A 114,571-nucleotide genomic window follows, 5' to 3' on the forward strand; every position below is an offset into this window, starting at 1 on the left:
TGCGGCGTTGCCGAAGATCGTCGCGACGAAAGCCTATGGCGCCGAGGTGGTGTCCGCAGGCGCGACCGTCGACGAGGCGCTCGTACACGCCCGGCGCCATGCCGACGAAACCGGCGCGGTCCTGATCCATCCGTTCGATCACCTCGACATCGTGGCCGGGCAGTCGACGGTCGGTGTCGAGATCCTGGAACAGATCCCGAACGTGTCGACGATCGTCGTGCCGCTCGGCGGAGGCGGCCTGCTGGCCGGTGTCGCCGCGGCCGTGCGACTACGCCGCCCGGACGTCCGGGTCATCGGTGTACAGGCCGCAGAGGCCGCCGCCTGGCCGGCGTCGCTCGCCGAACGGCACCCGGTCCCGGTGGCGTCGATGAATACGATGGCCGACGGGATCGCCGTGGCGACACCGGGGGCCGTACCGTTCGCGCACGTCACAGAATTCGTCGACGAGATCGTCACGGTCAGCGAGGAGGAGCTCAGCACCGCCCTGCTGCTGATGCTGGAACGGGCGAAGCTGGTGGTCGAGCCCGCCGGGGCCGCGGCCGTCGCCGCCGTGGCGAGCGGACGGCTCTCGGTATCGGGCACGGTGTGCGTCGTCCTGTCCGGCGGCAACATCGACCCTCTGCTGCTCCGGCATGTGACGACCCACGGACTGACCGCGGCCGGGCGCTTTCTGACGGTGACGGCAACCGTCTCCGACCGTCCCGGCGGCCTCGTCGCGCTGCTGGAACTGCTGCGCGATCAGGGCGCGAGCGTGCTCGACGTGGTGCACTCGCGCGTCGCCGACGACCTGTACCTCGGCGAGGTGCAGGTCACGGTGAGCGTGGAGACGCGGGGGCACGACCACCAGCACACCGTGCGTAGGGCTCTGGCCGATGCGGGCTTCCTGCGGGACTGACCATCGGGGCGACCCGGGACCGGCCCGGCGCTAACCTGTCCTGGTGGTTGCCGACGGTTCCGTCCTGATCGGACTGCTGGGGCCGATCGCGGTGGCCGGCGGTTCCGACGACCCCGAACGTCCTGACCGTCTCGTCGAGATCCCGGGGGTGCGGGCCAAGCGACTGCTGGTGTCACTCGCGCTGGCCGACGGGCGCACCCGCTCCGCGGACAGGCTCATCACCGACATCTGGGCCGACGCACCGCCGCGCTCGCCACACAGCGCATTGCACACCCAGGTGTCGCGCCTGCGCAAGGTCCTGCCACCCGGGACCCTCACCGGCAACGAGACCGGGTACCGGCTGTCGCACTGCCGCACCGATATCGACCTGGTCGAGAACGTGCTCGCCGACGCGGATTCGACCTCGTTCGACGCCGCACGGCAATGGTGGCGCGGCGAGCCCGGCGACGACCTCGGCGAGGACTCTCCGGTCGTGACGGCGCTGCGCGAGCGCGTCCGCATGCTCGAGGAAGCAGTCGACGCGGCACAGCTGACGGCCGCGCTCGCCCGCGCCGATCATGAGACTGCCCGGCGGGTCGCCGAACGTTGCTGTGCGCGAGACCCATTGGACGAGTCGGCGCACGCAGGCCTCATGCGGGCGCTCGCGGGGGAGGGGCGCACCGCCGAGGCGCTGGCGGTGTTCGATCGTCTTCGTCGCAGGTTGTCGGCCGAGCTGGGCGTCGATCCCGGCGCCCAGCTGCGACACGTCCACGCAGAGCTGCTCGGGGCGGACGGGCAAGGGGCTGACGGGCAAGGGGCGGGCGGGGTCGAGTTGCCGACACCGAGTCGGGGATTCCGAACCGCCGGCACGCGACCGGTCCGCGCCGTCGGATTGCGCTCGCCGACCACCGAACTTTTCGGTCGCGAGGCCGACATCGATGGCGTCGCGGCCATGCTCCGCGACGGTCGCGTGGTCACCGTGCTGGGGCCCGGCGGAGTGGGAAAGACGCGCGTGGCCAACGAGATCGGGCATCGTTTCCACGCCGACGGCGTACCGGTGTACTTCGTCGCGCTGGCGTCGGTGCGATCCGACGACGACGTCGTCCCGGCGATCGCGGCCATCCTGGGGGTCGGAGAGTCGGAGCTCTCCCCGTCGGGGCGGCCGCGCATGGCTCCGGGCGACCTGACGACACGGCTCGAGGACGTCCTGCGCGGCCACCCGGCGCTCGTGATCCTGGACAACTGCGAGCAGATCGTCGACGGTTGTGCCCGCGTCGTGGCCGAACTCACCGCCGCGGTCCCCGCGCTTCGTGTCCTCGCCACCAGCCGCACGCCACTCGCCGTCGCGGGCGAACAGGTCCGGCCGCTACCGGTTCTGGACACGTCCGGCACGGATTCCGCTGCGGTGCAACTGTTTCGCACCCGCGCGCAGGCGGTGCGACCGTCGGCGGCCCTGCCGCGGGACCGCATCGTCGAACTGTGTCGTCACCTCGACGGCTTGCCCCTCGCGATCGAACTCGCGGCCGCCCGGATCCGGACCATGACCGTCGACGAGATCACGGACCGGCTCGGGGAGAAGTTCGCCCTCCTGCGGTCCGCGGATCGCACGACGCCGGACCGGCATCGCACCCTCTACGCGGTGATCGAGTGGAGTTGGGAACTGCTCGACGAGCCGGGACGCGACGCCCTCGTCCGGATGTGCCGTTTCCCGGGGGGTTTTCAGCGGTCCGCTGCCGAGGCGGTGACGGGCTCCTCCGGCACTGCGCTCGACGACACGCTGGAGAGTCTGGTCAACCAGTCACTGCTGTCGGTCCTCGACAGCGACGGCGCGGCCCGGTTCCGCATGCTGGAGATGGTCCGCGAATTCGGCGAGACCCGGATGGATGTCGGGCTGGCTGATGACATCGACGCACGGATGAGGTGGTGGGCGCGCGACTTCGTCGTGCGCATGCGCGAACTCGCCGAGAACGGGCAGCACGGCCCCGGCGCGGCCGGGATCGCCGTCGAGGCCGACAACCTCACCTGGATTCTGCGGTCGGCCTGTGAACTCGCGACCGTCGAACCGGTCGACGACGTCGTCGCGGTGATGACGACGGTCTATCCGGCGCTGGCCTATCACTGGACCGTACGGGGACTGCACGGCGAGACACGCACCTGGGGCGCCAGGGTGGTCATGGCACTGCCCCGCCCTCCCGTGCAGCCGGACGAGGCAACGCGTGAGAACTGGCAGCTGACCGCCATCGTCGGTGCGGGCCACGGGATGATGACGGGCGAACGACGGGTGGCGGCCAAGGCTCGGTTCATCCTCCGCCGCCTGTATCGCGCTCACCTGGCGCTCGACCGGGTGACCGAGTTCGTGTCCGACGTCGCACTCTCGGACAACGGTTCTCGGGCCTATCGTGTCATCTGCGTGGCCACCGGGAACGCCGCGGACGACGAGGTCCGCGGTCTCGCGTTCACGCTGCGAGCGCACCTTCGCGAGAACCGCGGGCTCGTCGGTCCGGCGCTACGGGATTCGGTGGCCGCGGCCGCGACGATGGAGTCCAGTCGCTACGCGCCGTGGTTCCAGGGCATGTGGCAGGCGAGCACGGCGAGCCTCTACGGACAGCAGGGGCGGTACGGCGAGGCGGCGCGCACCTATCGGATCGGCATCGACCTCCTGGAGCAGCTGGGCGCCGTCGAGGACGCCCGACAGATCCGGGTCTTCCTCGCGCTTACCCTGCTCGCCGATGATCGCCCCGACGACGCTCGTCGCGAATTGGCGGTCATCACCGACGAGTGGGATCTCGACCACGAGGACCCGCCAGGCAATCCCGAGGTGACCGGTCCGGCACTTCTCTGCATCGCCGAGCTGCTGCTCGCCGAGGGCACGCGCGACGCGGCGGCTGCGGCATTCGCCCGTGCCGCGCGGGTCATCGTGCGCGACCATCCGCTCGGTGTCGCCGACCCGTCGGTGCTCATGGTGGTCAGCGGCAGCGTCATCGGTCTCGTCCGGTCGGGAGACCTCGCGGCCGCGTGGGAGATGGTGCCGCAGTTGGTGAAAGGTCTCGACGACATGACCATCGGTCCCGGCTGGGAGGATCTGCCGCAAGCCGGCACTGTTGCGCTCGCCTTCGCGGTCCTGTGGTCTGCCGATGGGCCATACGACGGTGTCGTTCGACGGCTCGTCGAGTTGGCGTTGAGTCTGCCCGGGCGACAGGACTATCCGTCGTTGCGGTGGGCTTTCGAGACAGTGCATGCGCGGGCGGCCGCCGATGGTGCCCCCGTGACGCGGAACCGGGGGGTGCCGCGTCACGGGGCGGTGCAGGCGCTGCACCGTCTGCTGCACGATCAGGCGTTGCGCATGTAGGCCTTCACGGCCAGCGGCGCGAACACCGCGGTGATGACCGCGGCCCCGGCCAGTGCCCACACGACGTGGATGCCGGCGTGACCCGAGTTGGTCAGCTCGCGCACCGCGGTGACCAGGTGGCTGACCGGGTTCACGTTGACGAAGCCCTGCAACCAGCCCGGCATGGTGTCGACCGGGACGAAGGCGTTGGACATGAAGGTCAGCGGGAACATGATCATCATCGAGATGCCCTGCACCGCCGATGCTTTGCGCACCAGGCAGCCCATCAGTGCGAAGATCCAGGACACGGAGAAGCTGCAGATGAGGATCAGTGCGGCCGAGGCGACCACCCCGAGAGCGTCCGGACGCCAGCCCATCAGGAGCCCCATGACCACGGTGAGGACCGTCGCGATCGAGTATCGGATGACGTCGGCGAGCAGAGCGCCCGCGAGGGGGCTGATGCGGGCGATCGGTAGTGATCGGAACCGATCGAACACGCCCTTGTCCATGTCCTCGCGCAACTGGGTGCCGGTGACGATGGAGGTCATGATGACCGTCTGCACGAGGATGCCCGGAATGATCACCGGTAGATAGGAGTTCACGTTCCCGCTGATCGCGCCGCCGAAGATGTAGGTGAACATCAGCGTGAAGATGATCGGCTGGAAGGTGACGTCGAAGAGCTGTTCCGGGTTGTGCCTGATCTTCAGCACGCCGCGGTAGGCCATGCTGAAGGACTGCCGGAACGATTCGGCGAGGCTGATCGTGGTCTTGACGCGAGGACGCGTGGCCCTGGTGGTGATCGACGCGGTCGGGGGATTGCCGATGGTGGTGGTCATGGTCGGGCCTCCTGGGGAGTCTGGGGGTTCGTGGTGTCGTCGGAATCCGACGCGGCGTCGGAGTCGGCGGGTCGGCCGGTGATGGTGAGGAACACCTCGTCGAGGCTGGGCTTCTGCACGGTGATCTCTTCGATCCCGATTCCGTTCTCCCGCAGGGCGATCAGAACATCGGGAACGAGCTCGGACGTGCTGAGGGGCACGGTCACACGGGCCGCTTCCGGACTCAGTGCGGCCGGCTGGCCGAGGATTCTCCTGGCGATCTCGCAGACCCGCGCTGCGTCGTCTCGGTCCACCGGGGCGAGCTGCAGGGTGCTGGCGCCGATCGAGTGCTTCAGTTCGTCGGCTGTGCCGTCGGCGATCACCAGGCCGTGGTCGATGACCGCGATGCGGTCGGCGAGCTGGTCGGCCTCGTCGAGGTACTGGGTGGTGAGCAGTACCGTCGATCCGCCCGCGACGAGCCGTCGGATGGTCTCCCACATCTGCGCGCGGGTACGTGGGTCGAGGCCGGTGGTCGGCTCGTCGAGGAAGAGCAGAGGCGGCGTGTCGATGAGGCTGGCGGCGAGATCGAGGCGCCGGCGCATGCCGCCGGAGAAGTTCTTCAGCGGCCGTGCAGCGGCGTCGGTCAGCGAGAACTCTTGCAGGAGTTCGTCGGCGCGTGACTTCGCGGCCGCCCTCGAGAAGCCGAGCAGGCGTGCGAACAGCACGAGGTTCTGGGTGGCGGTGAGGTCTTCGTCGACCGAGGCGTACTGACCGGTGACCCCGACGAGCGACCGCACGGCGACAGCGTCGTCGACGACGTCGTAGCCGAAGATCTTCGCCTCACCGGCGTCGGGACGCAGGAGAGTGGCGAGCATGCTCACCGTGGTGGTCTTCCCGGCCCCGTTGGGGCCGAGCACGCCGTAGACCGACCCGGTCGGTACAGCCAGGTCCACGCCATTGACGGCGCGGGTCGATCCGAAGTGTTTCACGAGTCCGCGCGCATCGATGGCGAGGTCGGTACCCGCAGGTACCACCGGCCCGACCGCAGGATGGAGAGTGGTTGTCGTTGTCATGCGACCACTCTGGGCCCGGCCGCTGTCGTGGGGCTTGCACCGGCTTACGCCGGCTCACGTGGCTACCGGGCGGGTTCGAGATTCGCGAAGTGTTTGAGGGTGTCGGCCTCGATGGTCTTGTACACCGTCGACGACGCGGGACCGGACAGTGCGGTCACCGCGCGCGACGCGGTCGGCAGCTCCAGTGCGAAGGTCCACTTGAGCCGGCACCCCACGTCGGCCGGCGTGATCTCGGTGGCCTCACCGAAACGCCGGATGCCGGGCACGTTGGCCCGGACAACGCGGAAACCGTTGCGGTAGATGCCTTCTTCCGGGTTCTCGGTCCAGTCGAAGAAGTCTTCTTCGAGCGTCACGTACCCGGGGCCGAGCACGGCCTTGCGCGCGGTGCCCGGTCCGTAGGGTGCGGGTGAGATGAACTCGATCTTCTTGATCGCGCGACACCAGTCCAGGGTGTTCTGCCGGGTGAACTCCGCCCACGCGCGCTGCGGCGAGACCGGCAGGCGGACGTCGATGACGTGACGGATCGGCGCGTCGTCGAAGAAGTCGATGTCGAAGGTTTCCAGCGTGTGGGAACGTGCCATGGGTCACATTGAAGCACGGGTCTCGAATCGGTGCTTCGGGCGTCTCGCGGGTTCACTCGGCCGTGCTCTGACCGATGAACCTCATTTCGACTCCTGGACTTCGATCGAAGTCCATCGGTCGAAACGAGGTTCAGAGGTCACGGCACGGTTGGCGTCGTTTCTCGCGCGAGGGATCCGCAGGCGGGGTTGATCCGTCCAAGTGTCATGGCGACCTTTCCGACCGACCGATACGGGCTCATCCGACGCAGCGCGACCCTGCGACTGGGGATCAACGACGATCGGATCGCTGCCGCCGTACGGCGCGGCGAACTGATCCGACTCGCCCCGGGAGTGTGCGCGTCCGCGGTTGACGAGTCCTCACTCGAGGACCCCGGAGACCGGATCTACCGACTCAAGTCCATCGCGGTGGCCACGTCGGCTCGGGACCGCGAGGCGTCGGTCCTGAGCCACTACTCGGCTGCGGCCGTGCACGCGCTCCCGCTGTTGCACCCCGAACGCGAGGTCGTGCATCTCACCAAGCTGGCTGATGTAGGCGGGTTTGGGCACGGGTTGAGGATCGTCCACGCCGGGCCAGTGGCGTCAGTCGATCTGGTCGACATCGATGGGGTCATGGTCACGAGCCTCGAGCGGACCGCGGTGGACGTGGCGATGGGCGGTGACTTCGCCCAGGCGTTGGTCGTCTTCGACCATGCGCTTGTCGCGGGCGCCGACAGATCCGTGATGACGCAGCTTCTCGACTCGCGCCCCCGTTGGCGGGGTGCGGGGATCGCCCGACGGGCGCTGTCGCTTGCAGACGCCGCATCGGGGAGTGTGGGGGAATCGTGGAGTCGGGCCCAGATCATCGAAGCGGGTTTCCCGGTGCCTCGCCTGCAGCACACCTTTCAGACCGCAGACGGTGTGGCAAGGACCGACTTCGACTGGGACGCAGTACTTGTCGGAGAGTTCGACGGCCTGCAGAAATACGGACGACTGTTGCGTCCGGGAGAAGCGCCCCGCGATGCTCTGATCCGTGAGAAGCGTCGGGAGGACGCGCTCCGCGCGCAGGGCGTCATGGTGATCCGGTGGACGTGGGGCACGCTCGAACGGGGCGAGTTGGCGGACCTGCTCCGGCCGTGGATCGACAGGCTCACCGCCGCCTGACCGCCCGACCTCAACTCGACCGGCAGACTTCGATCGACGTCTGCCGGTCGAGTTGACGTCTGCCGGTCGCGGCACCACAGACCCCGAAGAGCACGAAACCCGGGACGCGGTGGGCGTCCCGGGTTGCGGTCGAGAGTGGGTCAGCCGTGGTAGGGCTCTGCGCTGACGAGGGTCACCTTGATGGTGGCGCCGCTGGGCACGGAGTACTCGCGGGTCTCGCCGACCTTGGCGTCGATGAGCGCGGCGCCGAGCGGGGAGCTGGGGGAGTAGGTCTCCATGCCGCCCTGGCCGCTCTCCTCACGGGTCGCGATGAGGAACGTCTCGGTGTCCTTCTCGTCGCCGTCGTAGTAGACGGTCACGACGGAGCCCGGAAGGGCGACACCGGACTGGGTGGGGGCTTCGCCGACCTTCGCGTTGTTCAGGAGTTCCTGCAGCTGGCGGATACGCGCTTCCTGCTGGCCCTGCTCTTCGCGGGCGGCGTGGTAGCCACCGTTCTCCTTGAGGTCGCCCTCTTCGCGACGCTCGTTGATCTCGGCGGCAATGACCGGACGGTTGGCGATCAATGAGTCGAGTTCGCTCTTGAGGCGGTCGTGCGACTCTTGGGTCAGCCAGGTCACCTGGGTGTCGGTCATCGGTCACTCCTTTGTGTTGTCCGCGCCCCCGGCGACCGTTTACACCAGGGGGCATATGGACTGCTAAAAATGCAGCAACACGACCCCTCGCGGAGCCGTGTATCCGTTCAGGGTACCAGGTGGTGAGACCTATGGCACATCGGTTGCGCTGCCGGCTGCCGACCCGAGAGCCTGCTGATAGGTGGGTTCCGCTCGTTTCAGCCATCCCACAACGAAATACGTCAGCGGCATGATGACGATTTCGACGAGCGTCTTCCAGATGAACCCGACGATCGTGTAGTTCACGAAGTCGCCCCAGGTGGAGATGCCCAGAGCGGTGGCCGCGATGGAGCAGAACACTATGGTGTCGGCGAATTCGCCGACAATCGTCGATCCCAGCAGCCGGGCCCACAGGTGGCGTTCGCCGGCGCGTTCCTTCATTTTGACCAGGACGAAGGAATTGAGGAATTCGCCGACGACATATCCGGCCAGACCGGCGAGCAGGAATTGTGGGACAACACCGGCGACCGTCTCGAAAGCCTGCTGCCCCTCATAGAATTCGGCGACCGGGAGATGAATGGTCAGCCAGAAACACAGAGACGCGAGGATCAGCACCGCGAACCCGGCGAAGATGGTCCGGCGCATCGCCCGGAATCCATAGACCTCACTGATGACATCGCCGAGTACGTAGGCGAGTGGGAACAGGAAGAAGGCGCCGTCGGTGACCAGGCCGTCCATGTGGATGGGTCCGAGGTCGACCTGCAACCAGTCGCTGAACAGGATGACACCCTTGGTGCCGGTGATGTTGCTGATCAGCATCACACCGACGAACAGGGCGACCAGGATGGGGAAGTAGCGGCTGCCGATGGAGGCGAACGCGGCGCGCGGGGCCTGCGCGTCGCCGGGCGTGGGCGCGGTCACCGGGCCGACGGCTGCAGGTAGGCCGGAACGTCGGTGGTGCAGCCGAACACCTCACCGATCACCGGCGGCTTCGACGTCGTGACCTCGGTACGGAAACCGATCCGCTCCGCTGAATCGGCGGGGATGAGGATCTCGCGACGTCCGGTCTCGCCACCGTCACGGGAACGCCCGCGGACGACACACGCGGCGGTCTTGCTCGGGTCGGAACGTTCGACGGTGAACTGCACCGCCACGGTCGAGTCGTCGATGATCTCGTAACCGGTCACCTCGCCGGTGACGTCGGCCGTGGAGAACTTCGAGTAGCCGATCGCGGCGAGTGCGACACCGGCCCCCACGACCAGCACCGACAGCGCGACGAACCAACGTCGACGACTCTGCGCGGTCTCCGACCTCTCGGGATAGGTGGCGCGCGGACCACTGCGAGGCCGCCCCGTGTCACCGGTCGAGCGCGGGGTGTCGTCGGCGTCTGCGGCGCCCCCGTCCGAACTGTTCACGCGTCAATACCTACCATGGGACCAGTAACGATCCGAAGGTGAGGAACTGTGATCGAATCCCACGCCGGCGACCCGAAGTCGGGGGCGTTCCGGCTGATGGCGGTGCATGCGCACCCGGACGACGAGTCGAGCAAGGGTGCGGCCACGACCGCGAAATATGCGGCCGAGGGCAACGAAGTGCTCATCGTCACACTGACCGGCGGTGAGCGCGGCGACATCCTGAATCCGGCGATGGACCGTCCGGGCATCAAAGAACGCATGTCCGAGGTGCGTCGCGAGGAGATGGCCGCGGCCGCCGCGGCACTCGGGGTGCAGCAGACGTGGCTGGGCTTCGTCGACTCCGGACTCCCCGAAGGCGATCCGTTGCCGCCGCTGCCCGAGGGGTCGTTCGCCACGGTGCCGCTCGAGGAGGCCACCGAGGCGCTGGTGCGTGTGGTCCGCGAGTTCCGCCCGCACGTCATCATCACCTACGACGAGCACGGCGGGTATCCGCATCCGGACCACATCCGCTGCCACGAGGTGTCGGTGGCCGCGTACGAGCAGTCCGGCGACCCGGAGGCCTTCCCCGACGCGGGTGAACCGTGGACCGTCTCGAAGCTGTACTACACGCACGGTTTCATCCGGGACCGGATGGTGTTGTTCTCCGACGAGTTCGCCCGCCACGGGCAGGAGAGCCCGTTCGCCGAGTGGTTGAGCAACTGGGACCCGAGCCGCGGTGACCTGATGGGCCGCGTCACGACGCAGGTCGAGTGCTCCAAGTACTTCCCGCAGCGGGACGACGCGCTTCGTGCGCATGCGACGCAGATCGATCCGAACGGCGTCTTCTTCGCGGTGCCACAGGAGTGGCAGCAACGGCTCTGGCCGACCGAGGAGTTCGAGCTGGCGAGGACCCGGGTCAAGACCGCGCTCCCCGAGACCGATCTGTTCGCCGGAATCGAGGCGTGATGACCACCCCCACCGTCGTCGACACCATGATGTTCCTCGCCGCCGAGGAACCCCAGGGACCCGAGTTCGGCAAGGCGTCGCCCCTCGGGCTGCTGGTCATCCTGCTGCTCCTCGTCGGTACCGCGTTCCTCATCTGGTCGATGAGCCGGCAGCTCAAGAAGCTGCCTGCGTCGTTCGACACCGAGCACCCCGAGGCCGACCAGGCCTTCGACGAGGGCACCGACATCCCCGGTCCCGTCGACCCGGCCCCCGGCACCCCGGACGCCGCGAAATCGGCCGGGACCGGCGAGCGACGTCCTGCGGACACCTGACGGGTCCCACGTCGGCGGGCTCGTGCTAGTGTGGTCGCCGTGATCAGCACCGTGCGCGCGTATTGGCGCTTTATCGAGGCTCCGGGTGGGGCCGAGATGAAGCGTTGATCTGACGCGCGCACGTACACCCGGAGCCCGAGCAGCGACCACAACGGTCGCTGCTCTTGTCATTTGAGCGGGGCTCCGACCACACCCAGGGCATGCCTCGTTTCCGACAGGGCATGACCTCGAAAGGCACACACCGTGACCACACTCCCGGACCTCCCGACCCGAGCAGACGACTCCACCGAGTCGACCTCCGATCGCCGGATCAGGGCGTTCCGTTCGATCCCGTCTCCCGACACCGTGCGCAGCGAGCTGCCGCTGACCGCACGCCGTGCCGTCGCGGTCCAGCGTGATCGCGACGAGATCGCCGACATCCTCGCCGGCCGCGACGACCGGCTGCTGGTGATCGTCGGCCCGTGCTCGGTGCACGATCCGATCGCCGCCATCGACTACGCCCGCCGTCTGGCGCCGCTGGCCGACGCCTACGCCGAGCGCCTCAAGATCGTGATGCGCGTGTACTTCGAGAAGCCGCGTACCACCGTCGGGTGGAAGGGGCTCATCAACGACCCCGGGATGGACAACACCTTCGACGTCGAACGCGGACTGCGGACCGCCCGGTCATTGCTGCTCGACATCATCGACCTCGGATTGCCGGTCGGCTGTGAGTTCCTCGAGCCGACGAGCCCGCAGTACATCGCCGACGCGGTCGCCTGGGGTGCCATCGGCGCCCGCACGACCGAATCGCAGGTCCACCGGCAGCTCGCGTCCGGACTGTCCATGCCGATCGGGTTCAAGAACGGCACCGACGGCAACGTCCAGGTCGCGATCGACGGTGTGAATGCCGCTGCCGCCGAACATGTCTTCTTCGGCGTGGACGACTTCGGCAACGGTGCGGTGGTGGAGACAGCGGGCAACGAGGACTGCCACATCATCCTTCGTGGTGGCACCCGGGGCCCGAACTTCGATGCGGAGTCGGTGGCCGCGGCGACCGAGGCCCTGTCGAAGGCAGGTCTGCCCGCACGCGTCATGATCGACTGCTCGCACGCCAATTCCGGTAAGGACCACATCCGCCAGGCGGAGGTTGCGACCGAGATCGCCGCTCGACTCCGCGCCGCGCGAGAGGCGGGCGAACCGTCGACGATCAGTGGCGTCATGCTGGAGAGCTTCCTCGAGCCGGGCGCACAGTCGACCGAGGCCACGCCGCTGGTGTACGGAAAGTCGGTCACCGACAAGTGCATGGGCTGGGAGGCCAGTGCACAGGTCCTCGCGGCACTCGCGCGCGGCTGACCTCAGACGACGTCGACCTCGGCGGTGGCGTCCGGGATCGTGATCAGGGCGCGGCGGTGCAGCGATCCGCGAGGCGACTGCACCGCCGGGGCCACCCGGAACTCCGCCTCCCATCGATCTGGGTGGATCCGGTTGAGGAGGTAGCCGCGCTGCGAGTTGCCGAATCGGACATGCGGCGATGCGGCCTTCAACCGGCGGTCGCCCTCGTCGCTGTCCTCGCCGTCGCCGCCGGAGGTCACCGACGTTGCCGCCAGTTCCACTCCGCGGGTGGGAGATTCGTCGGTGTAGCGCGTCCGCAGGTCGGCCACGACGCTGCGATGGATGTCCCCCGCAAGCGAAACCAGATTGCGGACGCCGCGCCCGGCGGCGCCGTCGAGCACCCGACGCCGGGAGTCCTCGTATCCGCTCCAGCCGTCCATGCTGACCGCACGAGTCGGTCCCGCCGACCGCGCCAGATCGGCCATCGGCACCTGCTGGGCCATCACGTCCCACCGGTGGCGGGACGTGGCGAGGCCGTCGAGGAGCCAGCGTTCCTGCGCCTGGCCGAGGATCGTCCGTGACGGATCGGCGGTTCGTGCGTTCTGACCAGTGTCGTTGTCGCCGTTGACCTGATCGCTTCGGTGACTGCGCGTGTCGAGCAGGTTGATCTCGGCGAGATCGCCGAATGCCAGACGACGCTGCGCCCGGACCACCGTTCCGTCCGGTCGTGCGGCCGTCCGCACCGGCGTGTTCTCCCACCAGGCGCGGAGCGCGTGCGCGCGTCGGACGGCGAACGCGGCCCGAGACGTGTCGTCCTCGGGAACGTCTGCGGCCCAGTTGTTGTCGACTTCGTGATCGTCGAACGCGATCACGAAGGGGGCCACCGCGTGCGCGAGCTGGAGGTCGGGATCGGACTTGTAGAGGGCGTACCGTTCCCGGTAGTCATCGAGGTCGGTGGCTTCGCGGGTGGCCGAGATCGGTAGGGACGCACCGCGTCTCGCGCCACCGTGCTTCGGTATGGGCTTCTCGTAGATGTAGTCGCCGAGATGGAGCACCAGATCGGGTGCGTGTGCGGCCATGTCGGCGAACGCGTGATAGTAACCGTCCGCCCAGTTCTGGCACGATGCGACCGCGACGGACAGCGCCGGCACGTGCGAGCCCGGGGCCGGGGCGGTGCGGGTCCGGCCGATCGCGGAGACCTCACCCTGTGCGCGGAACCGGTAGAAGTAGTCGGTACCGGGCGCCAGGCCACGTACGTCGACGTGAACGCTGTGCCCCCATTCCGGTGTCGCGTGGGCGACGCCACGGCGCAGGACGCGGGCCATGGTCTCGTCGGGGCCGATCTCCCACTCGACCGGGACCGCCACCGCCCCCATGCCGCCGGCGGGCGCCAAGGGGTTGCGGGACAACCGGGTCCACAGGACCACCCCGTCGGGAAGCGGATCCCCGGATGCGACGCCGAGGGTGAAGACACCCGCGGACGCATCCGAGGCAGGGGCGGACGGCCTGGCTCCGTCGAGAAGCCCGGGGGTGAACGCGAGACCGCCGACGAGTGCCGACCAGGTGAGGAATCGACGTCGGGAGGTGCCTGCGCGGAGGGTGAGGTCGGGGTCGCAACGGAGAGAGGCCGGAAGTCCACCGGCCGGGGGTCCCGGCATGACCTCACCCGACCAGTGGCAGCTGACCTCGACTCCACCTCCGGGCTGCGGGCACGTGATGTGTGCGTGAAGACTCGGCATCACCTCACGTGCCCACCCAGGTCGCCTGCCGGGCGGACCTCGGGATCCAGCAGGTCAACCGGCCGTGTCTGCCGCCCGGTGGCGCGTCCGGAAGCCGAGCCCGGCGTCGATGACCAGGAATGCCAGCAGGCTGACGCCGAGCAGCGGCACGAACCAGCCCACGACCAGCGCGATCGCCCCTACCGCGACGACCGCCGGCGCCGGAAGCCGCCGCAGTGACCCGCGGACGGGAGGGCGGCCCACCGCCCGGCGACCCGATCGTCGCGGCCGCCGCTGCCACCACATCTGGTAGCCCCGGACGATCAGCACCAACAGGGCCACCGCCAACAGCAGCAGCGCGACCTGGTTGACCCAACCGAAGAGGATGCCCATGTGCAGCGCGATGCCCCAGGTACTGAGCTTCGCCGCGAGAGGCCAGTCCGCGAACCGGGATTCGTCGACGACCCGGCCGGTCGCCCCGTCCACGGCGACCGAATCCTGGGTGAACTGCCACGTCTGCCGCGTCTGGGCCACGGTGAAGGCGGTGTCGACGGTGGCGGGAATCGACACCTCGACGCTGCCGTCCACGCCGGCATCCCGAGCAGTGCCGATCACCCGGTCGAGTTGCGCCACGGCCACGCCGGACGAGGTCGGGGCGTCCGTCTCGTGGGCGCCGGGATGCCCGGCCGCACTGTGGTCCCCGTGGCCGCCATGATCTCCGTGGCCGCCATGGTCCCCGTGGCCGGCGGGCTCCGATGGCGATCCCGTCAACGCGGTGTCGACCGCGGGGGTCGTCCAGTTCAGTGCGGTCCGCAGGTCGGACACGTTGTCGCCCGCGAACTTCGACCAGGTGAGCCCGGTGGCGGACAGGAACACCAGCCCGAGGGCGATCCAGACCCCGATGACGCCGTGGCGGTTGCGTGTGCGCGTGCGTCCGGTGGCGGTCCGGTCGAAGGTCGCGAGTTCGGCGATGCGCCGCTTTGTGCGCGCACGATGTGCCGAGATCCACAGCGCCAGGCCGCCGAGAGCGATCACCCACAGCCAGGACGCCGCGAGTTCGCTGTAGACGCGGCCCGGCTCGCCGAGATGGAGGTTGCGGTGCGCGACGCTCAGCCAGGTGCGCAGCGGCAGCGATGCGCTGCTTCCGTACGACGCCAGTTCGCCTCTCGATTCGAGCGTGACCGGGTCGATGAACACTGCCAGACGCTGCGACTCTCCGAGGGTCGGGTCGTCGAACAGCACGCGGGTGGTGTCGCCCGCCCGGATGGCCGGCCGGACGGCCGACACCGTGAGGTCGGGTCGCAGACGCGTTGCGGCGCCGACCTGTTCGGCGAGAGGACGGGTGTCGCCGGCGCTGTCGGTGTGCAGTTGGTCACGGTAGACGAGCTGTTCGAGCGAGGGGGCGATGGCGTACAGGCCGCCGGTCACCGCGGCGACGACGAGGAAGGGTGCGACGAGGACGCCGGCGTAGAAGTGCAGGCGCCGCAGGAGCGGTTGCCAGCTGTGCGGCGACGTCGGCGGGTCGGTGGTGGGTGGGGGCCCGGTGGTGTCACCGGGGCGGGACAGGTTCGGCAGGGTCACGTGTGAGGGCCTCTCATGGCAAAGGCGGCACGCGGCGCGTCCGTCAGATAGATCGGACGGCATACGCGCACCGGCCGGCCCGTTGCGAAGACGGGTCGGCGAGGAAAAGAGATGTCAGCGCGAGAGGATCGGGGGGCCGCGGTTGTCGAGCGCGCCGATGGCACGCAGGCCTGGCCGGGCGTCGGCGTCGCAGACCGCGGGAACGTGTGGCCACGAGTCGTCGGAGAGCGGATCGAGCACCACGTGCAGCAGCGCGACGACTGCGGTGAGAATGCTCAGCAGGGCGGGTTCGACGACGCGGATCGCGACCGCGGTGACCACGGTCGCGACCGTGTGTACGAGCAGCATCGACTGACTCGGTGAGTGCGCGCCGATGTCGTGGTGGGCCGATGAGACGTCCAGGGCACTGAGCGAGAAGTGCGCGAGTCCCTGCCCGGCGGTGAGCGTCACGAGACTGCAGACCAAGCCGGGAGTGCGCCGCGACATCGAGGCGACCGTCCAACCGAACACCGCGCACGCCGCGGTCATGAGCAGGAGTGACGCGGGCGCCGGGAGAGCCCCGGCCGCCAAGCCGTGAGCGGTCACCGCGGTACTCGCCGACAGCGCGCCGACGACGCCACCGCGGAGGCGGTGGACGGCGCGCTGGTCCGGGGTCACGCCATGGAGCATAGCCACGCCGGCATCGGCCCGATCGGCCGCCTGACCTGCCTGAGCCGTCGGGCGGTACGCCTAGCCGAGGAGAAGCAACCAGGCTGCGATGTAGTGGAGCAGTGCGGCGATGGCGGTGCAGACGTGGAACACCTCGTGGTGACCGAAGGTGGCGGGCCACGGGTCGGGCCAGCGCACTGCGTACAGGACGCCGCCGACGCTGTAGAAGACGCCGCCGAGCGCGAGCAGGACCATCACCGCGACACCGGTCTGGGTGACCAGTGCCGGGGCGACGGCGATGATCACCCAGCCGAGGACGATGTAGAGGGTGACACCGAGCCATCGCGGCGCACCGGGCCAGGCGATCTTCAGCGTCGCACCGGCGATCGCGCCGCACCACACGATGCCGAGCACCCACCAGCTGGTCGGCGAGGGAAGCCCCAGGGCGCAGAACGGGGTGTAACTGCCGGCGATGAACACGAAGATCATCGCGTGATCGGCGCGCTTCATCCGTAACCGGGCGCGCGTCGTCTGCCATGGGATCCGGTGATAGGCGGCGCTGACGGAGAAGAGGCCGACGACGGTGAGTGCGTAGATCGCACAGGTGATCACGGCCACCGCGCCTGCGGTGAGGGCCGCGCCGACGACCAGCGCGAGACCGGCGACGGCGGCCACATACGCCGAGTAGTGATGGATGACGCCGCGGAGGCGAGGGCGGTCGTCCACCGGGAGATTCAGCGACGTGTTCACGCAACCTACGGTACCGTAACTTCGTCTTCGACCCTCGGGATCGTTGCGCTGCGTCGGAGTCGGTTGGCTCGCATCGTGGCGCGTAAGGTGTCGGACGTGACACGAGGCCGCGAACACGCTGACGCCGGGTCGGGGCGTCGATGAAATTGTTGCCGGACCGGTTGCGTCGACCCGTTCTGTCCGTCTACGAGCGCAGACTCATCCAGCTGCTCGACCCCGAGCGCCTGCCGCGGCACGTGGCGATCATCTGTGACGGCAATCGCCGATGGGCACGTGAGGCCGGTTTCGACGACGTCAGTCACGGCCATCGGGTGGGCGCGCAACGCATCGCGGACATGCTGGGCTGGTGTGCCGGACTCGGCATCGAGGCCGTCACGATCTATCTGCTGTCCACGGAGAATCTCAACCGCGCATCCGACGAGCTCGACGCGCTGCTGGAGATCGTGCCCGACATCGTCGACGAGATCTCCTCGCCCGCTGGGGGCTGGCGGATCCGGATCGTCGGCACGCTCGACTCACTGCCCGATCCCGTCGCCCAGCGACTCCGCGCCGCATCGGAGCGCACCTCGGACCGGGACGGTATGAACGTGAACGTCGCCGTCGGGTACGGCGGGCGACAGGAGATCGTCGACGCCGTCCGGGCGTTGCTCGACGAGAAGCTCGCGCAGGGAGCCACTCCCGCCGAGATGATCGACGCGGTGACCGTCGAGGCGATCGACGGCAACCTCTACACCAAGGGGCAGCCCGACCCGGATCTCGTGATCCGGACCTCGGGGGAGCAACGCCTGTCCGGATTCCTGTTGTGGCAGAGCGCCTATTCGGAGATCTGGTTCACCGACGCGTACTGGCCTGAGTTCCGTCGTGTCGATTTCCTCCGCGCACTGCGTGATTACTCCGCCCGGAGCCGGCGCTTCGGCAAATGACCGGGCGCCGGGGCCTCATCGTCGAAGAACCTCGGCGAGCACGTCGGCAAGCGCGGTGAGGTCGGCGGGAAAGCTCGACGCGGCGGGCGTCCCGAAACCGACGGCCACACCGCCGCGCGGCAGCGGTTCGGCATCGGGATGCCGGAACAGCGATTGGCCGACGACCGCGATACCCCGTTCGTAGGCGCGGTGGACGAGCGCGCCCTCCACGGCGTGCTCGACCGGTATCAAGGCGTGTAATCCGGCGGCGATGCCGGGGAGTTCGAGGCCGATCCCGGAGATGGCGTCGACGATGTCGTCGCGGCGCTGCCGGTAGACCTGCCGGCTGCGCCTGATGTGCCGATCGTAGGCGCCCGAGGTGATCATGTCAGCGAGCACGAGCTGGTCGATGATGCCGGCATCGGGTTCACGGATTCCTTTCGCGCTCAACACCTTTCCGACGAGCTCGGGAGGCATTGCCAGCCATCCGGCGCGGACCGCGGGCGAGAGGCTCTTGCTCATCGATCCCGCGTGGATCACCACATCGGGACCCAGTGCCTGCAAGGCGCCGACGGGCTCACGGTCGTAACGGAACTCGCCGTCGTAGTCGTCCTCGACGATGATCGCACCGGTGCGCCGCGCCCAGTCGACGACCTGCATCCGCCGGGCCGGTGACAGGGCGACGCCGGTCGGGAACTGGTGGCTCGGCGTCAGCAGCACCGCGGATGCACCGGTGCGCTCCAGGTCGTCGATCACCATTCCGGCGTCGTCGACCGCAACCGGCACCACCCGGGTGCCGCCTCGCTCCAGCGCCTGACGATGAAAGGGGAGACCATGGCTCTCGACCGCCACGACAGCTCCGAACACGCTGCGGGACAGCAATTCCAGGGCGGCCATCACCGAGGTCCCGAGGACGATGTGCTCGGCGGCCGTGCGTACCCCGCGCGTGCGGCTCAGGTACGTGGTCAGGGCATGGCGCAGTTCGGGACGTCCCTGTGGATGTGCAGGGGAGAAGGTGTCGTCCGGTGTCTCGGTGAGGACGCGCCGGGTGGCGCGGACCCAGTCGGCACGGGGGAACATACCGGCGCAGGGCTGTCCGAGGGAGAAGTCGTGGCGGATGGTGTGGGGGAGTGCGGTCGCTCGGATACCGGGCGAGCGCGGCCCGCGGGCGGCGCCCTCGGCGACACGGGTCGCCGATCCCTGCCTCGCGATCAGCCAGCCCTCGGCGATCAGTTCCTGGTAGACGGTCGACACGGTGCCCCGTGCGAGCCCCAGATCCGCGGCGAGCGAACGGTACGGCGGTAGGGCGGTGCCCGGGGGCAGGCGACCGTCGAGGATGGCCGCGCGCAGAGCCTCGGTCAGCGCCCGGCGCCGGGTCGCACCGCGTCCGCGGGCGCTCACCCCGGGGTCCGGTTGCAGGTCCAGGAAGAGATCGGCGCCGAGACGCTGGGCGACCTCGTCCCAGGGGTCTGTCGATGCCGACCCGGGAGGCGACATCTCGGCTGCGGAATTGACCCGCTTTTCTGTCATCGAATTGGACCACTTTCTTGCGCTAATCCCGTTCTAGCCTAGAGGCAGTACGCCAGTGATGTCCGTCGGAGGAGGAACGTGATGAAGGTCGTGATCGTGGGCGCGAGCGGTGCCCTGGGGAGCAGGCTCGCCGAGCTGCTCGTCGCGCGAGGGGACGAGGTGGTCCGCGCGAGCCGCGCGACAGGAGTCGATGCCCATGCCGGAACAGGTCTCGCCGAGGCCTTCGCCGGGGCCGACGCCGTCGTCGACTCGCTCAGTCTGCAGACGCTGAAGGCCGACGAGGCCATCGACTTCTTCGGCACGACGGCGACCAACATCGCCGAAGCCGCCGCACAGGCCGGCGTCGCCCACGTGATCGTCGTGTCGATCGTGAACGCCGCCGATCCCGCGGTGAACGCGAAATTCGGTTACTACCAGGGCAAAGCCGCGCAGGAGGCCGCCTATCGCAAGGTCCTCGACCCGGACGTCCTGACGGTCTTCGCCTCGGTCCAGTGGTTCGAGCTCGCCGAACAGATGATGGGGTCGATGAGGTTCGGCCCCGTCGCCGCCGTGCCGAGGATGCGGTGCGCCCCGGCGGCCGTGTCAGATGTGGCGGACGCGCTCGCCGATGTCGTGTCCGCGGGCCCGCAGGGCAAGGGGACGGTGGAGCTGGCCGGCCCCGAGGCGATGGACCTGGTCGATGTGGCCAGAGCCCTTGCCGCACAGACCGGTTCTCCGCGCTGGGTGGTGGGTTTGCCGGTCGGCGGACGGGCCATCCGCCGCGGGGGACTCATCCCCGCTGCCCCCGATGTGGTCACGACGACGACACTCGGCGGGTGGCTTGCCGGCCGCGAAGGCACCCGGGTGGGTGAGAACCGATGACCGGCGGAACGCGTCCCGACACGAGGATGTGGATGCCGCAAGACAATCCGGCTGTCTACAAGGCGCTGGTCGCATTGCAGCGAGCGTCGTCGTCCGGTGTCGACCCGGAGCTCGCCGAACTCATCGTGATCCGCGCGTCGCAACTGAACGGATGTGCCTACTGTCTGCACATGCACACCTCCGATGCCCTGGCCAAGGAGATCGATCCGCACAAACTCATGCTCATCGCCGCGTGGCGCGAGGCCGGTTCGGTGTTCACCGCGGTCGAACGTGCTGTGCTCGCCCTCACCGAATCCGTCACGATGATCGGCGAAGGCGGTGTCCCGCAACAGGTCTTCGATTCGGTGCGTGAGCATTTCGACGCCGTCGAGACGGGACAGCTCGTCGCGTCGATCGTGATGATCAACGCCTGGAACCGGATCGCCCTCGCGGGCGCCTATCCGGCCGGGCTCGACGAGCGGCGTGCGGCGATCAGAGCTTCCGCAGGCGCACCCGGTTGATGGAGTGGTCGTAGTCCTTGCGTAGTACCAGTGACGCCCGCGGCCGGGTGGGCAGGATGTTCTCCATCAGGTTCGGGCGGTTGATGGAGGTCCACAGATCTCGTGCCGCGGCCGTCGCCTGGTCGTCGGTGAGGGAGGCGTAGGCGTGAAAGTGGGAGTCGGGGTTGGCGAATGACGTGGTCCGCATCTGCAAGAAACGCGAGATGTACCACTCCTCGATGTCGTCGATCTTGGCGTCGACGTAGATGGAGAAGTCGAACAGATCCGACACCATCAGCGTCGGTCCGGTCTGGAGCACGTTGAGGCCCTCGAGGATGAGGATGTCGGGCTGCCGGACGTAGTGGTACACGTTGGGCACGATGTCGTAGGCCAGATGTGAATACACCGGCGCCGCGACCTCCCGGGCGCCCGATTTGACCTCCGTGACGAAACGCAACAGCGCGCGCCGGTCATATGATTCCGGAAATCCCTTGCGGTGCAGGATGCCCCGGCGTTGCATCTCGTCGGTCCGCAACAGGAAGCCGTCGGTGGTGACCAGGTCGACCTTGGGATGCGACTCCCACCGTGCCAGCAGCGCCGCCAGCACGCGGGCGGTGGTCGACTTCCCGACTGCGACACTGCCCGCGATGCCGATCACGAACGGCACCTGCCGATTGGTCTGACGCTCACCGAGGAACGTCGAGGTCGCCGCGAACAAGCGTTGTCGCGCAGCCACTTGCAGATGGATGAGACGCGACAGCGGCAGGTAGACGTCGGCCACCTCATCAAGGTCGATCTGCTCACCGAGGCCGACCAGCTCGGCCAGTTCGTCCTCGGTGAGGACCAGCGGCATCGATTCGCGCAACTCGCGCCACTGCCTCCGGTCGAGTTCGAGGTAGAGACTCGGATCCCGATCGGTGGCGTTGCGGGCCATCAGGGCAGCTCCGCCGATGTCGATACCACCGCTCCCGGAGTGATCATGCGTACAGCTTAGGGCGACGTGTGAGGGCGGCACTCGGTAGCCTGCCGATATGTCATCGGTGCCCTCCCCGGATGCTGCCCCGTCCGTTCCGTCCCCGATCGAACCCGGCGCCGCCCGTGCCGGTGACCCGCAGGTCATCGAGTATCTGCGCCTGGGACTGGCGTTCGACCGTCTCGAACGAGGCTTCGTCGACGCCTACACCGGCGATCCGTCCCTGCGAGCCGAGGTGGAGAACGCGCCCGCCCCCGACCCCGCGCGGCTCGCCGAGCGTGCCAGAACGCTGCTCACCGAACTCCCCGGGACCCTGGATGCCGCGCGTGCGGAGTTCATCGGCTCCCATCTGCGGGCGCTCGAGTGCTCCGCGCGCAAGTTCGCCGGTGACGACATCGGATTCGTCGACGAGGTGCGCGCCTACTTCGACGTCGACATCACCACCGCCGATCCCGGGCGTTACCGACAGGCGCACGCCGAACTCGCCGACGCCCTCGGCCTGCCCGACGCGACGGCGGACGGACTGCGCGACGCCTACGCCGCGCATCGCCGCTCCGACGAGATCCCGCCGGAGCGCGTCGACGACTGTGTCCGTGCCTTCAGCGGCGCCCTGCGCGAGCGCGTCAGGCAGGCATACCCGTTGCCCGACAACGAGATCGTCGAGTTCGAGGTCGTCACGGACAAGCCGTGGTCGGGCTTCAACTACTACCTCGGCAACTACCGCTCGCGCGTCGCCATCAACGCCGACCTCACCCAGTACATGTCATCGTTGCCGTCCCTGATCGCCCACGAGGCCTACCCGGGCCACCACACCGAGCACTGCCGCAAAGAGCAGCTGCTCGTCGGAGCGGGACACGACGAGCAGTCGATCTTCCTCGTCAACACACCCCAGTGCCTCATGGCGGAGGGTCTCGCCGACCACGCTCTCGACGCGATCATCGGCAAGGACTGGGGCACCTGGGCCCAGGAAGTCTACGCCGACCTCGGACTCCGCTTCGACGCCGAGCGTGCCATGCGGATCGGTCGCGCCACCGGCGGGCTGCTCACCGTTCGTCAGGACGCCGCCCTGATGCTGCACGACCAGCACGCCGACGCCGATGCCGTCGCCGCGTTCCTCCAGCGATGGCTGCTCGCCCCCCGTGAGCGAGCCACCCAGATGCTGCGATTCCTCACCTCTCCGCTCTGGCGCGCGTACATCAGCACCTACGTCGAGGGTTACCAACTCCTCGACCGTTGGCTCGATGCGGCCGACGACCGTGCTGCCGCCTTCGGGCGCCTGCTCGACGAGCCGCTCATCCCGGCGAGCCTGCGTCGCGAACTCGGTGCCTAGAATCAGAGCCATGACCGCGAACTCGTCATCCGTGAACTCGATGTCCCTGGCTGAGGTCGACCCCGACGTCGCCGCCGCCATGAACGGCGAACTCAGCCGCCAGCGGGACACCCTCGAGATGATCGCCTCGGAGAACTTCGTGCCGCGCGCCGTGCTGCAGGCGCAGGGCAGCGTGCTCACCAACAAGTACGCCGAGGGATACCCGGGTCGCCGCTACTACGGAGGTTGCGAGTACGTCGACGTCGTCGAGGACATCGCCCGCAACCGTGCGAAGGAACTCTTCGGTGCCGACTTCGCGAACGTGCAGCCGCATTCGGGTGCACAGGCCAACGCCGCCGTGTTGCAGGCGCTGATGGAGCCGGGCGAGACCATGCTCGGCCTCGACCTCGCCCACGGCGGTCACCTCACCCACGGGATGCGCCTCAACTTCTCCGGCAAGCTCTACGAGAACGCCTTCTACGGCGTGAGCAAAGAGGACTTCCGCATCGACATGGACGAGGTGCGCAAGATCGCCCTCGATGTCAAGCCGAAGGTCATCGTGGCCGGCTGGTCGGCCTACCCGCGCACCCTCGACTTCGAGGCGTTCCGGTCCATCGCCGATGAGGTCGGTGCGCACCTCTGGGTGGACATGGCTCACTTCGCCGGTCTGGTCGCGGCCGGCGTGCACCCGTCGCCCGTCCCGCACGCCGACGTGGTGTCGTCCACCGTGCACAAGACCCTCGGCGGTCCGCGCTCGGGGATCATCCTCGCCAAGCAGGAATGGGCCAAGAAGCTGAATTCGGCGGTCTTCCCCGGGCAGCAGGGCGGACCGCTCATGCACGCCATCGCGGGCAAGGCCGTCGCACTGAAGATCGCAGGCACCGAGGAGTTCGCCGAGCGCCAGCGGCGCACCCTGTCCGGTGCCCGGGCGCTCGCCGAGCGACTCACGGGAGCCGACGTCGCCAAGGCCGGTGTGTCGGTGCTGACCGGTGGCACCGACGTCCACCTCGTCCTCGTCGACCTGCGCGACAGCGCGCTCGACGGCCAGCAGGCCGAGGACCTGCTCCACCAGGTCGGTATCACGGTCAACCGCAACGCGGTGCCCTTCGACCCGCGTCCGCCCATGGTCACCTCCGGTCTGCGTATCGGTACCCCCGCGCTGGCCACGCGCGGCTTCGGCGACGAGCAGTTCACCGAGGTGGCCGACATCATCGCGACCGCGCTGGCCGCCGGCGACTCCGCCGACGTCACCGCCCTGCGCGGACGTGTGTCCAAGCTCGCCCTCGACTTCCCGCTCTATGACGGGCTCGAGGAGTGGGGACTGATGAGCCGGATCTGACCTGGATTGCCCGCGTCGGCGCGGCGTCCGTATCCTTGCAGCGATGAACGCCCTCACTGAAGACGACCTGATCATCGCGCTCGAGAAGGCTCTTCCCGAGATCGCGGAAGACCACCAGGCGGCCGCCACTCCGTGGAACCCGCACGACTGGGTGCCGTGGGATGACGGACGCAACTTCGCCTTCCTCGGCGGTGACGACTTCGACCCGTCACAGGCGACGCTGTCCGACGAGGCGCGTGCCGGTTTGCTGGCGCTGCTGCTGACCAAGGACAACCTGCCGTCGTATCACCGGGTGCTCGCCAAGCACTTCCCGGCGTTCTCCGACTGGCGGCAGCTCGTGGGTGTGTGGACCGCCGAGGACAACCGGCATGCGATCGTGCTGCGCGACTACCTGGTCGTGCGGCGGGCGATCGATCCCGTGGACGCGGAGGAGCGTCGTCGCATCCACGTCACGCAGGGCTACCGGCAGACCCCCGAGCAGGTCGAGCCGCTCAGCCCGCTGGACGTGCTGGCGCTGATGGCGGTGCACGAGAACCAGTGTGTGCACTTCATCGCGACGTTGAAGGCCGTCGCGAACGACGAGGTCCTCGAGGAGATCCTCACCAAGATCGCTGCGGACGACCAGCAGCAGGCCGTGACCTTCGGCGCCTTCCTCAACGCCGGTCTCGTCGCCGATCAGGACGCCACCGTCCTCGCGATCGACCGGGCGCTTGCCATCGACGAGCCCATCGGCCACGACATCGACGACTTCGAGGCCGAGCGGGCACTCATCGCCCACTACGAGAACGCCGAGACCAAGACGGCGATCGCCGCCGCCCTCGCCGACGCCGTCAAGCTCGAGTCCGTCGCCGGGCTCTCCGACGAGGCCGAGGCCGCGCGCCGGCGGATCCTCGAGCGCGCGCGAGGCTGAGACACCTGCGCTCACCGTAGCGGCGCACGTGCGGTGACACAGAGACGAACAGGGCGCCACCGGGACGACAAAATCCCTGGTGGCGCCCTGTTGCGTCTCCGTCTCCGACAATACGTCGGTTTACCTACAATTCACGCCGACACACCCGATTCCGGAGCGCCGCCACCGGATTTCGCGCGTACGTTGACGAGTGACGGACCGCGGGGAAGCGGTTCGTCCGGGAGGTTCAGTTCGTGGCTTGTAGAAGCAACACGAGGGGACCGGCCCCGGTCCTCGTCCACCTCGGTTGACGCCGAGGGCATCGGACAACTTGGACCGGCCGGTCGACCAACACTGGTTTGTGCGGGTGCCGCACGAACGTAGGAGCTCCACGTGACCACACGCACCTACGTCCTCGATACCTCCGTGCTGCTGTCCGATCCCTGGGCGGTCATGCGATTCGCCGAACACCACGTCGTCCTCCCGCTCGTGGTCATCAGCGAACTCGAGGGCAAACGTCACCACCACGAACTCGGCTGGTTCGCGCGTGAGGCGTTGCGCATGCTCGACGACATGCGCCTGGAACACGGCCGACTGGACCTGCCCCTGGAGATCGGGGAGGACGGCGGCACCCTGCAGGTGGAGCTCAATCACACCGATCCCGCCGTACTGCCCGCCGGTTTCCGTACCGACAGCAACGACTCGCGCATCCTGGCGTGCGCCCTCAACCTGCGCGCCGAGGGCAAGAACGTCACGCTGGTGTCCAAGGACACCCCGCTGCGGGTCAAGGCCGGCGCCGTCGGCCTCGACGCGGACGAGTACCACGCACAGGACGTGGTGGTGTCCGGATGGTCGGGCATGACCCAGCTCGACGTCGAGACCACGGCGATCGACACCCTGTTCTCCGACGGTGTGGTCGACATCGACGAAGCCCGGGAATTGCCGTGCCACACCGGTATACGGATGCTCGGCACGTCCTCGAGTGCGCTCGGACGGGTCAACGCCGACAAGCGGGTACAGCTCGTCCGCGGCGACCGTGAGGCATTCGGCCTGCACGGACGCTCGGCCGAGCAGCGGGTGGCGCTGGATCTGCTCCTCGACGACAGTGTCGGAATCGTCTCCCTCGGCGGCAAGGCCGGTACCGGCAAGTCGGCGCTGGCGTTGTGCGCGGGCCTGGAAGCCGTCCTCGAGCGGCGTACCCAGCGCAAGGTCGTGGTGTTCCGCCCGTTGTACGCCGTGGGCGGTCAGCAACTGGGTTACCTGCCCGGCAGCGAGTCCGACAAGATGGGGCCGTGGGCGCAGGCGGTGTTCGACACCCTCGAGGGCCTGGCGTCGCCGGAGGTCATCGACGAGGTGCTCAGTCGCGGCATGCTGGAGGTGTTGCCGTTGACCCACATTCGGGGGCGGTCGTTGCACGACTCTTTCGTGATCGTCGACGAGGCGCAGTCGCTGGAACGCAACGTCCTGCTGACCGTTCTGTCCCGCCTGGGTTCGGGTTCGCGCGTGGTGCTGACGCACGACGTGGCGCAGCGCGACAACCTCCGGGTCGGCCGACACGACGGCGTTGCCGCGGTCATCGAGAAGCTCAAAGGTCACCCGCTGTTCGCGCACATCACGCTCACCCGGAGTGAGCGATCGCCGATCGCCGCGCTGGTGACGGAAATGCTGGAGGAATTCGCTCCGTAGCCACTTTCTGTTCGGGAAACGGATTCATCGTTCACCTGGGCTGGACCGGTAATACAGACAACGCGAAGGCCGCGTCGACTCACCGAGGGGAGGGAGTCGGCGCGGCCTTCGACGTCAGTCCATCGCGATGATCAGCCCATCAACGGCCGGTCACCTGACAATGATCGCCGAAATCAGGTGGTCGGCGGCTCGATCGGGCTGAAATCGCGGAGTGAATTGAGAAGATCGACGATGGCGGTGAGCAGTTCAACGTTTTCCAGAGACGTCATTTTTCTCCTTTGATCGAATGGCTGTCCGGATAACGATCGCCGTGGCTTGGCGCCGTCGTAAGCGAGGGTAATGATGCGATAACAATCGCGCAAATGAATCGTCGTGAATGCTTTTCGTATATAGGCCGACAATGGTCCACTAATCGGCTGGCCTGCGGTTCGAATCACCTCAATGCGTCGGTTTCCCATCGAAAAGCGTTCTGCGACCACGCGAGAAGGCGACGAGATGTCGACATCCGATCAGAATCGCACCGTGACCATGACGTGACTCATCGGCCCTTGCGCGCTGTCACACTGGTGTGGTGCAGAAGTTACTGATGAGGCGAATGAGACTGTTGGGACTATTGGTCATCGCGGTTCTCGCCGCGTGTGCCGGTGGGGCCGGTCATGCGCTTGCCGCTCCGGAGACATCTACACCGACCACACCGGAGACCGGTACGACGACCCCGGGGTCGGGCTTCCCCGAATCGGGAATCCCGCTGGTCGACGGAATCCTCGATCAGCTCGCGGGCGGGTCCGGGTCGGCGGACGGTGCCGGTGACGTGCCCGGCGGGAGTGGGCCGACGAACCAGATGATCGTCGTCACCGCCCCGAAGGCGTCGGACACCACCGCCACGCTGACCGCATTCGAGCGCGGCGCAGAGGGCAGCTGGAAGCCGGTCATCGGCCCGACGAAGGCATTCCTCGGGTCGCTCGGCATGGGCGAACCGAAGGACAACGTCCACCGGACACCCCAGGGCACCTTCCCGCTCGACCAGGCGTTCGGCCGCGAGGCCAATCCGGGCACCAAGTTGCCCTACATCAAGGTCGACCAGCAGGACTGGTGGGACTCGAACATGAAGTCGCCGACGTACAACACACACGTGCGTCAGCCGCAGAGTCCCGGCGGCGACAGCGAGAACCTGTACAACTCCGGCCCGGTCTACGACTACGCGGTCAACATCGCGCACAATCCGCAGCGGATTCCGGGCAGGGCCTCGGCGATGTTCCTCCATGTCACCAACGGTGAACCCACCATGGGTTGTGTCGCGATCGAGCGGGAGCTGATGAAGCAGATCCTGGTCTGGCTGGACCCGGCGAAGAATCCGAAGATCACGATCGGGGTGAATCAGGGTGCGCCGTCCGGCGAGGCACCCGGAGCGACCCCTCAGACCGCTCCGGGCACCACCCCTCCGGGCGCCACCCCGCCGGTCACGTCCGGGTTGCCGGGAGCGGACATGCTCACCGGCCTGCTGACGCAACTGGTCGGCGTCGTGCCGGCCCTGTTCGGGCTCGGCGCCTCCCAGGCGGGGTGAACCGCCGGATCTGGCGGGCACTGACACAGTGCCCGCCCGATCCGTGCTCGTGTGGGATCTCGTCCCGGCGGGCGCTACGACCCCGCCAGGCTCAGTCGGGCGCCACGGCATCCCGGGCACAATGTCGCGTCGGCACAGATGTGCCATCCGTTGACCCGCGCCAGCTCGTCCAGTGCGTGTCTGCCGAGGTGGGTGCCCACGGTGAAGCTGCGTCCGCAACTGTTGCAGTGCCGATCGAACGGCGAACCCTCGGTTTCCACACGTGTCGCGGACACAAGCGTCATGTCGATGGACCTTCTATCCCTGGGTGTCGGTACGAGGATCGGTGTGGGGAGACGTGGATCGGGTCGGGCGTGAGGCCTGACGATCCGCTGCGATGCCGCCGGCTGTCGGTCGTCGACTCGGGCGAACGACCATTCCAGTGTCACCGTATGTGAGATAGATCTCAAGTGTCCAATGGATTCGAACCGAGAACGAGCCGATCGCCACCGGGTCACGATCCCGTCAGCGGCGTCGGCTCCGGTCTGCGGTCTTGGCCGCATATACCGCGGCTTGCGTTCGACGCTCCATGCCCAGCTTGCCCAGAAGCCGGGACACATAGTTCTTGACGGTCTTCTCCGCGAGATGCATCCGCGCGGCGATCTGCCTGTTCGTCAGACCCTCGCCGAGTAGCGCGAGCAGCGTCCGGTCCTGCTCGGTGAGGCCGTCGTGGGGCTGCTCCTCGGCGTCCTGGCGTGCGCGGAGTCGTTCCATCAGCGCCGCTGCCGCCCGGTTGTCCAGCAACGACCGGCCTGCACCGACGTCTGCGATGGCGCGCGCGAGCTCCATCCCGGTGATGTCTTTGATGACATACCCGCTGGCGCCGGCCAGGATCGCATCCATCATCGCCTGGTCGTCGGTGAGCGAGGTGAGCATCAGGCAGCGTAGGCCGTCGACCCTGTCGAGCAGGTCGCGGCAGAGCTCGATGCCGTTCCCGTCGGGTAGGCGGACGTCGAGAACGGCCACATCGGGCTTGACGGTCGGAATTCTCGCGAGGGCCTGAGCGCAGGTCGCAGCCTCGCCGACGACGCGTAGATCGGGATCGGCGTCGAGCAGTTCGACGAGACCGCGTCGAACGATTTCGTGATCGTCCACCAGAAAAACCGTGATCATGCCGACTCCCTTCGGCACAGACGCCTGCAGCGAATTGTAGGACTTCACGTCCCGGATTTTCACACCTTTCTACCTTCTGGCCCTTGCCGTGGCGCTACTCGGGTAGGAAATGGTCTGGTGAAGTGTCCCGGCTTTCCCGGTGACTGACTATGATCCGTTCATGGTTTCCGAATTCTCGGAACTGGGTCCGCGATCGCGTGAATTGCAGGATGCATTGTCGCAGCTGCGATTGCGCGAGTTGCTCGATGAGGTCCGGGACCGAATCACTCAGATCGGCGACGTCCGCGACCGCACCGACGGTCTGTTGCAGGCGATGCTCGTCGTGAGCTCGGGCCTCGACCTGGAGACCACCCTCGAGTCGATCGTGGCGTCGGCGATCCGCCTGGTCGACGCCGAATACGGCGCGCTGGGGGTCCTCGGCGGCGGCCACGACCTCTCTGCCTTTCTCTCCCAGGGCATCGACGAGGAGATGCGCGCCGACATCGGACCACTGCCGACGGGTCGGGGCGTGCTCGGCCTCCTCATCGACCAGCCCGAACTCCTACGACTGGAAGACCTCTCCGCCCACCCGGAGTCCGTGGGATTCCCGGCCAACCACCCGCCCATGACGAGCTTTCTCGGTACACCGATCCGAGTGCGCGACGAGGTCTTCGGCAATCTCTATCTGACCGAGAAGAAGCACGGCGGCGTGTTCACCGAGGACGACGAGATCGTCATCCAGGCGCTCGCCGCGGCCGCCGGCATCGCGATCGACAACGCCCGGCTCTACGAACAGGCCCAGACGCAGCTCACGTGGATCGAGGCCAATCGCGATGTCATGACCGAACTGCTGACCGGCGCCGATCACCTCGAGGTCCTCGAGGTGATCGCGCGCAAGGTGCTGAACCTCTCCGCGGCGGACCTGGTCTTCATCGCCGAACCGCACGACCCGGACGAGCCGGTCGACCTGGTCGACGAACTCGTCGTCACCGTCGCCGAGGGTGCCGATGCGGAGGTGTTCCGCGGCCAGGCCATCCCGATCGAGGGATCGACGTCGGGCACCGCGTTCGTGCGGCGGCGTCCCGTGCTGCGCAACCATCTCGAATACGACGTCTCCGGTGACTCGTCGACGCGATACGGGTCCGTCATGGCCGCCCCGTTGCGCACCGTGGATTCGACCCGGGGGGTGTTGATCGCGATGCGGTCCGAGGGACGTGAGCCCTTCGCCAAGGATCTGCTCGGACTGACCGCGGACTTCGCCGACCAGGCCGCGATCGCACTGCAACTCGCCACGGCGACGCTCCAGACACACCAGATGGAAGTCCTCGAGGACCGCGAACGGATCGCCCGCGACCTGCACGACCACGTGATCCAGCGCATCTTCGCCGAAGGTCTCAGCCTGCAGGCGACGCTGCAACGCACCCAGTCACCCGAGGTCCGGACGCGGCTGACCCGGTCGATCAACAATCTGCAGGACATCGTCCAGGAGGTGCGGACGACCATCTTCGACCTGCAGGCCGAGGACATGGTCACCACACGCCTGCGTCAGCGCGTGCAGGAGGTCATCGACCAGCAGATCGACGACCTGCCCATCCAGATCCACGTGCGCATGGCCGGCCCGCTGTCGGTGATCGAGCCGCGGCTCGCCGAGCAGGTCGTCGCCGTGGTGCGGGAAGCGCTGAGCAATGTGGTGCGGTACGCCCACGCGTCGACGGTGACGGTGTCCCTCGCCGTCGGTGACGACATGGTCGTGGAGATCACCGACGACGGGGTGGGGTTGCCCGACGACATCACGCCGAGCGGCCTGCGAAATCTACGACTCCGCGCGGAGAAGGCAGGCGGTGATCTCGAGTTGACCACCCCCGAGGAGGGCCGAGGGCTGCGGGTGCGGTGGTCGGTGCCGCTCTAGACGCGACCGGCACCGACCGCCACCGCGGCCCGGTCTCGGATCATCGCCTCCGCTTGAGTTCGAATCCGGCTGCGTGCGCGCCCGCAAAACCGTCCGGCGCGGCCGTGGCCCGCTCGATCTGCGCGCGTGCCTGCTCGGTGACCGGGGTGTCGGGGTCGAGCACCGACAGGTAGCGATCGTGAGCGGCGAGCGATCGCACTGCGATGTCGAGCTGATCGGCGACGTCGACCCAGTGGGTGGCCGCCGGCCCGTTCTCGAACAAGTACCCCGGAGGGGACCCGAGGGAGTCGTAGGCATCGAGAACCGCCGCGGCGAACTCCATGTGGTCGCGCTGGTTGGGCATCCCCGGTGCCCACTCCGGGCCGCCGAACAACGACAGGATCACCTGCGGTGCAACCCGTTCGATGGTCTCGACGATCTTGGCCCGCAGCTCCGGCGTGTTGTGGATGTCGCTGTCGGGGAAGCCCCAGAACTCCACCTCGTCGACGCCGACGATGGACGCGGACGCCCGCTGCTCCGCCTCGCGCAGCGGCCCGCATTCGGTGGGCGGCATGCCTTCGATACCGCGTTCCCCGCTCGACGCGAGGGCGTACACGATGCGCTTGCCCTCACCGGTCCAGCGTGCGACGGCCGCGGCCATCCCGTACTCGGGATCGTCCGGGTGGGCGACGAGGACGAGTGCGGTCTGCCAGTCCGACGGGAACGACTCCGGTTGCGCCGCCACCGTACTCAGCGCTCCCGATCGAGATTTGCCATCGCGAGCACGTCGAGGCGTGCGTCGAGTTCGGCCTCGGTGAGTTTGTCGCCGACGAGCCCGCGGTCGATGACCGTCTGGCGGATCGTCTTGCCCTCCTTGAGCGCGGCCTTGGCGACCGCTGCCGCCTCCTCGTACCCGATGGCAGAGTTGAGAGGTGTCACGATCGACGGCGAGCTCTCCGCGAGGGTGCGCAACCGATCGGTGTTGGCCTGCAACCCGGCGATGCACCGGTCGGCGAACAGGCGCGACACGTTGGCGAGCAGCTTGAGCGACTCGAGCACGTTGCGCGCCATCATCGGGATGTAGACGTTGAGCTCGAACGCACCGTTGCCGCCACCCCAGGTCACCGCGGCGTCGTTGCCGATCACCTGCGCCGCGACTTGCGTGACCGCCTCGGGCAGAACCGGATTCACCTTGCCGGGCATGATGGAACTGCCGGGCTGGAGATCGGGGAGGAGGATCTCGCCGAGCCCGGTCAGCGGGCCCGAACCCATCCAGCGGACGTCGTTGGCGATCTTGGTGAGCGACACCGCGACCGTCTTGAGCTGTCCCGACAGCTCGACGAGTCCGTCACGCGCCGCCTGGGCCTCGAAATTGTCCTCGGCCAGTGCGAGCGACTCCACACCGGTGAGCCGGATCAGTTCGGCGACCACCTCGGTGCCGAAACGCTCGGGGGCGTTCAGGCCGGTGCCGACGGCGGTGCCGCCGATCGGCAGTTCGCCGACGCGGGGCAGGGTCGCGGTGATGCGCTCGATGCCCGCCTCGACCTGCCGGGCGTAGCCCCCGAACTCCTGTCCGAGCGTCACCGGGACGGCGTCCATCAGGTGCGTGCGGCCGCTCTTGACCACGTCACGCCATTCGGTCGCCTTGTCGCTCAACGCTTTCTGCAGATGCTCCAGGGCCGGGATGAGGTCGGTGACTGCGGCTTCGGTGGCCGCCACATGTGTGGCGGTGGGGAAGGTGTCGTTCGACGACTGCGACATGTTGACGTGGTCGTTGGGGTGGACGTCCACGCCGCCCGCCTTCGCGATCGACGCGATGACCTCGTTGGTGTTCATGTTCGAGCTCGTGCCCGAACCGGTCTGGAACACGTCGATGGGGAACTGATCGTCGTGGCGTCCGTCGGCGATCTCGGTTGCCGCCGCGACGATCGCGTCGGCCTTCTCCGCGTCGAGGAGCCCGAATTCCTTGTTGACCGTGGCACAGGCTGCCTTCAGCAGGCCCATGGCGCGGATCTGCGTCCGCTCGAGCGGACGCCCGCTGATCGGGAAGTTCTCGACAGCGCGCTGCGTCTGGGCCCGCCACAGTGCGTCGACGGGTACACGCACCTCACCCATGGTGTCGTGCTCGATGCGGTACTGCTGATCGCCCTGTGGTGCCTCGGTCATCGTGTGACTACTCCTTCGATCGGATCCTGATGCCGCTCAGCGGGACGTTCACGGCCCCGCTCGGGTCGGTGAAAAAGTCGTTGCCCTTGTCGTCAACAACGATGAACGCAGGAAAATTCTCGACCTCGATCTTCCACACGGCCTCCATGCCGAGTTCGGGGTACTCGATGATCTCCTGGCTCTTGATGCAGTCGAGGGCCAGTCGCGCGGCGGGACCGCCGATGGAGCCCAGGTAGAAGCCGCCGTGGGAGCCGCATGCCTCGGTGACCTGTTTGGATCGATTTCCCTTGGCCAGCATCACCATCGAGCCGCCCGCGGCCTGGAACTGCTCGACGTAGCTGTCCATGCGTCCGGCGGTCGTCGGACCGAACGATCCCGATGCCATTCCCTCCGGCGTCTTCGCCGGGCCGGCGTAATAGACGGGGTGGTCACGCAGGTAGTCCGGCATGGGCTCGCCGGCGTCGAGGCGTTCCTTGATCTTGGCGTGGGCGATGTCGCGGGCGACGACCAGCGGACCGGTCAGAGAGAGTCGGGTCTTGACCGGGTACTGCGAGAGCTGAGACAGGATCTCGGCCATCGGCCGGTTGAGGTCCACCTCGACCACCTCGCCACCCGAGATGTCCTCGGCCACACCGGCTGCGGGCATGTATCTGGCCGGATCGGTTTCGAGCTGTTCGAGGAAGACACCGTCGGCGGTGATCTTGCCGAGGGCCTGACGGTCCGCCGAGCACGACACCGCGATCGCGACCGGGCACGACGCCCCGTGCCGGGGGAGCCGGACCACACGCACGTCGTGGCAGAAGTACTTGCCGCCGAACTGGGCTCCGATGCCGAAGGACTGGGTCAGTCTGAAGACCTCGTCCTCGAGTTCGAGATCACGGAAACCGTGGGCCGACATCGAGCCCTGGGTCGGCAGATTGTCGAGATAGTGTGCCGACGCGTATTTGGCGGTCTTCAGCGCGAATTCGGCTGAGGTGCCGCCGATCACGACGGCCAGGTGGTACGGCGGGCACGCCGCGGTGCCCAGCGATCGGATCTTCTCGTCGAGGAACTTCAGAATGCCCTTGGGGTTCAGGATCGCCTTGGTCTCCTGGAACAGGAAGGACTTGTTGGCGCTTCCGCCACCCTTGGCCATGAAGAGGAACTTGTACTCCGGACCCTTCGGACCCTGTTCGGTCGCATAGATCTCCACCTGCGCGGGCAGATTGGTACCCGTGTTCTTCTCGTCGTAGGTGGTCAGCGGCGCCAGCTGGGAGTAGCGGAGGTTGAGCTGGGTGTACGCGTCGTACACGCCCCGCGAGATCGCCTCGGCGTCGTCGGCGCCGGTCAGCACGCCCTCGCTCTTCTTGCCCATGATGATCGCGGTGCCGGTGTCCTGGCACATCGGGAGCACTCCGCCGGCGGAGATGTTGACGTTCTTCAGCAGGTCGAGGGCGACGAAACGGTCGTTACCCGACGCCTCCGGGTCGTCGATGATCTTGCGCAGCTGCGCGAGATGTGCCGGACGCAAGTAGTGACTGATGTCGTGCATGGCCTCGGCGGTGAGCGCCCGGATGGCCTCCGGCTCGACCTTCAGGAAGGTCTGATCACCGGCGGTGAACGTGGAGACACCCTCGGTGGTGATCAACCGGTAGGGGGTGTCGTCGGCGCCGGTCGGAAGCAGATCTGAGTAGAGAAACTCGGGGGCTGAGGCTGGTTTACTCACGGACCGCATCGTATCGCCCGAGGAGAACGGCCCCACGCCAGAGGTTCGCTCGTCGTCGAGCCTCGTGGACATGGGGCCGGTTCCGGGCCCGGGATCGGAAGTCACCGCACCCGGTGCGATCTCAGAGATCGAGACGCGAGTATCCGCGGAGCTTGGCCGGCTTGTGAACGGCCTCGATGCGGCGCACCGTGCCGGACTTCGACCGCATCACCAGGGAGCGGGTCGTCGCGCCGTTGGGGCGGTAGGTGACGCCGCGCAGCATGTCACCGTTGGTGACTCCGGTGGCGCAGAAGAAGGCGTTCTCGCCACTGACGAGGATGTCGTTGGTCAGGACGCGGTCGAGGTCGTGGCCCGCGTCGAGCGCCTTCTGGCGCTCCTCGTCGGTCTGGGGCCACAGCTTGCCCTGGATCTCCCCGCCCATGCACTTCATCGCGACCGCGGTGATGATGCCCTCGGGGGTGCCGCCGACGCCCATCAGCATGTCGACCGTCGAGTAGTCGTCGGCAGCCGCGACCGCGCCCGCGACGTCGCCGTCGGAGATGAGGCGGATCTTGGCGCCGGCCTGGCGGATCTCACCGATGAGGTCGGCGTGCCGGGGGCGGTCGAGGACGATGACCGTGAGGTCGGCGACGTCGATGCCCTTGGCCTTCGCGACCGAGTTGATGTTCCACTCGACCGACTCGTTGATGTTGATGGCGCCCTTGGCGTCGGGTCCGACGGCGATCTTGTCCATGTAGAAGACGGCTGACGGGTCGTACATGGTGCCGCGCTCGCTCACGGCGAGCACCGAGATCGAGTTGGGGCGGCCCTCGGCCATCAGGGTGGTGCCGTCGATGGGATCGACCGCGACGTCGCAGTCGGGTCCCTCGCCGTTGCCCACCTCTTCGCCGTTGTAGAGCATCGGCGCCTCGTCCTTCTCGCCCTCGCCGATCACCACGACGCCCCGCATGGACACCGACGACAGGAGCTCGCGCATCGCGTCGACCGCCGCACCGTCGCCACCGTTCTTGTCGCCCCGCCCGACCCAGCGGCCGGCCGCGAGGGCTGCCGACTCGGTCACACGGACCAATTCCATCGCGAGGTTGCGATCGGGGGCTTGGTGGGTGCTCTCGGTCATGGGCGATCGACTCCTCTGTGTGGCATTGATCTCAGTACTGTGGCGGTGGTCTCAGGGACCATCCTTGCATGTCACACCGGGCATTCGGTCAGTGGCCCTGCTGGTGGAATACTCGCCCCCATGGCAGAGAAACCGCGCATTCTGATCAACGGCAAGGACATGTTCTGGTCGTTGGTGCCGTTGCTCGCGCTGTGCGCGCTGGTGGCGATCGCGTCGGGGAACTGCTCGGTGGGAGTGCAGAAGGATCCGTCGGACAGCAAGGTGCCCGCGTTCGACGTGGTGACCGCGCTGCAGGCCGATGCCCGCGAACTCCCGTTCCCGATCCGCCGCCCGCCGACGCCGGACGGCTGGCGGCCGAACTCCGGTACCTCGGACGCCATCGAGGGGCATCGGGTCAGCACCGTCGGCTGGCTCAGCAGCGGCGGCGCATATGTCCAACTCAGCCAGTCCGATGCCGCCGAAGACCTCCTCGTGCCCTATCTGGGGGGCAGCGGAAGCGACTTCGACGATGTCGTGGGCACCGGAACCCGGCAGTCCGGTGGCCGTCAGTGGGTGACGTACGAGACGTCCGAGGGCAAGAAGTTCTGGATCACCGACATGGGGGACGTGCGGATCGCGGTGCTCTCGCGGGGTCCCGACGCCGACCTCGACACCATCGCCTCGTCGGTCGTCGCCCAGCCGCCGCTGCGCAGCTGACGCCGGCTCGACCGATCGGCCGGTGTCTCAGTCGTCCTCTTCGGCATCGGCGCCGGCCTTCTGACTGATCACGGACTCGATCCGTTCGCGGGCGCCACGGAGATGCTCCTCACACCGGGTGGCCAAGGCCTCGCCGCGCTCCCACAGCGCGAGCGACGCGTCGAGGTCGAGTCCGCCGTGTTCGAGGGTCGTGACGATGTCGGCCAGCTGGTCGCGGGCCTCCTCGTATCCGAGTTCCTCGACCGGGCCGTAGGTCTCGTCGGTGCTCACGTGTCGTCTCCGTCCTTCTGCGCAGTCGGTGGTTTCCTGGTCCGGCGCGGGGCCCGTTTCCGGGTGGTGTCGGTGACCTGAGCGGTCGCGGAGCCGTCGACGACGCGGATGCGCAGTGCCGCGCCGGGCGGCAGGTCGGCGAGCGTGCCCACCACGTGTGGGGGGTCGACATCGGTCCGCTGGACCACCGCGTATCCGCGGGCCAGTGTCTGCGCGGGCCCCAGAGTGGAGAGCCGGGCGGCGAGGTGGTCGCGTCTGCGCTCCTCGGCGTCGATGTGCCGCAGGATGTCGCGACGCAGCGCACGGACGAGTTCGGCCACCCGGCGGGCCTCGGAGTCGACGATGACCTCGGGACGCGACAGGACGGGACGGGCGCGCAGGCCGGCCACCACTCCCGATTCCCGGCGCACCCAACTGCGCAACGCCTGCGCGCTGCGGCGCCGGAGGTCGGCGACGCCTGCGAGTTCCGTCTCGACGTCGGGGACCACACGCTTGGCGGCGTCCGTCGGGGTGGCGGCGCGCAGGTCGGCGACGAGGTCGAGAAGCGGATTGTCCGGTTCGTGCCCGATCGCACTCACCACCGGGGTGCGGCATCGCGCGACGGCGCGCAACAGCGCCTCGTCGGAGAAGGGGAGGAGGTCCTCGACGCTGCCGCCGCCGCGGGCGATGATGATGACCTCGACGTCGGGGTCGGCGTCCAGGTCGGCGAGGTGGGTCAGGATGCGGGTCACCGCGGTCGGTCCCTGCACGGGTGCTTCGCGGATGTCGAAGCGCACGGCCGACCAGCGTTCGGTGGCCACGCTCACCACGTCGTGCTGGGCGGCGCTCGCCCGGCCGCTGATCAGTCCGACGCCGCGTGGCAGGAAGGGCAGCGGGCGTTTGAGTCGCGGGTCGAAGAGGCCTTCTGCGGCGAGCAGCTGTCGAAGCCGTTCGATGCGCAGCAGCAGTTCGCCGATGCCCACGGGGCGGATGTCGCTGACGCGCAGGGACACGGTGCCGCGGCCGGTGTAATAGCTCGGCCGGCCCAGTACCACCACGTGGCTGCCGTCGGTCAGCGGAACCTCGGTGCGCGCCAACAGATCCGGACTACAGGTCACCGAGATCGAGATGTCGGCGGCGGGGTCGCGCAGGGTCAGGAACGCCGTCCGGGTGCCCGGCCGGCGACTGATCTGGGTGACCTGCCCCTCGACCCAGATCTGTCCGAGCCGATGAATCCAGTCGGCGATCTTGGTGTTGACCGTCCGTACCGGCCACGGGTGTTCGGCGGAGTTGGGCGAGGTGGAACGGCGGGATGTGTCGCTCGTGTCGGGACCGCTCACGCGCCCGTCACGCCCTCGGTCACGATTCGGTGGACCGCTTGTTCTGGGAGGCGATCCGGTTCTCGAGCATCGTCACGAACGGCGCACGGTTGCGGCCGTCCTTCTCGTAGGTCACGAGGGCCGACAGGTCGTCGGTGCTCACCGAACGCAGGCGGGCGCGCAACTGCGCGAGGGTCAGGGTGTCGTACTCGATGAGTTCGACGATCTCCGGGCCGGACCCGTCCTTCGCGGCGGCGGGACCGCTACCCGGGACCTCCGCGGCCACGACCTCGTCGGGCGCAGAGCTGTAGAGGGCGAAACGGCCCGCGTCGGACCGCGGCGGGGCCGCGAGCGCAGCATCGGTGGCCGCCTTGTCCACGACTGCTTTCGCGGCGGCCGCGGCTTTCGGGGTCGCCGTCGCGGGGGTGGGGGACGGGCGCTCGTCGTCGGCGGTGTCGGATGCGGCCTCGCCGACCTCGTCGTCGATGGACGTCGGGACACGGGAGGCGTCCTCGGCGGGGGCATCCTCGGTCGGGTGATCGTCGGTGGTGGAACCGAGCGGCTCGTCGTCGTCGAAACGGGCCCATTCCGGCTGCTCGTCCGGCCGGTCGAACAGCATCTCCAGCGCGGCGTCGCCCTTGATGGCCAGTTCGGCGATGTTCTGCTGCGCCCGCATCCCGGCCTGCAGCGTCTGGCTGACCGCCGTCATCGGAAGGGTGATGAGCAGCGCGGGGAGTTTGCGCGTCTCCTCGAGGGCGGTGACGATCAGACCTGCGGCGATCCGGGCCGGGTAGGGTGCGCGATCCATGCCAACACTCTGCCATCACGGGCAACGCCGCGTAACCCGTACCCTGGGAAGCATGTCTGAGACCAAGCGTGTCCTGCTCGCCGAACCCCGCGGCTACTGCGCCGGGGTCGACCGCGCGGTGGAGACGGTCGAGCGTGCCCTCGACAAGCACGGCGCTCCCGTCTACGTGCGCAAGGAGATCGTGCACAACCGGCATGTCGTGGAGACCCTCGCCGAGCGAGGGGCCATCTTCGTCGGCGAGACCGACGAGGTGCCCGAGGGCGCGATCGTCGTGTTCTCCGCGCACGGCGTGTCCCCGCTGGTGCACCAGACCGCCGCGCAGCGCAACCTCCGGACCATCGACGCGACGTGTCCGCTGGTCACAAAGGTCCACCAGGAGGCGAAGCGCTTCGCCCGCGACGACTACGACATCCTGCTGATCGGCCACGAGGGCCACGAGGAGGTCGAGGGCACCGCCGGTGAGGCACCCGAGCACATCCAGCTCGTCGACGGCCCCGACAGCGTGGACTCGGTGACGGTGCGCGACGAATCGAAGCTGGTCTGGCTGTCGCAGACCACGCTGTCGGTCGACGAGACCATGGAGACCGTCCGGCGCCTGCGGGAGAAGTTCCCCCTGCTCAACGATCCGCCCAGCGACGACATCTGCTACGCCACGCAGAACCGTCAGGTGGCCGTCAAGGCCATGGCGCCCGAATGCGATCTGGTGATCGTCGTCGGTTCGCAGAATTCGTCGAACTCGGTGCGCCTCGTCGAGGTGGCGTTGCAGGCGGGAGCCAAGGCGGGTCACCTGGTGGACTACGCCCGCGAGATCGACGAGACGTGGCTCGAGGGTGTCAGCACCGTCGGTGTCACCTCCGGCGCCTCCGTCCCGGAGGTGCTGGTCCGCGGCGTGCTCGACTACCTCGCCGAGCGCGGATACGGAACCGTCGAGACGGTCAACACCGCCAATGAGACCCTCACCTTCGCATTGCCGCGCGAGCTGCGTCCGGCGCGGACCCCGAGCTGACGCTGCTCGCCGGATCGAAATCCTGACCCAGAGGGCTGCGTCGGGGCGGTCAGAACTCGTCGGGATCGAGCTTGCGCACGCGTCGATGAGGTAGCGCGATGGCGAGCACCGCGGCGATGACCATCGCGGCGATCCCGGTGCCGACGATCGCGACGGTGCGCGCCGACGTGTCCGGCGCGGGCGGCTTCGGCGGGGCGGCGATGGGTGCCGACCGGGCCGTTGCCCGGTTCTGGCCGGGGATCGTGGCGGTGAGCGCGGCGACCGGATCCACCACACCGTGACCGATCCGCTGATCGCGTCCTGTCCCGGGGGAGTGTGCGGTCGCGACGATGCGATCCATCACCTCACGTGCGGACATGTCGGGGAACCTGGCCCGGATCAGTGCGGCGGTCCCGGCCACGTAGGGGGCGGCGAAGCTGGTACCGATCAGGGGCACCGGTCCCTCGTCGCTCTCCTGAGCCGAGGCGAGACGCGTCGAGCCGCGCCGGCTGTCGAGACTCACGATCCCGGTTCCCGGTGCGGCCACACTCACCCACGGGCCGTGAAGGCTGAAATCGCTCGGGGTGCCGGTGTCGGAATCCACGGAGCCGACTGTCAGCACGTAGGGCGAGTACCAGGCGGGACTCGCAACGGTCGAGACCGAGCGCCAGCCGTCGGGATCGTCCGGTGCGGGCGCGGGGTTCTGGTTCTGACAGGCCCCGTCCCGTGTCAGGTTGCCCGCGGCGACGACCACCACGACGTCACGGTCGAAGGCGTATCGGACGGCGGCACCGAGCGCGCGATCGTCGACCGAGTCCGACGCCGATGCGCACGCGACCTCGGAGACGTTGATGACGGTCGCCCGCAGGTCGACCGCACGCACGATCGCATGCGCCAGCGTCCGCACCGAGCCGTAGCCGGAGCCGACCACAGGGGTCGGGTCATCGCGACGTCTGTCGTCCTTCTTGCGGAATGCGCTGCTGGACTGGCGGATCGCGATGATCGACGCCGCGGGAGCGACCCCGGCGAACGCGTCGGCGGCACCGGGCCGCGCCGCGATGATCCCCGCCACCAGTGTGCCGTGCGCGTCGCAGTCGTCGAGTCCCGTGCCGTTCGAGACGTAGTCGCCACCTGCGACGACCCGTCCGAGCCGCGGGTGAGGCGTCACGCCGGTGTCGATGACCGCGACCCGCTGTCCCTGGCCGCGGCTGAATCGCCATGCCTCGGGGAGGTTCATCATGGACTGTGCGGCCGTGGGTTTCGCGACGCTGCGGGCGAGTTCGGTGGTATTGCACAGATGGCTCTGCTCGGTGGGCTCAGGCGGGGCGACCGGTGCCGAACGGATGAGCGCGCCGGGGTCCACGCGCGGGGGGTCGACGGCGGCCGCCGGAGCCGCGCAGGTCCCGATCAATGCCGAGGCGAGCGCAGCCGCGAGCACCCCGACGCCTCCGGTGCGCTTGCCGCGCATCAGATCTCACGAACGATTCGATAGAGATCCAGCAGCCACAGGAGCAGCGGGACGATCAGCGCGACGAGGATGTACTCACCGATCTCGGCCCAGCGCCGCATGACGGGGGAGAAGTCCTGCTCCGGCGCGACCACCCCGAAGACGAAGGCGGCGATGACGAACAGGATGCCGAGCGCGAAACCGATGACCGGCCAGCGGTCGTCGCCGAACGCGAGCCCCACGAGCAACGCGATGACCACGAGCGACCCGCCCGCGATGAGGGTGCCCGCCTGGAACAGATCGCTGTGCGAGCGGCCCCGCAGGCACAGCACGATGCCGATGATCGCCGCGAACACCGCGTTGCGCCACTCGAATCCGGCGAGCGGGGCAGCGGTGAGCACCGCAGAGACCGCGGTTACCGCGGTGAGTCCGCCCACGATGCCGGTGAGGTAGGCGTTGGCGATGTAGGAGCGACGCTCCAGCGCATCGGCTTTGGGTAATGCCGTGGCCCCGATCGCGCCGATTCCCTCGATGGCCGGGCGTGGTTCGATGTCCTTCACGTCGATGGCGGCGCCCGCGGTCGGGACCGGGGGCAGGGGCAGCTTCGCCAGCAGGATCGTCGCGCGGGGGGCGAGGCCGATCATCAGGAGTCCGACCGCGGCGACGACCGCCGCGACGTCGGGGACGGGCGCGTCGACGAGCAGGCGGGCCCCGCACCCGAGTGCGCCCAGCAGTGCCGCGCTCGTCACCGCACTGTGCGCGGTCGCGCCGACGGCGGTCATCCGGTACGTGACGACGGCCGCGACGAGCGTGAGTGCGAAACCGAGCGTGAGGTGGGCTGCGCCGAACGAGCCGGGGGTGAGGATCATCCCGGTCACGAAGGCCATCGGGGCGGCGCACAGCGACAGGAACGTCGAGGTCGACTCGTCCCGGTAGTAGCGGGAGACGATCGTCGAGGCCGTCACCAGACCGAGGACCGCCAGGCCGGAGAGCCCGGCGTACCAGAGGGCGCCGGTGTCGGGACGGACGGCGGCCAGCGACGCGGCGGCCGCGACGGCCGCGATGAGTGCGAGTGCGTATCCCACGCGCCGGGCGGCGGTGGCCGTCCAGCCGACGAACTGCGATTCGTTCAATCGGGCGACAGCGTCGACCACGTCGTCGAACAGGACCGGCGACTCTCCGGTCCGCGTGGACGTGAGCAGGAGCAGGTCGCCGTCACGGATGCCGGACTCCGAGAGTGATCGGTGCAGGGGGAGAGGTTCTTGCCCGACGAGGGCGAGGGTCCATTTGTTCTGCCGGTCGTGCGGACGCCCCGGATTGCGGGCGTCGGCATCGGGATCGTCCGGGTCGTGACGGGTCGGATTGCGCGATTCGATCTGTGCGACAAGGTCACCGATGAGGGCCGCGATCGGGACGCCGGCCGGCAATCCCACGTCGAGCTGGGTGTTGCCGCCGAGTACCGACACCCGGACGAGTTGCGGCTCGATCGTCGCCTCGGCGCCCCGGCGCTGACCTCCGTTCCCGTCCGCAGCGCCGATCGGGTACCCCGGTGCGAATCCGTCCACAGACGACATCACGTCAATCCTCCCCCTGGTTTCACCGGCTAACATAGCCAACCGCGGCGGGTTCGACCGCCCGGGGATACACAGCGCGACACGTCAGGGGGGACGCGTGGTCACGACGACCGAGGGGTTTGTGCGCCGACCGCGCATCACGCCGCCGCGCACTCCCGGTGGCGAGGTGAACATCCAGGCCCCGCCCGACGTGCCCCGGGTGGTACCCGGGAACCTGCTGATGAAGCTGCTGCCGGTGGTGATGGTCGTGGCCGTGATCGGCATGGTCTCGCTGATGGTGGTCACCGGTGGACGCAACATCCTGACCAACCCGCTGTTCATGATGTTCCCACTGATGATGCTGATGTCGATGTTCGGCATGTTCGCGGCGGGTGGTCGCGGTGGGGGCAAGCGCGCGGGCGAACTCAACGAGGAACGCAAGGACTACTTCCGGTACCTCGGTCAGCTTCGCGGGCAGGTGGTCGAGACCGTCGCCAACCAGCGCGCCGCCCGCACATGGAGTCATCCGGACCCGCACGCCCTGCTCGACGTGGTGGGCAGCAGGCGCATGTGGGAACGGCGCCCCAGCGACACCGACTTCGCGCACGTGCGTGTGGGCGTCGGCGTCCAGCGACTGGCGACGCGCCTGATGCCGCCGGAGACCGGGCCGCTCGAGGACATCGAACCGGTGTCGATGGTCGCGCTGCGCCGCTTCGTCCGTACCCATTCGGCCGTCTACCGGTTGCCGACATCGATCTCGCTGCGCGGATTCCCCGCCATCAACATCGAGGGCGCACGGCAGGAGACCCGTGAACTCATCCGGTCGATGATCGTGGAGCTGTGCGCGTTCCACGGTCCCGATCACCTCCACATCGGCATCGTCACCGGCGATCCGGCGGGGGAGGCCTGGGACTGGGCCAAATGGCTGCCGCACGTGGGCCATCCGACGCTGCGCGACGGCGTCGGCGCGATGCGGATGATCTACCCGACGCTGGCCGATCTCGAGAACTCCATGGCCGCAGATCTTCTCGAGCGCGGCCGGTTCAGCCGATCGGCGCCCCCGAGCGGCAACCGCGCGCACCTGGTGGTCGTCATCGACGACGGGTACGTCGCCGGCGACGAGCGCATCATCAACGACGCCGGGATGGAGGGCGTCACCGTCCTCGACCTCACCGCGCCGCCGGACGGGCTCGCGGTCCGGCGCGGCCTGCAGCTCGTCGTCCGCGGCGGCAAGGTCTCGGCGCGCAGCGCGGCCGGCGTCGAGGAGTTCGCCGACATGGACTCCCTGACGATCGCCGAGGCCGAGGCGATCGCGCGCCGGATGGCCCGCTACCGGCTGGCCACCGCGGCCACCCTGGCCAATCTCGAATCCGAGGCGACCTCGGCCGATCCCGGTCTGCCCGCGCTCCTCGGCATCGAGGACGCCGCCCGATTCGACCCTGCCACAGCGTGGCGGGGGCGCACCGGACGAGAACGGCTCCGGGTGCCGATCGGGTACACCCCGTCCGGTGCGCCGGTCGAACTCGACATCAAGGAGAGCGCGCACGGTGGCATGGGACCGCACGGACTCTGCATCGGCGCAACGGGTTCGGGAAAATCCGAGTTCCTGCGCACGCTGGTCCTGGCGATGCTCGCCACGCACTCGCCGTCCGAGCTGAACCTGGTCCTCGTGGACTTCAAGGGCGGTGCGACGTTCCTCGGTCTGGAATCGGCACCCCACGTCGCGGCGATCATCACCAACCTCGAGCAAGAGCTGTCGATGGTCGACCGGATGAAGGACGCGTTGTCCGGCGAGATGAACCGCCGCCAGGAGGTCCTGCGCGCGGCGGGCAACTACGCCAACGTCGCCGACTACGAACGGGCACGCGCGTCCGGCGTGCGCCTCGATCCGCTCCCGGCGCTCTTCATCGTCGTGGACGAGTTCTCCGAACTGCTCTCGCAGAAACCGGATTTCGCGGAGCTCTTCGTCGCGATCGGACGCCTGGGCCGGTCGTTGCACATCCACCTCCTGCTGGCCTCGCAACGACTCGAGGAGGGCAAGCTCCGTGGCCTGGACTCCCACCTGTCCTACCGGATCGGTCTGAAGACGTTCTCCGCCAACGAGTCCCGTTCGGTACTCGGTGTCCCCGACGCCTACCATCTGCCCAGCGTTCCGGGATCGGCCTATCTGAAGTGCGACTCGGCCGACCCGATTCGGTTCAACACCTCCTACGTCTCCGGCCCGTACCACTCGCCGACGGTCCCCGAGGTGTCGGACCACACCACGGCGTCGTCGATGCGGCGCGGAAACCTCAAGGTGTTCACCGCCTTGCCGGTGCCGCTCGACGAGGGAGCCCCGCGGTCGCTGCTCGACCAGGCCGAGAGCCTCCTCGACGAGGAGCCGCCGGCACCCGACTCGCCGCCCGACTTCGAGCCGGTCTCGGCGCCCGTGCCGACGCTCATGCAGACGATCGTCGAGCGCATGGAGAACGCCGGACCGCCCGCACACCGGGTGTGGCTGCCGCCTCTCGACGAATCGCCCACGGTGGAACACCTGCTCGGACAACGGGACTGGACACAGCCGACGGTGCCCGGCAACCTCTCGATACCGATCGGAGTCGTCGACCGCCCCTATGATCAGCGGCGCGATCCGCTCGTCATCGACCTCGCAGGCGCAGCGGGCAACGTGGCCGTGGTGGGCGGACCCCAGTCGGGCAAGTCCACGACCCTGCGCACCTTCATCATGGCGGCCGCGGCAACGCACACCCCGGAGCAGGTCCAGTTCTACTGCCTGGACTTCGGCGGTGGCAGCCTGGCCGGCCTCGCCGGCCTGCCCCACGTGGGTTCGGTCGCATCACGCGGCGACATGGACGCCGTGCGCCGCACCGTCGCCGAGGTCGCGGCCGTCGTCCGTGGCCGCGAATCGCTGTTCGCCCGACTCGGCATCGAGTCGATGCGCGATTACCGGGCCAGGCGCGCGAGGTGGTTCGCCACCGGCGACATCGGTTCCGAGGACCCGCTCGCCCCGGCCGACCCACTGGCGGCCGATCGCTTCGGCGATGTGTTCCTCGTCCTCGACGGCATCAACGTGCTGCGCTCCGAGCTGGAGTCCCTCGAGGAACAGATCACCTCGATCGTGGCGCAGGGGCTGAGCTTCGGCGTCCACGTCGTGGTCAGTGCGTCCCGGTGGGCCGAGGTCCGTCCGGCCGTGCGCGACCTGATGGGCACCCGCATCGAGCTCAGGCTCGGCGATCCGATGGATTCCGACATGGGACGCCGTGCGGCCGCGCTCGTCCCGCAGAACCGTCCGGGCCGCGGTCTCACCGGTCAGGAACTGCACATGCTGATCGCCCTTCCGCGGCTCGACCCGGTCAGCAGCGCCGAATCGCTGCCCGCGGGCGTCGCGCAGTCGGTCGAGCAGATCGCGAGCGCCTACCCGGGTAGGTCGGCGATGGCGGTCCGCAAGCTGAGCACCGAGATCGACTTCGCGTCCGTCCAGCGCGCGGTCACCGAGGCCGGACTCACGCTCGCGCCCAACCAGGTCGCCATCGGGGTCGGGGAACTCGAACTCGCCCCGGTGATCCTCGACTTCACCACCCAGCCGCACGTCATGGCATTCGCCGACGTCGAACACGGCAAGACGAACCTCCTGCGGACGATCGTGACCGGTCTGGTCGCGAACGCGACGCCGGACGAGGTGCGGATCGTGTTCATCGACTACCGCCGCACCATGCTGGGCATCATCGACGGCGATCACCTCGCCGGATACGCGAGCTCACCCGATCGCGCCGCGTCGATGATGACCGAGCTCGCGGCATACCTGAAGAGCCGGATGCCTCCGGAGGACGTGACGGTGCAGCAGCTGCGGGATCGCACCTGGCTCGCGGGTCAGCCCGAGGTCTACGTCGTGGTCGACGACTACGACATGGTCGCCACGTCCACGGGTAATCCGATGGCCCCGATCGTCGAACTCGCCTCGCACGCCCGGGACATCGGACTGCACATCGTGCTGGCCCGCCGTTCGGGCGGGCTCGGACGCGCGATGTTCGATCCGCTGATCGCCCGGCTGAAGGACCTGTCGTCGGACATCCTGCTGATGAGCGGAGACCGCGACGAGGGCTTCATCACCGGCCGGTCGCGCATGCAGAACCTCGTCCCCGGACGTGGCGAGCTGGTGTCGCGCACCCGGCCCCAGGAGATGATCCAGGTCGCTCACCTCCCCATCGGCGACTAGACCCGCCCATGACCTCGGTAGGGGAATCCAGCGGTGGCCCGGGTGTTCCGGCGCCCCTGACGGTGTCGAACAGGCCGACGGTCGTGGACCTCGCCTTCGGGACACCGCGGATCTGGGTACCCGGAGTCGGCCTGCGCGACCCGGACTGTGATGTGCGTCCGCTTCTCCAGGGCGTCGACGAGATGAGCGTCCTGCTCGACGGTCGCCGCCACCATCTGCGCCAGGCCTGGCAGAAGACGTTCGGCGACATGGGAATCGGGGGGCCGGAAACAGGGGACCGGCCGGTTCTCGTCGGGCACCCCAGCACGTGGGGCCCGCGGCGGGCGTCCTCGCTGGCCGATGCCGCGGGTCCCGGGTCTTCGGTGACGCTCCTGCCGCGGGCCGTTCTGATCGCTCGCAGCCATGCCGACGTCACCGTCCGACGCTGTGCCGTCGTCGAGACCACCCACCTGCCGGCGCGTCCCGTCGACCCCGCCCACCCGAGGCCGGTGCCGTGGGATGTGCAGATCGTGAGCCGGCGTCCCGACGGCTGGGTCATCGAGCGGTGCGGCGTGATCCGCGCACCGGCTCCCGAGGCGGGCCTCGCACTCATCGACGACTCCGTGGAGGCGGTCTTCGTCGACGGTGACGACGCGGGGGAGGTGGCCTCGGCGATCGATCTCGTCGCCGCGCATGCGGTCGCCGGACGTGTGGTCGCGGTCGACCGGGCTCTGGTGGTGCGCCTGGGCCACCGCACCGGTGTCGCCGAGCTCGGACCCGGGGTCGGGCAACCGGCGGCGGACGTCGACTCCCACGACGCTCCCGGGTGGCGGTCGCGCCCGCTGCTGGCCGGGGCGGCGCTCGTGGCGGTACTCGTCGTCGCGGGGGCGTTCGCGGTGGGCTGGTGGCAGCGGGACGGCACGGCATCGTCATCTGTGGCCGACGTCCAGGTGGGGCGCGCGCAGTTGGCGGTCCCGGGCGGGTGGCGACACTCGGGTCAGGACACCCCGAGTGGCACGGTCGACGACCCCGACACATCGCGCGCGGTGTTCGTCGACGAGTCCGACGGACGGCGGATCATCGTCGTGCTGACCGAGGTGCGGGCGGGGTCGACCCGCGAGTCGGTGGCGACCAGCCTGCGCAACCGGATCGACCAGCGGGGTGACGACGTGGTGACCGAGTTCTCGGCCGACACCAGGTTCGCCGGTCGTGACGTCATCGGCTACCGGGAGGCGCCCGCCTCGGGGAGCGCCATCCGGTGGTACGTCATCGTCGACGACGGACTGCAGGTCTCCATCGGCTGCCAGGCGGGAAGCGCCGCCGAATCCGTCGACGCGGAGTGCGAACAGGCGGTCCGCTCCGCCCGTGTGGGACCGCGGTGAGCGTTTTGACCCTGACCTGCGCGGTCGCGTAACCTGGGTCGCTGGTGCTCGGCGCCTGGTGCACATTCGTGTGTCCAGGCCGCCGGAGGCCCGGGTCCCCACTGGTCGCCGGGAACAACCTCTGCCGCGCACCCGACCAGCACCCACAAGACAAGAGTTGAGGACAACTGTGCCTACCTACACCCCGAAGGCCGGTGACATCACGCGTACGTGGCATGTCATCGACGCCGAGAACGTGGTGCTCGGCCGGCTGGCCGTGCAGGTCGCGAACCTGCTCCGCGGCAAGCACAAGCCGACCTACGCCCCGCACATGGACGGTGGCGACTTCGTCGTCATCATCAACGCGGAAAAGGTTGCGCTGACCAGCAACAAGGCTGACCGCAAGCTGAACTACACCCACTCGGGGCATCCCGGTGGGCTCAAGTCCCGCACCACCACCGAATTGCTCGCGACCTACCCTGAGCGCGTCATCGAGAAGGCCGTCAAGGGCATGCTCCCGTCGACCAAGCTCGGCAACGCCATGGCCTCGAAGCTGAAGGTCTACGCAGGCCCGAATCATCCGCACGCGGCCCAGCGCCCCGTCCCCTTCGAGATCAAGCAGGTGGCCCAGTGAGCAACGAGAACATCAACGACGCCGTCGAAGAGGTTGTCGAGGTCATCGAGGACGTGGAAGCTGTCGATCCGGTCGAGGTCGTGGAGGCCGTCGAGGACGCCGTCGACGACTACGAGGCCGTCGCTGCCGAAGACGTCCGTGAGCCGATCGTCATCGACCGTCCGATCCAGACCGTCGGCCGCCGCAAGGAAGCCATCGTCCGCGTCCGCATGATGCCGGGCACCGGTGGGTTCACCCTCAACGGCCGCTCGCTGGAGGATTACTTCCCCAACAAGGTGCACCAGCAGCTGATCAAGGCTCCGCTGGTCACCGTCGAGCGCACCGAGTCGTTCGACATCTTCGCCAAGCTCGTCGGCGGCGGCCCATCGGGCCAGGCAGGCGCGCTGCGCCTCGCCATCGCCCGCGCGCTCATCGAGGTCGCCCCCGAGGATCGTCCGGCCCTGAAGAAGGCCGGCTTCCTCACTCGTGACCCGCGTGCGGTCGAGCGCAAGAAGTACGGCCTCAAGAAGGCCCGCAAGGCGTCGCAGTACTCCAAGCGCTGATCTTGGCACGCCTTTTCGGAACCGACGGCGTCCGAGGCCTGGCCAATGCAGAGCTCACCCCAGAGCTCGCATTGCGCCTGGCCTCGGCCGCCGCGGTCGTTTTCCAGGAACTGTCCGCCTCGGACGCAGGAGCGAGTACCCGTCGGCCGCGTGCCATCGTGGGACGCGATCCACGCGCTTCCGGCGAGATGCTCGAGGCCGCGGTGTGCGCGGGGCTCGCAGCCACCGGCGTCGACGCGATCTGCATCGGCGTCGTGCCGACCCCGGCGGTGGCGTTCCTGACCGCGGACTACCACGCCGACTTCGGGGTGATGATCTCCGCATCGCACAACCCCATGCCCGACAACGGGATCAAGTTCTTCTCGGCCGGGGGCCACAAACTCGAGGACGAGGTCGAGGACCGTATCGAAGCGGCCATGGAGGACGACATCGTCCGCCCCATCGGTGCCGCGGTGGGGCGGGTACTCGACGCCCCGGACGCGGGCGAGCGCTATCGCAAGCACCTCGCGCAGGCGATCGACACGCGGCTCGACGGGTTGACCGTCGTCGTCGACTGCGCGCATGGCTCCGCGTCGCAGCTGGGACCGCAGGCCTACGCCGACGCGGGCGCGACGGTCATCGCCATCCACGCCGAGCCCGACGGCCTGAACATCAACGCCGACTGCGGCTCCACGCACATGGACAAGCTGCAGGCCGCCGTTCTCGAACACGGAGCCGACCTGGGCCTGGCGCACGACGGCGACGCGGACCGTTGTCTCGCAGTCGATTCCACCGGTCAGATCGTCGACGGTGACGCGATCATGGCTGTCCTGGCGACCTCGCTGCGTGATCAGGGCAAGCTCCGCGAGAACGTGCTCGTCGCCACGGTGATGAGCAATCTCGGCCTGCACATCGCCATGCGCGAGGCGGGTATCACCGTCCACACCACCGCGGTCGGCGACCGTTACGTGGTCGAGGAACTCCGTCGCGGCGGCTACTCGCTGGGCGGAGAACAATCCGGGCACATCGTCGTCCCGGGGTCGGGGACGACCGGCGACGGCATCCTCACGGGCCTGATGATCATGGCCCGCATGGCGGCCACCTCGTCGCGACTGGCCGATCTCGCCGGCATCGTCACGGTGCTGCCGCAGGAGCTGATCAACGTGCGGGTCGGCGACAAACACGCTGTGGCGCACTCGGAGTCGGTCAAACAGGCGGTCACGGCCGCCGAAGCCGAACTGGGGGAGACCGGCCGCGTGCTGCTGCGACCCTCGGGCACCGAACAGCTCGTCCGCGTCATGGTCGAGGCCGCGACACCCGAGGTCGCACTGGAGGTCGCCGGCCGCCTGGCCGGCGTCGTCGAGAGCGCCGGCGCATGACCGGGTCGACGACCCCGCGGGCAGTCCTGTTCGACTTCTCCGGCACGCTGTTCCGCTTCGAGGCGCGCGACGAGTGGTTCGCTGAGCTGCGCGACGACTCCGGCTCCCCGTTCGATGCGGCCCGCCAATCCGAGATCATCCGGCGGATGGTCGCGCCCGTGGGCATCCCCGACGGGATCTCGGGCGACGACCGCATCGCGTGGGAACGTCGCGACCTCGATCCCGAACTCCACCGGAGGGGATACCTGGCACTGCTGCGCGAGGCGGGGATGGGCAACACCACCCATGCGTCGTCGCTCTACAACCGGGTGCTCGACCCGTCGTCATGGGTGCCGTTCGACGACACCGTCGCCGTCCTTCGGAAGCTGGCCGCCGCGGACGTCCCGATCGGCATCGTCAGCAACATCGCCTTCGATCTGCGCAAAGTCCTCGCCCTGCACGGGGTGGAGGACCTCGTCAGCGCCTGCGCGCTGTCGTACGAGGTCGGCGCGATCAAGCCGGACCCCCGGATCTTCCGTGCCGCGCTCGATCCGCTCGGCCTGCCACCGACCGAGGTGCTGATGGTCGGCGACAGTGAGACCGCCGACGGCGGCGCCCGCGACCTGGGCTGCTCGTTCGCGCTGGTCCACGATCTTCCGGCGGCGGACCGCCCCACCGCACTCCTCGACGCGGTCACCGCGCACGGTCTTCTCATTTCATAGGGAACCCAACGGCACTACGCTGCGTCCAAGAGAGCAGAGCCGTGAGAACAGCGGGAATCGGACCCACCAGGTCCGGATCGTCGGGAGGGGTGGCGTGGACGACATCGATCGGCGCCCGATCGCCATGGACACCGCGCAGGTGTCCGCGGTTGCGGGTTTCTACCGTAGGTCGTCTCTGATCCTGAGCGCGGTCGCCGACGATCTGGAGACGCACGACTTCGGCGTGTGGGCACGGACGCGTCCCGAGTCCTCCGACGGCGTGCCGATCGGAGCCGCGGCGACGTTCGACGAACTGGCGACGACGTACCGGCAGCTGAGTGCGACTCTGGCGCAACGGCTTCGGGTGCAGGCCGGCGCGGCGGGAGAACTCGCGGGCACGCTCCGCAACAGTGCGATCGTCATGTCCGACGGCGACGACCGCGTCGCAGGCGAGATCGCCAGGGCGCTGCCCGCCGCCCGGACGGACTTCGGATGAGGCGCGACCAGGATTCCCTGACGGTTCTGCGGCAGGACGCGCGCACAGGTGTGGAGTCGTTGATCGATGTGGTCGCGGCCGGTCGTCTGATGGGTGTCGCAGCGCCCACCGCCGACGCTCTCCGGCACGGTCTGGGGGCCATCGATCGTTTCGACGTCGCCGCGCTGTCGGCCGACAGTCGTGCCCTGGTGGCGGCGCATCGCACGGTCTCCGAGCAGCTGCACCATCTCCCCGAACAGCAGGTCCGCCTCGACGACGGATGGAACAGCGACTCCGCGGTCGTGGCGATCGGTGCGGTCATCGACCACCAGCGCCGCGCGGAGTCCGACCTGCACATGTTGCGCACGCTCACCGACGCCACCTCGGCGGCAGCGTCCGGCATCGACCGACTGCTGCGCACCTTCTACCTCACGGTGGCCCGTCTCTCGGTTCCCTCGGTCGCGGGCGTGGCTCCCGCCGAACTACCACAAGCGGTCCTGACCGGGCGCGTTCCCGCCGGGGTGGTGATCGAGGACATCCGATCACGGGTGGAGATGTTCACCACCGCCGCCGACGCCACCGCACGCGGCATCGCCGGCATCCTCGACCTCCTCAACCGGTCACTCGACGGGATCGACGACGAGGCGTATCCCACGGACGCGCGCTCCGCGACACCCGAGCCGCCGCCGGTGGAGTCCGCGCGGTCGGCGGTTGCACACCCGGCGCACACCGGCGGGACCGGGCACACCACCACGGGCGCCGCGCCGGATCCTGCCCTGCCGGATCCTGCCCCGTCGGATCCTGTACCGCCCCGATCGTGGCTCGCCGAATCGACGACCGAGCATCTCCCGGCGGAAGTCGCTGCCGCGGCACCCGGCGGTTCGGCCCGGCCCGAGACCTCGCAACCGCCCGCGCCGGTCGAGACCGTGGGCAGCACCCGCGGCAGCGAGGACGACGTCGACGTGCCCTTCCGCTTGCGCGGCCTCGCCGGGGCGCCACCCGAGTCCGACCAGGCTGCATCCGGCCACCCTGCATCCGTCGAGCCCGGACGCGACGGTGCGCACCGGCAGTCGACGGCGCCGGCCCGTGCCGTCGCCGACACGGCGCGGACCCCGCCCGGCGCCGATCCGAACCCGTCGGGGCCGCCGGACCGGTCGTCGGGCGATCTGGCGCTGGCGGGTGACCAGTGAATCTCGCCGACCAGATCGAGGCCCTGGCGCGCAGTGCCACCGCCGAGGTCGCGAGGGCATCCCACCGGTTCTCCGCACGGCAGCGCGACCTCGACCTGGCGATGGACGATCATCTCCGCAACTCGGTGCGCACGGAGACCGAGCGCCTGCGGGAAGAACTCGAGAACGCCGCGGACGCGGCGGACGCCACCCCGGGGATCATGCTGCCCGCCGACGTGGCCGACGCCAGTCCCCATCTGCCGCCGACGACCACATAGGCTGTCTGCTGTGCCAGGGAAGAAGCGTCCGAAGCCGCAGTCGCCCGCAAAACTGATGTCCGCGCTCGCCCGTCGCGGCCCCCACCGTGTTCTCCGCGGCGACCTGGGGATCGTGGGAACACCGGGGGTGGTGTTCACACCCGCCGGTGGGTCGCGTCTGCCGGCCATCGCCTTCGGCCACGGATGGATGACGTCGCCGGAGCGCTACAAGGACCTCTGCCAGCACCTCGCGTCGTGGGGCATCGTCGTCGCCGTCCCGGCCGGTCAACGAGGCGTGCTGGCCTCCGACGACGCGTTGGCGGCCGATCTGCGGTCGGCGCTGTCGATCGTGACGCGCGTCCCCCTGGGCTTCGGCGACATCACCGTCGATCCGCGCAAGGTCGGTTTCGCCGGGCACGGCTTCGGCGGTTCGTCGGCGATCATCGCCGCCGCCCCGGGACGCCTGCACGGCCAGGACCCTCTGCCGGTTCGCGGTGTGGCGGCACTGTTCCCCGCACCCACCACCGCCGCGCTCCTGCCTGCCGCTCGCCGGGTCGAGGCGCCGGGGCTCCTCGTGTCGGCCATCGGCGAACTCGACAGCATCGACAGCAATGCGCTGCCGCTCGCGCAGGCGTACGGGTCCGACCATGCCGACGGCGAGGACTCCGCAAGGGTGGTGCTGCGTATCCCGCCCGCCGCGTCGTCGCGCGGGCTCGTCGAGCACCGGTCGATCAAGGCCCTGCTCGGCAGCAACGGGGCGGACAAGAAGACCCACTCCGCGGTGCGTGCGATGCTCACCGGCTTCTTCCTGTACACCCTCGACGAGGACGAGCGGTACGCGGCGTTCGCCGACGCCGACACCGTCCTGGGGAAGGTCCCGGCCGTCGACCTCGATGATCCGCCGGAGATCCAGGACAAGATCGCCAAACTGCTGGGTGCCAAGGAGCGCAAGCGTCGTCGCGCCGCCGGGCCGGTCCCGGCCGGGGCCCCCAACGCGGTGGTGCCCGACACCATCGAATGAGATGGTGTCCCGCGCCTGGTCGGCACCCTACGGGTGACCCGGGCGGGCGAGCGGACGTGTGACGCCGTCGACGCCCGGAGCGCAGGTACGCTGACTAGCTATGTGTGGAATCGTGGGATACGTGGGGCGCCGCGATGCCCTGGACATCGTCGTCGACGCGCTGCGACGGATGGAGTATCGCGGATACGACTCGGCGGGTGTCGCGATCCTCGACGGCGCCGGTAACACCGCCATCCAGAAGAAGGCTCTCCGCATGGAGAACCTGGACAAGCAGATCGCGACCGTCGGTCGCGACGCGCTGTCGGGAACCACCGGCATGGGTCACACCCGATGGGCCACGCACGGCAAGCCGACCGACCGCAACGCCCATCCGCATGCCAGTGACGACGGGAAGATCGCGGTCGTGCACAACGGCATCATCGAGAACTATGCCGAACTGCGCGCCGAACTCGAGAACGACGGCGTCGAATTCGGTTCCGAGACCGATACCGAGACCGCGGTCCACCTGGTCTCGAAGTACTACGCGCTCGGCCCCACGGCCGGAGACTTCGTGGCGAGCGCCTACGCCGCGCTCCGGCGCCTCGAAGGTGCGTTCACGCTGGTGTTCACCCATGCCGATCACGCGGACACCATCGTCGCGGCCCGGCGTTCCACGCCGCTCGTCGTGGGTGTGGGTCAGGGCGAGATGTTCGTCGGTTCGGATGTGACGGCGTTCATCGAGCACACCCGCGACGCGGTGGAACTGGGTCAGGACGAGGTCGTGGTGATCACCGCCGACTCCTACACGATCACCGACTTCGAGCAGAACCCGCGGGTGGGAAAGCCGTTCCACATCGACTGGGATCTCGCCGCCGCAGAAAAGGGCGGATACGACTTCTTCATGCTCAAGGAGATCGCCGAGCAGCCGCGTGCGATCGCCGACACCCTCCTCGGTCATCTGCAGAACGGGCGCATCGTCCTCGACGAGCAACGCCTGACCGACGACGACCTGCGCGATGTCGACAAGGTCTTCGTCGTCGCCTGCGGTACCGCCTACCACGCGGGTCTGCTGGCCAAGTACGCGATCGAACACTGGACGCGCCTGCCCGTCGAGATCGAGCTCGCCAGCGAGTTCCGCTACCGCGACCCGGTTCTCGACCGGTCGACCCTGGTGGTGGCCATCTCGCAGTCGGGGGAGACGGCCGACACTCTCGAGGCCGTGCGGCACGCCAAGGACCAGAAGGCGCGCGTGCTCGCGATCTGCAACACCAACGGTGCGCAGATCCCGCGCGAGTCCGATGCGGTGCTCTACACCCACGCCGGGCCCGAGATCGGTGTCGCATCGACGAAGTGCTTCCTCGCCCAGATCGTCGCCGCCTACCTGGTCGGTCTCGCGCTCGCCCAGGCTCGCGGCACCAAGTACGCCGACGAGGTGGCGCGCGAGTTCGCCGCGATCGAGGCGATGGCCGACTCCGTGGCAGAGGTCCTGGAGACGATGGAACCGGTCCGCGAGCTCGCACGCTCGCTCTCACACCACAACACCGTGCTGTTCATCGGCAGGCATGTGGGCTACCCGGTCGCGCTCGAGGGCGCGCTCAAGCTCAAGGAACTCGCCTACATGCACGCGGAGGGTTTCGCGGCCGGTGAGCTCAAGCACGGTCCGATCGCGCTCATCGAGGACGGGTTACCGGTGATCACCGTGATGCCCTCGCCCGAGGGACGCGCGATGCTGCACTCCAAGATGGTCAGCAACATCCGCGAGATCCAGGCACGCGGGGCGCGCACGATCGTCATCGCCGAACCCGACGACGTCGCCGCCCGGGCGGTCGCCGACGAATTCATCCCGATCCCGAAGACGCCGACGCTGCTGCAACCGCTGGTCTCGACCGTTCCGCTGCAGGTGTTCGCCGCCAGCGTTGCGCAGGCGCGAGGCTACGACGTCGACAAACCGCGGAATCTCGCCAAATCGGTGACCGTCGAATAGTGGCGCGCGGATGCCGACCCGCTACCTGACCGCCGACGAGGTCCGCGCCGCCGAGCGCGCCACGGGGGAGCTGCTCGACAACGGCACCCTGATGCGTCGTGCCGCGCACGGCGTCGCCCAGGCCGTGGTGGGGGAGCTGAACCGGACGGGCGGGTGTTACGGCCGCGCGGTCGGGGTGGTCGTCGGGGCCGGAGACAACGGCGGTGACGCGCTCTTCGCCGCGGCCGAACTGTCGCGGCGTGGAGTGCGCGTGTACGCGGTCCTGCTGGCGCCGGACAAGGCCCATCCGGCCGGGCTGCGGGCGTTCGTGGCATCCGGCGGCCGGACCGTCGCCGACCTCCCCGACGGGCTCGACGTGGTCGTCGACGGCGTGGTGGGTATCGGCGGGCGTGGTCCGCTCCGCCCGGCAGCCGCCGAGATCTTCGGCGCGCTGGGGTCCGACACCCGCGTCGTGGCAGTCGACCTTCCGTCCGGCATCGACGCCGACACCGGTGAGGTCCACACCCCGTCGGTGCGGGCCGACGTCACGGTCACGTTCGGAGCGCTGCGGCGGGCGCACCTGCTGGCGGCGCCGCGTTGCGGGCGCGTCGTGCTGGTCGACATCGGTCTCGGGCAGCCGGCGGCCGACGCGCCGGCGGGGCCTCGGCTGTCGTCCTGGTCCGACGCCGAGATCGATTGGCCGCTACCGGGTCCCGCCGATGACAAGTACACCCAGGGCGTCGTCGGCGTCATCGCGGGATCGCACCGCTATCCCGGTGCCGCGATCCTGGCCACCGGGGCCGCGGTCACCGCGACGTCAGGGATGACGCGGTTCGTCGGGTCCGCGCACGCCGAAGTCGTCGCGCACTGGCCGGAGGTCGTCGCCACCCCCGACCTCTCCGACGCCGGACGGGTGCAGGCCTGGGTCGTGGGACCCGGGATGGGAACCGACGACGCCGCTCTGGCCACGTTGCGTACGGTGCTGGCGAACGACGTCCCGGTCCTCGCCGACGCCGACGCACTGACCTTGATCGCCCGCCACCCCGACCTCGTCGACGCACGGTCCGCGCCGACCCTCCTCACCCCGCACGCCGGCGAGTTCGCGCGGTTGAGCGGCGCCGAGCTGGGCGCCGACCGTCTCGCGGCAGTCGCCGATCTGGCGTCGCGGTGGGGTGTGACGGTCCTCCTCAAGGGTCGCGTCACACTGGTCGCCGACCCCTCAGGAGACGTCGTGGGCAACGACGCGGGATCGTCGTGGGCGGCGACCGCAGGGGCCGGGGATGTGTTGTCGGGGGTGGCCGGAGCGCTTCTGGCGGCTGGACGATCCCCTCAGGCGGCGGGCGTCGCAGCGGCACGCGTGCACGCCCGCGCGGCCGGGCTCGCGAGCCGCGGGGCGCCGATAGGGGCGTCGGACCTGCTGTCCGCGCTGCGGCCGGCGATTCGCGAATTCACCACGCCATCACCACGAAGACGAGCGGGTAGCAGGCCGTCAGAACGGTGAACACGGTCACCGACGACAACGCGACGAGGTCGGCGACAGGGCCGGCCCGTCGCAGTTCGCCCGCCCGGGTCCGGGCGATCCACGAGACCGCCAGACCCACGCAAGCGCCGATCGTGGCGAGGACGGCGACGCCGAACACCGCGAGCGCCGCCACCCCGTAGGCGTCGGCCGGCTCCCCGGCCAGTGCCCTCCCGAAGGCGAGGAGGAGGAGCACGGTGGCGACGACGAAGCCCACCCATGCGAGCGCGTTCGCGGCCCAGGACAGCAGCGACGGACGCAGCCCGGGCCGCGGCGACGGCGCACCCACGGGGTGACCGGCAGGGTGGAAAGCGGGCATTCCGGCGGGATCCACGGGCGAGAAGTCGTCCGGGCCGACGTGGAGGGGGGTGGTGACGGCGTACATGGTGACCTTCGTGAGAGCGGAGAGGTACGGGCGGTGGGGCGAGGTGGCGTGCAGTCCACTCAACCGGGGTTCGGCACGTGCGACATCGGTGGGACTACTCAGTCGATGACCGCGATACGACGCAGGGCGGCGGTGACACCCGGCCGGGACGAGGCCGTGCTGCCGATCTGGGACAATGGTCGGCGATGACTTCCCCCGCTCTGACCGCGACCGTCGATCTCGGCGCGATCGCCCACAACGTCGGCGTGATCCGCGCCGCTTCGGGTGCCGCCGTCATGGCCGTCGTGAAGGCCGACGCCTACGGTCACGGCGCGCTACCCGTCGCCCGAACGGCCCTGGAGTCCGGCGCGGCCGAGCTCGGAGTGGCCCACATCACCGAGGCACGGGCCCTCCGCGCGGCCGGGATCAGCGCGCCGATCACCTCGTGGTTGCACGCACCTGGAGCCGACTTCGCCGGAGCGATCACCGACGCTGTGGACATCGCCCTGTCATCGACCTGGCAGCTCGAAGCGGTGATCGCGGCGGCTCAGGAGACCGGGACCCCGGCCACCGTCACGGTCAAGGTCGACACCGGTCTCAATCGCAGCGGTGTCGCCGTCGACGAATGGGACGACTTCGCCGAGCGCGTCGCGAAAGCCCACGCCGACGGGTCGGTCCACCTGCGTGCCGCGATGTGCCACCTCGCGCGCGGAGACGAACCCGACCATCCGCTGAACGACGAGCAGGCCGCCCGCCTCGACCGCGCCGTGGCCGATCTGGCCCGCCTCGGTGCGGCGCCGGAGGTGGTGCACATGGCGAATTCCCCGGCGGCGCTGACCAGGCCGGATCTGTCGCGTGACATGGTCCGCCCCGGAATCGCGGTCTACGGACGCACACCCGTGCCGTCCCGCGGCGACTTCGGCCTGATCCCGGCCATGACGCTGACCGCGCGGATCGCACTGGTGAAAAAGGTCGCCGCGGGACAGGGCGTCTCCTACAGCGAGACGTGGATCGCGCCGCGCGACACCGTCGTCGCCGTGGTTCCCGCCGGATATGCCGACGGTGTGCCGCGGCTGCTGTCGGGACGTCTCCGGGTGCGCATCGGCGAGCGGCTGTTCGACGGTGTGGGCCGGATCTGTATGGATCAGCTCGTAGTCGATCTGGGGCCCGACGGCGCGGGCGTGCGCGAGGGTGACGAGGCCGAACTCTTCGGCACCGGTCGGACGGGCGGACCCACCGCCAAGGACTGGGCCGACGCCATCGGCACGATCGACTACGAGATCGTGTCGCAGATCGGCACCCGGGTGGTTCGACGCTATGTCGACCCCGTTCAGGCGAACTCCGCCGGTGGCGACTCGGGTCGCGGTGACACGGTGACCGGACGATGAGCGGGGTGGCACTGGTGGACGATTCCCAACGCGTCGGACTGCTGGCCGGGGTGGCGGGCATCGCTGCCCTCGGCGGGATGGCCGCGGTCGGCGCGGCCCGCAACATCGCGCGCAAGAGTGTTGTGGGCAAAGCGGATCCGCACGCCGACGTCGACCTGACCGCGCTGTACGGCGAGCGGGCGCAGACCGTCACCACCGATGACGGGCTCGAGCTCGCGGTCCGCATCGTCGACCTCGGCGGGGTCTCCGCGGACACCGCGCCCGACCTCACCATCGTCTTCGTACACGGCTTCAGTCTGCGCCTGTCCAGCTGGCACTTCCAACGTGAGCAGCTCGCGCAGGAGTGGCGCGACCGCAAGTACCGCATGGTCTTCTTCGATCATCGCGGACACGGCGAGAGCGACCCCGCGCCCACCGAGACCTGCACGATCGCGCAGCTGGCCGACGACACGGCAGCGGTGATCCGGGCGACCGTCCCGGTGGGACCCGTTGTGCTGGTGGGCCACTCGATGGGAGGCATGACGCTGATGGGCCTGGCGCGCCGGCATCCGGCGCTGTTCTCCACCCACGGTCCCGTTGCCGGTGTCGGTCTCGTCGCCACCGCGTCGCGTGGTCTCACCGACGCGGGACTCGGTGAGGGACTGCGGAATCCGGTGATCGACGCGTTCCGGATGAGCGTGCGCCGCGCCCCGCGTCTGGTCCAGGCCGGGCGGGGTCTCACCAGGTCGGCGCTCGAACCGGTTCTGGTGGCCGCCAGCTTCGGGCCCACGTTCTACAGCCCCGCGCTGGGCAGCGCGGTGGACAAGATGATCCAGAGCACGCCGATCGAGACCATCGTGAACTTCTTGCACGCCTTGGAGATCCACGACGAGTCGACCGCACTTCCGGTCATCGCGCAGGTGCCGACCACGGTCGTGTGCGGCGACCGCGACCGACTGACACCCCTGCGCAATTCGGTGCGGATGTACTCCCAGCTCGGCACGGATTCGAGACTCGTGGTCGCCAAGGGCGCCGGGCACATGGTCCAGATGGAGGAGCCGCAACTGGTGACCGACGCGATCGTCGAACTGGTCGACAGGGCACGGGTCGCGCTGCCGGCACCTCGCCGCCGCTGGTGGAAGCGGGGCCGCTGATGTCCGGTGAACCGAACACGGTCGAGCCCCACGGTGTCGACGCCCGGACCGGCACCCGTGCGTTGCCCGACGTCGCCGACACCGAAGCATTCGGCAGGGAACTGGCATCGATTCTCGCGGCCGGCGACGTGGTGATCCTCGACGGACCGCTGGGTGCCGGGAAGACGGCACTGGCCCGGGGGATCGGTGCGGGCCTCGGCATCGTCGGCCGGGTCACGTCGCCCACCTTCATCATCGCCCGCGAGCACCGACCCGGGCGTCCGGGCGGACCGGCGATGGTCCACGTCGACGCCTACCGGCTGGGCGGTGCCGGAGGCGGCTCGGGTGTCCTGGACGAACTCGACGCTCTCGATCTGGACTCCGATCTGGAGGACGCGGTCATCGTGGTCGAGTGGGGCGAGGGCGTGGCCGAACGGTTGGCCGACCGGCATCTCGTCGTCCGACTCCGACGGGACGTGGACAGCGATGTGCGGCATGCGGAATGGGAATGGGTGAGCGACGAATGAGCCGGGTCGGAACTGGTCGGGGTCTGATGGGTGAGGGGTTGGTGCTCGCGGTCGACACCGCGACCGACTCGGTGGTGACCGGAATCGCCGAGCTGGCCGGCGGCGAGGTTCGGGTCCTCGCCGAACGGGTGGTCGCCGATCACCGCAGGCACGCCGAGTTGCTGACGACCCTCATCGCCGAGTCGCTCACCGAATCAGGTTGCGCGCGAAATGATCTGACCGCTGTCGTCGTCGGATGTGGCCCCGGCCCGTTCACCGGCCTGCGGGTGGGCATGGCCACCGGCGCCGGCTTCGCCGACGCGTTGTCCATCCCCGCCTACGGCGTGTGCTCGCTCGACGCGCTCGCCCACGAGGCCGGCGTGCCCGAGGCGGACGGCACCGCGACCCTTGTGGTGACCGACGCCCGCCGGCGCGAGGTGTACTGGGCCGTCTACGACAGCGGCCATCGTCGACGCGGTCCCGAGGTGACCGCACCCGCCCTGGTGGCCGACGAACTGGCCGCGGATCTGGCTGCCGGACGGTTCGGTGTGGCCGCGGGGTCGGCACCCCATCTCGATCTGGTCGGCTGGGCCGGTGGGCCGCCGTCGGTCACGGTGCCGACGGTACGGGGCCTCGTCGCGGTTGCCGGACCGGACATCACCGCCGGCCGCGATCCGGAACCGCTTGTGCCGCTGTATCTCCGGCGTCCCGACGCTGTGGAGCAGAAGGATCGACGAGTAGGCGTTCGGCCATGACGACGCCGGAACTGGTGATCGACGCCCTCACCTACGGCGACATCCCTCGGTGCGCGGCACTGGAGAAGCAGATGTTCGCCGACGACTCACCGTGGCCGGCCGCGGCGTTCCGGGCGGAGCTCAACGCCCCGTACAACACGTATTTCGCGGCCCGGGAGCGGATCGGCGCCGACATCATCGGCTACGCCGGGATCTCGACCCTGGGCCAGCCCGACGCCTATGAATGCGAGATCCACACCATCGCCGTCGACCCGGACCATCGCGGACGCGGGATCGGCCGCGCTCTGCTGGAGGCGATGCTGGTCGTCGCCGACGGGAACGACGCGCCGGTCTTCCTCGAGGTGCGCACCGACAACGAGGTCGCGATCGCCCTGTACTCGCGGCACGGGTTCTCCACCGCCGGGATCCGGCGGAACTACTATCAGCCGTCCGGTGCCGACGCCTACACGATGTTGCGGCTCCCGGTGTCGGGACGGCCGCTCGAACCGGAGGAGGGCCCCGCGTGATCGTCATGGGTATCGAGAGCTCGTGTGACGAAACGGGTGTCGGCATCGTGCGGTGGACGCCCGCCGACGGGGACACCCCGGGCTTCGCGACGCTGCTCGCCGACGAGGTCGCCTCCAGCGTGGACGAGCACGCCCGGTTCGGTGGCGTCGTACCCGAGATCGCCTCGCGCGCGCACCTGGAGGCCATCGTGCCGACAATGCGCCGCGCGCGGGAGGCCGCCGGTGTCGACCGACCGGACGCCATCGCGGTCACCATCGGACCCGGTCTCGCGGGCGCGCTGCTCGTCGGCGTCGCGGCCGCCAAGGCGTATGCCCTGGCGTGGGATGTGCCGCTGTACGCGATGAACCACCTCGGCGGGCATGTCGCGGTGGACACCCTGGAGCACGGGCCGATGCCCGAGTGCGTCGCCCTGCTCGTCTCCGGCGGACACACGCATCTGTTGCATGTCACCGACCTCTCCCGGCCCATCGTCGAACTGGGCACCACGGTCGACGACGCGGCCGGCGAGGCCTTCGACAAGGTGGCACGGCTGCTGGGTCTCGGATTTCCGGGCGGGCCCGCGCTCGACCGGGCCGCGCAGGACGGAGACCCCACCGCCATCGCGTTCCCCCGCGGCATGACCGGTCCCCGCGACTCCCGCCACGACTTCTCGTTCAGTGGGCTCAAGACCGCCGTCGCCCGCCACGTCGAGCGGTGCCAGCGGGATGGGACGCCTGTCCCCGTTGCCGACGTGGCCGCATCGTTCCAGGAGGCGGTCGCCGACGTGCTGACGATGAAGGCCGTGCGTGCCTGTACCGACCTCGGCGTGGACACCCTGGTGCTCGGCGGGGGAGCGACGGCGAACTCCCGGATCCGGTCGCTGGCACAGGAGCGGTGCGGTGCCGCGGGCATCACCCTGCGAGTCCCGAAGCCCCGCTTGTGCACCGACAACGGCGTCATGATCGCGACCCTGGGCGCGCATGTCATCGGCGGCGGTGCGGAGCCGTCGCCGCTGACCGTGGCGTCGGACCCGGCCATGTCGGTTCGGGTCAGTCAGCTGTGACCCCACTCGTTCGCTGACGATCGCGGCGAGCGAACACGGGGACTTTCGCACCCTGCGCCCTTGAGTGCTGGCACTCGCATGTATAGAGTGCTAGTTGGCGCTGAGTGAAGCCTCGGACACCCGCGACGACGAGGTTTTGTCCCAGAGCCGTGAACGTGCAGATTCTTTCTCAGTACGAAAGTTGAGGACTCACATCGTGGCGAGCGTGAACATCAAGCCGCTTGAGGACAAGATCCTGGTGCAGGCCGTCGAGGCCGAGACGACCACCGCCTCGGGCCTGGTCATCCCGGACTCCGCCAAGGAGAAGCCGCAGGAAGGCACCGTCATCGCCGTCGGCGAGGGTCGGGTCACCGAGCAGGGCAACCGCGTCCCCGTCGACGTCAAGGAAGGTGACACCGTCATCTACAGCAAGTACGGCGGCACCGAGATCAAGTACGCCGGCGAGGAGTACCTGATCCTCTCGGCACGCGACGTCCTCGCCGTCATCGGCAAGTAGGACCGGTACCGAGAACTCCGGCCGAGTAGATCCCGGAGACTTACTCGCGTCTCACACCGCCCCGGCGCCCCGTGCAGGGGTACCGGGGCGGTGTGCGTTGCGCCGAGGAGCTCCCGTGAAGAAAGTGATTCATGGCCAAACAGATCGAATTCAACGAAACCGCGCGACGGGCGCTCGAGCGAGGAATTGACCAACTCGCCGACACCGTCAAGGTCACCCTCGGCCCGCGCGGACGACATGTGGTGCTCGCCAAGGCATTCGGCGGACCCAGCGTCACCAATGACGGCGTCACCATCGCGCGTGACATCGACCTCGACGACCCGTTCGAGAACCTCGGTGCGCAGCTGGTGAAGTCGGTCGCGACCAAGACCAACGACGTCGCCGGTGACGGCACCACCACCGCAACCGTTCTCGCGCAGGCGATGGTGAAGGCCGGCCTGCGCAATGTCGCCGCCGGCTCGAACCCCATCGCTCTCGGACAGGGGATCAGCAAGGCCGCCGAGGCCCTGAGCGACGCGCTGCTCGAGGCCGCCACGCCGGTCGCCGGTGAGCAGGCGATCGCCCAGATCGCGACCGTGTCCTCGCGCGACGAGGAGATCGGCGAGATGGTCGGCAAGGCGATGACCGCCGTCGGCGCCGACGGTGTCGTCACCGTCGAGGAGAGCTCGGGCGTCAGCACCGATCTCGAGATCACCGAGGGCGTGCAGTTCGACAAGGGCTTCCTGTCGCCGTACTTCGTCACCGACGTCGACAGCCAGGAAGCCGTTCTCGAGGACGCCCTCGTGCTGCTCTATCGCGACAAGATCAGCTCGCTGCCGGATTTCCTGCCGCTGCTGGAGAAGGTCGTCGAGGCAGGCAAGTCATTGCTGATCGTCGCCGAGGACGTCGAGGGCGAACCGCTGTCGACCCTCGTCGTGAACTCGATCCGCAAGACGATCCGCGCGGTCGCGGTCAAGGCGCCGTTCTTCGGTGACCGTCGCAAGGCGTTCCTCGAAGACCTCGCCGTCGTCACCGGTGGCACCGTGGTCTCCACCGACATCGGCCTGAGCCTGCCGACCGTCGGGCTCGAGGTCCTCGGCTCGGTCCGTCGCGTCGTCGTCACCAAGGACGCCACGACCATCGTCGAGGGTGCGGGCACCAAGGAGGCCATCGCCGACCGGTCGGCGCAGCTGCGTCGTGAGATCGAGCAGTCCGACTCCGACTGGGACAAGGAGAAGCTCGCCGAGCGGCTCGCCAAGCTCGCCGGCGGCGTCGCCGTGATCCGCGTCGGCGCGGCCACCGAGACCGCGCTCAAGGAGCGCAAGCACCGCGTCGAGGACGCCGTCGCCGCAGCGAAGGCAGCGGTCGAGGAGGGCATCATCCCCGGTGGTGGCTCCGCGATCGTGCAGGCGGCCAAGAAGCTCGACGCGCTCGCGGATTCGCTGACCGGCGACGAGGCGCTGGGCGTTCGGGTCGTGCGGGATGCGGCGAAGGCTCCGCTGTTCTGGATCGCGGCCAACGCCGGCCTCGACGGCGCCGTCGTTGTCGACAAGGTCTCGTCCGCCGAGCAGGGCAAGGGCTTCAACGCCGCGAGCCTGACCTACGGCGATCTCGTCGCCGAGGGGATCATCGACCCGGTGAAGGTGACCCGTTCCGCGGTGGTCAACGCCGCGTCGGTCGCCCGGATGGTGCTGACCACCGAGACCGCGGTGGTCGACAAGCCGGCAGAAGAGTCGGCCGGCCACGCCGGGCACGGACACGCCCACTGACGCGTCCGGGCTGAGAAACCGAAGAGCCGGGCATCCTCGACGAGGATGCCCGGCTCTTTCTCGGTCGTCGGTGACGTCCGGGAAGCCTCAGGTATCAGCTGGCCATACGGCGCCCGACCCCTCGCTTCATCAGCATGCTGCGCTCGGACTCCGACAGTCCGCCCCAGATGCCGTAGGGTTCGGCCACTGCGAGAGCGTGCTCGCGGCACTGGGCGATCACGGGGCACTGGTGGCACATCTCCTTGGCGCGCCGTTCACGCTGGGCGCGAGCGCGTCCACGTTCGCCGTCGGGATGGAAGAACATCGACGATTCGACGCCGCGGCAGAGTCCTGACATCTGCCAGTCCCAGATGTCTGCGTTGGGGCCGGGGAGATGATTGGGCTGAGGCATGGCAGCTACTCCTTGTCTGGGCCGCACCGAGGTGCTCGGTGAAGAAACGTCGATTTCCTACAACGCTGAGCTCACATTAAGCGGACCTGAGAAATCGCGTCAATAGCCCCCGAATGGGTCAGGAAGGGCGGAAAAGTCTCGAGAATGTTAACGGCGGGTTAGCGGGGTACCCGGTGATAGCACAATCGTCCAACCCCCTCACAGTACCCCCTGACAAGACAACCGAAACCAGGGCTGAGCTGGACTTTCCCGAGAACGGGATCAAGCATTCACGGCTAGCGGGTCGCCGTGGTCGCAGTGAGGTCGACCGACCCGATTTACACACCAGAAATCTCTCGATGATGCATGCGTGATCTGACCGGAGAATTAACGTTGGGAATCGTTCGTTAAATTCATGCAAACCAGAAAAGTTGCAGTGACCAAGAACACCTCGATCGCCCCCGGACACGGCCCTGAACTGCGGGGACGGCCCTTGTGGCCCAACTGCCCGAATCACCCCGGCCGCCAGTGACGACGCAGACGCCCCGGATGCACATCTGGCACCGTGCCGTCGAGGCCGGCGGCCGGGGTGAGTACGCGTCGGCCTCCGCGGCGCTCACCGAACTCGAACGTGCCCTCGCGCGGCGAGGTGGGCCGCCGTCCCCCGAGGCGACGGCGCTGCTGTCCCTGTGCCGGAGCACTCGGGCCTCGCTGTTCCGGCAGGCCGGTCGTCATGGACGGGCACACGCGCTCGACGGCCTGGCGCTCGCCACGGTCGCGCGGGCCGGCGTCCCCGTCGAGCAGATCGGTGCACCCGAACACGCCGAACACTCACCGGCGCGGGCCGCGGTCGCCGATGCGCTCGTCGGCCTCGCCGCCGACAACCTGGGTCTGCTGCGCTTCGACGCCGCTCGGCGCCTCCTCGACCGCGCGTTCCCTGTCCTCGACCCGACGGGGGACGGAGCGGAGATCGGCGCGTGGAGCTGGGGCCCGGCGACCGGGGAGTGGGTGACCTCGACGCGATGCCGCCTGCGCTGGGAGTGGGTGAGCGCCGAACTGGGGCTCTATCGCGGCGACATCGCCGCCGGACTCGCTCACGCCCGCGCGGGCGCGGAGCTGATCCGGGAGATGGACGCCGCGGGGATGACGACACCGGCCCGTCACCGGGTCAAGACCACACTGATCGCGGCCGCCGCGACGCTGGGCGCCGGGGATCCGGGTGGTGCGGCCACGGTGGCGCGGGACGTCATCCGCGACGCGCGCGACCACGGGCTGGCACCGCTGGAGTGGGCCGCCTCGAGTCTGCTGTCGGGGACCGGCGACGCGTCCTACGACGAGGCGCGGCGGCATCGTCGGCTCCGCGCCACGCTCGTGGGCAAGGGCATGGCGCTGAGACCGGAGGGTTGATGGCTAAGGTGTGTTGGGGTCTGCCACGTCGTCGCCGCCTTATGACGTCCTGTGATGCTGCTGTTGCCGCACCGCACGACGCTCACGAGCGGGGCCGGCAATGTGCCGGGGCCCGCGACAGGACTGGCGAGGCCGGTTGGCCGATCTGTAACACGGGGATTCCTACACGCGATGAAGTTGACAGGTGGTGAGTTGAACGACGCCGTCCGGGCCGCAGGCCAGGGCGATCGTGCCGCTCTCACGTCAGTTCTCGAAAGCGTGCAGGAACCGATCCTGCGCTACTGCCGAGGACGCATCGGGGTCGGGGAACGTCATCTGTTCTCCGCCGACGACATCGCGCAGGAGGCATTGATGGCGGTGATGACCGCACTGCCCCGGTACCGGGACCAGGGCAAACCGTTCATGGCCTTCGTATACGGGATCGCCTCGCACAAGGTCGCCGACGCGATGCGGGTGGCCGCACGGGTCAAGTCCGACCCGGTCGAGGAACTCCCAGAGGTGTCGCACGCCGCAGGCGGTCCCGAACAGTTCGCGATCGACGCCGACGGCAGCAGACGAATGCGCTCGCTCCTGGCGATCCTGCCCGAGAAGCAGCGCGAGGTGCTGGTCCTGAGGCTGATCGTGGGGATGTCGGCAGAAGAGACAGCCCAGGCGATCGGAAGCACCGCCGGTGCCGTACGCGTCGCCCAGCACCGGGCACTGGCGAGATTGAAAGACGAGTTGAGACGGACAGGAGGTCACGATGAGCGGACAGTCTGATTGGCGTCGACGCCGTGTCGCCGGCGGTGACCAGCCGAACCGACCCGGTCAACCGCCCGCGCATCGACGCGCGCCCGGGCCGAGCGGGCCCGCGCCCGCGGGTCCCGGTCCACGACCGGTCGAGCCGATCTCCCCTGAGTGGGCTCACCGTGACTCAGACCCACGGGACTCCGACCACCGAGACCCAGACCACGACGTCGATCCGCTGGCCGACGGCTCTCCGAACCTCTCCGAGGTCGGGTTCGACGAGAACTTCCTCGACGCCCTCACGCGGGACGTGCCCGTACCGACACGTGACGCGGCCGAGTACGAACTGGCCGAACTGCTCTCGGGCTGGAAGTCCGAGGTCGTGTCGAAGCCGGCCGAGCGGCTGATCTCCGTCGACGACGTCGAGCGCGCCATCGGAACCACCGAGAGGGCGAGCCGGGGTCGCCGGATGGTGCGCCACCTGCGCGTCGTGTCGGGCGCCGCCGCCATCGTCATCGTGGCCGCCGCGGGCCTCACCGTGCTGTCGGAGGGTTCGCAGCCCGGCGACCCGCTCTGGGGCATCAAGCAGGTCGTGTTCGCCGAGGCGGCGTCGCAGACGCAGGCCGCCCACGACGTGCGCAACAACCTCGAGCGTGCCGAGGCGGCCATCGCCGCGGGCGATCCGGACACCGCGGCAAGCCTGCTCGCCGAGGCATCCGAGCGCATGGGACCCATGCGCGACAACGAGATGCGCGACGAGATGACCGAATGGCTGAACCGCCTGCGCGCGGGGGCCGGTCTGCCCGACGTGACCTCCCTGCCCCTGCCGTCGGGGAGCGAGCAGCCGACGACGATCGAACCGACGCGACCCGATCTGCGCAACAGCGAACAGCCGTCGCCCGCCGATGGTTCGACGCCTCCGGGTGAGGAGTCCGACAACCCGACGACTCTGCCGGAGGTGCCCAGCGAGGAGCCGGGCCCGTCGTCGGAGGCCCCGTCGAGCGGACCCGCACAACCGTCGACACCGACGTCGAGCACCAAGGTGACGCGCTTCCCGGCCGAGTTCCCGGAGATCCCGTGGACGCCGCCGCCCGGTGTGGACGCCTCGGGTCGGCCGATCGGCTGACGTTCGCGCATGTGACGTGACGACGAGAAAGGCCCCGTACCGAGTCGGTACGGGGCCTTCTTCGTGATCGGAGGGCGGAGTCGAGGCGACGCGTCTGGATCGGATCCCAGGCATCCGCCGCGATGGGGCCGCAGTGGGGCCGGTCAGCGTCCTTCGTCGATGTGGCTACGCGCATCGGCGTAACCGCGGCAGTAATCCCAGGTGACGTAGGAATCGGGACGTGGGTCGACCGCCGGCTCGTGCGGACGGACGGTGCCGTCGATCAGCAGCTGGATCAGGTTGGCACGCAACATGTCCCAGTCGTGGTAATGGTCTTCGTGACAGTCCTCGCAGACGACGACGAGGCCGCGGACACCGCGGTGGGCCAGCAGTGCCTCGTAGAGCGCGAGGTCGGCGAGATCCTCTTCCACCGCGAGCCGCTCGTTCTCGTCCAGCGGGATACCCGGCTCCACGCTGTCCAGGGCGGAGGCGGGGTCGCTGGGATCGTCGGCGAACGGGTCCGGCGGGAGGCCGGGTGGCAGGTGGTCACGCACATCACCACCGTAGCCGATCGTGAGGCGCCTGCGCCGCAGGCATTCACCGGTCGCCCGGACGCCGAACGCATCCCCCCGGGCGGCCCTACCGGCGCAAAGACGCCTGTGTGACGATCGCCGCACCGGGGCAGTCGATACGATGGTCCGATGACGCATGTTCGTACCGGTGGAGACGATCCCGGCAAGGTCGCGATGCTCGGCCTGACCTTCGACGACGTCCTGTTGCTGCCCTCGGCCTCGGACGTGATCCCCAGCGAGGTCGACACCTCGTCGCGGGTGACCAAGAACGTGACGCTACGCGTGCCCCTGGTGAGCTCGGCGATGGACACCGTGACCGAGTCGCGGATGGCCATCGCCATGGCTCGCGCCGGCGGCATGGGCGTCCTCCACCGCAACCTCTCGATCGAGGAGCAGGCCGGCCAGGTCGAGACCGTCAAGCGGTCCGAGGCGGGCATGGTGACCGATCCGGTCACCTGCACGCCGTCGCACACCCTCGCCGAGGTGGATGCGATGTGCGCGCGCTACCGCATCTCCGGACTGCCGGTCGTCGACGACAAGGGCGAACTGGTCGGCATCATCACCAACCGCGACATGCGCTTCGAGGTCGATCAGAGCCGCCCGGTCGCCGAGGTGATGACCAAGGCCCCGCTCATCACCGCCCAGGAGGGCGTGTCCGCCGAGGCGGCGCTCGGACTGCTGCGTCGCAACAAGGTCGAGAAGCTGCCCATCGTCGACGGAAACGGCCGCCTCACCGGTCTCATCACCGTCAAGGACTTCGTGAAGACCGAGCAGCATCCGCTCGCCACCAAGGACTCCGACGGCCGTCTGCTCGTCGGTGCCGCCGTCGGCACCGGCGACCCGCAGTGGGACCGGGCCATGGCGCTGGCCGACGCGGGCGCGGACGTCATCATCGTCGACACCGCCCATGCCCACAATCGGCTCGTGCTCGACATGGTCGCCAAGCTGAAGGCCGAGGTCGGCGAGCGCGTCGACGTCGTCGGTGGCAATGTCGCGACCCGCGAGGCCGCCCAGGCTCTCATCGACGCCGGTGCGGATGCGGTGAAGGTCGGCGTCGGACCCGGCTCGATCTGTACGACCCGCGTGGTCGCCGGTGTCGGCGCCCCGCAGATCACCGCGATCCTCGAAGCCGTCGCGGTCTGCCAGAAGGCCGGTGTGCCGGTCATCGCCGACGGGGGGTTGCAGTACTCCGGCGACATCGCGAAGGCCCTCGCGGCCGGTGCGTCCACCGCGATGCTCGGCTCGCTGCTCGCGGGCACCGCCGAGGCGCCCGGCGAGCTGGTCCTGGTCAACGGCAAGCAGTTCAAGAGCTACCGGGGCATGGGGTCGCTCGGTGCGATGCAGGGCCGCGGACAGGCGAAGTCGTATTCGAAGGACCGCTACTTCCAGGACGACGTCCTCAAGGAGGAGAAGCTGGTCCCGGAGGGTATCGAGGGGCGCGTGCCGTTCCGCGGTCCGCTGTCACAGGTGATCCACCAGCTGGTCGGCGGCCTGCGGGCCGCGATGGGTTACACCGGGGCATCGACGATCACCGACCTGCAGACGGCGCGGTTCGTCCAGATCACCGCCGCCGGGCTCAAGGAATCGCATCCGCACGACATCACGCTGACCGCCGAGGCTCCCAACTACTATTCCCGCTGACCTACCTCCCTCGTTCCCGCCGGGTGTGCCCGGCGGGCGACGCCGTAGGGTCGGTGTGCAGCTGAACTCCGCAGAAAGGCGCAGTGGTGCGTGACCTCGTCGAAATCGGCATGGGCCGGACGGCCCGACGGACCTACGAACTGGACGACGTCAGCATCGTCCCGTCCCGTCGGACCCGCTCGTCCAAGGATGTCTCGACGGCCTGGCAGATCGACGCCTACCGTTTCGAGTCGCCGATCCTGAGTCATCCGACCGACGCGCTGGTGTCGCCGGCGGTCGCGATCGAACTCGGCAAGCTGGGCGCGCTGGGCGTCCTGAACGGCGAGGGCCTCTGGGCACGCCACCGCGACGTCGAGGCCAAGATCGCCGAACTGGTCGCGATCGCGGCCAACGACCCCGACCCCTATGCGGCGATCCGCCATCTGCAGCGCCTGCACTCCGCGCCGCTGGACAGCGGCCTCCTCGCCGAGGCGGTGGCCCAGGTCCGCGAGGCCGGTGTCACGACCGCGGTGCGCGTGAGTCCGCAGCACGCGCCCGAGCTCACCCCCGCCCTGCTGGCTGCCGGGGTCGAGATCCTGGTGGTGCACGGCACGATCATCTCGGCCGAGCACGTGGCGCAGGTCGACGCCGACGGCACCCAGCGCGAGCCGCTCAACCTCAAGACCTTCATCGCCGACCTCGACGTGCCGGTCATCGCGGGCGGTGTCCACGACCACCGCACGGCCCTGCACCTGATGCGGACCGGCGCGGCGGGCGTCATCGTCGGCTACGGGTCGGCGGCAGGCGCGACGACGACAGGCGAGGTCCTCGGCATCGGCGTACCAATGGCCACCGCCATCGCCGACGCGGCCGCAGCGCGCCGTGACTACCTCGACGAGACCGGTGGGCGCTACGTCCACGTCATCGCCGACGGCGACATCCACAGCTCCGGTGACCTGGTCAAGGCCATCGCGTGCGGCGCGGATGCCGCGGTACTAGGAACCACGCTCGCGGCGACGAGTTCGGCGCCGGGCGGCGGCTGGTACTGGCCGTCCGCCGCCGCACACCCCGACACTCCGCGCGGGGCCCTGCTGCAGGTGGCCGCCGACGAGGAACGGCCGAGTCTCGAGCGGGTCCTCTACGGCCCGTCCGACGATCCCTACGGTGAGTCGAACGTGGTGGGCGGGCTTCGTCGGGCCATGGCCAAGGCCGGCTACTGCGACCTGAAGGAATTCCAGCGCGTGGGGCTCTCCGTCCGCGCCTGAGCTGCGTCGGTGCTGCGTGCCGACTGCTTCGCGACCGCTGTGCGCACCTGGGTACGAGGGCGTCGGCGCCGAGCGTTTCAGGGTTAGGGTGACCTGGGTCATCTTATGTGACAATGCGCGTTAGCATGGTCGCATGGGTTCTGACAGGCGAGGCGATCGCGGCACCACCGACTACGACGTGTTGATCGTCGGATCGGGATTCGGAGGCAGTGTGAGTGCACTGCGGCTGGTGGAGAAGGGCTATCGGGTCGCCGTCGTCGAGGCGGGCCGCCGTTTCGAGGACGACGAGTTCGCGAAGACCAGCTGGCGGCTGAACCGCTGGCTCTGGGCCCCGAAGTTCGGTCTGTACGGCATCCAGCGCATCCACGCGCTCAAGGACGTGATGATCCTGGCCGGCGCCGGGGTCGGCGGAGGATCGCTCAACTACGCGAACACGCTCTACAAGCCGCCGACGCCGTTCTTCACCGACCCCCAGTGGAACCACATCACCGATTGGGAGGACGAACTCTCCCCGTATTACGACCAGGCCCGGCGCATGCTCGGCGTCGTCACCAATCCGACCGTGACCGCGTCGGACCGGGTGGTGGCCGAGGTCGCCGCCGAGATGGGTGTCGGTGACACCGTGACGCCCACGCCCGTCGGGGTGTTCTTCGGCGCGAAGACGGGTCTGGCCGGGGCGCCGGGTGAGACGGTCGCAGACCCGTACTTCGGGGGCGCGGGGCCGGAGCGGACCGCATGTACCGAATGTGGCGCGTGCATGACCGGGTGCCGCGTCGGCGCGAAGAACACGCTGCTCAAGAACTACCTCGGCCTCGCGGAACGCAACGGCGCCACCATCATCGACCGCACCACGGTGGACACGTTGCGGCAGCGCGGAGACGGCGTGTGGGAGGTCGGTACGCACCACTCGTCGTCGTGGGGACCGGTGGGCCGGCGCCGGCGGACGATCACCTCGGGGCAGGTGATCCTGGCCGCGGGCACGTTCAACACCCAGCGACTGCTGCATCACGCGAAACTCGGTACGTTGCCGCACATCTCGGATGCGATGGGTCGCCTGACCCGCACGAATTCGGAGTCGATTCTCGGTGCGATGGGTTCGCGTATCGACCCGGAGAACGACTACTCGCGTGGCGTCGCGATCACCTCGTCGTTCTATCCGGAACCGAACACCCACATCGAGCCGGTGCGATATGGCAAGGGCTCCAACGCGATCGCCTATCTGCAGACGCTGCTGACCGATGGCGGCACACGCCGACACCGGCTGGGCCAGTTCCTTCGTCAGGTCGCGCGCAACCCGTTCCTGCTGGTGCGGTTGCTGGTCGTGCGTCAGTGGAGCGAGCGGACCGTCATCGCGCTGGTGATGCAGAACAACAACAATTCGCTGACCACGTTCGTACGCAAGCGCGGGCCGTTGCGGTACATCACCAGCAAGCAGGGGCACGGCGAGCCGAACCCGACCTGGATACCCGCGGGCAACGAGGCGACGCGGCGCATCGCGGCGAAGTTGAACGACGGAGTGGCGGGCGGCACCTGGGGCGACATCGTCAACATGCCGCTGACCGCCCACTACCTCGGCGGTTGCGCTATTTCCGACGACCCCGCGAACGGCGTCATCGATCCGTATCAGCGCGTCTGGAACTACCCGACCCTGCACATCGCCGACGGCGCATCGGTGTCGGCGAACCTCGGCGTCAATCCGTCTCTGACGATCTGCGCGCAGGCCGAACGTGCGGCCGCACTGTGGCCGAACAAGGGTGAGGACGATCGTCGGCCCGGTCAGGGCGAGCCCTACCGGCGGATCAGCCCTACCCCGCCGGCCTCGCCGGTGGTCCCCGCCGAGGCGCCGGGTGCGCTGCGGTTGCCCATCACGCCGGTCGCGCCTGCCGTCACGACCCAACGGGTTTCGTAGCAACAATGTGCGCTATAGGCGCATTCTGACTACGAAATCCCGTCCGCTCAGTCCAGGCCGCGCGCGGTGAGGGTGTCGGCGAACCCGTCCGCGGTGCGCAGGGCGGCCAGCACCACCGGTGCCACGAGGATGCGCGGCCCGGGACGCAACCCGCGCGCCTTGCGGGCCTCGTCGACCTCGCGCACCACCTCGACCATCAGCGGGATCGCCCGGATCGTGAGGGCCAACGCGATCGCGATGAGGTCCACCCGCACACCGAAGCGGGCCAGCGGTCTCAGTGCGCGCACGATCGTGTCGAGCATGTCCGTGGTGCGCGTGGTCAACGAGACGACGGCGGCGAGCGCGACCGACAGCGCGAGGACACCGCAGATCACCACGGCCCGTTGCCAATCGGTGAACACGACCTGGAACGCGAAGATGAACAGCAGCAGCCACAGGAGCGGGCGCAGTTGCCGCCACGCCTCGAGGGGGCCGATCCCGGCCAGCGCGTAGATCACCGCGACGCCGAGGGTCGCGATCCCGAGCGCAGGTAGCGACCGCACGGTCAGCGACAACACGAGGATGAGCACGCCCATCGCGAGGAACTTGAATCCGGCTGGCAGGCGGTGCACGAGGGTGGTGCCGGGCCGGTAGACGCCGAGCACGTTCACGACATGAGCCTGCGGTATGCGGCGAGTGCGGGGCCGGGTGCGTCGTCGGCGACGACGCGGCCGTCGTCGATGGCGATCACCCGGTCGAAGCCGGCGAGGATGTCGAGGTCGTGGCTGACGACGACGAGCTGTTCGTCGAGGCTGTCGAACACGCGGGTCAGCATGCGGGTGTTGCGCAGGTCGAGCAGGGTGGTCGGTTCGTCGGCGACGATGATGGCCGGGTCGGTCACGAAGATGGACGCGAGGGCGAGGAGCTGCTTTTGTCCGCCCGACAGTCGTTGCGCCGGGTGGTCGGCGTGGTCGGCGAGTCCGAACCGCGCGAGGATCTCACGGGCGCGGGTGCTGCGTTGCGCGCGGTCGAGATCGGTTCGCCGCAGGGACAGTTCGATGTCCTCCAGTACGGTCGGCATGATGATCTGGCGGTCGGGGTCGGAGAAGATGAACCCCACCCGCCGGCGGACCTCGCGCTTGTTCTTCGCGACCGGCAGGCCGTCGACGGTGACGGTCCCGGAGTCGGGGACGACGAGCGCGTTGATCATCCGCGCCAGGGTCGACTTACCGCTGCCGTTGGCCCCGACTATCCCGATGCGGTTCTCCGACAACGTGAGCGAGACGTCGCGCAGCACGACGCGACCGTCGTAGGCGTGCGAGACGTTCTCGAACTCGATCATCCGGCTCGGGCCACCGCCGCGTCAGCTGCCGGCGGCGGCACGCCGCGACAGTCGCATCGGTGCGATGAGTCCGGGTCGCCCGCGATGGACCTGGGCGGCGACCAGCGCGGCGATCACGGACTTCGCGATGTCACCGGGGATGAACGGACCGTTGGCGGACAGCGCCGCCCACACCGTCAGGTCGGTGCGCAGGAGCAGACCGACGATTCCGAACACGTAGAGCACGACGATCCCGCCGAGCACGTTGATGCCGATGCCCCAGAGCACGCGGTACCGCGGGGTGGTGCCGACGCCGAGCATCATCGCGGTCAGCACGCCGATCACGATCACGGCGGGCAGGAACCCGATGAAGAAGCCCGCGGTGGGCGACGAGAGGGAGGTGTAACCGTTGCGGCCGCCGGCGAGGATCGGCAGCCCGGCGATCGCGAGCACCATGAACAGAACGACCGCGAGGGTGCCCTTCTTGGGGCCGAGGACCGCACCGGCGAGGATGACGCCGAGTGATTGGAGGGTGATCGGCACACCGCTGGAGCCGATGTTGATGGTCCCGGGCAGTCCGAGCGCGGCGATCAGCGCGGCGAACACGGCGGCCTGGGTGAGGTCGCCGATGCTCAGCGACCAGCGATGGGGGGTTTCCGGCGATGCAGTCATGTCGATTGCGGAGTATTTCACGTCGGTCCGGACGCCCTCGGTGCAGGCCACACCGCGGGCTCGGTGTGCCTCCGGCCACGGCCGCCCGGCGCGGGCCGGGGTGAGCAGGAGAGACCGGTGCGACGCCCACTAGACTCGGCCCGGTGACAGACTCTTCTGGTGAGGATTTCCTCGAGGGCCCCCGGCCGGTTCTCGTCATCGACTTCGGTGCGCAGTACGCGCAGCTGATCGCCCGCAGGGTTCGCGAGGCGCGGATCTACTCCGAGGTGATCTCCCACGACGCTCCGCTGGAGAAGATCCAGGAGAAGGATCCGGTCGCGATCATCCTGTCCGGCGGCCCGTCGTCGGTGTACGCCGAGGATGCGCCCGATCTCGATCCGGCACTGTTCGACCTGGACGTCCCGGTGTTCGGCATCTGCTACGGCTTCCAGGCGATGGCCGACAAGCTCGGCGGCGAGGTCGCCAACACCGGAGGGCGTGAGTTCGGTCGTACGACTCTGACGGCCAACGGCGAAGGCATTCTGTATCAGGGGCTCTCCGACACCCAGCCGGTGTGGATGAGCCACAACGATGCCGTCCAGAGTCCGCCCGAGGGGTTCACGGTGACCGGGTCGACACCCGGTGCACCGGTCGCGTCCTTCGAGAATCTGAAGCGCCGCATGGCCGGTGTGCAGTACCACCCCGAGGTGCTCCACACGCCGCACGGACAGCAGATCCTCACGCGCTTCCTCTACGAGATCGCCGGCCTCGAGGCCACCTGGACCGCGGCCAACATCGCCGATGCGCTCATCGATGCGATCGCCGACCAGATCGGCGACGGCCGGGCCATCTGCGGACTGTCCGGTGGTGTCGACTCGGCGGTCGCGGCCGCACTGGTGCAGCGCGCCATCGGCGACCGTCTGACGTGTGTCTTCGTCGATCACGGGCTTCTGCGTGCGGGTGAGCGTGAGCAGGTGCAGCACGACTTCGTCGGCGCTACCGGCGCCAAACTCGTCACCGTCGACGCCGCGGACACCTTCCTGCGTGAGCTGTCCGGCGTCAGCGATCCCGAGACCAAGCGCAAGATCATCGGCCGGGAGTTCATCCGGTCGTTCGAGGGCGCGGTCAGCGAGGTCCTCGGCGAGGAGGCCGAGGCGGGGGAGAAGGTGGACTTCCTCGTGCAGGGCACGCTCTACCCCGACGTGGTCGAGTCCGGCGGCGGCAGCGGGACCGCGAACATCAAGAGCCATCACAACGTCGGGGGATTGCCGGACGATCTCGAGTTCAGCCTCGTCGAACCGCTGCGGCTGCTGTTCAAGGACGAGGTGCGTGCCGTCGGCCGCGAACTCGGATTGCCCGAGGAGATCGTCGCGCGTCAGCCGTTCCCCGGTCCCGGCCTGGCGATCCGCATCGTCGGCGAGGTCACCGGCGACCGTCTGGAGTTGTTGCGCAAGGCCGACCTGATCGCCCGGGAGGAACTCACCGCGGCCGGGCTCGACTCGCAGATCTGGCAGTGCCCGGTGGTCTTGCTCGCCGACGTCCGCAGTGTGGGCGTCCAGGGTGACGGCCGCACCTACGGCCATCCCATCGTGTTGCGGCCGGTGTCCAGCGAAGACGCCATGACCGCGGACTGGACGCGAGTGCCCTACGAGGTCCTGGAGACCATCTCGACCCGTATCACCAACGAGGTGGCCGAGGTCAACCGCGTGGTGCTCGACGTGACGAGCAAGCCGCCGGGCACCATCGAATGGGAGTGACCGTGACCGCCGCCCGCGGATGATCGAGGCGTGACAACGGCCGGTGGCTTTCGCCGCCGGCCGTTGTCGTGGGCGTCGTTCAGGTGGGTCGCCCCTCGTGGGTTCAGGGTCGGGTGCGTGCCCCGGACACGATCAGCACGAGTCCGATCAGCAACCCGACGCCGACCGCGACCCACCCGAGGTCGGCGGCGTCGGGCAGTGTCGGGCCGTCGGCGAGCCCCCACCCGGCCACCGCGAGGGCCAGTAGTCCGAGGAGCCCCAGGCCCGGTGCGCGATGGCCTGACCGGCAGGTGCTGTCGGGGGCGGTGTCGTCGTGGTGCATGTTCATCGGAGAACCTCCACCTCTCCCATCCCGGTGCGGGCGTCGATCTGCAGGACCGGCCCGTCGGTGCCGTCGCGACCACCGTCGAGTCCGGTGGGGCATGTGTAGTCGCCGATGCCCGTCTGGCACTGCGCACGGACGTTCATGGTGTCGGGGACGAGTACCCGGATGACACCGACGCCGTTCTCGAGCTTCACCGTGCGGTCGGCGGTGAGATCCACCTGGCGCAGGTCCAGGGTCATCTCGCCGGCGCCCAGCGAGTACTGGGACTGGATGTCGTTCTCGCTCAACGGTGTCCAGTTGCGTTCTCCGGCTCCCCCGGAGGGCAGCGGCCCGGTGATCCCGCTGACCCCGGACAACACGGTCGTGACGACGACGGCGATCCCGAGTGCGACCGCGATGGGCACGAGACCGGTGCTGTGTTCGCCGGTGCGGCGCCGGACGACCGCAGCGACGAGGAGTCCGGAGCCGACGACGGCCAGACACATCGACAGGATGTGCGGCACGGTGAACCAGCCGACCCCGGCCTGGTGCAGCGCGGCCCCGACGGCTCCCACGATGATCGCGAGTCCGACGACGATCAGAGTCAACGGCGACCGCCTGCGGCGTGCGCCGACCGGTGCCTCGGGGGCGGCCGGTTCGGGCAGGTCCCACGCGAACCGGGCCGCTCCCAGCGGGTCCCAGGCAGGCGGACTCAGTTCGATGGTCGCCCCGGTGTCGATGCCCGGGTCGGCATCGGTCTGCCCCGGTGTCGCCTTGGCGAGATCGACACGCGGCTCGGGTGTCGCCGGATGGTCGCCGGCCAGGTGGGGTGGTGTTGCGCTCGGTGATGGTGCGGTCATGGGAGCTCCTGGTGTGTCGGTACCCGCGACGACGGTCGGCGAGCCCGCCGCTCCGCCGGCGCCGGTCATGGCGCGCGGTACCCAGCGTTCGAACTGACCGGCCGCCGGGGGCGGCACGACGATGTCGGTGACCGCCGCGGTATCGACGCTCGTCCCGGCCGGTGGCGTCGGGGTGCGCAGATACAGCAGGTACCAGCCGCCGAGCATCAGGATCGCCCCGACCAGTCCGCCCGACCCCCACGTCCGGTTGGGGCCGAACGAGGTGACGATGACGATCGCGAGGACGGCGAGCAGGATGACCTGCGGGTTGCCGAGTCCGTGCAGGGACCCGTGCGAGCCCTCCGAGGTACGACGTCCGGCCAGGAGCGCCTCGTCGCGGGCGCGGCCGGCCCCGGGGAAGGCGACCCACGCGGCGAGGTACAGCAACAGTCCGCTGCCCCCGAAGAGGGCCGCGACCACGAACGCCACCTTCACCAGTGTGGGATCGATGCGGTAGCGCGCCGCGATGCCGGCACAGACCCCGGCGATCGTCCGGCCCTCGGGGCGGTAGGGGCGCGTCGACCACAAGCCCTGGATCTGTTGCTGGAACTCCTTGGTGTCCATGCGAAACATCGTGCCGCCCGCACCGAGGCCGTCACATCGGGTGAACCCCTGATTTGTCCCCCGAGAACCCGGTCGGGCCCCCGGAGAACCCTGACCCACCCTGAGTCCGTGACCCACAAACCGGGGTTGACCCCGATGCCACGGCATCGGTGTCATGGGACGATCGAGGAGTGAGTCGAATGGAGGTCGAACCGGTCCCGCGATTGGTGCGCCGCGACGGGGGTCGTGTCGTCGCCGGTGTCGCCGGCGGATTGGCCGACCATCTCGGGGTCGAGGTGTTCCGCGTGCGGATCGTCTTCGTGGTGCTGGCGGCTCTGGCCGGCGCCGGCGTCGCCGCCTACGGACTCCTCTGGTTCTTCTGTCCGGTGGGCAAGGACACCGCGCCGCCGGCACCCGGCGAACGCAGGCAGTCGCTGGGCCTGGCGATGATCGGTCTCGTGGCGATGGCCGTGGTGGGATTCGCGGCATCGGGCACCCCCGCGGAGTACCTGGTCCCGTTCGTCTTCATCGCCATCGGCGCGAGCCTCGTGTGGCGCGAGTTCGACACGTCGCACCGCGCGCCGCGCACCCCTCTGCTGACCTGGACACGCCTGATCGGCGGTGTGGCCCTGGTCGTCGGCGGACTGGTCGTGGTCGTGGTCGCCGGCGACCGCAGCTTCGGCGGACTCAACTCGACGATCCTCGCGGTCGGCGCGACGCTCATCGGGGTGGTGCTGCTGACGGTGCCGCTGTGGATGCGGATGCTCCGCACACTCAACGAGGAACGCGCGGCCCGGATCCGTAACGCCGAACGTGAGGAGATCGCATCACATCTGCACGATTCCGTCCTGCAGACCCTCGCGCTGATCCAGAAGAAGGCCGGCCGGCCCGAGGAGGTCGCCCGGCTCGCGCGGAGTCAGGAGCGCGAACTGCGGTCCTGGCTCTTCGGCGACCCCGCCACCGAACGCGGTTCCCTCGCGGCGGCGCTGCGCAGCGTCGGTGCCGAGGTCGAGGACGCCTACGGTATCGAGGTGGAGGTCATCACCGTCGGCGATCTGCGTCCGCGCAACACCCGGGATGCCAAGCGCTGGTCGGCCCTGGTCGGTGCCACGCGTGAGGCGCTGGTCAACGCGGCCAAGCATTCCGGCGAGCGCACCGTGGACGTCTATGGGGAGGTCACCGACGACGAGGTGGAGGTGTTCGTCCGTGATCGCGGCGTGGGGTTCGACCCCGCCGTCGTCGACGACGACCGACAGGGGATCACCCGCTCGATCCGCGCCCGCGTGGAGCGGATGGGCGGTCGCGTCCGCATCACCTCGACGCCCGGCCGTGGTACCAACGTCGGTCTCGTGATGCCGCGCGGTGACGGCGGTTCCCTCGACGACGTGCACGACGAGCCGCCCGCCGACACGGTCAACGGCGATGACGTCGACGACCAGGGTGCTGTCCACGACGGCGCCACCCATCCGGTTGTGGAGCAACCGGAAGACCGCAGGAAGGTGCGATGACCCCGAGCATGTCCGGTTCCGGCCCCACATCCGAGAGGGATTCCGACGCGATGTCCTCGACGTACAGCGTCTATCTGGTCGACGATCACGCGGTCTTCCGTTCCGGGGTGCGGGCCGAATTGGCCGACGAGCCGGGACTGCGCGTCGTCGGGGAGGCGGGCGGCGTGCCGGAGGCGATCGACGGAATCGTGGCTGCCGCACCGGATGTGGTCCTGCTCGACGTCCACATGCCCGCCGGTGGTGGGGTGGCGGTACTGCGCGGGGTCATCGACCGCCTGGGAACGGCCATGCAGGACAAGGGAACACCGGTGTTCCTGGCCTTGAGCGTGTCCGACGCGGCCGAGGACGTCATCGCGACGATCCGGGCGGGGGCACGCGGGTACGTGACGAAGACGATCGCCGGACCCGAACTGGCCGACGCCGTCCGCCGGGTCGCCGACGGCGACGCGGTGTTCAGCCCGCGACTCGCGGGTTTCGTCCTGGACTCCTTCACCGGCAAGTCGACGGCGCCCGAACCACCCCTCGACCCCGAACTGGACTCCCTGACCCGGCGTGAACTGGAGGTTCTGCGACTGCTCGCGCGCGGTTACACCTATCGGGAGATCGCCGAGGAGTTGTTCATCTCGATCAAGACGGTCGAGACCCACGCCTCGAACGTGCTGCGCAAGACCCAGCAGTCCAACCGCAACGCGCTGACCCGGTGGGCGGCGACGCGTCACATCGGCTGACCTACCTCCGCCGGGGTCCGGTCACCGCAACAGGGCGATGGCGAGCACGACCATCACCGCGAGGACGGCGAAGAAGGCGAAGACCGACACCGCGAGCGCGGTGCTCGACGAGGCCGACGACCGGGGTGGCGGTCCGTACACGGACGGGTGACTGGTCTGCGAATACTGGTGTGGACCAGACGATCCCGGATCGGACGAATGGTTCGGTGCGGACTGGGGCCGGGGAGTGGACATCAGCGTGGGGGACAGGCCTTCGCGGGTGTGCGAGAGGTCGCGGGACCCGCGGTCGGCCGGCGTCGTCTGCGCGTACGGCGGCAGCGTCGGCCCGGCGACCGGGCGGTGGGTCCCGGTGGTCGACGCCCGTCCGGTCCGTTGTGACCACACCGGAGTCCCCGTGCCGGGGCGGGTGATGCGTCCGGTGAGGACCTGGTCCCGGGTACCGCGCGAGCCTGCGGCGAACGCGGTGAGCAGATCCCGCGCCTGGACCATGGAGGGACGCTTGGTCGGACTCGGTTCGAGCAGGCGCAGCAGGACCGGCTCGAGTTCGGCGGCACGCTTCATCGGGTTGATGCGGGCGCGAGCGACCTTGTGCAGCAATGCGATCGAGTTGTCGTCGATCCCGAACGGTGGTTGTCCCTCGACCATCGTGTAGACGGTCGCACCGAGGGAGTACACGTCCGACGCCTCCTGCGGGTCTGCGCCGCGCGCGACCTCGGGGGCGAAATACGCCGGGGTGCCGGTGATCACGCCGGTCTGGGTGAGCGTCACGTCGTCCTTGGCCCGCGAGATGCCGAAGTCGGTGATCTTGACCAGGCCGGCGTTGCGGCCGCCCTCGGCGATGAGGATGTTCCCGGGTTTGATGTCGCGGTGCACGATGCCGGCCGCGTGGGCCTCGACCATCGCGTCGGCCACCTGGGCGCCGATCTGTGCCGCCTCGATGGGGGTGAGAGTCTTTGTGGCATGCAGGATCTGGGCGACGCTGCGGGAGGGGAGGTACTCCATCACCAGCCAGGGTTCGCCGCGATCGAGTGCGACGTCGTGCATGGCGATCGCATTGCGGTGCGAGAGCTTCGCCGCGATCCGGCCCTCACGCATCGCCCGGCGGCGCACGTTCTCGGCGGAGTCCTCGGTGAGGCCCTCGGTGGAGACGACCTGTTTGACCGCCACGTCGCGGTCGAGGAGTTGATCGCGAGCCAGCCAGACGGTTCCCATGCCACCGCCGCCGATCCGCGACTTGAGGCGGTAGCGGCCGGCCACCAGGTACTGGGGACCTGGTGCATGATGGGTTCCGGCGCTGGTCGACATACGGCGATGATAGCGGCGCGGGTGGCGGGGCGGGCACCGCACTTGACAGTGCTCTCGTACATATGTTCGACTCGCTGCATGCGATGGTCCGATCAGGCCGTGGAGGTCGACGACGGGGCACTCCCCGGGTTGAGTCGCTCGGGTCTGGTCAGGTCGGTGCGCACGCCCGACTTCGAGGGCGTCACGTTCCACGAGGTGCTGGCGAAAAGCGCACTGAACCGCGTCCCGGAGGCCTCGCAGCTCCCGTTCCAGTTCACCGTCAACACTTTTCGCGGGTGCACCCACGCCTGTCGCTACTGCTTCGCCCGGCCCACGCACGAGTACCTCGATCTCGACGCGGGCACCGATTTCGACACCCAGGTGGTGGTCAAGCTGAATGTGGCGGCGGTGCTCCGCAAGGAGCTGCGCCGCCGGTCCTGGACCCGCGAGACGGTCGCCCTCGGGACCAACACCGATCCCTATCAGCGGGCCGAGGGGCGTTATCGGCTGATGCCGGGAGTGATCTCCGCGCTCGCCGAGTCGCGGACGCCGTTCTCCATCCTCACCAAGGGCACGCTGATCCGGCGGGATCTGTCGTTGTTGCGCCAGGCGGCCGGCGAGGTGTCGGTGAGCGTGGGGATCTCGCTGGCGATCCTCGACCCGGACCTGCAGAAGAAGATCGAGCCCGGGACGCCGTCGCCGCAGGCGAGGCTCACGGTGATCCGTGAGCTCGCCGACGCCGGCATCGTGCCGCACGTGATGGTCGCCCCGGTGATCCCGTATCTGACGGATTCGACTGCGCACCTCGATGCCCTGCTCGAGGCGCTTGCCGATGCCGGAGCGGCCGGGGTGACGGCTTTTCCGATGCATCTGCGGTCGTCGACCAAGCCCTGGTTCCTCGAATGGCTCGCCGAGGAGCATCCGGCGCTGATCCGGCGGTATCGGGGGCTGTACGGGCGTGGCGCCTATGTCACTCCCGAATATTCGTCCTGGCTGCGTGATCGCATGAAACCCCTTGTCCACCGTCACGGCCTCGCCGGTTCCGGCGGACTCCGGCAGCCGGGACGCGACACGCCGCCGACGGTGGCCGCGCCCGAGTTGCAGCACGCCCTCACGCTGTTCTGACCCCACGGATTCGCCGGTCGCGGGCCGGATCGTCGGCTTCGGCCGCGATCCTGGCCGTGCCCGGCGTTTCTGCGTGATCGGACATGTATCTGCTGCGTCCCAACGCTTTTCACACCCGGTTGACGCTTGTCGGTGGTTGGTTCTACTCTCAGATCATCGAAACAATGTTCGAATGATCGGCGGACGAGGTCACACTCGAGATCACTCGCACGACTGTTTCGAGATCACGATGGCGCGCACCTTCCCGGCTCGCTCGAGTACCACATGTCGACTGGAGGGTGTCATGCATTTGTCGCGTCATGCTGCTGTGTCAGGTCGTGCGGCGGGGTCACATCGTGCTGCTGCGTCGGGTCGTGCTGCCGCGTCGGGCGCTGCGGACACCACCGGCCGGGCCGACGAACTGGCCGGCCTCCGACGGCGGATGGCAGCCATGTCCGGGCGGCCCGATCAACGCACGGTCGAGGTCCGTGACCGGTCCGTGGCGGTGCTCCCGGTGCCCGACGCCCTGTCGGAGGCGTTGCCGCACAGCGGAATTCCCCGAGGTACCGTGGCCCGCCTCGACGGCGCCCACTCGGTGCTGGTCGCCATGATCGCGTCGGTGACGCGTGCCGGAGGTCAGGTGGGGATCGTCGGGTTGCCCCGGTTGAGTCTGCTGTCGGCGGCCGAGATGGGTGCGGACCTGTCCCGCATCGCCACCATTCCCGAACCGGGTCCCGACCCGGTCGAGGTGGCGGCGGTGTTGCTCGACGGCATGGATCTGGTCGTCCTCGATCTGGGGAGCGGTGGTGAGCAGATGCATGCCCGGGGTGAATCGGTGGCCCCGTCGCGCGCTCGGGTGGTGATGGGCCGCGTGCGCAAACAGTCGTCGGTGTTGCTGGTGACCGGTGGGATGTGGCCCGGCGCCCAGCTGACCGTCGAGGCGCGCGTCCTCACCTATCGACACAGTCCGATCCTGGCGGCGGCCACGGACCTCGACGCCGCGCGCAGCGGATACGGCCGCATCGGCGGGATGCGGCTGCAGGTCACGGCATCGAGCCGGGGTCGACAGTCCGAGAGCGTCGAGGTCGAGTTGCTGGCGGGTGGACACGGCGCCGACCGCACGGTCGAGATGGTCGCGGCCCGGAGCGCACGACCCGCTCTGGCGGTGGCGAACTGATGTCCGATGCGGATACGAGGTCCCGGCGGATCCTCGCGCTCTGGTGTCCGGACTGGCCGGCGATGGCGGCCGCCGCGGAGGCCGACCTGCCGCCTCTGCATCCGGTGGCGGTGCTGTCGGCCAACCGGGTGGTCGCCTGTTCGGCGTCGGCCCGGGCTGCCGGCGTCCGACGCGGGATGCGCAAACGCCAGGCCCAGGCGATGTGCACGGAGATGACCGTCGTCGCTGCCGACGAGCACCGGGACGGGCGGCTGTTCGAACCGGTGGTGGCCGCGGTGGCCGAGGTGATCCCCGCCCTCGAGGTGTTGCGACCGGGTCTTCTGGTGATCTCCGGTGACCGCGCCGAGCGCTACTTCGGCGGCATGGAAGCGCTGGCGGAGGAACTCGTTGACGTGGTGTCCGCCTGCGGCATCGAATCGCAGGTGGGTATGGCCGATGAGATCTTCACCGCGGTCCTCGCCGCCCGACACGGGCATCAGGTGGTGCCCGGGGGTGATCGCGACTACCTCGCCGGCCGGCCCGTCGCCGATCTCGCCGTGGAGCCCAGCATGAGTGATCCCTCCCGCGCCGACCTCGTGGATCTGTTGCGGCGCCTGGGTATCGGCACGATCGGGGCATTTGCGGAGATGTCCGTGACCGACGTGGCCACCCGGTTCGCCAGGGATGCGGTGATCGCGCATCGTCTCGCCAACGCGTTGCCGGGCCGAGTGCCGTCGACCAGGGGGGTGCCTGCTGAACTGAACGTCGATCACGCCTGTGACCCGCCCGTCGATCGCATCGATGTCGCGGCGTTCATCGGCCGCAGTCTCGCCGACGCCCTGCACCGGCGCCTTCGCGACGCGGCGGTGGCCTGTACGCGGTTGACCATCATCGCGACCACCGAACGCGGACAACAGCATTCCCGCACATGGCGATGCGCGCAACCGCTCACTCCGGAGACGACCGCCGATCGTATCCGGTGGCAGCTGGAGGGGTGGCTGACCGGCCCGGCACGACAGGGGAGGAGAGCGGGACGCGCCACGGCCGCCCGGGACTCCCGTCCCGACTCGCCGATCGTGCGGCTACGACTCGAGCCGGTCGAGGTCGTCGAGGCCGGTGCCCTGCACTATCAGCTCACCGACGAACTCTCCCGGGGCGGACTCGCAGGCGAACCCGATGGAGAAGAACGCGCACGCCGTTCGCTGGTGCGGATACAGGGGCTGCTCGGCGGCGATGCCGTCCGCATCCCGGTGCTGAGCGGGGGACGCGGACCGGCCGAGCGCATCACGATGGTGTCGCTCGGCGATGAGCTCTCTCCACGTCGCGATCCGTCGGCGCCATGGCCCGGCCGTCTGCCCCAGCCCAGCCCGACGCTGCTGGTGGAGACCGCGATCCACGTGCTCGACGCCCTGGGCCAGCCGGTGAAGGTGACCGACCGCGGGGCCTTCACCGCCGAACCGGTGACCGTCGCGCTGGCCTCGTCCCGGAGCAGACGGTCGAGTTGGGGACTGTGCTGGTGGGCCGGTCCCTGGCCGGTCGGCAGCATCCAGCGGCCCGCGACGGGTACTGCTGAGCGGCCGGAGCAGGGCACCGCCGAGCCCGGGCTGATCGCCCGGGCGCAGGTGCTGCTCGACGATTCGCGGGCGTTGCTGCTGTGTTATCGCGCCGGGGAGTGGATCGTCGAGGGGGTCTACGAGTGAGAGACGGCGACGAGGTCCCTGCAGGGGCCGACGACCAGTGACAGATCGACCTCAGCCGCGCCAACGCTCACCCCGAATCTGTATGACGTTGTGCCCGGTTTCCGGACACAACGTCATACAGATTCCGCTGCCGGCTGAACGGTCAGTACCGACAGTCAGTATCGACAGGGCCTCGAGGAAGGCGACGTACATACCGAGGGTGCGACGCGATCACCGGGGCGGGCCATGCGTCCGGTGTCGCAGGCCGAGCAACCGGTTCAGGTGTTGCGTCCCCGCGCGATCACCGGCCATCGGCTGTCCGAGCCGTCGATGGCGACCAGTTCGTCGACGAGATTGACCGCGGTGCACACGTGGTTCGGCACCACCCGGATCACATCGCCCAGCCGGGGAACCGACGTCGAGTCGGCCGGGAACTCCACCACGGCATGATGTTCGGACAGCTGGACCACGCGGGCGTCGGGGTGATCGAGGAGCCGCCCGTGGCCGGTGGCCCAGGCGGCTCGGTCGGCACCGAGGATCTTGCTGCCGGCGTCGACGACGATCCGCCCCGCGTCGCTGCGCACGACGGTCGCGACCGCGGTGAGTGCGACGGCGTCGAAACCGCATGCACCGATCTCGACCTGCTGCGCGTCGTTGAGCGGGTACACGCCCGGCCGGATCTCGGTGAGCACACCCGAGTGCGACGGGTCGTCGACGAATTCGATGGTGGGCGTGGACCCGCCGCTGCGTACCCGCGGATCGATCCCGTGCGCTCGCAGACTCTCCGCCGCCGTACGAAGCGCAGCCACCTCCTGTTCGGCGGCCCGCCGGCGCGTGTCCCCGACGCCGTAGCCGTGGCCGGGGAAGGTGAACACGCCGACGACGTCGAGCCCGGCTGCCACCCCCGCTGCCGCGACTTCACCGGCGGCCTCGGGCACGGTCCCGGTGCGGTGCTGCCCGGAGTCGACCTCGACCAGAGCCTCGATCCCCTTGTCGCCGAGCAGAGCCCCGAGATGCCGTGCACCCTCGACGGAGTCGACACCCACCCGCAGCGAGACCCGGCCGGCGAGGGCGCGCAACCGGGCGGCCTTCGCCGGGGTCGGCCAGATGGGGTAGGCGATGAAGATGTCTGTGCACGAAGTGATCTCCGCGGCGTCGGCGAAAGCCTCGGCTTCGCCGATCGTCGCCACCGCCAGTCCCACTGCGCCGAGATCGAGCTGCATGCGGGCGATCTCGGCGCATTTGTGGGTCTTGGCGTGGGGACGCAACTCGACGCCGGTCGATCGTGCACGGTCGGCGAGCGCCGCGAGGTTGCGCGCCATGCGGTCGACGTCGACCTCGAGGTACGGGGTGTCGATCACGCGTCCCGCCCGTCGGCGCCACGGTCCGAAAGCCCCAGCGCTGCCGCTGATTCGCCGCACATGAGGTATTCCTGGTGCAGAATGCGGGTGGTCAGTCGGGGAGTGACCCGGTGTCCGAGCTCGGCGACGAGGCCCACGAGCGAGTCGACGCGTTTGGGTCGGTCGACGATGGCGTGCAGCACGCGTGCCGCGGCGCGGTCGACATTCCAGGTCCCGGGTTGGTTGTCATAGGCCTCGGTGGGCGCGATCATCCGCGTCTTCACCAGGGGCAGACGGACATTGGAGAAGGTGACGTGGTCGGAGAGCGTTTCGGTGCCGGTCACGTCGCTGAAGGCTTCCAGGGCGGCCTTCGACGCGGCGTACGCCCCGAATCGCGGTCCGCGCGACTGCACCGCAACCGACGTCACGTTCACCACGTGGCCCGCCTGCCGGGCGACCATATGCGGCAGCAATCCGAGGACGAGGTTCACCGCGCCGAAGTAGTTCACCGCCATCACCCGGTGGTAGTCGTGCGACCGGTCCACCGAATTGAGGGTGGCGCGCCGGATCGACCGGCCCGCGTTGTTGACCAGTACATCCACGTGACCGTGTGCGGCCAGGACGGTCTTGATCAGTGCGTTGACCGATTCCTCGTCGGTGATGTCGCACTGGTAGGAGGTCACCTGGCCGGGCGGGACACCCTTCTTGCTCGTCGTCGAGTTCAATTCTTCAGTTGCCGAATCGAGTTCATCGACATTGCGCGCAACGATGATGACGTTGGCCCCGCGGGCGACACACATCCGTGCAGTGGCCTTGCCGATCCCGCTCGACCCTCCGGTGATGAGGATGTTCTTGCCGACGAGGGGCCCGCGCGGATCGGTGCGACGGTTGCGTGACCTGTCGAGGTGTCGTGCCCAATAGGTCCACAGGCGCGGAGCGTATTCGGCGAAGTCGGGAACGGTGATGCCCAGATCGCCCAGGACTGCGACGGTGGTGTCGGCGCGGAAGTCGACAGGTAGCGTCACGGCGTCGAGCAGCGCCCCGGGGATGCCCTGCTGGGCGGCGACGAGGTTGCGCCCGACGCGCGCCATCCCCATCCCGGACAACGCGACAAGGGGTTCCACCGCGGTGCGCGGGATGGCGTCGAACCCCCTCGGGGCGTTGAATGCCGGTGCCAGTGCGTTGTACAGCTCGGTGGTGGTGAGCGACTTCGGGTCGCTGAGGTGGAACACCAGTCCGCTACGCGTGGGGTTGACACCGATGAGCGCGACCATCGCGTCGGCTACGTAGTCGACGGGCACGATGTTGAGCGTCCCCAGATCAGGCATCGGCAGTCGCACCATCGAGGGCACTTTGCCGAGCATCGCGAGGTGGCCGAAGAAGTAGTAGGGGCCGTCGATCTTGTCCATCTCGCCGGTGCGTGAGTCGCCGACCACGACCGACGGCCGATAGACGCGCCAGCGGAGTCCCTCACGTTCGCGCACGACACGTTCGGCCTCGAACTTGGTGCGATGGTAGGGGGTCGGAAAGCCCTGCCCGACTTCGAAATCCATCTCGGTGAAGCGGCCGCGGTGGTCGCCGGCGACGGCGATCGAGGACACGTGGTGGAACAGCGCGTCGTGCGCGATCGCGAAGTCGGCGGCGCGCGAGGTGCCGACGACGTTGGCGACGCGCTGCGACTCCGCGTCGGCGGCCATGTCGTAGATCGCGGCGAGGTGGATGACGTGATCGATTGCCGGTACCGCGGCCGGGTCGACGCCGAGTCCTGGGGCGGTGAGGTCTCCGGTGACCGGTGTCACCCTGTCGCCGGCGCCGAGCTCGTCGACCATTGCGACGAATGCGGCGCGCGACGACTCGCGGACCAGTGCGTGGATCGTCGAGTCCGGGGCGACGGCCAGGAGTCGCTCGAGAACGCGGCGTCCGATGAATCCGCTGCCTCCGGTGATGAAGTAGCTCGTCATGGAAGGAATCCCATCATGTGGGCGGGTCCGACGGCCCGCTGGATGTCCGCGACCCGCAGGCCGCGAAGTGTCTGGTACTCAGAGTGACACTTAACTGCGGGGAAGGCAACGGCTCCGGAGATTCAGCGTTGCGAGCCCAACCCCGTCGACCGTGCGTCCGATTTCGTCGACCGTGCGTCCGATTTCGTCGACTGTGCACTCCGAGAACCCGACCAGGCCGAGCGCCGAAGTAGGCGGGCGCCGTTGAGGGCCACCAGGACCGTGGACCCCTCGTGACCGGCGACGGCGAGGGGCAGGGGCAGGGTTCCGATCAGATCCCAGGTCACCAGGGTGACGATCACGGTGGCGGCGATGCAGAGGTTGGCGATCACGTACCGGCGCGCAAGGCGGGACAGCCCGATGAGCGCGGGCACGGCGGTGAGGTCGTCGCGGACGATGATCGCGTCCGCGGTCTGCACGGCCAGGTCCGACCCGTGCCGGCCCATCGCGATCCCGGTGTCCGCCGCGACGAGGGCCGGCGCGTCGTTGATGCCGTCGCCGACGACCAGCACGTGACCCCGCGTGTCGCGGACCGCGCGCACCTTGTCCTCGGGCATCAGCTCGGCGTGGACCGCGTCGATGCCCGTCTGCGCGGCGACCTCGGCCGCGACCGAACGCCGGTCGCCCGTCAGCAAGACGACCGGTCCGGTGGTCACGTCCCGGATTCGACGTACCGCATCGACGGCCTCGTCCCGGACCCGGTCGACGAGTTCGATCCGGCCGACCTCGCGATCGTTCACGGTGACGCCGACCACGGTGCCGGTCGCGTCGGTCACGGCACGCTCGACGGTGACCCGCAGGTCCCCGACGACGCCGGTGACCCCGCGTCCGGGAAGTGCCCGGAATCCCTCGACGATGCCCACCTCGAGACCGCGGGCTGCGGCGGCCGCGACGATCGCGCGACCGAGCGGGTGCTCGCTGGGGTGTTCGACGGTCGCGGCCAGCGACAGGACCTCATCCGGTGTCCGACCGTCGATGGCGCTCACGTCGACGACCTGGGGGCGCCCCTCGGTCAGGGTGCCGGTCTTGTCGAAGGCGACGACGGTGGTGCGGCCGACTCGTTCCATCACAGCGGCCGACTTCACCAGGACGCCGTGGCGCCCGGCATTGGCGATCGAAGCCAGCAACGGCGGCATCGTCGACAGGACGACCGCGCACGGGGACGCGACGATCATGAACACGATGGCGCGCAGCAGCGCGTCGTCGAAGGTGTTGTCGAACAACGCCATCGGGACGACCAGGACGAGCAGCGTGGCAACGACGACGGTGAACGAGTACGCCTGCTCGACCTTCTCGATGAACAGCTGGGTCGGCGCCTTGGTCTCTGATGCCTCGGCGACGAGCGCGGCGATCCGGGCGATCACCGAATCCGAGGCGGGGCGCGTGACCTCGACGACCAGCGCGCCGGTGCCGTTCACGGTGCCGGACAGCACGTCGTCGCCGACCGCCCGCGGTACCGGGATCGACTCACCGGTCACCGCCTGCTGATCGACCTCGCTGCGCCCCTCGACGACCATTCCGTCGGCGCCGATCCGTTCCCCGGGGCGCACCAGGATGTGTTCGCCGACGCCGAGGTCCCGGCAGTCGACCACGCGGGTCGTGCCGTCGGGGGTGCGCAGGGTGGCCTGTTCGGGTGCCAGGTCGAGGAGGGCGGTCACCGAGTCGGCGGTGCGCTGGGTGACGACGACCTCGAGCGCACCCGATGTGGCGAAGATGACGATGAGCAACGCTCCGTCGAAGACCTGTCCGATCGAGGCGGCGGCCACGGCGGCGACGATCATCAGCAGGTCGACGTCGAGACGCCGATCGGCCAGTTCTCGCAGGCCTGCTCGCGCCGGGCCCCAGCCGCCGGTGACATAGCACGCGAGATAGGCGGCCCACCAGCACCATTGAGGTGCATCGGCGAGCTGTAGCGCCCATCCCATGAGAAACAGGACGAGGGCGACCGCCGCCCAGCGCACCTCCGGGAGTCGCGAGCCGGTTCGGAAGATCGATGCGGAGACGATGGTCCGGGGCGTCGATCCGGTCGTCGCCGCCGATGTCGTGGTGCGATCGGTGGTCTGGTCCTGCGCCGTGTGCACGGTCTGCTCCCGCCTGTGAGGGTCGTGCTGTGACGGTACCAGTTCATATGAAGAGATTTTCATATGAGGTGCACGCGGTAGCATTTCGCGGCATGGGACATGGCATCGAGGGAGGGCGGCCCGCTGCGCGGCTCGACCCGGAGTCTGCCGTGCATGTCGCCACCACACTCCAGGCCCTCGCCACCCCGAGCCGGCTGCTGATCCTCACCGAACTGCGCTCGGGTCCGCGGTCGGTGACCGATCTGGCCGACGCGATCGGGATGGAACAGTCCGCGGTGTCCCACCAGCTCCGGCTGCTGCGGAATCTCGGGTTGGTCACCGGAACGCGGGCGGGGCGATCGATCAGCTACAGCCTCTACGACACGCATGTCGCCCAACTCCTCGACGAGGCCGTCTACCACAGCGAGCATCTGCGTCTCGGCCTCGCGGACCGTCCCCGATCGGCCGGCTGATCCGCCGGCACCAATCCGGGGCCACGATGCTGCCGCGGCGCGCCGGGAGCGGGTTCTCGCCTCCACTGTCGCCGCGCCCGTGAGAATTGTGAAAAGTCCTGTGGCAGTTGACGAACCGAAAGGCATCGCATGGCCGATGATCGAGTGGCCGCGCCGGGAGAACCTCTTCTCCTGATCGAGCAATCCGGAAGGGTGCGGACGTTGGTTCTCAACCGTCCGGACGTCCGGAATGCGCTCAGCTCCGGCCTGATCGACGCGCTCCGTTCCGAGGTGGCCAACGCGGGCCGCGATGATGACGTCGACGTGGTCATCCTCACCGGCGCGGGCTCGGCATTCTGCGCCGGATTGGATCTGGCCGAGTTGGGCTCGTCGACCGAGAGTGCTCGACTGCTCGACCACGCGGACGTACCCGTCGGGCATCCGTGGCGCCCCATCTCGAAGCCGATCATCGGCGCTGTCAACGGCGTCGCCGCGACCGGCGGCCTGGAGATCGCCCTCGCGTGCGATGTACTGATCGCGTCCGAACGAGCCCGCTTCGTCGACACCCATTCACGGGTGGGGGTGTTGCCGGGCTGGGGTCTGACGTCCCGGTTGCCGGAGGCGGTCGGTCGAGGTTTCGCGCGCCGCATGAGCTTGTCCGGAGAGTTCGTCGATGCCCAGACCGCACTACGGGTCGGTTTGGTGACCGAGGTGGTGGCACACGATCAGCTGATGGACTCGGCGATGGACCTCGCGATGTCCATCGCCGGAAGCGACCAACTCGCGGTACGCACCATGCTCGAATCGTATCGGCGCGCCGAGCAGCATCTCGTCGATCCGGCGCTCGACGCGGAGAACTCCACCTCGGTGGAATGGATGGCGGGTTTCGACCCCGCTCGGGTGGCCGGTCGCCGGTCCGACATCGTCGAGCGCGGCCGGGCCAACAGCTGACAGCGGGATCGAGTGCGGGGAGTATCCCCGCTGTCGCATCGAACTCATGTTCGATAAACTGCGTGGGTGGGCTGGGATCAGGGACCACCGACGTGGTCGGAGATGGAGCGGGTGCTCTCCGGTCGTGCGCCGGGGGATGCCGATCGACCCGGCACCGAGTTCGGTCCCGACCTCAGCGAGTGGGCACCCTTTCCGGGCGACGGCGGTGACAGCCCGGCATGGTCCCGCAAACGCGGCGCCTACCACGCCGATGACATCTCCCGCGGCTCGTCGTCGGTGCCCTACGCCGAACTCCACGCGCACAGTTCGTACAGCTTTCTCGACGGCGCGTCGATGCCGGAGGAGCTGGTCGAGGAAGCCCAGCGTCTCGGGCTTCGGGCACTGGCGGTCACCGACCACGACGGCTTCTACGGGATCGTGCGATTTGCCGAGGCGGCAAGGGAATTCGGGATGCCGACGGTCTTCGGCGCGGAACTGTCGCTGGAGCCCGACGTCGCACGAACCGGCCAGAACGACCCTCCGGGGGAGCATCTGCTGGTGCTCGCCCGGGACGGGGAGGGTTACCGCCGGCTGTCGCGGACCATCGCCGACGCCCACATGGTCGCGGGGGAGAAGGGCCTTCTGCGCTACGACCGGGAAGTCCTCGCGGGTGCCGGTGGCGGTCATTGGCTGATCATGACCGGCTGCCGCAAGGGTGCTGTCCGGCGTGCTCTGGACCGCGGCGGTGTCCCGGCCGCCGAGCTCGCCCTGCGTGAGCTGATCGAGACGTACGGACATGACAACGTGGTGGTCGAGCTCACCGCGCAGGGCATGGCCGACGATGACGAACGCAACGCGCAGCTCGCCGGACTCGCCGTCCGGGCGGGAGTCCCGACCGTGGCCACCACCGGCGCTCATTTCGCCGCCCCTCGGCGTCGCCGGCTGGCCATGGCGATGGCCGCCGTCCGGGCGCGCACCGACATCGACACCATCGCCGGCTGGATGCCCGGGGTGGCCGGCGCGCACCTGCGCAGCGGGGACGAGATGGCCCGGTTGCTGCCCGCGCATCCCGACGCCATCGACAACTCGGTCGGTATCGCCGCGGACTGTGCATTCCACCTGGGTCTGATCGCGCCGCAACTGCCGCCCTTCGATGTACCCGAGGGCCACACCGAGGCGAGCTGGTTGCGCGAACTCACCATGACCCGGGCCCGGCGGCGCTACGGCACCGCCGCCGAGCACCCGCAGGCATATCGGCAGATCGAACACGAGCTCGCCATCATCGAAACCCTCACCTTCCCCGGCTATTTCCTCGTCGTCGCCGACATCGTCGACTTCTGCAAGGCCAACGACATCCTGTGCCAGGGTCGGGGGAGTGCGGCCAACTCGGCGGTCTGCTACGCCCTGGGGATCACCAACGTCGATCCCGTCGCCAACAAGCTGCTCTTCGAACGCTTTCTCGCACCCGAGCGGGACGGTCCGCCCGACATCGACGTCGACATCGAATCCGATCGCCGGGAAGAGGCCATCCAGTACGTCTACCGACGATACGGTCGCAACCGCAGCGCGCAGGTCGCCAACGTCATCACCTATCGCGGCAAGTCGGCGATCCGGGACATGGCGAGGGCGCTCGGGTACGCGCCGGGACAGCAGGACGCCTGGGCCAAGATGCCCGACACCGCGCCCGCCGACGTCGCCGAGCTGGCCGGTGAGATCCTCGGTATGCCAAGACATCTGGGTATCCACTCCGGCGGCATGGTGATCTGCGATCGGCCGATCGCCGATGTCTGCCCGACCGAATGGGCGCGGATGGAGAACCGCAGTGTGCTGCAGTGGGACAAGGACGACTGCGCGGCCATCGGGCTGGTCAAGTTCGACATGCTCGGCCTCGGCATGCTCTCGGCGCTGCACTATGCGATCGACCTGGTCGCCGAACACAAGGGGCTCGACGTCGACCTCGCCACCCTCGACCTCGGCGAACCCGCCGTATACGAGATGCTCTGTCGCGCGGACTCGGTCGGCGTGTTCCAGGTGGAATCCCGTGCACAGATGGCGACCCTCCCACGTCTGAAGCCGCGCTGTTTCTACGACCTCGTCGTGGAGGTCGCCCTCATCCGGCCCGGCCCCATCCAGGGCGGCTCGGTGCACCCGTTCATCAAGCGGCGCAACGGAGACGAGGCGGTCACCGTCGAGCACCCGTCGATGAACAAGGCCCTCGAGCGCACGCTGGGGGTGCCGCTGTTCCAGGAGCAGCTGATGCAACTGGCGGTCGACGTGGCAGGCTTCGATGCTTCCGAGGCCGACCAGCTGCGCCGGGCGATGGGGTCCAAACGGTCACCGGAGAAGATGGAGCGGCTCCGGCAGCGCTTCTACGAGGGTATGGAAACCCTGCACGGCATCACCGGGGACACCGCCGACCGGATCTTCGAGAAGATGGCCGCATTCGCCAATTTCGGTTTCCCGGAGAGTCATTCGCAGAGCTTCGCGTCGTTGGTGTTCTATTCGTCGTGGTTCAAGCTGCATCACCCGGCGGCGTTCTGTGCCGCGCTGATCCGGGCGCAACCGATGGGCTTCTACTCGCCGCAGACGCTCGTCGCCGACGCCCGGCGACACGGCGTGGCCGTGCATCGTCCCGACATCAACGCCTCCCTGGCGCACGCCACACTGGAGAACGAGGGTCTCGACGTGCGGCTCGGCCTCGACGGTGTCCGCGGGGTCGGTGGGGATGCCGCGCAGCGCATCGTCGACCACCGGGCCGACGGCCCGTACCGGGACATCACCGATCTGTCCCGGCGTGCCCGCCTGACGGCCAAGGAACTGGAGGGACTCGCCGGGGCCGGGGCCTTCGACGGCTTCGGGCTCAGCAGGCGACAGGCGCTGTGGGAGGCGGGGGCAGCGGCGACGGTCCGCGACGACCAGTTGGCCCTGCGGTCGGCGACCGAGACCCCCACGCTTCCCGGGCTCTCCGACATCGAGCTGGCGGCCACCGACGCGTGGGCGACGGGGATCACCCCGACGTCGTATCCCACCCAGTTTCTCCGTCCCCGTCTCGACGCCATGGGCGTGCTGGCGGCCGACCGCCTGCTCGCGGTGCCCGACGGCTCACGCGTGCTGGTGGGTGGTGCGGTGACCCATCGTCAGCGTCCCGCCACCGCATCGGGGGTGACCTTCATCAACCTCGAGGACGAGACCGGCATGGTGAACGTGGTGTGCTCGGTCGGGTTGTGGGCACGGTACCGTGTACTGGCACAAACGGCGCCCGCACTACTCGTCCGCGGACGGGTGCAGAACGCCGAGGGGGCTGTGACCGTCGTCGCAGATCGTCTGCAGCGCATGGATCTTCGCGTGGGAAGCAGATCCAGGGACTGGCAGTGACCGCCCGTGGGCCGAGTGTGTACGAACGGCTCGCCCGACGTTCGAGAACGGATCGAGGAAAGAGCCGATGCCGCACCAGGTCGTGGTGACCGTCAAACCGAAGAGCAGTAAGGGACCGTTGGTCGAGACGGGTCCCGACGGCACGATCACCGTCTACGTCCGTGAACCCGCGACGGAGGGCCGTGCGAACAAGGCCGTCGCCGAACTGCTCGCCGCCCACCTCGGTGTCCCCAAGAGCAAGGTCGCTCTCATCGGCGGCGCGACGGCCCGCACCAAGCGCTATCGCGTCGACTGATCAGACCCCTCCGGCCTCAGACAGCACCGGCGAAGCCGTGCTGCCGCCAGGCCTCGTAGACGACGATGCTCGCGGCGTTGGCCAGGTTGTGTGATCGACGACCGGCGAGCATCGGGATGCGCACCCGGTCGGTGACCTCGGGTTCGTCCAGGACGTCCGCGGGCAGCCCGGTCGGTTCCGGGCCGAACAGCAGCACGTCCCCGGGCTGGTAGTCGACGTCGGTGTGGTAGCGCTCGGCGTGCGCGGTGAACGCGAACACCCGCTCGGGCTTCAGCGTCGTCCACGCGGTCACGAGGTTGGGATGCACGGTGACGTTGGCCATCTCGTGATAGTCGAGGCCGGCCCGTTTCACCTGCGCGTCGGACATGGAGAACCCCAGTGGCTCGATCAGGTGGAGTTCGCATCCGGTGTTGGCGGCCAACCGGATCGCGTTGCCCGTGTTCGGCGGGATACACGGCTGGTAGAACATGATTCGGAACATGATGGGATCAGCGTAGCGCCGAACGGTGTGGTCCCCCGCGGTGGTGGTCGGGGTCGCTCACAGCATCAACGGGGTGTTCGCCCCGCACAGCACGATGCACAACGTGGAACCCGGCGACGGCGTCACGACGCCGGCGACCACCGCGGCGACCGCGGTCGCTGTCCCGTGTTCGACGAGGATGCGGTGCGACTCCCACAGCATGCGGCGCGCGGCGATGATCTGGTCGTCGGCGACGATCACGCTGCCGACCGCCGGATCACCGGAGACCGCCTGCCAGCAGAGGTCGCCCACACGAGTGGCGCCGAGCGAATCGGCGGCGATGCTCTCCAGTTCGACGGGGACGGGGGTTCCGGCCGCGAGCGCCTGGTGCAGGCACGATGCGCCGATCGGTTCGGCACCGACGAGACGGTCGCCGGGTCGCAGGGTGGCGGCCATGCCGGCGAGCAGGCCGCCACCGCCGACACACACCACGGTCGTGAGTGGCCCGGGCACGTCGTCGACGAGTTCGAGACCGATGGTCCCCGCACCGGCGACGATGTCGGGGCGGTCGTAGGCGTGCAGCGCCAGGGCCCCGGTCTCGAGAGCCAGTCGTTCGGCGGCGTCGGCTGCCTCCTGATAGCGGTTGCCGACGAGATGGATTCGAGCCCCGATCGTCCGCAGCGTGTCGACCTTCACCTGCGGTGCGGTCGCCGGGATGACGACGGTGACCGGGACGCCGACGATGCGCGCCGCCCACGCCGCGCCGATCGCGGCGTTGCCCCCGGAGGCCACGAGTACACCCGCCTCGGTCAGCATCCCCAGGGCCTGGGCGTGCAGGGTCGCCCACAAGCTGCCACGAGGCTTGAAACAGCCGCCCATCTGCATGTATTCGTGTTTGAACACCACCTCGACCGGACCGTTGGCGGTGTCGAGGACCGCGTGCGAGACCGGCGTGTGCCGCAGATACGGAGCGATCGCCGAGCGAGCGTGCTGAACGTCGGTCGGCGTCACTGTCACGGCACCGACACTAGTCGCGCACGTGCCCGATCACGGCCGACCGGCAGTACCGACACGGGCACGAACTCCGTCGATGACGGAATCCGCGGGGACGAGTGGAAGAATGTCGGGCGTGACCGCGATACGACTCGATGGCAAGACGACGCGCGACGAGATCTTCGCTGATCTGGCCGAGCGGGTGGAGAAGCTCCGGCTGGCCGGCGTCACCCCCGGCCTCGGCACCGTGCTGGTGGGCGACGACCCGGGTTCGCAGTCCTACGTGAAGGGCAAGCACGCCGACTGCGCACGCATCGGCGTCGCCTCGCTCCGCAAGGACCTCCCCGCCGACGCCACCACCGAACAGCTCAACGCCGCGATCGACGAGCTGAACGCCGACCCGGCCTGCACCGGGTACATCGTGCAGCTGCCGTTGCCGCGGCACCTCGACGAGAACGCGGCTCTCGAGCGCATCGATCCGCTGAAGGACGCCGACGGCCTGCATCCGATCAATCTCGGTCGTCTGGTGCTCGGCAAGGAGTCGACGCTGCCCTGCACCCCGCGCGGCGTCATCCACCTGCTGCGCCGCTACGACGTCCCCCTCGCGGGCGCTCGGGTCACGGTCGTGGGTCGCGGTGTGACCATCGGCCGGCCCATCGGGCTGCTGCTGACCCGACGCAGTGAGAATGCGACCGTCACCCTCTGCCACACGGGGACGGCCGACCTGGCGTCGGAGGTCGAGCGTGCCGACATCGTGATCGCGGCGGCCGGCGTCCCGCACCTGATCACCGCCGACATGGTCAAGCCCGGCGCCGCCGTTGTCGATGTCGGCGTCAGCCGGACCGACGCCGGTCTGGTGGGCGACGTCCACCCCGACGTATGGGAGGTCGCAGGCCACGTGTCCCCGAACCCGGGTGGTGTGGGTCCGTTGACCCGAGCGTTCCTGCTGGTGAACGTCGTCGAACGAGCCGAGCAGATGCTGGCGGCCGGAGGCGGCAGCACGACGTGACAGCGGACGAGCGCGACAGTGAGCGTACTCACAGCGATGTCGCCGATCCCGGTGCGCCGGTCGACCCCCCGCGGACCGGGACAGCGGACGACCGACGGCTTCGGGCGGTGCTCATGCAGATCCCATACCTGCTGGTCATGCTGGGTGTGCTGGCGGCCGCGCTCCTCGTGATGTTCGATCGCTGGCGTCGCGGTTCCTTCGTCTTCGGGGCTGCGCTGATCGTCGGCGCCGTCCTACGAGCGTTCATCCCGTCGTCGCGGGCGGGATTGTTGCAGGTCAGAGGCAAGGCATTCGATGTCACCGCGATGGCGACCGTCGGTGGAGTGATGCTGTGGCTGGCAGCGTCGATCGACTCTTTGGGCACGGATTGATTACAATAGAGACCTGAGCGTGACCTTGAGTCTCCATGGTCGCGTGACCTGCCCCCTTCTGCTGCACGGCAGCCGACACCGACCGCTGGAGTTTGTATCACCGCATCACCAACCGACGATTCCGTCAGCGAAGTGACGTCCATGGGCGTGTCCGCGGGTGCGGGCATGATCCACTACGTCCTGCTCACGCGTGACGACCTCGGACGAAGCGTGGTCGACTCACGTGTCATCGACGTCGACCCGACCGACGGCCTCGACACCGCCGGGCGAGTGAACGCCGGTATCGACGTGATGCTCACCGCAGCTCGGGAAACCGGCACACGGGTGGGCCCGATCGGTGTCGCCGCCCGCACCGCCGGACAGCGCCGTCAGCTGCGCTCCCGCGGCAGCGGACCCCGCCGTCAGGTGCGTCTCGCGGGCGAGGACGAGGCCGTGCTCGCCTATCTCACGGACACGGGGGAGATCGACCGGTTCTCCACTGCCGTCGTCGTCGACTGCGGTGATTCGGGGATGTCGCTCTACACCGTCGATCCGCGGAACGGGCGTATCAGCGATCCGGAGCACTCCACGGTCCTCAGCGGACGCCGCCTCGACCGCGCGATCGCCGAGCACCTGGTGGCGGACAACCCGTCGCTGGGTGAGGTCTCGCGCACGCGTGCCGATCGCAGCGAGCTCCGCAGTGCATGCCGGACCGCCAAGGAGGAGATCGCGTACGGGACGTCGGCGTCCGACGGCGCCGCCGTGACACTGTCGGGAAGCCTCGGACGGGTCTCGGTGACCACTTCTCTCGTGGACAGGGCCCTCGAGCCGATGGTCGGCGAGGCACAAGAGGTCTTCGCCCGGTACATCGCGGCGGCGGCGGCGCGCGGAGTGCGTCCGGACGCGGTGGTGTTCGTCGGCGGACTGGCGAATCTCCCGCTCGTACGGAGTATTGCGGGAGGCCACGACCTGGAGGTCGTGAACCCCGCGGCACCCGAACTCGTCGTGGCCACCGGCGCGGCGTTGCTCGCCCTCGAGAACTACTCGGTCACCACGCGGTTGGCCTTCATCGGCGGCAAACCGCAGCGTGAGTGGCTGTCCGCGACGCCGATCGCGGTCGCCGGAGCCGTCATCGCCGCGACGCTGATGACGATCTACGCGGTCAGTTCGTCGTTCGCGGACCGTCAGGTGCCCGCGCCGCAGCCCTCGGTGAGCAGTGTGCCCGCCGCCGCTGCGACGAGCGAGGACAGCCCGGTCCCCACCCCAGCCGTCACCGAACCCTCGACCCGGACCCCGGTGGCACCGCTGCCGCCGACGTTCGTCCTGCCGACGCCGACGCCCACCCAGCAACCTTCGCCCGACGCCGGTTGGGGCGACCCGCCGGCGTGGGCGACCACCGAGCTTCCGCCGACTCGTCCGTCGACGGGCACCAGCACCCGCACGCTCTCGCCGTTCCCGTGGCCGGACCTGACCTTCCCGCCCGGATCGACGCCGACGATTCCGCCGGACCTGTTGCCGCCCGGTCTCCGTCCGCCGACCGCGGCACCCACTCCGCCGCCGCCGACCTATTCGACGACAACGACCACACGTCCGGGCGGACAGGCGCGGCCGAGTAGTACGCGCGCCGGTGCGACCGCGGTGCCTGGCCCGTCGGACTCCGGGAAACCGAGTGACGGACAGGCGAACCCGCCGTCGCAGCCGGTTCCGCCGAGCAGTCCGGTGCCGTCGGCGTCAGCTGCGCGCTGACAGGCCGGGGGTCGTTCAGGCGTCGCGGCGAGCGAGATCGACCGTGCGCTTGAGCAGGTCGCTGATGGCGTCGAATTCGGTGAGGAAGCCGTCGTGACCGGTCTCTGACCGGACGACCTGGAGGCCACCGACGCAGTTGCCGAGTTCCTCGGCCAGCTCGACCTGTAGACGCAAGGGATACAACCGATCCGAGTCGATACCGCCGACGATGACGGGCACGGAGCAGTCGTTGAGCGCCTTCGCGACCCCGCCTCGGCCGCGACCGACGTCGTGATGATTGAGGACCTCGGTCAGGACGACGTAGCTCGCCGGGTCGAAGCGCGCCATCAGTTTCGACGCCTGATGGTCGAGGTAGCTCTGTACCGCGTAGCGTCCGCCCGTCAGCGGGTTGTCGTCACCCTGGGCGTGGTTGGCGAACCGCGCGTCGAGCTCGGGCTCGCTGCGGTACATGAGGTGCGCGATGCGCCGTGCTATTCCCATGCCCTGCAACGGGATTCGCCCGGTCTCGTAGTAGTCGCCGCCACACCAGTCCGGATCGGCCTTGATCGCGGCGATCTGCGCGGACTGGATGCCGATCTGGTCGGCGGTCGCACGTGCACCGACTGCGAGGACCAGCGCACTGCGGACCCGGTCGGGATACTCGATGACCCATTCCAGTGCGCGAGCCCCGCCCATGGAGCCGCCGAGTACCGCTCCGACACTTCGGATTCCGAGACGGTCCATCAGCGCCACCTCGGCGCGAACCTGGTCGAGCACCGTGATCTGCGGGAAACGCGAACCCCACGGACGGCCGTCCGGCGCGGGCGAACCCGGCCCGGTCGACCCCTTGCATCCGCCGAGGACGTTGGCGGAGATGACACACCACTCGTCGGTGTCGATGGCCATGCCGGGGCCGATGAGGCCGTCCCACCAGCCTGCGGAGTCGTGGTCGGCGTCGGCCGGCCCGGTGACATACGAGTCACCCGTCAGGGCATGGAGAGTGAGGATCACGTTGTCGCGTGACGGCGACAACGTCCCCCAGCGCTGGAACGCCAGGGTGACGTCGTCGATCCGTTCACCGCTGTCGAGAGGCAGCGAGCCGATGGGTATGCCGACGAGTTGCCCGTCCGGGAGTGACTCCCAGTCGGGCTGATCAGACGCTGTCGCGTTCAGGTCGATACTCACCGACAATGCTGCCTCACCTGTGTCACTTGGCCGCCGCGAAACCCTGTTCGAGGTCGGCCAGGATGTCGTCGATTCCCTCGATGCCCACGGCCAGGCGGACGAGGCCCGGGGTGACGCCCGCGGCGAGCTGCTCCTCAGGGGTCAGCTGGCTGTGGGTGGTCGACGCCGGGTGGATGACGAGCGAGCGCACGTCACCGATGTTGGCGACATGGCTGTGCAGACTCAACGCATCCACGAACTTCTTGCCCGCATCCACGCCGCCCGCGATCTCGAAGGCGACGATGGCGCCCTGACCCTTGGGTGCCAGCTCCTGGCCCCGCTGGTACCAGCGTGAGGATTCCAGGCCCGCGTAGGCGACCGACTCGACCTGGGCGTGCTCGTCCAGGAACGCCGCGACCTTCTGGGCGTTGGCGACATGACGCTCGATACGCAGGCTCAGGGTCTCGAGTCCCTGCGAGAGCAGGAAGGCGTTGAACGGCGCGATGGCCGCACCGGTGTCGCGCAACCACTGCACCCGGGCCTTCAGCGCGAACGCCGGGGCGCCGAGGTCGGCGAAGACGGCTCCGTGGTAGCTGGGGTCCGGGGTGGTGAAGCCGGGGAAGAGGTCTTTCCCGTCACGCTGGACGCGCCAGTCGAAGGTGCCGCCGTCGACGATGACGCCGCCGATGGCGGTGCCGTGTCCGCCGATGTACTTGGTGGCCGAGTGCACCACGATGTCGGCGCCGTGGGCAAGCGGGTTGATCAGATACGGCGTCGCGACGGTGTTGTCGACGATCAGGGGGATGCCGTTGCTGTGTGCGACCTCGGAGATGCCCTTGATGTCGAGGATCTCGTTGTTGGGATTGGAGATCGACTCACCGAAGAACGCGCGGGTGTTGTCCTTGACCGCGGCCTGCCACGACGCGGGATCCTCCGGGTCCTCCACGAAGGAGACCTCGACACCCAGCTTCGGGAGGGTGTAGTGGAAGAGGTTGAAGGTGCCGCCGTACAGGCGCGGGCTCGACACCACATGACCGCCGGTCTCGACGATGTTGAGGATCGAGTAGGTCTCGGCGGCCTGACCGGACGCGACGAGCAGTGCGGCCACGCCACCCTCGAGAGCGGCGACGCGCTGCTCGACGGCGTCCTGCGTCGGATTCATGATGCGGGTGTAGATGTTGCCCGGCTCGGCGAGACCGAAGAGGTTCGCAGCGTGCTGGGTGTCGTTGAAGACGTACGACGTGGTCTGGTAGATCGGCAGCGCCCTGGCGTTCGTCGCCGCGTCGGCGGCCTGGCCGGCGTGAATCTGCTTGGTCTCGAAGCTCCAGTTGTCGGCTGGATCGGTGCCGTCGGGAGAATTGTCTTCCGGGGATGTGCCGGCGGGGGCATCAGACATGACGATTGATCACTTTCTACGGTCGGCAGGGCAACTCGACCCTGGTGGGGTCCGACCTTCGGACCCGCGCTTGCCGGGGATCGCAACCGCGATCCCACAACCCGGTCATCACCCGGAGCACCCCACCGCGGATGGAGGGTTGCCGATCAGCCAGCCGGGGCTTTTCGCTGATACTCATGACCTGGCGACAAGGATATAACACGTATGTGAGGGCCTGAGAACCCTCCCGTTCAGCGCGACCGGAACCCGGCACAACCCTGGCGGAGCGGGTACCTCCCCGGTGTCACCCGACCGGGTGAAATCGGCGGCTGGGACGAAGAAAACGCCAGGTCACGTCGTTAGCGGCACTCAGCGTCCTGGTCGATCCGCCGATCGCAGTCCTAGGGTTCGGCTCAGCCCCGGCGGTGCCGGTCGACGATCCGGTTGGGCCGGTTCGGCCCTCATGGTCCGGGTTCGCAGAGGAGCCCCCATGGCCGCGAAGTCGCATCTCCGATCTCCCCGGACCACGGTGCTCACAGCGTCGGTCACCGGGATCGCGGTGGCAGGTGCGCTGTGTCTGTCGGGAACGGCCCCCGCGCGGGGCGACGACCTCGATTGCGGCGGTGGTGCGGTGATCATCGTCGGCGGTACCAACGACCCGGAGGCCCGGCACCTGATCGGCGTCGAGCAGCGATACACCGGTGTCGGTCCCGACAACCGGGCCGGGACCGCCGACGACGACGCGAGGTACTCCGGGGCCGGTCGCTACCGGGTCGTCCACGCGGACTATCCGACGACGATCTGGCCGCTCGGTGCTGCCGGATACGACGACAGCACGGCACGGGGAATCGCCTCGACGGCCCGTGCGATCTCGGAGTATCAGGCCGACTGCGACGGCAAACCCGTTGTCGTCGCGGGATATTCGCAGGGCGCCCGGGTGGCCGGCGACGTGTTCGCCGACATCGGCACCTCGACTCCCGTCGACGCCGCAGGCAACGAGACCGCCGACGGCACATATCGTCTCGTCGACGTCGCCGGGACCCCGGGCGATTCGTCCGACGACGTGCTGATCAGCATCGAGCAACTCTCCGGCGAGCTGTATGCCGACCCACGCCAGGCCGGGGACAAGACCGGCCGGGGCATCGAATTGTCCCTGATAGGGATCATTCCGGGTCTCACGATGTCGGGTCCGCGCTCCGGGGCCCCCACCGATCGCGGTTTCGGTGTCCTGGACGATGAAGTGGTCTCGGTCTGTGTCGAGGGGGATCCCATCTGCGACCTCCCGGACCCGTTCCACGACCCCATCGGTGCGATCGACGGTCTGCTCGGTTACTTCACCAAACACAATCTGTACCCGTTCGCCATGTGGCGCGATCCGTCGTCGTCGTGGACCACCCGCCCGGTGGAATGCGACGACCAGGGGACGACGTGCACAGTCGGCGCCGGCTCCGCGTTCGCCGAACTCGTGCAGGGCTGGGCACGCGACCTCGGCGTGACCGGCGATCACGGCGACTTCCTCTCCGGCAGGCCGACGCTGTCTCTCCCCTTCGGGATCGAGTTGGCGGACCTGCAGCCCGTGGTCCGGCTCGTCCAGGGTCTGCTCCCGCCGTTGCCGCGTCTCGGATACGGGGCCTACCTGCCGGATCTCTTCGTGTTCGCCGACATTCTTGAAGGCATACTCACCCTCTCCCCGGCACGGTTCGCCGAAGGCGTGAGCGCCCTCGCGGCGAGTGTCCGGAGCATCGTGCTCCTTCCGGTCGCGTTCGTGCGCTATTGGACGGGCGCGCTCGTCGGGCCCCGGATCACCCTGCCGCAGCAGGGGACCGGGGTCGTCGCGGATGTCACCGATCCGGGACCGGGGTCGGTGCTCCGCCTTGTCGACACCGCGACGGGCGAACCGGTCGTCGACACCGTGGTCGACGGAGACATCGATCGATCGGTCACGGCGACAACGCCTTCCGCGGGTGACATCGGTGACGCGGGTCCGGGTGCCGGCACCGTGGCGGCGGATGGGCCCGCGTCGGTATCGACCGAACCGCCGGCGACAGAACAGCCGGACGCAGAACAGCCGGACGCAGAACAGCCGGACGCAGAACAGCCGGGAACAGGGCAACCTGTGGACGAGGGCCCGGACCTCGTGCGTACCGACGGCGGCACCGATCTCGACGCACCCGACGTTGGTGCCGCGGTGGATGCACCCGTCGGGGACGCCGGGCATGGGGATGGTGGCGACGCAGAAGTGGGCTCCGATCCCGACGAGCACTCCGGCAGCGAGCCCGACGAGTGACACGCCCCTGACCGTTCGGCGGAGTTCGGCCGCGGACCGTGTGCCTCAACTCACGACCCGCGGGGGAATCGGTGTCGGCGTGCCAGGGTTGGCATGAATCGTGCCTGACGCTCTCTCGACCGCAACCGGTGCGCCGGACGACCTGACTCTCTCGGGCCGACCGGCGTACGACGTGTCCTCGAACACCGCACACGCCGACTCCGCCGATTCAGCCTCGTCCGGGGTGTCTCGCCGGAATCGTCGGTGGACGATACTGGCGCTCGCTCTCGGCGGCTTCGGCATCGGTACGACCGAGTTCGTCGCGATGGGACTGCTTCCCAACATCGCAGGGTCGCTGGGCGTTTCGGAGCCGACGGCCGGCCATGTCATCTCCGCCTACGCGATGGGCGTCGTCGTCGGGGCGCCTCTCATCGCGGCCCTCACCGCGCGGATGTCGCGCCGCACCCTGCTGATCGGCCTGATGGTCGCGTTCACCGTCGGCAACTTCCTGACCGTCGTGGCGCCGGACTATGGACTCCTGCTCGTCGCGCGGTTCATCGCCGGGCTGCCGCACGGCGCGTACTTCGGTGTCGCGGCGCTCGTCGCCGCCCACCTGGCCGGCCCGCGCAATCGGGCGAAGGCGGTCGGTCAGGTCATGCTCGGTCTGTCGGTGGCCAATGTGTTCGGAGTTCCGGCGGCGGCCTGGTTGGGCGAGACCTTCGGCTGGCGATCGGCGTTCGCGATCGTCGTCGTCATCGGTCTGGCCACCGTGCTCGCTCTCACGCGTGCCCTGCCCGCCCTGACCGGGATGAAGACGACCGATCCCCTCACCGAGCTCGGGGCGCTCACACGGTCTCAGGTGTGGTTCACCCTCGTCATCGGCACCGTCGGGTTCGGCGGGATGTTCGCGTTCTACACCTATCTGAACTCGGCTCTGACCACGGACACCGGACTGTCGGTCGCGGTCGTCCCGTTCGCGTTGATGCTGTACGGCCTCGGTATGGTGACCGGCAACTTCGTCGGCGGCTACGTCGCCGATCGCAACGTGTCGGTGGCCATCCTCGGCGGCCTCGCAGCCAGCGCGCTCAGCCTCGGGGCATTCGCGATGTTCGCCGGCCATGCCTGGGCAGCGCTCGTCCTCACCTACCTGGTGGCCTTGACCGGTTCGACGATGCTCCCCGCGTTGCAGACCAGGCTGATGGACGTGGCCGCCGACGCGCAGACCCTCGCGGCGGCGCTGAACCACTCGGCTCTCAACATCGCCAACGCCGCCGGCGCACTTCTCGGCGGTGTGGTGGTCAGCGCCGGCTACGGCTACCTCGCGCCATCGGTCGTCGGCGTGTTCCTCGCGATCGCGGGGATCGCCGTCACCTGCGTCGCCCTGGTCGCAGCACGACGCCGGGCCTGACCGGGCCGACGACGAAGGGCCGACCGGATCTCCGGTCGGCCCTTCGTGTCTGGTGGTGCCCGGTGTGGTCGGTCAGCCGTTGGTGGGCGGCGTCGCGATCGTCTTCGACAGGTAGAGCGGCTCGCCCAGCTTGTTGATCAGCTCGAGCTGCGTCTCCAGATAGTCGATGTGCTCTTCCTCGTCGGCGAGGATCTCCTCGAGGAGGTTGGCGCTGGTGATGTCGCCCTTCGAGCGGCACATCGCGATGCCGGGGCGGAGTCGCTCGACCACTTCCACCTCGATCGACATGTCGGACTCGAACTGCTCGCGGATCGACTGACCGATGCGCAGGGGCAGCAGACGCTGGTAGTTGGGAAGTGCGTCGAGGAAGAGGATGCGGTCGGTCAGCCGCTCCGCATGCGTCATCTCCTCGATCGACTCGGCGCGGGTCTTGGCCGCGATCTCCGTCAGACCCCAGCTCTGCTGCATCTTCGCGTGCAGGAAGTACTGGTTGATCGCGGTCAGCTCGCTGGTGAGCTGCTCGTTGAGTAGTTCGATGACCTCGTCGTCGCCACGCATGTGACAGCCTCCCGTTCGCCGTATATGTCCGGTCGAACCGTAACACGACAAATAGCCCCGCGCGCGTACTCGCGCGAGGTCGGGAGTCGAGGTCAGATCATGCAGCGGTCGTCGCGGTTGACGCCCTTTCGTTCAGGATGGAGTGCAGTTGGTCCAGGCAGGTCCCGCAGCCTTCGCCCGCGCCGCAGCGGTCGCTGATCGCGTCGACGGTGTACGCACCCGCATCGCAATGCTGATGGACCTCGTCGACCGTGACGGCGCGACATATGCAAACGAACATCTTCGGACTCACCTTCGTGCCTGGATTAGGTAATGCTTACATATGTTCGAGGTGGTGCACAAGGGTTGCCTTACCTTTTTTTCGTCGGGCAATGCGACGCGATCCTCAGGCGGGGACCTGTCGGACCGCGTCCGTAGGATGTGGCCCCGTGCCACTCACGATCTCCACGGTGAACGTCAATGGAATCCGCGCAGCGGTCAAACATCGGTCGGAGGCCAATCGCGGGCTCCTGCCGTGGCTCGAGTCCGAACTCGATTCCTCCGGGCTCGACGTGGTCCTGCTGCAGGAAGTCCGGGCCGACGAAGAGCTGGCGCGCGAGGCGCTGGCACCGGCGCTCGACGCCGGCTGGCATCTCACGATGTCCGAATCCGCCGTCAAGGGCCACGCGGGCGTCGGTGTGCTGACCAGGGTCGCCCCGACGGCGGTGCGGGTCGGCTTCGGCAGCACCGAGTTCGATGACCTCGGCCGCTACCTCGAAGTCGATCTCGACACCGACCTCGGACCGCTCACGGCAGCGAGCCTGTATCTACCGAAGGGTGCGGCGCTGTCCGACGCCGAGAAGGACATCGCCAAGCACGACGAGAAGGTCCGCTTCATGGACGAGTTCGGCGCCCACCTGGCCCGCCTCGTGCGTCGTCGTCGGCACGTCGTGGTCGGTGGTGACTGGAACATCGCGCCCGCCGAGGCCGACATCAAGAACTGGAAGGGCAACCTGAAGAGTCCCGGTTTCCTTCCGCACGAACGGGCCTGGGTCGCCGATCTCCTGTCGAGTGGCTGGCGGGACGTCGTGCGGGAACTCTTCCCGGACGAGTCCGGCCCGTACTCCTGGTGGTCCTGGCGCGGGAAGGCGTTCGACAACGATTCCGGGTGGCGCATCGACTACCAGCTCGCGAACAAGGCGTTGGCCGCCCGGGCCGTCAAAGGCGAGGTCGCGCGCGCCGCCGCGTACGACCTGCGCTGGTCCGACCATGCCCCGGTCACCGTGCGGTACGAGTGAGCGGATCTGACAAACTGGAGGCCATGACCAGCGACGCAGAGCGCAGCGGGGGCCCGGCGGACGGGGCGGCGCAGGCACGCCCCCGAGTCCTGTCGGGCATCCAGCCGACCAGCGATTCCTTCCACCTCGGGAACTACCTCGGCGCGGTGCGCCAGTGGGTGGCGTTGCAGGACGACTTCGAGGCCTTCTACTTCATCCCGGACATGCACGCTCTCACGGTGCCGTTCGACCCGGCGGTGCTCGCGCAGCGCACCCGGCTGAGCGTGGCCCAATTGCTCGCCGTCGGCGTGGACCCCGATCGTTCCACCATCTACGTGCAGTCCCACATCCCCGAGATCGCCCAGCTGACCTGGATTCTGTCGTGTCTCACCGGATTCGGTGAGGCCAGCCGCATGACCCAGTTCAAGGACAAGTCGGCCAAGCAGGGGGTCGACGCGGCGGGGGTCGGCCTGTTCACCTATCCGATCCTGATGGCCGCAGACATCCTGGCCTTCCAGGTCGACCGTGTGCCGGTCGGCGAGGACCAGCGGCAGCACCTGGAACTCACGCGCGACCTCGCGCAGCGGTTCAATTCCCGTTTCGGCAAGGTGCTCAAGGTCCCGCAGCCCCACATCGTCAGAGAATTCGCCAAGATCTACGACCTGCAGAACCCGACCGCCAAGATGAGCAAATCCGCGGACACCGACAAGGGCCTCATCAATCTCCTCGACGACCCCAAGCGCTCGGCGAAGAAGATCCGGTCGGCCGTCACCGACACCGGCTCGGAGATCCGGTTCGACACGGCCGAGAAGCCCGGTGTCTCCAATCTGCTGACCATCCAGTCGGCGCTGTCGGGTGTCGGCGTCGACGATCTCGTCGCCAAGTACGAGGGCAAGGGATACGGCGAGCTGAAGGTCGACACCGCCGAGGTGCTCACCGAGTTCGTCACCCCGCTGCGCGGCCGTGTCGACGAATACCTGTCCGACCCGGCCGAACTCGATGCCGTCCTGGCCCGGGGCGCGGCCCGCGCACGGGGCATTGCCTCCGAGACGCTGGCGTCGGTCTATGACAAGGTGGGGTTCCTGGCGCCTGGCCGGTGACTCCGGACCCGCAGGACGCCGTCCCGCGCTCCGATGAGAAAGGCCATCCATGACCTCCGCGCCAGACTCGGGCAAGTCGCCGGTGGACACTGCGAAGTCGGCTGTGGGCAAAGGGATGTCGGTAGTCGACAAGGGTAAGTCGGCTTTCGCCGCCGCGCGGGAGAAGTGGCCTGCCGTCGAGCACCTGGTGCAGACCGTCGAACGCTACAACGAGCGGCGCGGGAATGTGTACGCCGCGGCCATCAGCTTCAACGGCATCCTCGCGCTGGTCCCGATCATCATGGTGGTGTTCTCGGTCGCGGCGTTCGTGCTCGCCAACCAGCCCCAGTTGCTCGAGGACCTGCAGAACGCCGTCGTCGAGGCCGCACCCGGCAAGATGGGTGAGCAGCTCAGTGAGGTCATCGATTCGGCGATCTCCTCGCGCGCCGCGGTCGGGATCGTCGGTTTGATCGGTGCCGCGTTCACCGGGATCGGTTGGATCTCCGGGGTGCGTGTGGCATTCACCGAGATGTACGGCGGTCGCGTCGATCGCAACCCTGTTCTGTCGAAGGTGTGGGACCTCCTCACGTTCGCGTTGTTGGGCATCGCGTTCGCCGTGACGATGGCGCTGACGACCCTCGGCAACAGCGGACTCACCACCACGATGCTCTCCTGGGTCGGACTCGACGACGCGTCGTGGGCCCCGGTCGTGGTGCGGGCGGTCGCGATCGTCGTGTCCGTGGTCGCCAGCTGGCCCCTCTTCACCTTCGTGCTCGCGAGGCTCCCGCTGGTGCCGTTGCCCATGACACACGCGATGAAGGCCGGCCTGGTCATCGCGGTCGCTTTCGAGCTGATGAAATCGCTGGGCGGACTGTATCTTCAGTCGGTCCTCGGGTCGCCGGCCGGAGTTGCGTTCGGCCCGATCTTCGGTGTCTTCGTCTTCGCCTACCTGGCTTCTCGGATCGTCTTGTACGCGACGGCGTGGTGCGCGACCGACCCCATCAACACCCGGTATCAGGTGGTGGAGGAGCCCGACGCGGAATTGCACCGGCCGGTTGTCATCTCACCGACGGTCGAGGTGAACCCGGCACCGCGCGCGGGTGCTCTCGCCGCTGCGGCCGGTGCGGGAGCCGCAGCGGCCGCGCTCGTGGGGTTCCTTCGTCGGCGGTGACCCCGCCGGTTCAGCGTCGCCGTGAGAAGCGGAGTCCGAGAAGCAGGAGCGCCACCACGACGAGAGCCGCGACGAGGCCGATCAGCACACGAACCGACGCGTGCGACGCGGTATCGGAGTGCGGCGCCGCGCGATGGGTGCCGGACGACGCGGGTGTCCGCTCGGCCGACGACTCGGGCGGGCCCGGTCCCGCATCGACGAGGTGGCCCACCGAGATCCCGCGGTCGGCGCGGAATCCGTAGTCGAACAGGGCCTTCGCCTGATCCCAGTACAGGTCGCCGTCGACCGACAGCCCGAACATCTGCACGATGACCAGGCTGCGTCCGTCGCGCTCGACGGCGCCCACGAACGTCTTGCGTGCATCGTCGGTGTAGCCGGTCTTCCCGCCGAGCACACCCGGATAGCCGTCGAGCAGAAGCCGATTGCTGGTGTACATGTCGTAGGCGGGATGGTCCTTGTCGCCGGGGACGTCCGGCCGTCGAGGGTAGCCCGGGAAGCGGAAGGTCGGCGTGGCGATGAGCTCCCGGAAGACCGGCTCGGCCATCGCCGCCCGGAAGACGATAGCGAGATCGTAAGGTGACGAGGACATCCCGGCTGCGTCGAGACCGGAAGGGCTCGCCGCGCGGGTGTCGGAGGCACCGAGTGCGGCCGCG

General features: G+C 68.9%; 104 protein-coding genes and 1 riboswitch (2 of these 105 cut by a window edge). Of the genes, 61 read left to right on the top strand and 43 right to left on the bottom strand.

The window, feature by feature from the left end; genetic code table 11:
* Window positions 1-895, top strand: the 3' portion of a protein-coding gene (gene ilvA, locus ACSUZC_RS07780) for a threonine ammonia-lyase (protein WP_439033033.1). Its footprint begins 305 nt before the window's first position; 895 of the gene's 1,200 nt are visible here — the last part of the coding sequence; its start codon lies beyond the left edge, outside the window; its stop codon occupies window positions 893-895.
* Between the two features lie 43 nt (window positions 896-938).
* Window positions 939-4,223, top strand: a complete 3,285-nt coding sequence (locus ACSUZC_RS07785; protein ID WP_439032274.1) for an AfsR/SARP family transcriptional regulator — start codon at window positions 939-941, stop codon at window positions 4,221-4,223.
* Here the strand turns inward: ACSUZC_RS07785 and ACSUZC_RS07790 are convergent.
* The 3 genes from ACSUZC_RS07790 to ACSUZC_RS07800 form a co-directional block, all read right to left on the bottom strand.
* Window positions 4,205-5,038 (bottom strand): ABC transporter permease, encoded by an 834-nt coding sequence (locus ACSUZC_RS07790; RefSeq protein ID WP_439032275.1) that lies wholly within the window; start codon window positions 5,036-5,038, stop codon window positions 4,205-4,207. The two genes, ACSUZC_RS07785 and ACSUZC_RS07790, sit on opposite strands and share 19 nt — an antisense overlap.
* Window positions 5,035-6,090 (bottom strand): ATP-binding cassette domain-containing protein, encoded by a 1,056-nt coding sequence (locus tag ACSUZC_RS07795; protein ID WP_439032276.1) that lies wholly within the window; start codon window positions 6,088-6,090, stop codon window positions 5,035-5,037. Before ACSUZC_RS07795 ends, ACSUZC_RS07790 begins: the two co-directional genes overlap by 4 nt.
* Before the next feature lie 62 nt (window positions 6,091-6,152).
* Entirely contained in the window at window positions 6,153-6,671 is a 519-nt protein-coding gene (locus tag ACSUZC_RS07800) for an SRPBCC family protein (RefSeq protein WP_439032277.1), read from the bottom strand.
* 204 nt (window positions 6,672-6,875) lie between these two features.
* On the opposite strand from ACSUZC_RS07800, the gene ACSUZC_RS07805 reads away from it, so the two are divergent.
* On the top strand, window positions 6,876-7,811 hold the full coding sequence (locus ACSUZC_RS07805; RefSeq protein WP_439032278.1) for a hypothetical protein: 936 nt from the start codon (window positions 6,876-6,878) through the stop codon (window positions 7,809-7,811).
* 140 nt (window positions 7,812-7,951) lie between these two features.
* Here ACSUZC_RS07805 and greA read toward each other — a convergent pair whose 3' ends face one another.
* The 3 genes from greA to ACSUZC_RS07820 all read right to left on the bottom strand — a co-directional run bounded on the left by greA (window position 7,952) and on the right by ACSUZC_RS07820 (window position 9,837).
* Window positions 7,952-8,443, bottom strand: a complete 492-nt coding sequence (gene greA, locus ACSUZC_RS07810; protein WP_238422042.1) for a transcription elongation factor GreA — start codon at window positions 8,441-8,443, stop codon at window positions 7,952-7,954.
* A 129-nt stretch (window positions 8,444-8,572) separates the two neighbouring features.
* Window positions 8,573-9,343, bottom strand: a complete 771-nt coding sequence (locus ACSUZC_RS07815) for a queuosine precursor transporter (protein WP_439032279.1) — start codon at window positions 9,341-9,343, stop codon at window positions 8,573-8,575.
* Window positions 9,340-9,837, bottom strand: coding sequence for a DUF4307 domain-containing protein (locus tag ACSUZC_RS07820; protein WP_439032280.1), 498 nt, complete (start codon window positions 9,835-9,837; stop codon window positions 9,340-9,342). The genes ACSUZC_RS07815 and ACSUZC_RS07820 overlap by 4 nt, the downstream gene beginning before the upstream one ends.
* Before the next feature lie 48 nt (window positions 9,838-9,885).
* Between ACSUZC_RS07820 and mca the strand changes: the two genes are divergently transcribed.
* The 3 genes from mca (at window position 9,886) to ACSUZC_RS07835 (ending at window position 12,425) form a co-directional block, all read left to right on the top strand.
* Window positions 9,886-10,782 carry a mycothiol conjugate amidase Mca gene (gene mca, locus ACSUZC_RS07825; protein ID WP_439032281.1) on the top strand — a complete coding sequence of 299 codons (897 nt, stop codon included), beginning with the start codon at window positions 9,886-9,888 and terminating at the stop codon, window positions 10,780-10,782.
* A complete protein-coding gene (locus tag ACSUZC_RS07830) occupies window positions 10,782-11,093 on the top strand; it encodes a hypothetical protein (RefSeq protein WP_439032282.1) in 312 nt (103 codons plus the stop codon). The genes mca and ACSUZC_RS07830 overlap by 1 nt, the downstream gene beginning before the upstream one ends.
* A gap of 243 nt (window positions 11,094-11,336) precedes the next feature.
* Window positions 11,337-12,425: a 3-deoxy-7-phosphoheptulonate synthase gene (locus ACSUZC_RS07835; protein ID WP_439032283.1), complete on the top strand. Its 1,089-nt coding sequence runs from the start codon at window positions 11,337-11,339 to the stop codon at window positions 12,423-12,425.
* A 2-nt stretch (window positions 12,426-12,427) separates the two neighbouring features.
* Here ACSUZC_RS07835 and ACSUZC_RS07840 read toward each other — a convergent pair whose 3' ends face one another.
* From ACSUZC_RS07840 to trhA, 4 genes are all read right to left on the bottom strand, one after another.
* The gene (locus ACSUZC_RS07840; protein WP_439032284.1) at window positions 12,428-14,062 is read right to left on the bottom strand and encodes an alkaline phosphatase D family protein; all 1,635 of its coding nucleotides are present in this window, start codon (window positions 14,060-14,062) and stop codon (window positions 12,428-12,430) included.
* A gap of 135 nt (window positions 14,063-14,197) precedes the next feature.
* On the bottom strand, window positions 14,198-15,703 hold the full coding sequence (locus tag ACSUZC_RS07845) for a PepSY-associated TM helix domain-containing protein (protein WP_439032285.1): 1,506 nt from the start codon (window positions 15,701-15,703) through the stop codon (window positions 14,198-14,200).
* A 114-nt stretch (window positions 15,704-15,817) separates the two neighbouring features.
* On the bottom strand, window positions 15,818-16,360 hold the full coding sequence (locus ACSUZC_RS07850) for a hypothetical protein (RefSeq protein ID WP_439032286.1): 543 nt from the start codon (window positions 16,358-16,360) through the stop codon (window positions 15,818-15,820).
* A gap of 72 nt (window positions 16,361-16,432) precedes the next feature.
* A complete protein-coding gene (trhA, locus tag ACSUZC_RS07855; RefSeq protein ID WP_439032287.1) occupies window positions 16,433-17,101 on the bottom strand; it encodes a PAQR family membrane homeostasis protein TrhA in 669 nt (222 codons plus the stop codon).
* 140 nt (window positions 17,102-17,241) lie between these two features.
* On the opposite strand from trhA, the gene ACSUZC_RS07860 reads away from it, so the two are divergent.
* Complete coding sequence (locus ACSUZC_RS07860) at window positions 17,242-18,024, top strand: isoprenyl transferase (protein WP_439032288.1); 783 nt, start codon at window positions 17,242-17,244, stop codon at window positions 18,022-18,024.
* Between the two features lie 15 nt (window positions 18,025-18,039).
* On the opposite strand, the gene ACSUZC_RS07865 is transcribed toward ACSUZC_RS07860, so the two are convergent.
* Window positions 18,040-19,533: a PLP-dependent aminotransferase family protein gene (locus tag ACSUZC_RS07865; protein ID WP_439032289.1), complete on the bottom strand. Its 1,494-nt coding sequence runs from the start codon at window positions 19,531-19,533 to the stop codon at window positions 18,040-18,042.
* 81 nt (window positions 19,534-19,614) lie between these two features.
* Between ACSUZC_RS07865 and ACSUZC_RS07870 the strand changes: the two genes are divergently transcribed.
* Window positions 19,615-20,394 carry an SDR family oxidoreductase gene (locus ACSUZC_RS07870; RefSeq protein ID WP_439032290.1) on the top strand — a complete coding sequence of 260 codons (780 nt, stop codon included), beginning with the start codon at window positions 19,615-19,617 and terminating at the stop codon, window positions 20,392-20,394.
* Window positions 20,395-20,420: 26 nt separating this feature from the next.
* A complete protein-coding gene (locus tag ACSUZC_RS07875) occupies window positions 20,421-20,894 on the top strand; it encodes a carboxymuconolactone decarboxylase family protein (protein ID WP_439033034.1) in 474 nt (157 codons plus the stop codon).
* On the opposite strand, the gene coaA is transcribed toward ACSUZC_RS07875, so the two are convergent.
* A complete protein-coding gene (gene coaA / locus ACSUZC_RS07880) occupies window positions 20,866-21,807 on the bottom strand; it encodes a type I pantothenate kinase (protein ID WP_439032291.1) in 942 nt (313 codons plus the stop codon). The two genes, ACSUZC_RS07875 and coaA, sit on opposite strands and share 29 nt — an antisense overlap.
* Before the next feature lie 97 nt (window positions 21,808-21,904).
* Between coaA and ACSUZC_RS07885 the strand changes: the two genes are divergently transcribed.
* The 4 genes from ACSUZC_RS07885 (at window position 21,905) to ACSUZC_RS07900 (ending at window position 27,069) form a co-directional block, all read left to right on the top strand.
* Entirely contained in the window at window positions 21,905-23,176 is a 1,272-nt protein-coding gene (locus ACSUZC_RS07885) for a DUF885 domain-containing protein (RefSeq protein ID WP_439032292.1), read from the top strand.
* A gap of 10 nt (window positions 23,177-23,186) precedes the next feature.
* The gene (glyA, locus tag ACSUZC_RS07890) at window positions 23,187-24,494 is read left to right on the top strand and encodes a serine hydroxymethyltransferase (RefSeq protein WP_439032293.1); all 1,308 of its coding nucleotides are present in this window, start codon (window positions 23,187-23,189) and stop codon (window positions 24,492-24,494) included.
* Window positions 24,495-24,537: 43 nt separating this feature from the next.
* Window positions 24,538-25,404, top strand: a complete 867-nt coding sequence (locus tag ACSUZC_RS07895; RefSeq protein WP_439032294.1) for an acyl-ACP desaturase — start codon at window positions 24,538-24,540, stop codon at window positions 25,402-25,404.
* A 372-nt stretch (window positions 25,405-25,776) separates the two neighbouring features.
* Complete coding sequence (locus tag ACSUZC_RS07900; protein WP_439032295.1) at window positions 25,777-27,069, top strand: PhoH family protein; 1,293 nt, start codon at window positions 25,777-25,779, stop codon at window positions 27,067-27,069.
* A 173-nt stretch (window positions 27,070-27,242) separates the two neighbouring features.
* Here ACSUZC_RS07900 and ACSUZC_RS07905 read toward each other — a convergent pair whose 3' ends face one another.
* Window positions 27,243-27,548 (bottom strand): hypothetical protein, encoded by a 306-nt coding sequence (locus tag ACSUZC_RS07905; protein ID WP_439032296.1) that lies wholly within the window; start codon window positions 27,546-27,548, stop codon window positions 27,243-27,245.
* A 116-nt stretch (window positions 27,549-27,664) separates the two neighbouring features.
* Here ACSUZC_RS07905 and ACSUZC_RS07910 point away from each other — a divergent pair, with 116 nt between their 5' ends.
* The gene (locus ACSUZC_RS07910) at window positions 27,665-28,633 is read left to right on the top strand and encodes a L,D-transpeptidase family protein (RefSeq protein ID WP_439032297.1); all 969 of its coding nucleotides are present in this window, start codon (window positions 27,665-27,667) and stop codon (window positions 28,631-28,633) included.
* Between the two features lie 74 nt (window positions 28,634-28,707).
* Here ACSUZC_RS07910 and ACSUZC_RS07915 read toward each other — a convergent pair whose 3' ends face one another.
* Both ACSUZC_RS07915 and ACSUZC_RS07920 read right to left on the bottom strand, forming a co-directional pair.
* Window positions 28,708-28,917 carry a hypothetical protein gene (locus tag ACSUZC_RS07915; protein ID WP_439032298.1) on the bottom strand — a complete coding sequence of 70 codons (210 nt, stop codon included), beginning with the start codon at window positions 28,915-28,917 and terminating at the stop codon, window positions 28,708-28,710.
* A 220-nt stretch (window positions 28,918-29,137) separates the two neighbouring features.
* Window positions 29,138-29,785, bottom strand: a complete 648-nt coding sequence (locus ACSUZC_RS07920; protein ID WP_439033035.1) for a response regulator — start codon at window positions 29,783-29,785, stop codon at window positions 29,138-29,140.
* A gap of 160 nt (window positions 29,786-29,945) precedes the next feature.
* Here ACSUZC_RS07920 and ACSUZC_RS07925 point away from each other — a divergent pair, with 160 nt between their 5' ends.
* Window positions 29,946-31,673, top strand: coding sequence for a sensor histidine kinase (locus ACSUZC_RS07925; RefSeq protein ID WP_439032299.1), 1,728 nt, complete (start codon window positions 29,946-29,948; stop codon window positions 31,671-31,673).
* Window positions 31,674-31,713: 40 nt separating this feature from the next.
* Here the strand turns inward: ACSUZC_RS07925 and ACSUZC_RS07930 are convergent, their stop codons facing one another.
* The 4 genes from ACSUZC_RS07930 to glpX form a co-directional block, all read right to left on the bottom strand.
* A complete protein-coding gene (locus ACSUZC_RS07930; protein WP_439032300.1) occupies window positions 31,714-32,397 on the bottom strand; it encodes a PIG-L deacetylase family protein in 684 nt (227 codons plus the stop codon).
* A gap of 5 nt (window positions 32,398-32,402) precedes the next feature.
* Window positions 32,403-33,818 (bottom strand): class II fumarate hydratase, encoded by a 1,416-nt coding sequence (locus ACSUZC_RS07935; protein WP_439032301.1) that lies wholly within the window; start codon window positions 33,816-33,818, stop codon window positions 32,403-32,405.
* A 7-nt stretch (window positions 33,819-33,825) separates the two neighbouring features.
* Window positions 33,826-35,523 (bottom strand): fumarate hydratase, encoded by a 1,698-nt coding sequence (locus tag ACSUZC_RS07940; RefSeq protein WP_439032302.1) that lies wholly within the window; start codon window positions 35,521-35,523, stop codon window positions 33,826-33,828.
* 121 nt (window positions 35,524-35,644) lie between these two features.
* The gene (gene glpX, locus ACSUZC_RS07945) at window positions 35,645-36,640 is read right to left on the bottom strand and encodes a class II fructose-bisphosphatase (protein ID WP_238422064.1); all 996 of its coding nucleotides are present in this window, start codon (window positions 36,638-36,640) and stop codon (window positions 35,645-35,647) included.
* A gap of 120 nt (window positions 36,641-36,760) precedes the next feature.
* Between glpX and ACSUZC_RS07950 the strand changes: the two genes are divergently transcribed.
* On the top strand, window positions 36,761-37,336 hold the full coding sequence (locus tag ACSUZC_RS07950) for a DUF4245 domain-containing protein (RefSeq protein WP_439032303.1): 576 nt from the start codon (window positions 36,761-36,763) through the stop codon (window positions 37,334-37,336).
* A 27-nt stretch (window positions 37,337-37,363) separates the two neighbouring features.
* On the opposite strand, the gene ACSUZC_RS07955 is transcribed toward ACSUZC_RS07950, so the two are convergent.
* From ACSUZC_RS07955 to ACSUZC_RS07965, 3 genes are read right to left on the bottom strand one after another with little or no spacing between them, the layout of a single operon-like run.
* Window positions 37,364-37,606 carry an exodeoxyribonuclease VII small subunit gene (locus ACSUZC_RS07955; protein WP_439032304.1) on the bottom strand — a complete coding sequence of 81 codons (243 nt, stop codon included), beginning with the start codon at window positions 37,604-37,606 and terminating at the stop codon, window positions 37,364-37,366.
* On the bottom strand, window positions 37,603-38,925 hold the full coding sequence (gene xseA / locus ACSUZC_RS07960; protein WP_439032305.1) for an exodeoxyribonuclease VII large subunit: 1,323 nt from the start codon (window positions 38,923-38,925) through the stop codon (window positions 37,603-37,605). Before xseA ends, ACSUZC_RS07955 begins: the two co-directional genes overlap by 4 nt.
* Before the next feature lie 19 nt (window positions 38,926-38,944).
* A complete protein-coding gene (locus tag ACSUZC_RS07965; protein ID WP_439032306.1) occupies window positions 38,945-39,712 on the bottom strand; it encodes a lipid droplet-associated protein in 768 nt (255 codons plus the stop codon).
* Between the two features lie 52 nt (window positions 39,713-39,764).
* On the opposite strand from ACSUZC_RS07965, the gene ACSUZC_RS07970 reads away from it, so the two are divergent.
* Entirely contained in the window at window positions 39,765-40,718 is a 954-nt protein-coding gene (locus tag ACSUZC_RS07970) for a 4-hydroxy-3-methylbut-2-enyl diphosphate reductase (protein WP_439032307.1), read from the top strand.
* Between the two features lie 49 nt (window positions 40,719-40,767).
* Here ACSUZC_RS07970 and mycP read toward each other — a convergent pair whose 3' ends face one another.
* Both mycP and eccD read right to left on the bottom strand, forming a co-directional pair.
* On the bottom strand, window positions 40,768-42,165 hold the full coding sequence (gene mycP, locus ACSUZC_RS07975) for a type VII secretion-associated serine protease mycosin (protein WP_439032308.1): 1,398 nt from the start codon (window positions 42,163-42,165) through the stop codon (window positions 40,768-40,770).
* On the bottom strand, window positions 42,165-43,718 hold the full coding sequence (gene eccD / locus ACSUZC_RS07980) for a type VII secretion integral membrane protein EccD (protein ID WP_439032309.1): 1,554 nt from the start codon (window positions 43,716-43,718) through the stop codon (window positions 42,165-42,167). The genes mycP and eccD overlap by 1 nt, the downstream gene beginning before the upstream one ends.
* A gap of 97 nt (window positions 43,719-43,815) precedes the next feature.
* Between eccD and eccCa the strand changes: the two genes are divergently transcribed.
* The 12 genes from eccCa (at window position 43,816) to ACSUZC_RS08040 (ending at window position 58,829) form a co-directional block, all read left to right on the top strand.
* On the top strand, window positions 43,816-47,910 hold the full coding sequence (eccCa, locus tag ACSUZC_RS07985) for a type VII secretion protein EccCa (RefSeq protein ID WP_439032310.1): 4,095 nt from the start codon (window positions 43,816-43,818) through the stop codon (window positions 47,908-47,910).
* Window positions 47,911-47,918: 8 nt separating this feature from the next.
* Window positions 47,919-49,271, top strand: a complete 1,353-nt coding sequence (locus tag ACSUZC_RS07990) for a type VII secretion-associated protein (protein WP_439032311.1) — start codon at window positions 47,919-47,921, stop codon at window positions 49,269-49,271.
* Window positions 49,272-49,440: 169 nt separating this feature from the next.
* Window positions 49,441-49,884, top strand: coding sequence for a 50S ribosomal protein L13 (gene rplM / locus ACSUZC_RS07995; RefSeq protein WP_238422074.1), 444 nt, complete (start codon window positions 49,441-49,443; stop codon window positions 49,882-49,884).
* Window positions 49,881-50,426 (top strand): 30S ribosomal protein S9, encoded by a 546-nt coding sequence (gene rpsI / locus ACSUZC_RS08000; RefSeq protein WP_439032312.1) that lies wholly within the window; start codon window positions 49,881-49,883, stop codon window positions 50,424-50,426. The genes rplM and rpsI overlap by 4 nt, the downstream gene beginning before the upstream one ends.
* A gap of 2 nt (window positions 50,427-50,428) precedes the next feature.
* Entirely contained in the window at window positions 50,429-51,784 is a 1,356-nt protein-coding gene (gene glmM, locus ACSUZC_RS08005; protein ID WP_439032313.1) for a phosphoglucosamine mutase, read from the top strand.
* A complete protein-coding gene (locus ACSUZC_RS08010) occupies window positions 51,781-52,485 on the top strand; it encodes an HAD family hydrolase (protein ID WP_439032314.1) in 705 nt (234 codons plus the stop codon). Before glmM ends, ACSUZC_RS08010 begins: the two co-directional genes overlap by 4 nt.
* Window positions 52,486-52,579: 94 nt before the next feature.
* Entirely contained in the window at window positions 52,580-52,960 is a 381-nt protein-coding gene (locus ACSUZC_RS08015) for a hypothetical protein (protein ID WP_439032315.1), read from the top strand.
* Window positions 52,957-54,129, top strand: a complete 1,173-nt coding sequence (locus tag ACSUZC_RS08020) for a hypothetical protein (protein WP_439032316.1) — start codon at window positions 52,957-52,959, stop codon at window positions 54,127-54,129. Before ACSUZC_RS08015 ends, ACSUZC_RS08020 begins: the two co-directional genes overlap by 4 nt.
* A complete protein-coding gene (locus ACSUZC_RS08025) occupies window positions 54,126-54,386 on the top strand; it encodes a hypothetical protein (protein ID WP_439032317.1) in 261 nt (86 codons plus the stop codon). Before ACSUZC_RS08020 ends, ACSUZC_RS08025 begins: the two co-directional genes overlap by 4 nt.
* Before the next feature lie 10 nt (window positions 54,387-54,396).
* Window positions 54,397-55,386 carry a dienelactone hydrolase family protein gene (locus ACSUZC_RS08030; RefSeq protein ID WP_439032318.1) on the top strand — a complete coding sequence of 330 codons (990 nt, stop codon included), beginning with the start codon at window positions 54,397-54,399 and terminating at the stop codon, window positions 55,384-55,386.
* Between the two features lie 100 nt (window positions 55,387-55,486).
* Window positions 55,487-57,349: a glutamine--fructose-6-phosphate transaminase (isomerizing) gene (gene glmS / locus ACSUZC_RS08035; protein ID WP_439032319.1), complete on the top strand. Its 1,863-nt coding sequence runs from the start codon at window positions 55,487-55,489 to the stop codon at window positions 57,347-57,349.
* Window positions 57,350-57,359: 10 nt separating this feature from the next.
* Complete coding sequence (locus ACSUZC_RS08040) at window positions 57,360-58,829, top strand: NAD(P)H-hydrate dehydratase (RefSeq protein WP_439032320.1); 1,470 nt, start codon at window positions 57,360-57,362, stop codon at window positions 58,827-58,829.
* On the opposite strand, the gene ACSUZC_RS08045 is transcribed toward ACSUZC_RS08040, so the two are convergent.
* A complete protein-coding gene (locus tag ACSUZC_RS08045) occupies window positions 58,777-59,295 on the bottom strand; it encodes a hypothetical protein (protein WP_439032321.1) in 519 nt (172 codons plus the stop codon). The two genes, ACSUZC_RS08040 and ACSUZC_RS08045, sit on opposite strands and share 53 nt — an antisense overlap.
* A gap of 122 nt (window positions 59,296-59,417) precedes the next feature.
* Here ACSUZC_RS08045 and alr point away from each other — a divergent pair, with 122 nt between their 5' ends.
* The 8 genes from alr (at window position 59,418) to groL (ending at window position 66,765) form a co-directional block, all read left to right on the top strand.
* Complete coding sequence (gene alr, locus ACSUZC_RS08050) at window positions 59,418-60,599, top strand: alanine racemase (protein WP_439032322.1); 1,182 nt, start codon at window positions 59,418-59,420, stop codon at window positions 60,597-60,599.
* The gene (locus tag ACSUZC_RS08055; RefSeq protein ID WP_439032323.1) at window positions 60,596-61,732 is read left to right on the top strand and encodes an alpha/beta fold hydrolase; all 1,137 of its coding nucleotides are present in this window, start codon (window positions 60,596-60,598) and stop codon (window positions 61,730-61,732) included. Before alr ends, ACSUZC_RS08055 begins: the two co-directional genes overlap by 4 nt.
* On the top strand, window positions 61,732-62,238 hold the full coding sequence (gene tsaE, locus ACSUZC_RS08060) for a tRNA (adenosine(37)-N6)-threonylcarbamoyltransferase complex ATPase subunit type 1 TsaE (protein WP_439032324.1): 507 nt from the start codon (window positions 61,732-61,734) through the stop codon (window positions 62,236-62,238). The genes ACSUZC_RS08055 and tsaE overlap by 1 nt, the downstream gene beginning before the upstream one ends.
* Window positions 62,220-62,972: a tRNA (adenosine(37)-N6)-threonylcarbamoyltransferase complex dimerization subunit type 1 TsaB gene (tsaB, locus tag ACSUZC_RS08065; protein ID WP_439032325.1), complete on the top strand. Its 753-nt coding sequence runs from the start codon at window positions 62,220-62,222 to the stop codon at window positions 62,970-62,972. The genes tsaE and tsaB overlap by 19 nt, the downstream gene beginning before the upstream one ends.
* Window positions 62,969-63,478 (top strand): ribosomal protein S18-alanine N-acetyltransferase, encoded by a 510-nt coding sequence (gene rimI / locus ACSUZC_RS08070; RefSeq protein WP_439032326.1) that lies wholly within the window; start codon window positions 62,969-62,971, stop codon window positions 63,476-63,478. Before tsaB ends, rimI begins: the two co-directional genes overlap by 4 nt.
* Window positions 63,475-64,521 (top strand): tRNA (adenosine(37)-N6)-threonylcarbamoyltransferase complex transferase subunit TsaD, encoded by a 1,047-nt coding sequence (gene tsaD / locus ACSUZC_RS08075; protein WP_439032327.1) that lies wholly within the window; start codon window positions 63,475-63,477, stop codon window positions 64,519-64,521. Before rimI ends, tsaD begins: the two co-directional genes overlap by 4 nt.
* A 196-nt stretch (window positions 64,522-64,717) precedes the next feature.
* Window positions 64,718-65,017 (top strand): co-chaperone GroES, encoded by a 300-nt coding sequence (gene groES, locus ACSUZC_RS08080; RefSeq protein WP_004019185.1) that lies wholly within the window; start codon window positions 64,718-64,720, stop codon window positions 65,015-65,017.
* Between the two features lie 131 nt (window positions 65,018-65,148).
* Window positions 65,149-66,765 carry a chaperonin GroEL gene (groL, locus tag ACSUZC_RS08085; protein WP_439032328.1) on the top strand — a complete coding sequence of 539 codons (1,617 nt, stop codon included), beginning with the start codon at window positions 65,149-65,151 and terminating at the stop codon, window positions 66,763-66,765.
* Window positions 66,766-66,859: 94 nt separating this feature from the next.
* Here groL and ACSUZC_RS08090 read toward each other — a convergent pair whose 3' ends face one another.
* On the bottom strand, window positions 66,860-67,156 hold the full coding sequence (locus ACSUZC_RS08090) for a WhiB family transcriptional regulator (RefSeq protein ID WP_439032329.1): 297 nt from the start codon (window positions 67,154-67,156) through the stop codon (window positions 66,860-66,862).
* Between the two features lie 528 nt (window positions 67,157-67,684).
* Between ACSUZC_RS08090 and ACSUZC_RS08095 the strand changes: the two genes are divergently transcribed.
* The 3 genes from ACSUZC_RS08095 to ACSUZC_RS08105 all read left to right on the top strand — a co-directional run bounded on the left by ACSUZC_RS08095 (window position 67,685) and on the right by ACSUZC_RS08105 (window position 70,394).
* Entirely contained in the window at window positions 67,685-68,542 is an 858-nt protein-coding gene (locus ACSUZC_RS08095) for a hypothetical protein (RefSeq protein WP_439032330.1), read from the top strand.
* A 171-nt stretch (window positions 68,543-68,713) separates the two neighbouring features.
* Window positions 68,714-69,301, top strand: a complete 588-nt coding sequence (locus ACSUZC_RS08100; protein ID WP_439032331.1) for a sigma-70 family RNA polymerase sigma factor — start codon at window positions 68,714-68,716, stop codon at window positions 69,299-69,301.
* Entirely contained in the window at window positions 69,285-70,394 is a 1,110-nt protein-coding gene (locus tag ACSUZC_RS08105; RefSeq protein WP_439032332.1) for an anti-sigma-D factor RsdA, read from the top strand. Before ACSUZC_RS08100 ends, ACSUZC_RS08105 begins: the two co-directional genes overlap by 17 nt.
* A 143-nt stretch (window positions 70,395-70,537) precedes the next feature.
* Here the strand turns inward: ACSUZC_RS08105 and ACSUZC_RS08110 are convergent, their stop codons facing one another.
* Window positions 70,538-70,927 carry a DUF5319 domain-containing protein gene (locus tag ACSUZC_RS08110; RefSeq protein WP_238422094.1) on the bottom strand — a complete coding sequence of 130 codons (390 nt, stop codon included), beginning with the start codon at window positions 70,925-70,927 and terminating at the stop codon, window positions 70,538-70,540.
* Between the two features lie 147 nt (window positions 70,928-71,074).
* Here ACSUZC_RS08110 and guaB point away from each other — a divergent pair, with 147 nt between their 5' ends.
* From guaB to ACSUZC_RS08125, 3 genes are all read left to right on the top strand, one after another.
* Complete coding sequence (guaB, locus tag ACSUZC_RS08115) at window positions 71,075-72,586, top strand: IMP dehydrogenase (protein WP_439032333.1); 1,512 nt, start codon at window positions 71,075-71,077, stop codon at window positions 72,584-72,586.
* A gap of 86 nt (window positions 72,587-72,672) precedes the next feature.
* Window positions 72,673-73,830: a GuaB3 family IMP dehydrogenase-related protein gene (locus ACSUZC_RS08120; protein ID WP_439032334.1), complete on the top strand. Its 1,158-nt coding sequence runs from the start codon at window positions 72,673-72,675 to the stop codon at window positions 73,828-73,830.
* A gap of 133 nt (window positions 73,831-73,963) precedes the next feature.
* Complete coding sequence (locus ACSUZC_RS08125; protein ID WP_439032335.1) at window positions 73,964-75,739, top strand: GMC family oxidoreductase N-terminal domain-containing protein; 1,776 nt, start codon at window positions 73,964-73,966, stop codon at window positions 75,737-75,739.
* A 47-nt stretch (window positions 75,740-75,786) separates the two neighbouring features.
* On the opposite strand, the gene ACSUZC_RS08130 is transcribed toward ACSUZC_RS08125, so the two are convergent.
* The 3 genes from ACSUZC_RS08130 to ACSUZC_RS08140 are packed head-to-tail and all read right to left on the bottom strand — an operon-like array spanning window position 75,787 to window position 77,711.
* Entirely contained in the window at window positions 75,787-76,389 is a 603-nt protein-coding gene (locus ACSUZC_RS08130) for an energy-coupling factor transporter transmembrane component T family protein (RefSeq protein WP_439032336.1), read from the bottom strand.
* The gene (locus ACSUZC_RS08135) at window positions 76,386-77,060 is read right to left on the bottom strand and encodes an energy-coupling factor ABC transporter ATP-binding protein (protein ID WP_439032337.1); all 675 of its coding nucleotides are present in this window, start codon (window positions 77,058-77,060) and stop codon (window positions 76,386-76,388) included. Before ACSUZC_RS08135 ends, ACSUZC_RS08130 begins: the two co-directional genes overlap by 4 nt.
* A 21-nt stretch (window positions 77,061-77,081) precedes the next feature.
* Window positions 77,082-77,711 carry a biotin transporter BioY gene (locus tag ACSUZC_RS08140; protein WP_439032338.1) on the bottom strand — a complete coding sequence of 210 codons (630 nt, stop codon included), beginning with the start codon at window positions 77,709-77,711 and terminating at the stop codon, window positions 77,082-77,084.
* Window positions 77,712-77,854: 143 nt separating this feature from the next.
* Between ACSUZC_RS08140 and guaA the strand changes: the two genes are divergently transcribed.
* Window positions 77,855-79,447 carry a glutamine-hydrolyzing GMP synthase gene (guaA, locus tag ACSUZC_RS08145; RefSeq protein WP_439032339.1) on the top strand — a complete coding sequence of 531 codons (1,593 nt, stop codon included), beginning with the start codon at window positions 77,855-77,857 and terminating at the stop codon, window positions 79,445-79,447.
* A gap of 103 nt (window positions 79,448-79,550) precedes the next feature.
* Here guaA and ACSUZC_RS08150 read toward each other — a convergent pair whose 3' ends face one another.
* Window positions 79,551-79,775, bottom strand: coding sequence for a hypothetical protein (locus tag ACSUZC_RS08150; RefSeq protein WP_439032340.1), 225 nt, complete (start codon window positions 79,773-79,775; stop codon window positions 79,551-79,553).
* Window positions 79,772-81,223: a PspC domain-containing protein gene (locus tag ACSUZC_RS08155; RefSeq protein WP_439032341.1), complete on the bottom strand. Its 1,452-nt coding sequence runs from the start codon at window positions 81,221-81,223 to the stop codon at window positions 79,772-79,774. The genes ACSUZC_RS08150 and ACSUZC_RS08155 overlap by 4 nt, the downstream gene beginning before the upstream one ends.
* Window positions 81,224-81,393: 170 nt before the next feature.
* On the opposite strand from ACSUZC_RS08155, the gene ACSUZC_RS08160 reads away from it, so the two are divergent.
* Both ACSUZC_RS08160 and ACSUZC_RS08165 read left to right on the top strand, forming a co-directional pair.
* Window positions 81,394-82,701, top strand: a complete 1,308-nt coding sequence (locus ACSUZC_RS08160) for a PspC domain-containing protein (protein ID WP_439032342.1) — start codon at window positions 81,394-81,396, stop codon at window positions 82,699-82,701.
* Window positions 82,702-82,709: 8 nt separating this feature from the next.
* Window positions 82,710-83,429 (top strand): LuxR C-terminal-related transcriptional regulator, encoded by a 720-nt coding sequence (locus tag ACSUZC_RS08165; protein ID WP_439033036.1) that lies wholly within the window; start codon window positions 82,710-82,712, stop codon window positions 83,427-83,429.
* A gap of 21 nt (window positions 83,430-83,450) precedes the next feature.
* Here the strand turns inward: ACSUZC_RS08165 and ACSUZC_RS08170 are convergent, their stop codons facing one another.
* Complete coding sequence (locus ACSUZC_RS08170) at window positions 83,451-84,734, bottom strand: serine/threonine-protein kinase (protein ID WP_439032343.1); 1,284 nt, start codon at window positions 84,732-84,734, stop codon at window positions 83,451-83,453.
* Between the two features lie 78 nt (window positions 84,735-84,812).
* Between ACSUZC_RS08170 and ACSUZC_RS08175 the strand changes: the two genes are divergently transcribed.
* From ACSUZC_RS08175 to ACSUZC_RS08185, 3 genes are all read left to right on the top strand, one after another.
* Window positions 84,813-85,838 carry an Rv2578c family radical SAM protein gene (locus ACSUZC_RS08175; protein ID WP_439032344.1) on the top strand — a complete coding sequence of 342 codons (1,026 nt, stop codon included), beginning with the start codon at window positions 84,813-84,815 and terminating at the stop codon, window positions 85,836-85,838.
* A 421-nt stretch (window positions 85,839-86,259) separates the two neighbouring features.
* Window positions 86,260-86,994 (top strand): hypothetical protein, encoded by a 735-nt coding sequence (locus ACSUZC_RS08180; RefSeq protein ID WP_439033037.1) that lies wholly within the window; start codon window positions 86,260-86,262, stop codon window positions 86,992-86,994.
* Entirely contained in the window at window positions 86,994-88,673 is a 1,680-nt protein-coding gene (locus ACSUZC_RS08185; RefSeq protein WP_439032345.1) for a DNA polymerase Y family protein, read from the top strand. Before ACSUZC_RS08180 ends, ACSUZC_RS08185 begins: the two co-directional genes overlap by 1 nt.
* Before the next feature lie 257 nt (window positions 88,674-88,930).
* On the opposite strand, the gene ACSUZC_RS08190 is transcribed toward ACSUZC_RS08185, so the two are convergent.
* The 3 genes from ACSUZC_RS08190 to ACSUZC_RS08200 all read right to left on the bottom strand — a co-directional run bounded on the left by ACSUZC_RS08190 (window position 88,931) and on the right by ACSUZC_RS08200 (window position 94,073).
* A complete protein-coding gene (locus ACSUZC_RS08190) occupies window positions 88,931-90,013 on the bottom strand; it encodes an alanine racemase (RefSeq protein WP_439032346.1) in 1,083 nt (360 codons plus the stop codon).
* A complete protein-coding gene (locus ACSUZC_RS08195; protein WP_439032347.1) occupies window positions 90,010-91,953 on the bottom strand; it encodes an SDR family oxidoreductase in 1,944 nt (647 codons plus the stop codon). The genes ACSUZC_RS08190 and ACSUZC_RS08195 overlap by 4 nt, the downstream gene beginning before the upstream one ends.
* A 122-nt stretch (window positions 91,954-92,075) precedes the next feature.
* Complete coding sequence (locus tag ACSUZC_RS08200; protein ID WP_439032348.1) at window positions 92,076-94,073, bottom strand: heavy metal translocating P-type ATPase; 1,998 nt, start codon at window positions 94,071-94,073, stop codon at window positions 92,076-92,078.
* 92 nt (window positions 94,074-94,165) lie between these two features.
* Between ACSUZC_RS08200 and ACSUZC_RS08205 the strand changes: the two genes are divergently transcribed.
* From ACSUZC_RS08205 to ACSUZC_RS08220, 4 genes are all read left to right on the top strand, one after another.
* On the top strand, window positions 94,166-94,525 hold the full coding sequence (locus ACSUZC_RS08205; protein ID WP_439032349.1) for an ArsR/SmtB family transcription factor: 360 nt from the start codon (window positions 94,166-94,168) through the stop codon (window positions 94,523-94,525).
* Window positions 94,526-94,654: 129 nt separating this feature from the next.
* The gene (locus ACSUZC_RS08210; RefSeq protein WP_439032350.1) at window positions 94,655-95,455 is read left to right on the top strand and encodes an enoyl-CoA hydratase; all 801 of its coding nucleotides are present in this window, start codon (window positions 94,655-94,657) and stop codon (window positions 95,453-95,455) included.
* Window positions 95,456-95,521: 66 nt separating this feature from the next.
* Entirely contained in the window at window positions 95,522-98,809 is a 3,288-nt protein-coding gene (locus tag ACSUZC_RS08215) for an error-prone DNA polymerase (protein WP_439032351.1), read from the top strand.
* A gap of 67 nt (window positions 98,810-98,876) precedes the next feature.
* Window positions 98,877-99,104 (top strand): DUF167 domain-containing protein, encoded by a 228-nt coding sequence (locus tag ACSUZC_RS08220; RefSeq protein WP_439032352.1) that lies wholly within the window; start codon window positions 98,877-98,879, stop codon window positions 99,102-99,104.
* A 16-nt stretch (window positions 99,105-99,120) separates the two neighbouring features.
* Here ACSUZC_RS08220 and ACSUZC_RS08225 read toward each other — a convergent pair whose 3' ends face one another.
* Window positions 99,121-99,585 (bottom strand): tRNA (cytidine(34)-2'-O)-methyltransferase, encoded by a 465-nt coding sequence (locus tag ACSUZC_RS08225; RefSeq protein WP_439032353.1) that lies wholly within the window; start codon window positions 99,583-99,585, stop codon window positions 99,121-99,123.
* 57 nt (window positions 99,586-99,642) lie between these two features.
* The gene (locus ACSUZC_RS08230) at window positions 99,643-100,581 is read right to left on the bottom strand and encodes a serine/threonine dehydratase (RefSeq protein ID WP_439032354.1); all 939 of its coding nucleotides are present in this window, start codon (window positions 100,579-100,581) and stop codon (window positions 99,643-99,645) included.
* A gap of 112 nt (window positions 100,582-100,693) precedes the next feature.
* Here ACSUZC_RS08230 and ACSUZC_RS08235 point away from each other — a divergent pair, with 112 nt between their 5' ends.
* From ACSUZC_RS08235 to ACSUZC_RS08245, 3 genes are all read left to right on the top strand, one after another.
* Window positions 100,694-101,566: a bifunctional methylenetetrahydrofolate dehydrogenase/methenyltetrahydrofolate cyclohydrolase gene (locus ACSUZC_RS08235; RefSeq protein WP_439032355.1), complete on the top strand. Its 873-nt coding sequence runs from the start codon at window positions 100,694-100,696 to the stop codon at window positions 101,564-101,566.
* Window positions 101,567-101,679: 113 nt separating this feature from the next.
* Entirely contained in the window at window positions 101,680-101,937 is a 258-nt protein-coding gene (locus ACSUZC_RS08240; RefSeq protein ID WP_439032356.1) for a DUF3017 domain-containing protein, read from the top strand.
* A 141-nt stretch (window positions 101,938-102,078) separates the two neighbouring features.
* Entirely contained in the window at window positions 102,079-103,662 is a 1,584-nt protein-coding gene (locus ACSUZC_RS08245; RefSeq protein ID WP_439032357.1) for an Hsp70 family protein, read from the top strand.
* Window positions 103,663-103,677: 15 nt separating this feature from the next.
* Here ACSUZC_RS08245 and metX read toward each other — a convergent pair whose 3' ends face one another.
* Both metX and ACSUZC_RS08255 read right to left on the bottom strand, forming a co-directional pair.
* Window positions 103,678-104,832, bottom strand: coding sequence for a homoserine O-acetyltransferase MetX (gene metX, locus ACSUZC_RS08250; RefSeq protein WP_439032358.1), 1,155 nt, complete (start codon window positions 104,830-104,832; stop codon window positions 103,678-103,680).
* A 16-nt stretch (window positions 104,833-104,848) separates the two neighbouring features.
* Complete coding sequence (locus tag ACSUZC_RS08255) at window positions 104,849-106,201, bottom strand: bifunctional o-acetylhomoserine/o-acetylserine sulfhydrylase (protein ID WP_439032359.1); 1,353 nt, start codon at window positions 106,199-106,201, stop codon at window positions 104,849-104,851.
* Between the two features lie 61 nt (window positions 106,202-106,262).
* Window positions 106,263-106,383: riboswitch (SAM riboswitch) on the bottom strand.
* 287 nt (window positions 106,384-106,670) lie between these two features.
* On the opposite strand from ACSUZC_RS08255, the gene ACSUZC_RS08260 reads away from it, so the two are divergent.
* Window positions 106,671-108,467, top strand: a complete 1,797-nt coding sequence (locus tag ACSUZC_RS08260; RefSeq protein ID WP_439032360.1) for a cutinase family protein — start codon at window positions 106,671-106,673, stop codon at window positions 108,465-108,467.
* A gap of 172 nt (window positions 108,468-108,639) precedes the next feature.
* Entirely contained in the window at window positions 108,640-109,854 is a 1,215-nt protein-coding gene (locus ACSUZC_RS08265) for an MFS transporter (protein WP_439033038.1), read from the top strand.
* 72 nt (window positions 109,855-109,926) lie between these two features.
* Here the strand turns inward: ACSUZC_RS08265 and bfr are convergent, their stop codons facing one another.
* Entirely contained in the window at window positions 109,927-110,412 is a 486-nt protein-coding gene (bfr, locus tag ACSUZC_RS08270) for a bacterioferritin (RefSeq protein ID WP_439032361.1), read from the bottom strand.
* Between the two features lie 97 nt (window positions 110,413-110,509).
* Window positions 110,510-110,692: a (2Fe-2S)-binding protein gene (locus ACSUZC_RS08275; RefSeq protein ID WP_238422162.1), complete on the bottom strand. Its 183-nt coding sequence runs from the start codon at window positions 110,690-110,692 to the stop codon at window positions 110,510-110,512.
* 148 nt (window positions 110,693-110,840) lie between these two features.
* On the opposite strand from ACSUZC_RS08275, the gene ACSUZC_RS08280 reads away from it, so the two are divergent.
* The 3 genes from ACSUZC_RS08280 to ACSUZC_RS08290 are packed head-to-tail and all read left to right on the top strand — an operon-like array spanning window position 110,841 to window position 113,918.
* Entirely contained in the window at window positions 110,841-111,689 is an 849-nt protein-coding gene (locus tag ACSUZC_RS08280) for an exodeoxyribonuclease III (RefSeq protein WP_439032362.1), read from the top strand.
* A gap of 23 nt (window positions 111,690-111,712) precedes the next feature.
* The gene (trpS, locus tag ACSUZC_RS08285; protein WP_439032363.1) at window positions 111,713-112,768 is read left to right on the top strand and encodes a tryptophan--tRNA ligase; all 1,056 of its coding nucleotides are present in this window, start codon (window positions 111,713-111,715) and stop codon (window positions 112,766-112,768) included.
* A 49-nt stretch (window positions 112,769-112,817) separates the two neighbouring features.
* Window positions 112,818-113,918, top strand: coding sequence for a YhjD/YihY/BrkB family envelope integrity protein (locus ACSUZC_RS08290; RefSeq protein ID WP_439032364.1), 1,101 nt, complete (start codon window positions 112,818-112,820; stop codon window positions 113,916-113,918).
* Between the two features lie 10 nt (window positions 113,919-113,928).
* Here ACSUZC_RS08290 and ACSUZC_RS08295 read toward each other — a convergent pair whose 3' ends face one another.
* A protein-coding gene (locus tag ACSUZC_RS08295; RefSeq protein WP_439032365.1) for a D-alanyl-D-alanine carboxypeptidase family protein crosses the window boundary here: on the bottom strand, window positions 113,929-114,571 show its final stretch. The gene runs 647 nt beyond the window's last position; 643 of the gene's 1,290 nt are visible here — the last part of the coding sequence; its start codon lies beyond the right edge, outside the window; it ends in the stop codon at window positions 113,929-113,931.

This window comes from Gordonia terrae (genome assembly GCF_051789125.1).
GTDB lineage: Bacteria > Actinomycetota > Actinomycetes > Mycobacteriales > Mycobacteriaceae > Gordonia > Gordonia terrae_A.

What these genes read in the sequence shown, in the direction of transcription:
- ACSUZC_RS07965 (WP_439032306.1), bottom strand. Translation starts at nt 39,712, where the DNA reads ATGGATCGCGCACCCTACCCGGCCCGGATCGCCGCAGGTCTGATCGTC.
- ACSUZC_RS07895 (WP_439032294.1), top strand. Translation starts at nt 24,538, where the DNA reads ATGAACGCCCTCACTGAAGACGACCTGATCATCGCGCTCGAGAAGGCT.
- ACSUZC_RS07925 (WP_439032299.1), top strand. Translation starts at nt 29,946, where the DNA reads ATGGTTTCCGAATTCTCGGAACTGGGTCCGCGATCGCGTGAATTGCAG.
- greA (WP_238422042.1), bottom strand. Translation starts at nt 8,443, where the DNA reads ATGACCGACACCCAGGTGACCTGGCTGACCCAAGAGTCGCACGACCGC.
- ACSUZC_RS08010 (WP_439032314.1), top strand. Translation starts at nt 51,781, where the DNA reads ATGACCGGGTCGACGACCCCGCGGGCAGTCCTGTTCGACTTCTCCGGC.
- ACSUZC_RS07830 (WP_439032282.1), top strand. Translation starts at nt 10,782, where the DNA reads ATGACCACCCCCACCGTCGTCGACACCATGATGTTCCTCGCCGCCGAG.
- ACSUZC_RS07875 (WP_439033034.1), top strand. Translation starts at nt 20,421, where the DNA reads ATGTGGATGCCGCAAGACAATCCGGCTGTCTACAAGGCGCTGGTCGCA.
- ACSUZC_RS08240 (WP_439032356.1), top strand. Translation starts at nt 101,680, where the DNA reads ATGCAGATCCCATACCTGCTGGTCATGCTGGGTGTGCTGGCGGCCGCG.
- glmS (WP_439032319.1), top strand. Translation starts at nt 55,487, where the DNA reads ATGTGTGGAATCGTGGGATACGTGGGGCGCCGCGATGCCCTGGACATC.
- ACSUZC_RS08155 (WP_439032341.1), bottom strand. Translation starts at nt 81,223, where the DNA reads ATGTTTCGCATGGACACCAAGGAGTTCCAGCAACAGATCCAGGGCTTG.
- ACSUZC_RS08260 (WP_439032360.1), top strand. Translation starts at nt 106,671, where the DNA reads ATGGCCGCGAAGTCGCATCTCCGATCTCCCCGGACCACGGTGCTCACA.
- ACSUZC_RS07865 (WP_439032289.1), bottom strand. Translation starts at nt 19,533, where the DNA reads ATGACAGAAAAGCGGGTCAATTCCGCAGCCGAGATGTCGCCTCCCGGG.
- guaB (WP_439032333.1), top strand. Translation starts at nt 71,075, where the DNA reads ATGACGCATGTTCGTACCGGTGGAGACGATCCCGGCAAGGTCGCGATG.
- ACSUZC_RS08095 (WP_439032330.1), top strand. Translation starts at nt 67,685, where the DNA reads ATGCACATCTGGCACCGTGCCGTCGAGGCCGGCGGCCGGGGTGAGTAC.
- ACSUZC_RS07790 (WP_439032275.1), bottom strand. Translation starts at nt 5,038, where the DNA reads ATGACCACCACCATCGGCAATCCCCCGACCGCGTCGATCACCACCAGG.
- eccD (WP_439032309.1), bottom strand. Translation starts at nt 43,718, where the DNA reads ATGTCGTCTGTGGACGGATTCGCACCGGGGTACCCGATCGGCGCTGCG.
- ACSUZC_RS08290 (WP_439032364.1), top strand. Translation starts at nt 112,818, where the DNA reads ATGACCTCCGCGCCAGACTCGGGCAAGTCGCCGGTGGACACTGCGAAG.
- ACSUZC_RS07805 (WP_439032278.1), top strand. Translation starts at nt 6,876, where the DNA reads ATGGCGACCTTTCCGACCGACCGATACGGGCTCATCCGACGCAGCGCG.
- ACSUZC_RS08185 (WP_439032345.1), top strand. Translation starts at nt 86,994, where the DNA reads ATGTCCGATGCGGATACGAGGTCCCGGCGGATCCTCGCGCTCTGGTGT.
- ACSUZC_RS07795 (WP_439032276.1), bottom strand. Translation starts at nt 6,090, where the DNA reads ATGACAACGACAACCACTCTCCATCCTGCGGTCGGGCCGGTGGTACCT.
- ACSUZC_RS08220 (WP_439032352.1), top strand. Translation starts at nt 98,877, where the DNA reads ATGCCGCACCAGGTCGTGGTGACCGTCAAACCGAAGAGCAGTAAGGGA.
- ACSUZC_RS08170 (WP_439032343.1), bottom strand. Translation starts at nt 84,734, where the DNA reads ATGTCGACCAGCGCCGGAACCCATCATGCACCAGGTCCCCAGTACCTG.
- ACSUZC_RS08160 (WP_439032342.1), top strand. Translation starts at nt 81,394, where the DNA reads ATGGAGGTCGAACCGGTCCCGCGATTGGTGCGCCGCGACGGGGGTCGT.
- ACSUZC_RS08055 (WP_439032323.1), top strand. Translation starts at nt 60,596, where the DNA reads ATGAGCGGGGTGGCACTGGTGGACGATTCCCAACGCGTCGGACTGCTG.
- ACSUZC_RS07935 (WP_439032301.1), bottom strand. Translation starts at nt 33,818, where the DNA reads ATGACCGAGGCACCACAGGGCGATCAGCAGTACCGCATCGAGCACGAC.
- ACSUZC_RS08195 (WP_439032347.1), bottom strand. Translation starts at nt 91,953, where the DNA reads ATGACGAGCTACTTCATCACCGGAGGCAGCGGATTCATCGGACGCCGC.
- ACSUZC_RS08180 (WP_439033037.1), top strand. Translation starts at nt 86,260, where the DNA reads ATGGCAGCCATGTCCGGGCGGCCCGATCAACGCACGGTCGAGGTCCGT.
- ACSUZC_RS07885 (WP_439032292.1), top strand. Translation starts at nt 21,905, where the DNA reads ATGTCATCGGTGCCCTCCCCGGATGCTGCCCCGTCCGTTCCGTCCCCG.
- mycP (WP_439032308.1), bottom strand. Translation starts at nt 42,165, where the DNA reads ATGCGCGGCAAGCGCACCGGAGGCGTCGGGGTGCTCGCGGCTGCGCTC.
- rimI (WP_439032326.1), top strand. Translation starts at nt 62,969, where the DNA reads ATGACGACGCCGGAACTGGTGATCGACGCCCTCACCTACGGCGACATC.
- coaA (WP_439032291.1), bottom strand. Translation starts at nt 21,807, where the DNA reads ATGGCCCGCAACGCCACCGATCGGGATCCGAGTCTCTACCTCGAACTC.
- ACSUZC_RS08100 (WP_439032331.1), top strand. Translation starts at nt 68,714, where the DNA reads ATGAAGTTGACAGGTGGTGAGTTGAACGACGCCGTCCGGGCCGCAGGC.
- ACSUZC_RS08275 (WP_238422162.1), bottom strand. Translation starts at nt 110,692, where the DNA reads ATGTTCGTTTGCATATGTCGCGCCGTCACGGTCGACGAGGTCCATCAG.
- ACSUZC_RS08020 (WP_439032316.1), top strand. Translation starts at nt 52,957, where the DNA reads ATGAGGCGCGACCAGGATTCCCTGACGGTTCTGCGGCAGGACGCGCGC.
- ACSUZC_RS08150 (WP_439032340.1), bottom strand. Translation starts at nt 79,775, where the DNA reads ATGAACATGCACCACGACGACACCGCCCCCGACAGCACCTGCCGGTCA.
- ACSUZC_RS07840 (WP_439032284.1), bottom strand. Translation starts at nt 14,062, where the DNA reads ATGCCGGGACCCCCGGCCGGTGGACTTCCGGCCTCTCTCCGTTGCGAC.
- ACSUZC_RS08245 (WP_439032357.1), top strand. Translation starts at nt 102,079, where the DNA reads ATGGGCGTGTCCGCGGGTGCGGGCATGATCCACTACGTCCTGCTCACG.
- alr (WP_439032322.1), top strand. Translation starts at nt 59,418, where the DNA reads ATGACTTCCCCCGCTCTGACCGCGACCGTCGATCTCGGCGCGATCGCC.
- ACSUZC_RS07915 (WP_439032298.1), bottom strand. Translation starts at nt 28,917, where the DNA reads ATGACGCTTGTGTCCGCGACACGTGTGGAAACCGAGGGTTCGCCGTTC.
- ACSUZC_RS07870 (WP_439032290.1), top strand. Translation starts at nt 19,615, where the DNA reads ATGAAGGTCGTGATCGTGGGCGCGAGCGGTGCCCTGGGGAGCAGGCTC.
- ACSUZC_RS07950 (WP_439032303.1), top strand. Translation starts at nt 36,761, where the DNA reads ATGGCAGAGAAACCGCGCATTCTGATCAACGGCAAGGACATGTTCTGG.
- ACSUZC_RS08225 (WP_439032353.1), bottom strand. Translation starts at nt 99,585, where the DNA reads ATGTTCCGAATCATGTTCTACCAGCCGTGTATCCCGCCGAACACGGGC.
- ACSUZC_RS08210 (WP_439032350.1), top strand. Translation starts at nt 94,655, where the DNA reads ATGGCCGATGATCGAGTGGCCGCGCCGGGAGAACCTCTTCTCCTGATC.
- glyA (WP_439032293.1), top strand. Translation starts at nt 23,187, where the DNA reads ATGACCGCGAACTCGTCATCCGTGAACTCGATGTCCCTGGCTGAGGTC.
- ACSUZC_RS08205 (WP_439032349.1), top strand. Translation starts at nt 94,166, where the DNA reads ATGGGACATGGCATCGAGGGAGGGCGGCCCGCTGCGCGGCTCGACCCG.
- trpS (WP_439032363.1), top strand. Translation starts at nt 111,713, where the DNA reads ATGACCAGCGACGCAGAGCGCAGCGGGGGCCCGGCGGACGGGGCGGCG.
- ACSUZC_RS08040 (WP_439032320.1), top strand. Translation starts at nt 57,360, where the DNA reads ATGCCGACCCGCTACCTGACCGCCGACGAGGTCCGCGCCGCCGAGCGC.
- ACSUZC_RS08255 (WP_439032359.1), bottom strand. Translation starts at nt 106,201, where the DNA reads ATGTCTGATGCCCCCGCCGGCACATCCCCGGAAGACAATTCTCCCGAC.
- tsaB (WP_439032325.1), top strand. Translation starts at nt 62,220, where the DNA reads ATGGGTGAGCGACGAATGAGCCGGGTCGGAACTGGTCGGGGTCTGATG.
- bfr (WP_439032361.1), bottom strand. Translation starts at nt 110,412, where the DNA reads ATGCGTGGCGACGACGAGGTCATCGAACTACTCAACGAGCAGCTCACC.
- ACSUZC_RS08175 (WP_439032344.1), top strand. Translation starts at nt 84,813, where the DNA reads ATGCGATGGTCCGATCAGGCCGTGGAGGTCGACGACGGGGCACTCCCC.
- ACSUZC_RS07990 (WP_439032311.1), top strand. Translation starts at nt 47,919, where the DNA reads ATGACCTCGGTAGGGGAATCCAGCGGTGGCCCGGGTGTTCCGGCGCCC.
- ACSUZC_RS07910 (WP_439032297.1), top strand. Translation starts at nt 27,665, where the DNA reads ATGAGACTGTTGGGACTATTGGTCATCGCGGTTCTCGCCGCGTGTGCC.
- ACSUZC_RS08140 (WP_439032338.1), bottom strand. Translation starts at nt 77,711, where the DNA reads ATGACTGCATCGCCGGAAACCCCCCATCGCTGGTCGCTGAGCATCGGC.
- ACSUZC_RS08090 (WP_439032329.1), bottom strand. Translation starts at nt 67,156, where the DNA reads ATGCCTCAGCCCAATCATCTCCCCGGCCCCAACGCAGACATCTGGGAC.
- ACSUZC_RS08125 (WP_439032335.1), top strand. Translation starts at nt 73,964, where the DNA reads ATGGGTTCTGACAGGCGAGGCGATCGCGGCACCACCGACTACGACGTG.
- tsaE (WP_439032324.1), top strand. Translation starts at nt 61,732, where the DNA reads ATGTCCGGTGAACCGAACACGGTCGAGCCCCACGGTGTCGACGCCCGG.
- groL (WP_439032328.1), top strand. Translation starts at nt 65,149, where the DNA reads ATGGCCAAACAGATCGAATTCAACGAAACCGCGCGACGGGCGCTCGAG.
- ACSUZC_RS07860 (WP_439032288.1), top strand. Translation starts at nt 17,242, where the DNA reads ATGAAATTGTTGCCGGACCGGTTGCGTCGACCCGTTCTGTCCGTCTAC.
- ACSUZC_RS07920 (WP_439033035.1), bottom strand. Translation starts at nt 29,785, where the DNA reads ATGATCACGGTTTTTCTGGTGGACGATCACGAAATCGTTCGACGCGGT.
- ACSUZC_RS08165 (WP_439033036.1), top strand. Translation starts at nt 82,710, where the DNA reads ATGTCCGGTTCCGGCCCCACATCCGAGAGGGATTCCGACGCGATGTCC.
- ACSUZC_RS07800 (WP_439032277.1), bottom strand. Translation starts at nt 6,671, where the DNA reads ATGGCACGTTCCCACACGCTGGAAACCTTCGACATCGACTTCTTCGAC.
- glpX (WP_238422064.1), bottom strand. Translation starts at nt 36,640, where the DNA reads ATGACCGAGAGCACCCACCAAGCCCCCGATCGCAACCTCGCGATGGAA.
- ACSUZC_RS08135 (WP_439032337.1), bottom strand. Translation starts at nt 77,060, where the DNA reads ATGATCGAGTTCGAGAACGTCTCGCACGCCTACGACGGTCGCGTCGTG.
- ACSUZC_RS07970 (WP_439032307.1), top strand. Translation starts at nt 39,765, where the DNA reads ATGTCTGAGACCAAGCGTGTCCTGCTCGCCGAACCCCGCGGCTACTGC.
- ACSUZC_RS08105 (WP_439032332.1), top strand. Translation starts at nt 69,285, where the DNA reads ATGAGCGGACAGTCTGATTGGCGTCGACGCCGTGTCGCCGGCGGTGAC.